Here is a 109,981-nt window from a genome sequence, read left to right as displayed (position 1 = left end):
ACCCCCCCCATTGCGCCGCCGGGCGGCTTATTTGCGGGGCCCCCCCCCCCCGGGGGGGGGGGGGGGGGGGCCCGGGCCCCCCCCCTCCCCCGCCCATCCAGCCTCGCCAGAAAACCGATCGGACACGACAGATGGGTCGCCTATCCCTCGCCGCGGGACGCATCGCGCTCTCCTTGCCGACGATCTTCGGCGTGATCGTCATCAGCTTCCTGTTGACGCGGGCGCTGCCCGGCGATCCCGCCGCCTATTTCGCCGGGCCGACGGCGACGCCGGAATCCATCTCCGAGATCCGCCGTTCGCTCGGTCTCGACCGGTCGCTGCCCGTGCAGTTCGTCGGCTATCTGCAGGATCTCGCCGCGGGCGATCTCGGCCGGTCGATCTCGACCGGGCAGAGCGTCCTGTCGGATCTCCTGACACGCCTGCCGGCCTCGCTCGAACTGACCTTTCTGGCGCTGTTCATGTCCCTCGTCGTCGCCATTCCCGCGGGCATCCTCGCGGCGACCCGCCCCGACGGGATCATCGATCAGGCGACGCGGTTCCTGGTGACGGCCGGCGTCAGCCTGCCGACCTTCTTCACCGGCCTGCTCCTTTTGTTCATCTTCTACTTCAAGCTCGGCTGGGCGCCCTCGCCGCTCGGTCGCCTCGACATCCTGTACCTTCCGCCGCCCGCCGTGACAGGCTTCTACCTCGTCGATTCCCTGATTGCCGGCGACATCGAGACGTTCCGCGCATCGCTGGCGCAGCTGCTCCTGCCGTCGATCACGCTGGCGCTCTTCACCATGGCGCCGATCGCCCGGATGACCCGCGCCTCGATGATCGCCGCGCTCGGCAGCGAATACATCCGCACCGCCCGCGCCGCCGGCCTGTCGCGCCGCACGGTGCTGTTCGTCTACGCGCTGCGCAATGCGCTCCTGCCGGTGGTGACGACCCTCGGCATGGTGTTCTCCTTCGCCCTCGGCGCCAACGTCCTGGTCGAGAAGGTCTTTGCCTGGCCAGGCATCGGCTCCTATGCCGTCGATGCGCTGATCTCCTCCGACTATGCCGCCGTCCAGGGCTTCGTCCTGACGATGGCGCTGCTGTTCGTGACGCTGAATCTCGTGATCGACATCCTCTACACCCTGCTCGATCCGCGGATCGCCCATGAGACCTGACCCGACGATGAGCAAGACCGTACCCAACGCGCTCCCCAGGTCGCCCGGCGGCCGGCTGAAGGGCGCGATCGGCGACCGCCTGCGCCTCGCCGCCTACATCGCCCGCGGCTCGACGACGACGATGCTGGCGATGGCGATGGCTGCCGTCTTCGTCCTCGCGGCGATCCTCGGGCCGGCAATTGTGCCTTACGATCCGCTGGCCTCCAATCCGCAGGCGGCGCTCCAGCCGCCCTCCTTCGACTTCTGGTTCGGCACCGACAATCTCGGCCGCGACGTCTTCTCCCGCGTCGTCGTCGCGACCCGGCTCGATCTCGGCATCGCCTTTGGCGCGGTCGCGCTCTCCTTCGTCGCCGGTTCGCTGATCGGCTCCCTGTCGGGCTATTTCGGCGGCTGGGTGGATGCGGTGTTCGGCCGCCTGATCGACGTGATCATGGCCTTTCCGCTGTTCGTGCTCGCGATGGGCATCGTCGCCGCCGCCGGCAACACGGTGGAAAACATCGTCTACGCCACGGCGATCATCAATCTGCCCTTCTACGCCCGGATCGTGCGCTCGGAGATCGCCGTGCGACGCGAATCCGGTTTCGTCCAGGCTGCCCGCCTGTCCGGCAACGGCGACCTGCGCATCATGGCGGTGCACCTCTTTCCGAACGTGCTGCCGCCCCTGATGGTGCAGATCTCGCTCAATCTCGGCTGGGCGATGCTGAACGCCGCGGGCCTGTCCTTCATCGGTCTCGGCGTGCGCCCGCCGACCCCCGAATGGGGGATCATGGTCGCGGAGGGCTCGAACTTCATCATCTCCGGCGAGTGGTGGCTGGCGCTGTTTCCCGGCGCGACGCTGATGCTCGCCGTCTTCACCTTCAACCTTCTCGGCGACGGCCTGCGCGATCTCGTCGATCCGCGCCAGCGAACGTGAGGCGGCAACGATGAACGACATTCCGCTGCTCCAGATCGACGATCTCGCCGTGACCTTCGAGACCCGTGGCGGCACGGTGGAGGCGGTGCGCGACGTCTCCTTCAGGCTGCAGAAGGGCGAGGCGCTCGGCATCGTCGGCGAATCCGGTTCGGGAAAGTCGGTGACCTCCTACGCCGCGATGAAGATCCTCGACCGCAACGGCACGGTGGCGAGCGGCAGCATCACCTTCGGCGGCATGGATCTCGGGACGGCGAGCGAAGCCGCGATGTCGGACCTGCGCGGCCGCGAAATGTCGATGATCTTCCAGGACCCGCGCTCGGCCCTCAATCCGATCCGCACCGTCGGCCGGCAAATCGAGGACGTGCTGTTGCGCCATTCCCAGGCGACGCGGCACGACGTCCGCGCCAAGGCGGTCGAGATGCTGCGCAAGGTGCGGATCGCCCGGCCGGAGGAGCGCTATCACGCCTATCCGTTCGAACTGTCCGGCGGCATGTGCCAGCGCGTCGTCATCGCCATCGCGCTCGCCTGCGATCCGCAGCTCCTCATCGCCGACGAGCCGACCACCGGGCTCGACGTGACGACCCAGAAGGCGGTGATGGACCTCGCAGACGAGCTGCGCCGGCAATCGAACCTCTCGATGTTGCTGATCACCCACGACCTCGGGCTGGCGGCGACCTATTGCGACCGGATCGTCGTCATGGAGAAGGGCCGGATCGTCGAGACGGCGCCCGCCCGCAGCCTGTTCGACGACCCGCAGCACCCCTATACCCGGCGCCTGATCGCCGCCATGCCCCGACGGACCGCCGGCCTGCGGGACCTGCTTCCCACCGGCGACGCCGAGCGCGGCACGGCGCCGGCCGCGTGGCCGGCGACCGCCGCCAGGCCGCTCCTCGAAATCTCCGGCCTCACCAAGACTTTCGCGAAGAAGCGCGGCCTGCCGGGCCGGCTCCTCGGCAAGGCCGAACCGCCGGCGCCGGCCGTCGACGACATATCCTTCACCCTCGATCGCGGCGAGAGCCTCGGACTCGTCGGCGAATCCGGCTGCGGAAAGTCGACGACCTCGTCGATGATCATGCGGCTTCTCGATCCCACCGCGGGCGAGATCGTCTTCGACGGCGAGCGCATCGACCAGATCCCCCGCGCGAGCTTTGCGAGGTCGCCGCTGAGGGCCCGCATGCAGATGGTCTTCCAGGACCACACTGCGAGCCTCAACCCGCGCTTCACCGCGCGCCGGTCCATCGCCGATCCGATCCTCAGGCTCGGGCGCCGCGGCGACGGACGCTCGGTCGACGACCGGGTGGCCGAGCTCGCCGACAGGGTCTCGCTGCCGCAAGCCCTGCTCGATCGCTTTCCGCACCAGCTCTCCGGCGGCCAGAAGGCGCGCGTCGGCATCGCCCGGGCGATCGCCCTGTCGCCGGACCTCCTGATCCTCGACGAGCCGACGGCGGCGCTCGACGTCTCGGTGCAGGCCGTCGTCCTCAACCTCCTCGCCGATCTGCGGGCCGAAATGGGGCTGAGCTATCTGTTCATCAGCCATGATCTCGAAGTCGTTCGCCTGCTCTGCGACCGGGTGATCGTCATGCGCGGCGGCGTCATCGTCGAAGAGGGAGCGACGACGGAGGTCCTGACCGACCCGAAGGACGCCTATACGCGCGAGCTGATCGACGCCATCCCCACGATCGAGCCGCGGGATCCCCGCCCCGGTGCGGCGCCCGCAGCCGCCGCGGCGGCCCTTGCGGCCCGATGAGCGGGAACACGCCTTCGCCGGCATCTTCCGTCGCGCCATCCGAGGTCTGGCAGACGCTGCATCCGCCCGGCAGCTTCGCCGATCCTCATCGCAGCGATCATCGCGAGACGTTTCCCGCCAGCCTTCCCGACGGCCGCCAGATCGTCCTGCCGATCCGTCCGCTACCCGACGAGGCGGGCTTCGCCGTCGCCTCGCTGATCGTCAATCAGGCGAGCTTCGCCGTCGAGGACGCGCTGATGGACGCGATGGCCGCGATCGTTGCGCGGGCCGGCGCCGAGATCGTCGTCGCCGTCCCGACGCTCGGCCTGACGCTGGCGAACGGCGTCGCCCGCCGGCTCGGCCATCCGCGAATGGTGGCGCTCGGGACCACCCGCAAGTTCTGGTACGACGACGCCCTCAGCGAGCCCTCCTCCTCGATCAGCAGCCGCAAAACGCCGAAGACGCTGTTCGTCGATCCGCGCCTCGTGCCGCTTCTGATCGGGCGCCGCGTCGCGGTGGTGGACGACGTCGTCTCGACCGGCTCCTCGCTCGTCGCCGTGCTCAGGCTGCTCGGAAAGCTCGGGGTCGAACCGGTGGTCGTCGCCGCCGCCATGCTGCAGACCGATCGCTGGCGCGTCGCGGTGGCGACGGCGCTGCCGGGCTTCACCGGCAAGATCGCGGGCGTCTTCGCGACGCCCCTGCTCAGGCGCACGGAAAACGGATGCTGGCGGCCGGTCGCATCGGTCGGGGACGACGGGCCGCCGACGATCGCGCCCGCCCGGTGACCGACGCCACGGCGACGCGGCGGCGCCGCAGTAGCCGTGGTCACCGCCGCGTCCGGGCGTTCCTGCGGTCAACCGTTCGGGCGACTTTCCTCGCGTCCGGCCGACGCGGGGCCTGCCCCGCCGAAACGGCGCATCGCGTCCTCTCCGTCCATCGGTTCTCCATCGGACGGGCCGTCATGGGCCGCCACCAGCTTCTGCATCAGAGCGATCAACTGCGCCTGCTCCGCCGGGTCGAGCCGCTCCACCGTCGCCTGGTGGGCCCTGCGAACCGCCGCCTCCATCGCCACCAGCAGCGCGTGCCCCGCCGGCGTCAGCCGGCAGGTCTGGGCGCGGCGGTCGCGCGTGCCGACCTGGCGCCGGACGAGATCGCGCCCTTCCAGCCGCTTCAAGGCGCCGGTCGTCGTCGTGCGGTCGAGCGCGACGGCGCGGGCAAGGCTCGTCTGGTCCGCCTCGCCGGTCTCTCCCAGGGTCGACAGAAGGCTGTATTGCACCGGCGTCACGGCGAACTCGGCGCACAGCGTGCTGAACAGGCTGACATGGATCTGATAGAGGCGCCGCGCCAGAAAGCCCGGCCGCTCGTCCAGCGGCCAATGCGTCAGTCCGCCCTGCGGCACCCCGGGATCTGCCATCTCGTCCTTCCTCTCGGGCCGCGCATGGGGCGACCGGTCGCTTGCACTGGAATGCGAAGTATGCTTCGCTTTTCCCATCACGTCCACATCGCCACGCCGCCGCGAAGGAAAACGCCATGGAAGTCAGCGGATACGATCTCGTTCTCAAGGGCGGGCGGGTGATCTGCCCGGCCTCGGGGATCGACGGCATCAACGACGTCGCCGTCAAGGACGGGCGAATCGCCGCCATCGCGCCGACCATCCTGCCGGCCAGCGCCAGGGAGGTCGTCGACGTCTCCGGCAAGCTGGTGCTGCCGGGGATGATCGACACGCACGGCCACGTCTACCAGTATGTCACCGGCCGTTTCGGACTGCCGGCGGACATGGTCGGCGTCCATTCCGGCGTCACCACCGTCGTCGATCAGGGCGGCCCGTCCTGCATGACGCTTCCCGGCTTTCGCAAATTCATCGCCGAGCCGGCGAAGACCCGCGTCATGGCGTTTCTCTCGGCCTATCTCGTCGGCGGCCTCGAGGGGCATTTCTATCCCAATCTCTACAGCCCGGACGGGGTCGACGTCGAAGCGACCGTCCGCTCGGCGCGGGCCAACAAGGACATCGTGCGCGGCATCAAGGGCCATGCCGAGATCGGCGGCTTCGCCCGCTGGGGCATCAAGGTGATGGAACTGGCGGCCGAGATCAGCCGGCGCTCGGACCTGCCGCTCTACGTCCATTTCGGCCAGCTCTGGGGCCTTCCCGAAAGCGGCGCCAACGGCGAGGACGCCGACACGATCATGGAGCGGGTGATCCCGCTTCTGCGCCCCGGCGACGTTCTGGCGCATCCGTTCACGCGCCATCCCGGCGGCTTCATCAACGAACAGGGCGAGGTGCATCACATCATCCAGACCGCCATGGATGCCGGTCTGAAGGTCGATGTCGGCCATGGCAGCCACTTCTCCTACCGGGTGGCCAAGGCGGCGCTCCCGGCGGGCGTGATCCCCTATACGCTGGGCGCCGACATGCACGGCTACAACACCGAGATCCCCGAGGTGCCGGCCCCCGCGGGAACGCCCGAGGAGCATCACGACGACGAGAACCATCCCTTCAAGGGCCAGGCGCGCTTCAGCCTCACCCAGGCGATGAGTTCGATGATGACCCTCGGCCTGTCGCTGGAGGAGGTCGTCCCCATGGTGACCAGCCATCCGGCCGAGATGCTGGGCATGAGCGAGGAGATCGGCAGCCTCGCCGTCGGACGCGTCGCCGACGTGTCGGTGCTTCACGACGATCGCGGCCGCTTCCTCCTGCGCGACAACGAGGACATGCGCATCATCGCCGAGCGTCTCCTGCGCCCCGCATTCTGCCTCAGGGCCGGCGAGCGTTTCGATGCCGACGCGCCGATCCTGCCGGTGGCGGTCGCGGCATGAGCGGGACCGAGCCGGCGCCCGCCCCCCAGGACGTCTGGGCAAAACTTTCCCAGGCCGAGCGGGACGCCGCCTACGACAACAACGCGGCGGTGAAGAACAGCGCCGATCTGGTGGCGGCGCGCGATCGCGCCTCCACCAAGCTGCGCGGGACCTATCCGGCCAAGCTCGATCTCTCCTATGGCGGCAAGGAGCGCATGCTCTTCGACCTCTACCCCGCCGCCGATCCGAACGCCCCCTGCCTGGTCTTCATCCATGGCGGCTACTGGCAGAAGAACTCGCGCGAGGTCTTCGCCGCCTATGCCGAGGGGCCGCTCGAGGCCGGCTGGTCGGTGGCGATGCCGAGCCACACCCTCGCCCCCCACGCCAGCCTGACGGACATCGTCGCGGAGATCGGCGACGCCCTCGACTGGATCGCCCGGGAAGGCCGCATGCACGGCATCGGCGGGCCGATCGTGCTGGCGGGCTGGTCGGCGGGCGCCCAGCTGACCGCGATGCTGCTCGGCCATTCCTCGGTCGTGGCGGGACTGGCGGTTTCCGGCGTCTACGAACTCGGCCCGATCCGGGACACCTATCTGAACGAGGCGCTGAAGCTCACCGATCGGGAAATCGAGACGCTCTCGCCGCTGCGCCTGCCGGTGACCCGGAAGCCGCTCGCCGTCGCCTACGGCTCCCGCGAGGTTCCGGCCCTCGTCCACGATGCGATGCGCCTGCACGCCAAGCGCGCCGCGGCGGGCGCTCCGGGGCCGCTGATCGCCATCGAGGGCGCCGACCATTTCACCATCCTCGACGAATTGCGGTCGCCCTCCGGCCGTCTCGTCGCGGCGGCGACGGAACTCTTGCCCGAAGGACGGCGCCCGCAGGGCCGGGCCTGACGGCAGCGCCTCAAGGGGCCGGCCGGGCCGAGGGAATCGCGATGAAGACGACGCCGCCGCGAACCTCGAGAGGATAGGTTTTCGGCGGGGCGAAGGACCAACCGGCCGCGACCGCCCCGCTCGACAGGTCGAAGGAGGCCTGATGACGCGGGCAATGCAACCGGCCGGCCGCGCACCATCCCTCCGACAGATCCGCTCCTTCATGCGGGCAGGCCCGCTGAAACGCATAGAACCGCGCGCCGTCCCGCACCACGACGACGACGTGGCCGGCGACGGCAGCGGGGCGCAGCGCGCCGTCTGCCAGCTCCGATGCCGGAAACAACGGATGCCAGCGCGGCGCCTCGCCCGGGCGCCCCTCCTCGCCGGTCAGTCCCATCGAAATTCCTTGGCCGGCCGCGCCGTCCGCGAGCCCCGATCGCGGAGCCTGTCGCGGCCATGCGATCGGATGCGTCCGGCGACGCGGCGCGACGTCATCAGAAGACCCCGACGCCGCGACGCTCGACGTCGCACGCGCTCGGCGGGGCGTGATCGAAGTAGTCCCGAACCCAGAGCCTGGGCTGCCGTCGCGGCCATCGCCTCGACATTGGCGCGATCGACGATGTGGATCGTGAACACCTCGGTCATGGGGATATTCTGGGTCGTGTCCTCATGGCTGCGGTCCGGCCGGTTCCCGACCCCGATCGCGACAGTCGTAGGGTCTGCGGAGAGGCAGTTGAAGAAGGAATAGGGGGCGGCGTTCACCACCCCGTCGGGCGAAATCGTCGTCACCCAGGCGATCGGCTCGATAGTGCAGATGTGGATCGGATACGATCTTGCCTCCCGAATTAATACGATCCGTCCTCCAGCGCACGCGACTTTTCGATCGTCGAGGGACGCGTCGCCTGTTTCGCGGCCGAAGGAGCCGACCTGCCGCGACGGACGTCCCCCGATCACCGCCGGCGGTCCAGCTCCGCCGTCCGTGGTGGGGCGCCGGCCGGCGATGGGCACGGGGCGAAGCCAGGGCAGCCGGGATGGCCTCGCCGCTTGCAGGCAAGGGCGGGGCTTTCGTCAGAAGACCTTGCCGCGCGCGGTCACCGGCCAGAGGGTCTCGACCGTTTCGCCGCGCAGCGCGACGAACCAGTCGTGGAGATTGCAGGTCGGGTCGCAATGGCCGGGCACGAGCCTGATCCGCTCGTCGATCGCGACGTCCCCACCGTCGATCGCGAGGACGCCGTGCTCGTCGGAAGCGCCGTCGTATCGCACTCCTTCCCTGCCGAACACCCGCGGCAGGCCGCTGTCGACGGCAAGGGCCTTCAGGCCCGCGTCGCAGACGGCGCGATCGGGCCTTGGACGGCTCATGACGGAGGTCAGGACGAAGAGGGCATTCTCGAAGCCGCCCACCCGCCCGCCGTCTTCGGCGCGGATCCGCTCGTAGTCGGCATCCATGAAGACGTAGGAGCCGCATTGCAGTTCGTTGTAGACGCCCGAACGCGCCTCGAAGGGAAAGCTCCCCGTGCCGGCGCCGCCGACGATGTCGCAGGCGAGGCCGGCGTCCCAAAGGAGCGAAACCGTCCGGGCCGTGACGTCGGCGGCCGCCGCGATGGTGGCGGCCCGTTCGGCGGGATCGGCGATGTGCTGGGCGGGACCGTGATAAGCCTGCAGACCGGCGAAACGCAGCCCCTCCGCCGCCGCGATCGCCTGCGCGAGGCCCACGGCGGGTGCGCCGGGACGGATGCCGCAGCGGCCGGCACCGCAGTCGATCTCGACCAGAGCCTCGACGGTGACGCCGTGGCGTCGCGCCGCCCGTGACAGCGGCCCGACATTCTCCGGATCGTCGACGCAGACGACGATCCGGGCCCGCTCGGCGAGCCGGGCCAAGCGGTCGAGCTTGACCGGATCGCGCACCTCGTTGGTGACCAGGATGTCGCCGATGCCGGCGCGCACCATGGCTTCGGCTTCCGAAACCTTCTGACAGCAGATCCCGCAGGCCCCGCCCCGACCGATCTGCAGCGCGGCAATGTCGGCCGACTTGTGGCTCTTGGCATGCGCCCGCAGGCGCATTCCCGCCGCCGCGGCATGGGTGCGCATCCGGTCGAGATTGCGTTCGAGGGCATCGAGGTCGACGACCAGGGCCGGCGTCTGCACGTCGCTGAGGGCCATGCCGGGCAGGGCCGGCACGTCGTAGCCGATTTCGAACGCCGACCAATCACGCATTTTGCCATTTTCCCTTTGCCGTGACATATGCTTCCTCCAATCGGATCATCACGCCACGATAATTCATAAAGCTTCATAACAAATGGGTTTCAGTCATTTGTCGAGACCGGGCGAGAGTTTTTCGGCGGCCGAACTGACGCCGAGCGCCAAGGCGGTTTTTCGCAGCCTCGTGGCGAGCGGCCCGGCAACCCGGCCGCAGATCGGCGAGCAACTGGCGCTGTCGCGGCCGACCATGTCGGCCTCGATCGGCGAACTGGAGCGGCTCGGCTATGTCGAAAAGGTCGGCGAATCGCAAGGCAGCCTCGGGCGCAAGGCGGCACTCTACCGCGTCGGCGCCGGTGCCGGCCGCGTGATGGCGATCGACGCCGGCTCGACCCATGTGCGGCTTCGGGTGGCGACGCTCGACCACCGCCTGCTGCACAGCCGCACCTACCGCCTGCCGGCCAGCCATCGGCTGATGAACGAGGAAATCAGCCGCGCCGTGGCCGAAGAGTTCGCGGCAGCCGCCGGCGAGGCGGAGACGGGCTGGGGGCCTTTGCGGGCCGTCGGCATCGCCCTGCCGTCGCGGGTGGTCGCCGACGGCGCCGAGCGGGCCGCCACCCGCCAGGACGAACTCTTCACCCACTTCGCGCCGCCAGCCGGCCCCGAACTCGTTTTGGAAAACAACGTCAACTGCGCTGCCGTCGCCGAGAGAGTCTACGGAGTCGCCAAGGGGCGGGACGACTTCGCCTATATCCAGATCGGCCTGAAGCTCGGCATGGGCCTGATGCTCTCCGGCCGGCTGATCCGCGGCCGCAACGGCGCGGCCGGCGAGATCGGCCACCTCGCCTACCCCTTTGCGCCCGGCCACACGCCCGTCGCCGGCGAGGCCGAGACCTATCTCGGCACGGAAATGCTGATGCGTCGCGTCCGCCAGGCGTGGCCCGAAAAGGCGGGGCCGCCCCCCGAAGACGCCGGCGCGCTTTTCCATCGCGCCGAAAACGGCGACGCTCCCGCCCGCGAGCACGTCGAGCGGCATGCCGCCGACATCGGGGCGCTGGTCGCGAGCTGCGTCGCCATCGTCGACCCCGGCCTCGTCGTCCTCGGCGGCGGGGTGGGAACCAGCCCGCTGATCCTTCCCGTCGTGCGGACGGTCGCAAACGCCCTCAGCTATCCGGTCGACGTCGAGACGAGTTCGCTCGGCCCCGACGCGACCGTGCTCGGCATCGAGAAGCTGGCCGTCGACCGCGCGCTCGACGTCGTGCTGGTGCAGACCTCGCCCTGACGAGAGGCGGCCCCACGGCCTCGCCGAACGGCCATGGGGCGTGAGCGCCACGGTCCTGCGCCGTCCCTCTTTTCCCTGCACCCGTTCGCCGTTCCGGCCGATCGGAGACATCGCTGAGACTGCCGCCGCGCGGCGCCTGAAGACTTGAAAACGGGCACGGCGCATTTTTCAGCTTGCGCGTCGTATTTTGTTTGTTAACATGCCTAACATAAGTCGCGCCCGGTCGAGCGGCTGAGAGTTTGATGCCCGTCGAGCAAATGGAGAGCCTCATGCGCAGTTCCGCCGTTGTGAAGTCAGCATCCGTCCTTTTGGCCATCGCGGCCAGCCCCGCCTTCGCCGACGAGCCGGTGACGCTCGAATACTGGGTCTATTCCGACTTCGCCCAGGGCGATGCGCTGGCGCTGCAGCAGACCTTCATTTCCGAGTTCAAGGAAAAGCACCCGAACGTCACCATCAACATCTCCGGGCGGGGCGACGACGACCTGACGGCCGGCCAGATCGCCGGCGCGGCGAGCGGCACCCTGCCCGACGTCTTCATGAACGGCCTGTCGGTTGGCGCACAGCTCGTCGAGGTCGGGGCGCTCTCCAATCTCTACCCGCTGTGGATGGAGATGCCCCAGTCCTACCGCGACCAGTTCGACGAGGACGCGCTGAAGAGCTGCATGCCGAAGCCGGAGGAACTCTACTGCCTGCCCTATACCGGCTTCGGCGAGATCATGTTCCGCAACCTGACCGTCCTGAAGGAAGCCGGCATCGACACCGCGAAGCCGCCCAAGGACTGGAACGAGTGGTACGCGCAGATGCAGGCCGTGCACGAGGCCGGCAAATACGCCGTTCCCGACCAGACCCAGGTCTTCAACTCGGTCGCCAGCACCTATGCGATCGTCGGCGGCATCGACGGCTGGGGCATCGATTTCGACGCGATGAAGACCAAGATCGATCCGGCGACCTATCAGAAGGTCCTGCAGCTCTTCGTCGACATGGCGCCGCTCAACAGCGGCACCAGCCGCAACGACCAGTCGACCAAGGACCTCTTCATCACCAACCAGCTGGCGTTCCACGTCGTCGGTCCGTGGGTCAATCCGACTTACGAGCAGGCGGCGAAGGAGTCCGGCCTGAAATACGACTTCGTACTGGTGCCAGGGATGAAGGAAGACCAGCACGGCGGCATCAAGAGCTACGAGATCGTCGGCGTGGCGCCGGGCGAGCACCAGAAGATCGCCTTCGAGTTCGCCGCCTACATCACCGAGAAGAACCAGATGGCCCGCTGGGCGAAGCTGCTGTCGCGCTACAACGCCAATGCCGAAGCCATGGCGGAGCCGGACGTCGCCGAACTGCCGCTGATCGAGAAGTCGGTTCAGGCGGTGAAATATGCCGTCGACGTCATGCCTCCCTATTTCGCCGGCGCCTATCCGAACTGCTACCGCTCGATCGTCACCGACAATGCCGCGATGGTCGCCGACGGCGATGCCACCCCTGAAGAGGGAGCGCAGGAACTGGTCGAGGAACTCAACGACTGCCTGGCGAACTGAGCGAAGAAAGCGCGTCCGGCCCTGCCGCCGGACGCCTGCCCGGAAAGCGTGCCATGAACTCCAGACATCTGCCGCACTACCTGATGGTTCTGCCCTTCGTGGCGCTGTTCGCGGCCTTCTTCCTCTATCCGATCGTCAGCGGCTTCTACTACAGCTTCCACGACTGGAACGCCGTGACCGAGCCGCACTTCGTCGGGCTCGCGAATTACGAGCGGATCGTCGGTTCGCGGGATTTCTCCCGCGCCATGTGGAACCTCGTCACCTACGTCGTCATCACCGTACCGCTCGGGATCGCGGTGGCCTTCGGCCTGGCGCTTCTCGTCGACAGCTTCAGCGGCTTCTGGTCGAACCTCTTCCGCAGCGTCTTCTTCCTGCCCGTCGTCCTTCCCGCCTTTCTCGCGGCGACGATCTGGCGGTGGATGTATGCGCCGAACTTCGGCCTGGTGAACATGGTGCTGGGCTGGTTCGGCTATCCGTCGGTCAACTTCCTCAACGACACCGACACGATGCTCTACTCGCTGATCGCGGTCGACATCTGGGTGTCGGCCGGCTTCAACATGGTCATCCTGCTCGCCGGCCTGAAGAACATTCCCGTCGACCTCTACGAGGCGGCGCGTCTCGACGGCGCGAGCCGGCTGCAGCAGGTGCGCCACGTGACCATCCCGATGCTGGCGCCGGTCCTCTTCTTCGTGATGACCTACGGCCTGATCTCGGCCCTCCAGGTCTTCGACGTCCCCTGGCTCCTCACCGGTTCGTCCTTCACCAACTACGGCGGCCGGCAGAACGCGCTGCTGTTTCCGGTGATGGACATGATGGGGCGCGCCTTCGGGTCGGTCCGCTTCGGCCAGGCCTCTGCCTACGGCTTCATTCTCACCGCGCTGATCATCGTCGTCACGGCCGGGATGTTCGGCCTCAGAGCCATGAGGAGAAAGGCATGACGATCGCGCTCGAAGCGACCGAGAGCCGCCGCAGGCGCTGGCCCACGATCACGGCCTGGGACCTGTGCCGCTGGGCCCTGGCGATCTCGGTGACGATCGTCGTGGTCTTCCCGATCTGGTGGATGATCAACGTCGTCTTCACCGAGCCCGGCACGCCCGTCTCGATCAATCCGCGGCTCTATCCGACCTCGTTTGCGGCCGGCTGGGACAAGGTCGCGATGATCCTGCGGGAGACCGGCTATCTCCACGCCTACTACATGTCGATGGCCTATGCGCTCCTGACCATCGCCGGCGTGCTCCTTCTCGGCTCGATGGCGGCCTTCGAATTCGCGCTGTTCGAGTTTCCCGGCAAGCGTCCGCTCTTCGGCCTGATCATGCTGTCCCTGATGGTGCCGACCGCCGTCACCATCATTCCGACCTATCTCCTCACCGCCGATCTCGGCTGGATCAACACGATGCAGGGCCTCGTCGCGCCCGGCCTCGCCTCGGCCTTCGGCCTGTTCCTCCTGGTCGAGTTCATGAAGGGCCTGCCGAAGGAGATGATCGAGGCGGCGCGGCTCGACGGGGCGCGGCATTTTCAGATCTACTGGCACGTCGTCCTTCCGCTGACGCGCAACGCCATGGTGACGCTGGCGATCCTCACCTTCATGAAGACCTGGGGCAATTTCATCTGGCCGCTCATCGTTCTGTCGAACGCCGAGAAATACACGGTCAGCCAGGTCGTCGGGCTCTTCAACGCGCCTTTCTCCCACCAGACGGTGGACGTGGTGATGACCGCCAATCTCCTCGCGGCCATCCCGCCGCTCCTCTTCTTCCTCATATTCCAGCGCAAGATCGTCGAGGGCATCGCGATGTCCGGATCGAAAGGCTGAGGCTTCACCGAGGCACAGATGGCACAACTCGATATCACAGGCGTCGCCAAGACGTTCGGCGCCGTCGACGTCCTGCGCGACATCAATCTCAACATCCGGTCGGGCGAGTTCGTCGTCTTCGTCGGCCCGTCCGGTTGCGGCAAGTCGACCCTGCTGCGCATCATCTCCGGTCTCGAAGAGGTCACCGCCGGCGAGCTTCGCCTCGACGGCGAGCGTCTCAACGACGTCGATCCGGCCCGCCGGGGCACGGCGATGGTGTTCCAGTCCTACGCCCTCTATCCGCACATGACGGCCGCCGAGAACATGGGCTTCAGCCTGAAGATGGCCGGCGCCAGGAAGTCGGAAATCCGCGAGAAGGTGGGCAAGGCCGCGGCGATCCTGCAGCTCGAACGGCACATGGACCGGCGACCGGGCCAGCTCTCCGGCGGCCAGAAGCAGCGCGTCGCCATCGGCCGGGCGATCGTGCGGGAGCCGAAGGTCTTCCTCTTCGACGAACCCCTGTCGAACCTCGACGCCGAGCTCAGGGTGCAGATGCGGGCCGAGCTGATCGATCTGCATCGCCGGCTGAAGACGACGATGATCTACGTCACCCACGATCAGGTCGAGGCGATGACGCTCGCCGACCGGATGGTCGTTCTCAATGGCGGCGTCATCCAGCAGTGCGGACGCCCGCTCGATCTCTACGACGATCCCGACAACCGCTTCGTCGCCGGCTTCATCGGCTCGCCGAAGATGAACTTCCTGTCGGCGACGGTGAGAGAGGTGCGCCCCGACGCGATCGTCCTCGACGACATCGGCGGTTCCTCGGCCTCCCTCGTCGTGCCGTTTCGCGGCTTCGACCCGTCCGGGCGGACCGTCGAGATCGGGATAAGGCCCGAACACGTGCGGCTCGCCCCTTCGAACGAACGGCTCGACGGCGACGTCGAGGTCGAGGTGACGCTGGTCGAAGAGCTCGGCGACGTGACTTACGTCCATGCGTCGATGCCCACGGGCGAGCGGGTCATCGCGCGCAGCGACGATGCCCGCCATCGCGCCGAGACGCCGAGCCGGATCCGGCTCGATCCGTCGCGCTTCCTTCTGTTCGATGCCGCCGGCCGGCGCATCCGTCAGTCCGGTGCCGCATGACCGTCGGAAAGGGCGACGAAGCCTCAGGCCCGATGGCGGTGGTCGGAATCGACATCGGCGGGACGAAGACGCATCTGCGGCTGCTTGGACCGGACCTTGCGAGGGACGAGATCGTCCCCACCGCCCGCTGGCGGTCGCGCGAATGGCACGCGGATGCCACCGCACTGCTCCGGCTGGTCCGCGAGCTTTGCGAAGGCACTCCCATCACGGCCATGGCCGTCGGCGCGCATGGCTGCGACGACGCGGCGGAATGCGAAGCCTTCGAGGCGGCCTTCGCCCCCATCAGCCCGTTTCCCGTCCGCGTCGTCAACGACGCCGAGCTGATGCCGGCGGCCCTCGGCCATCCGGGCGAGATCGGCCTCGTCGCCGGGACGGGATCGATCGCGGTCTGCCGCACGCCGTCCGGCGAGATGCTGGTCGCCGGCGGATGGGGCTGGATCATCGGCGACGAGGGCAGCGCCGCCAGCCTCGTCCGCGAGGCGGCGAAGGCGGTGGCACGCCATCTCGACGAAGGCGGCGCGCGGGACGAGCCGCTGGCGGCGGCGCTTTTCGAAGCCCTCGACATCCCCTCGCCGGCGCGGATCGGCAGCCGCCTCGGCCAGATCGGCGGGGCGGCCGTCGCCGGATCCTTCGCGCCCGTGGTCTTTGCCGCCGAAGCGGCGGGATCGGAACTCGCCGCGCGGGTGATCCGCGAAGGTGGAGGTTCGCTCGCCGAACTCGTCGCCCGGCTCGATCGCCGCGGCGCCGGTGCTTCGAGGGTCGTTGCCGGCGGCAGCGTGATCTCCTCGCAGCCGAGCCTCTGGCGTGCCTTCCGCGACGGCCTCGAGCAGAGCTGCGAGGGCCGGATCGAGCCACTTCTCTTCACCGGCGCGCCCGTCGAAGGCGCCTGCCGCCTCGCCGAGCACCTCGCCCGCAGCGAACCGGACGCGCTCTTCGTGCGACCCCGCACAGCCAACATGACAGCAAAGGCATCTTCATGAGCTATCGATCGACAGTCGCCCGGCAGACGCAATCGCTTGCCGACAGCCTCGCGGCGGCGCGAAGCGAACTCGCAGGCATGGACCTGTCCGGCTTCGGCAAAGGGCTGACGGCCGTGACCGGCATCGGTGCGAGCTTCGCCGCCGCGGTGATCGTGGCGAGCGAGATGCAGCGGCGGGGCAAGCGTGCCGTGCCGATCCGCGCGGTCGACATGGCCGAAGGCCGCGATCTCGCCGATTCGATCATCGCCCTGTCGCATCGCGGCCGCAGCGTCGAAACGGTCGACGCCCTGCGCAAGCTGCCGAACGCCGAGAGCCTGGCGATCACCAACAGTGCCGAAAGCCCGCTGGCCGAAGCCGCCGACCATCACGTGACGCAGGCGAACGGCGCCGACGCGACGCCGTCGAGCACCGGCTACACCGCGACGCTTCTCGTCGCCGGCCTCGTCCTCGACGCGATCACCGGCGCGCGCGGCGCCGACTGGGACTCGCTCCCCGAACAGGCCACGGCGATCTTCGAGACGGCGAATGCCAAGATGGACCGGCTCGGCCGCCTCTTCGCCAATCGTCGCGCCATCGACTGCGTCGGCGCGGGCGCGGCGCTCGGGACGGCGGACGAAGCCTCGCTGCTCATCCGCGAGGCCTCGCGCATCCCGGCCGCCGCCTACGACACCCGCCATTATCTGCACGGCCCGATGGAATCGATGGACGAGACGACCGGCGTCGTGATCTTCGGCAACGGCCGGGAACTGGAACTTGCCCGCCAACTCGACGAGATCGGCTGCCCGGCGCTGCTGATCACCGGCGAGACCGGAATTGCCGACGGCAAGACCCTGACGGTGATCGACGTGCCGAAATCGCAGGATCGTGTGCTGCAGGCGATCTACGACATCTTCGCGCCGCAGCTTCTCGCCGCCACCCTCTCCGATGCCGCCGGACTGACCGACACCAAGTTCCGCTACAAGCAGAGCGACACGAAGATCCTCGATCCCGCGGACTGATCCGCCAGAACCCGGAAGACGCCGACCGGACTCCAGTTCCGACACGCGAACCGATCCCTGCCAATCGACCCTGGCATCGTCCTCAAAAAGCGAGAGCCGGTCGGGCGTTTTCCATCGGACGGCCGGGGTAGCCCCACCGTCGACGAGCGGACATGAGGGCTGCGAACGGCAACCGACGGTCGATCTGCCGAATGGCGGCAAAGATGCAGCGTGCAGGCAATGGCCTCGGCATCATGCCGAAGAGGCTTCGAAACAGCGAAAAGGCCGGTGCAAGGACCGGCCTTTTTCATTTGTCCGCTTTCGGCGGGCGACTTTCCCTCCCGGCCACGTTTGGCGTCCATCGCCGGTTTGGCGCGGCCCGCCGCCCGTCGACGGACGTTATTCGAAGAGGCTGAAGATCGAACCGCCTCCGGCGCCGCCGACACGCTTGCCGTTCCGGTCGTAGCCTTCGCGGCGATGCTGCTCCTGGGCGTAGGCTTCCGCGGTGATCGGCTGGCCGGTGCGGTAGGAGAAGGTCGTCGAGGTGGCGAACTCGCTCGGGGCCATGCGGGCGGCAATTTCCTGCGCCTGGGCTTCGTCCGACTGATATTTCGCCGCGACGACCTGCGGCACCGCCACTTCGGGGCACGGACCCGCCGGCGACAGACCGGCAACCGTCTGGGCCGTCTGGTCGAAGATGTACTGACGCTCGCAGACGCCGACATTCGGCGGCAGATGCGTCGTCTCGAAATAATCCGAGCCCTTCTTCAGCATCTGCCAAAAGCCGTAGTGCTCGGAATTCTTGTGCCGCGCCATGTTCTTCGGCGTCATCCGGAAGGGATAGGCCTGGATCTGGAAGGCGCGCTGGCCGCCGTCGAAGGAATAGCGGGCGAGGGTGTAGATCTCCTGCACCTGCTCGTCGTCCATCGCATAGCAGCCCGACGAGTTGCAGGAGCCGTGGATCATCAGATGGGTGCCGGTCCGGCCGTTGGCCCGGTCATAGGCGTTGGGGTAGCCCATGTTGATGGCGAGGTGGTAGTTCGACTTCGGATTGAGCTGCGCCGGCGTCACCGTGTAGAAGCCCTCGGGTGCCTGGCGGTCGCCCTCCCTCTGCTTCGGCCCGAGCTTTCCGGACCAGGCGCAGATCTCGTAGGTCTTGAGCAGCGCGTAAGTGCCGTCGGTCTTCTGCTTCCAGACCTCCAGGTCCGACTCCTCCTTGAAGAGGCGGACGAGGATCGGCGAGTTGACCCCCATGTTGTTGGCCTGGATGGCCCGCGCCAGATCCGGCGGCAACGGCGCCTTTTCCGGCGCCAGATCCTCGTAATTGCAGGCGGAAACGGCCATCAGCGCGGCCATGGCCGCGGCCGTCAGGATACGTCGGACGAACATCCCCTCAAGTCCCCAATCGCCTGCGGCGAGCGCGTCATCGCCCACCGCCCCTCTCGAACGACCGCCGCGATCGACGGCCCCTCATCACGCCCTGGACACCCCTCGAAGAGCCCATCGCGACGCATGGTTGGCGGCAGTCTTTCACGATTGTCTTAAGCGGACGTAAACCGTGCCATCCCGACGCCGGGGCGCGACCCCTTTTTCGCACCCCATCGCTGCAGTCTGACCTGCGACGATGGCGACATTCTGGCAAATGACGATAGGGAATGGAAGTTGCGCCCTGTGGCCGGGCTGCAACTGTCGTCAGAGATTGCGACCGATGGCCAGGAACTTTTCCCGCCGCTGGCGCTTCAACTCCTCCCCCGAGAGGGGAGCGAGCGCGCCGAACGCCCGGCGAATCTGCTCTGCGGCGGCATCGACCGCCGTTTCCGGAGCCCGGTGGGCGCCGCCGAGCGGCTCCTCGACGATGGCGTCGATGATGCCGAATCCCATGAGATCCTGCGCCGTCATCTTCATCGCCTGGGCGACGTCGCGCGCCCGCGCCGCGTCCCGGTAGAGAATCGACGCGCCCGCCTCGGGCGCGATGACGTTGTAGATTGCGTGTTCCATCATCAGGACGCGGTTGGCCGCGGCGATCGCCATCGCCCCGCCCGAGCCGCCCTCGCCGATGACCAGCGAGACCAGCGGCACCTTCAGATTGAGGCAGGCCTCGATGGACCTTGCGATCGCCTCGGCCTGGCCACGCTCCTCGGCGCCGATGCCGGGATAGGCGCCGGCGGTGTCGACCAGCGTCAGGACGGGAATGCCGAAACGCTCGGCGAGATCCATGATCCGCACCGCCTTGCGGTAGCCCTCCGGCCGCGCCATGCCGAAATTGTGCTTCAGCCGCGTCTGCGTATCGGCGCCCTTTTCCTGGCCGATCACCGCGACCGAGGCGCCGTCGAAGCGGCCGAAGCCGGCGATGACCGCGTAGTCCTCGGCGTAGTAGCGGTCACCGGCGAGCGGCACGAAGTCGGTGATCAGCCGGCCGATGTAGTCGACGCAATGCGGCCGGTCCGGATGGCGGGCGACCTGGGTCTTCTGCCAGGGCGTGAGCTTCTTGTAGAGGTCCTCGAGCGCCTCTTTCGACCGCTTTTCCAGCCGGTCGATCTCGTCGGTCACCTTGACCGCGTCCTCGCCCGTCTCGATCTTCCTCAGCTCGATGATCTGGCCTTCCAGATCGGCGACCGGTTTTTCGAAATCCAGATAGTTGTGCATGCATCCTGCGGCTGCGGCCGTCCTGAGCGGATAAGCAAAAGAGCGCCGGGCGGCTGGGCGACCGCGGGGCGGCTGCGGCGATTCCGGCGCGTCGCCCCGCCTGCGGCGGGGAATTCATCGCGGCGGAAACTGGCGACGGGGCGCTGGAATGTCAAGGAAGCGCGTTTCGACGCTCCGTCGCCGAAGCCGACCCGGTAGCGTTTCCGCATTGTCGACCTGTACGCCGACGGCATCAATCCCGGCTCGCCGGTGACAACGGGTGATGATCGGTGACGAGCCGAATCAGCCGTTCTTCCAGGATGTGGGTGTAGATCTGCGTCGTCGAGATGTCGCTGTGGCCGAGAAGTTCCTGCACGGCGCGCAGGTCCGCCCCGTGCTTCAGGAGATGGCTGGCGAAGGCGTGGCGCAGGACGTGCGGCGAGATCTTCGCGGCGGGAATGCCGGCGCGGGCGGCGAGCGACTTCAGGTCGCGGGCGAAGGCCTGGCGGGTGAGATGGCCGGTCTCGGAGGCGGCGGGAAACAGAAAGCGCTCGTCGCCCTCCGGCTTTCGCCCCGGCGCCCTCGCCACCTCGACGTAACGGCGCATGGCGTCACCCGCAGCCTCGCCGATCGGCACCATGCGCTCCTTGCCGCCCTTGCCCCTGACGACGATCGCCTGACCCGTCGCCCGCAGCACCGCGCGCGGCAGGGCGACGAGTTCCGAGACGCGCAGCCCCGTCGCATAGAGAAGCTCGACCAGGGCACAGAGCCGCGCCGCCCGCAGCCTCGCCGATGGCGACAATGCCGGATTGCCGGCCTCTGCCGCGGCAAGATCGAGGAGCCGGTCGACCTCATCCTCGCCCATCACCTTGGGCAGCGGCCGCTTCTTCTTCGCCCCCGCGATCGGTCCCATCGGGTCGTCGGCCCGGTGCCCTTCGACATAGAGAAACCGGTAGAACTGGCGCAGTGCCGAAAGCCGGCGGGCCCGGCTCGAGTCGGCGAGGCCCTCGGCGGCGAGCGCCGCGACGTAGCCGCGGACGGCCTGCGTATCGGCGCTCTTCAGCGACAGGCCGCGGCCGGAAAAATGGCCGGCCGCATCCTCGAGGTCTCGCCGGTAGGCGTCGAGCGTGTTCTGCGCCGCGCCGCGCTCGACGGCCATCATCTCCAGAAAGGCTTCGGCTTCGAAGCCGGCGCCGCGCGCCGCCGCCGGAGCCGTCACGGCCGCAGCTCCGAGAGGCCGTCGGTCGCCGCCGGTTCGGCTTCCTCGCCCACCTCCGGCAGCGTCACGGGGACCGTCACCTCCGTCCGCGTCGGTTCGACGAAGTAGACGAGAGCGGCCATGATGCCGTAGATGGTGCCGCAAACGAGGGCAAGGATCGTCAAGAGGCGTACGAGTGTCGGCATCGGCGTCTGGCGAACTCAATTTCGAGCCACGGCTCGCGTCCCTGTGACCCGCTTCTAGTGGGAATATGGCGAGACGCAAGACGATAAGGGTGCCGACGCCCGATGCGGACGTCCCCGGCGTCGTCCGCGGAACGATATGCGCCGAGCGGAGGGACGGTCGAGCCGATGGATGGCGAGAGTGTTGAGGACAGGGGATCGACGATCCGGGAACGGCTCGGCGGACGGCCGATTGTCCTCGTCGGGCTGATGGGGGCCGGCAAGACCACGGTCGGACGCCGCGTCGCATCGCTGCTGTCGCTGCCCTTCGTCGACAGCGATGCCGAGATCGAGGCGGTCTCGACGATGACCGTTCCCGAGTTGTTCGAAGCCTACGGCGAACCGGAGTTCCGGGCGCTGGAGGCGCGGGTCATCGCCCGGCTGGTGCAGGATGGGCGGCGGGTGATCGCCACCGGCGGCGGCGCCTATATGAATGGCGAGACGCGGGCGCTTCTCGGCGACAAGGCGGTGACCGTCTGGCTGAAGGCCGATCTCGACACGCTGATGGAGCGGGTCGCCCGTCGGGCGGACCGGCCGCTCCTGAAGGCGTCGAACCCGCGAAAGGTGATGCAGGAACTCATGGACATGCGTTATCCCGTCTATGCCGGAGCCGATCTCACGGTGATGTCGCGGCCGGTCAAACGGGAGGTGATCGCAGACGAACTCGTCGCGGCACTCGGCAACCATTTGCATGGAGGGACGAGCCGTTGACCCCCTCCGGCGAAGCGCCCCTCGCCCCGCCCCGTTCGGTCCCCCATGCGCCGGCCCGCGTCGCCGACATGCGCCGTGTCGAGGTTTCGCTCGGCAGCCGCTCCTACGACATCGTCATCGGCGAAGGGCTGATCGACCGGGCCGGCGCGGAGATCGCCGCCGTCCTGCCCGGCATCCGCGCCGTCGTCCTCACCGACGAGACCGTGGCGAGGCTCCATCTGACGCGGCTCGAGATCGCCCTCCAAAGTGCCGGCATCGGATCGACGAGCGTGACGCTGCCGGCCGGCGAGACCACCAAGTCCTTCGCCCAGCTCGAACGGGCGGTGGACGCGATTCTCGAAGCGCGGCTGGAGCGTGGCGACGCCGTCATCGCACTCGGCGGCGGCGTCATCGGCGATCTCGCCGGCTTTGCCAGCGCGATCGTCAAGCGCGGTACCAATTTCGTCCAGATTCCGACGACGCTGCTCGCCCAGGTGGACTCCTCCGTCGGCGGCAAGACCGGGATCAACACCCCCCGCGGCAAGAACCTCGTCGGCGCCTTCCACCAGCCGTCTCTGGTCCTGTCCGACATCGCCCTCCTCGACACGCTCAGCCCGCGCGAATTCGCCGCGGGCTATGCCGAGGTGGTCAAATACGGGCTGATCGACCGGCCGGACTTCTTCGACTTTCTCGAACGACGGCGGGAGGCCATCTTCGCCGGCGGGCCCGAGCGTGCCGAAGCGATCGCGATCTCCTGCCAGGCGAAGGCCGCGGTGGTCGCCGCCGACGAGGCGGAACACGGCGACAGGGCGCTGCTCAATCTCGGCCATACCTTCGGCCATGCGCTGGAGCGCGCAGTGGGCTACGATCCCGCCCGCCTCGTCCACGGCGAAGGCGTTGCGATCGGCATGGCGCTGGCGCACCGCTTTTCGGTGAGGATGGGCCTTGCGACGGGGCAAGACGCCGGCCGCGTCGCGGCGCATCTCCAGGCTGCGGGGCTGCCGACCGAAATCGCGGCGATTCCCGGCCCGGCTCTCGACCGGCCGACCCTGATGGAAGCGATCGCCCAGGACAAGAAGGTCTCGCGCGGTCGCCTCACCTTCATCCTCACCCATGGCATCGGCCGGGCCTTCGTCGCCAGGGACGTCGACCGTGCCGATGTCGAGCGGTTCCTCGACGAAGAGCTCGCCAAATGACCACAGCGCTCTGGGTCTATCTCGGCATCGTCATCTGCCTCATCTGCGTCTCGGCCTTCTTCTCGGGGTCGGAAACGGCACTGACCGCGGTTTCCCGCGCCCGGATGATGAGCCACGAGAAGAACGGCGACGTGCGGGCGGGGATCGTCCAGCGGCTGATCGAGAAGAAGGACCGGCTGATCGGCGCGCTCCTGATCGGCAACAATCTCGTCAACATCCTCGCCTCTTCGCTCGCCACCAGTGCCTTTCTCGGCCTGTTCGGCGAAACGGGTGTCGTCTACGCGACGATCGCGATGACCATCATCGTCGTCATCTTCGCCGAGGTGCTGCCGAAGTCCGCCGCAATCGCACGACCGGACGGTTTCGCGCTCCACGTCGCGCGGCCGGTCGCCTTCGTGGTGGCCGCCTTCGGACCCGTGACGGCGACGGTCAACTTCGTCGTCCGCCGCATTCTCTCCCTGTTCGGAGTGGGGCTCGAATCGGGGGCCTCGCTGCTCACGGCCCACGAGGAACTGCGCGGCGCCGTCGAGGTGCTGCATCGCGAGGGCTCGCTGGTCAATGCCGACCGCAACCGGCTCGGCGGCCTTCTCGACCTGCACGAACTCGAAGTTTCCGACGTCATGGTCCACCGCACCTCGATGCGGCAGATCAACGCCGAGGATGCGCCGGCGGACATCGTCCGGCAGGTGCTCGAAAGCCCCTACACCCGCATGCCGGTCTGGCGCGGCCATTTCGACAACATCATCGGCGTCATCCACGCCAAGGACGTGTTGCGGGCTCTGCACGAGGTCGACAACGACCCGGCGAAGATCAACGTCCAGAAGATCTGCACCAGGCCGTGGTTCGTGCCGGAGACGACCACCCTGCAGGACCAGCTCAACGCCTTCCTGCGCCGGAAGGCGCATTTCGCCATCGTCGTCGACGAATATGGCGAGGTCGAAGGGATGATCACCCTCGAGGATATCCTCGAGGAGATCGTCGGCAACATCGCAGACGAGCACGACGTCGACATGCAGGGCGTCAAGCTGGAGGCCGACGGCTCGGTGGTGGTCGACGGCCAGGTGCCGATCCGCGACCTCAACCGGGCGCTCGACTGGAACCTGCCGGACGAGGAGGCGGTGACCATCGCCGGCCTCGTCATCCACGAGACCCAGACGATCCCCGAGGAACGCCAGGCTTTCACCTTCTTCAACAAGCGCTTCACCGTCCTGAAGCGCGAGAAGAACCGTATCTCGAAGCTCCGGATCCGTCCGGCGACGGTTCTCGTTCCGCCGAAGAAGTCGGCCTTCCACGCCGGCGGGCTCGCGGAGCCGGTCGCCGACGTGCAGGAGACCGATCCCGAGGTGCTCGACGCGGCAATGGAGGAGATGGAGGAGGTCGAGGCAGCGGCGCCGCCGTCACGGGGCGAGCGCGACGGCTGGCACGACGATGGTGTGAACGACGAAGGCTGGCTCGACGCCGAGGGCGGCGATACCGAACGCAATCGTCCGCCCACCTGGCCCCATCGCCCCGAAGACGACGAGCCGAGGTTCGACGGCGACGACAAGCACGGCGGCGGTCGGAACGGCGACGACGAGTTGCGGTAGAGCGTCCTTCCCTCTTCCCTCGGCCTTGCTTCCCCCTTGCTTCGGCCGCCGAAACGGTTACGTAACCGAAAAGCTCACACGGGGTGCCAAGCAGGCTGAGAGGCGAGAAGCCAACCCGTCGAACCTGATCCGGATCATGCCGGCGGAGGGATTGCGGGCGCCAGGCGGTGGCTTTCCGACACGCGGCGCAAGCCTTTCCCTTCCGGCAAGAGGAAAGCGCCGAAAATGCCCCAGCTTCTCAGACCCTTCCTCCGGTTTTCGCCCCTCATCGCGACCGCGCTCGCCGCCGTCGCGGCCCTGACCGGCGGGGCCGCCGCCCAGGCCGGCGACCGGCCGACGCTGACGGTCTACACCTATGACAGCTTCTCGGCCGAGTGGGGCCCGGGGCCGAAGCTGAAGCAGGCCTTCGAGGCGAACTGCGATTGCACCCTCGATTTCGTCGGCCTCGAGGACGGCGTCGCCATCCTCAACCGGCTGAAGCTGGAAGGCCCCTCGACCAAGGCCGACGTCGCCCTCGGTCTCACCTCCGACCTCATCCCCGAGGCCAAGGCCACCGGCATGTTCACGGACAGTCGGGTCGACCTATCGGAACTCGAGGTCCCGACCGGCTTTTCCGACCCGGTCTTCGTGCCCTACGACTATTCCTATCTCGCCTTCGTCTACGATTCCGAAAGCGTCGAGAACCCGCCGAAGAGCCTCGCCGATCTCGTCTCGGGCGATCCCGACCAGAAGATCGCCATCGAGGATCCGCGCACCTCGACGCCGGGCCTCGGTTTCCTGTTGTGGATGAAGGCGGTCTACGGCGACGAGGCGGCGGCCAGGTGGGAAGAGCTTCGCCCGCGCATCCTCACCGTCACCCCCGGCTGGAGCGAGGCCTATGGCCTGTTCACCAAGGGCGAGGTGCCGATCGTCCTGTCCTACACCACCTCGCCGGCCTATCACGCCATCGAGGAGGGGACGGATCGCTACAAGGCGGCCGGCTTTGCGGAAGGCCAGTACCTGCAGATCGAGGTCGCCGGCGTCCTGAAGGAAACGCCGCACGCCGAACTCGCCCGGACGTTCCTGTCGTTCCTCGTCGGCAAGGAAGCCCAGGCGATCCTGCCGACCACCAACTGGACGCTGCCGGTTCGCGACGACATCGATCTGCCGGAAGCGTTTTCGGACCTCGTGAGCGTCGACAGGCCGCTGCTGATCGATCCGGAGACGGTGGCGAAGAACCGCAGGGCCTGGACCGACGAGTGGCTGCAAGCGGTCGGAGCGCGATGATTTCTGTCGCGCGCGTGGTCGGAGCGATGCCTGTGCCGGTGCTGCTGGGCGCCCCCCTCTGCCTGCCGGCATCTCCCCCACCAGGGGGGAGATCAGGCAACGTCGGGCGCAGCTCCAACCCGTCAACGGTTGCGGCGGCAGAAACGCTGCCGAGGAGACGCGGCCGCTGCCGTTTCGATCTCCCCCCTTGTGGGGGAGATGCCGGCAGGCAGAGGGGGGTATGCCGTAGAGAGCCAACCTGCCCTACGAACCACCACCACCCATGAACACCCGCACCGACCGCCGCATCCGCATCGGCGCCGGGATCACCGCCGCACTCCTCGCCCTCGGCTTTCTGCTCGGCGGCATCCTCGTTCTCGTCGTCGCCACCGACAAGGCGCCGGACGTCGTGGCGCTTCTCGGCGATCCTTACGTCCGGTCGATCCTCGGTTTCACCCTCACGCAGGCCGGGCTTTCCACCCTCTTCTCGGTCATCCTGGCGATCCCCCTCGCCCTCGCCCTCCATCGGGCTCGCTTTCCGGGCAAGCGGCCGATCCTTCGGCTGTTCCTTCTGCCACAGGCGCTGCCGGTGCTCGTCGGAGCGCTGGCGGTCATCACCGTCTGGGGCCGCAACGGCGTCGTTTCGGAGGGGCTTGCCGCGATCGGCCTGCCGCGGCTCGACGTCTACGGCCTTTCCGGAATCCTCGTCGCCCACGTCTTCTTCAACATGCCGCTCGCGGCGAGGCTGTTCGTCGCCGCGCTCGACCGGGTCCCGGCGGAAGGCTGGAAGCTCGCCGGCCAGCTCGCCCTGCCGCCTTTCACGGTCTTTCGCACCGTCGAATGGCCGGCGCTGCGCGGCGCCCTTCCCGGCGCTGCGGCGCTGATCTTCATGCTCTGCGTGACGAGCTTCACCATCGTCCTCGTGCTCGGCGGCGGGCCGGCGGCGACGACCCTCGAAGTCGCCGTCTATCAGGCCCTGCGCTACGATTTCGATCCCGGCCGGGCGATCGGCCTGTCGATCGTCCAGATCGTCCTGACGGCCCTCGTCCTCGTCGCGACGCTGCTCCTCGGGCGCGATCCGGCCGGCGGCTTCGGCGCCGGCGGCAAGGCCCGACGGTTCGATGCTCCGAATCGCCTGAGAGACGCTGGCGACGGCCTCGTCGTGATACTCGGCACGCTCTTCGTCGTCAGCCCCTTCGCCGCGATCCTCGTCTCCGGCCTTGCCGCCGATCTTTGGCGCCTCGTCTCGGAAGCGGCCGTCCAGGAGGCGGCGGCGACGAGCCTTCTCGTCGCCGCCGCGGCCGCCTCGCTCTCGCTCCTCGTCTCCACCCTCGTCCTGATGGCGATCGAGGCGCTGCGCTTCGGCCCGCGGCCCGGGAACGCGCGCGACGGCGTCCGGATCGGCCTCGAAACCGCGACGAGCCTCGTCCTCGTCGTGTCGCCGGTGATCGTCGGCGCCGGCTGGTTCCTGGCGCTGCGCCAGGTGACGGAGGTCCTTGCCGCTGCGCCCTACGTCGTCGTCGCGACCAATGCCGTGATGGCGATGCCCTTCATCGTGCGGATCGTCGGACCGGCGCTCAGGCAGGCCAACGGCGAGACCGGCAAGCTCGCCGAAGGCCTCGGACTCACCGGGGCGGCCCGCTTCGCCTTCGTCGACTGGCCGGCGATGCGCCGGCCGCTGGCCCTCGCCTTCGCCTTTTCCCTGGCGCTCTCTTTCGGCGATCTCGGCGCCATCGCCCTGTTCGGATCGAGCGATTTCGTCACCCTGCCCTATCTGCTCCTCCAGCGCATGGGGAGCTACCGCACCGCCGACGCGGCGGGTCTCGCGCTGATCCTCGGCCTCGTCACGGTGATGCTGATGGGGCTGGTCGAGCGTGGTTTCGCCGGAAAAGAGGAGCCGGACCTTTGACGGCGGAAAGAGACGTGAGGAGCCCGTCCGATCGAGGCGACGTCGCCAGCGACGCACGGGCCGCGCTTCGCCTCGACGACGTCCGCTTCGCCCATGGCGGAGCGGCGTTCCGCTTCGACCTGACGGTTCGCTCCGGCGAGTGGCTGGCGCTGATCGGGCCGAGCGGGGCGGGCAAGTCGACGCTGCTCGACCTTGCCGCCGGCTTCCTGACGCCGAGCGCCGGGCAGATCCTGATGGCCGGCGCGAACGTCACCCGGCTCGCCCCGGCCGAACGCCCGCTTTCCATGCTGTTCCAGGAAAACAACCTGTTTCCCCAACTCGACGCCTTCCGCAACGTCGCGCTCGGCATCGCGCCGCGTCTCCGGGTCTCGAAGGACGAGCGGCGACAGATCGAGGCGGCCCTCTCGGCGGTCGGCCTCGAAGGCTACGGCCGGCGGCGGCCCGCCGAAATGTCCGGCGGCGAGCGCCAGCGGGTGGCGCTCGCGCGGGCCTTCCTGCGCAGGCGCCCGCTGATCCTTCTCGACGAGCCCTTCGCCGCACTCGGACCGGCCCTGAGGCGCGACATGCTGGGGCTTCTCGACGCGCTTCGGCGGCGCGATGGAGCGCCGCCCGCAGCAATCGTCATGGTGACCCATCATCCGGAGGACGCCGCCTCCCATGCCGATCGCGTCGCCTACCTCCAGGCCGGCGAGATCGCCGCGATCGGCCCGGCGGCGGCTATGCTCTCCGGAAGGACCGATCCGCGCGTTTCGGATTATCTCGGGCTTCGAAGCCGAAAGGCCTGACGCATTTCCGGCGGAATTCCTACATAAGTCATAAGGAGGGGGATCGGGGGATTCCTTTCCGTGAATTGATCGGCAATGTTGCCTTTCCACGCTTTCGGGCAGGCGGCCGATTCGATTAATTGCGATCTTCGAGGCGGCGGAAGCAGAATCGCGGTCGGGATGGACGAGGCGTCATTCGCGTCAATGACAGCACCATGGCATGAACTGAAGATCGGGCCGAGAATGCGGGCGCTCCTGAGCGCTGCCGCCATCGGTGCGCTCGCCATCGCCGCAGGCTGCACGACCATCGAGGCGGGCCTCGACGGTCTCGCCGCGACGCCGGGTTCCGACAGCCTGCAGGCGGGCTACACCTCGACCCGGCAGCCGATCACCTTCGAAACCGCGCAGCAGGGCGATCCCCAGTCGGTCATCGGCCGCAGCCAGCATCCGAAGATCCTCGCCGCCTATGGCGGCGCCTACTCCGATCCCAAGCTCGAGCAGGCGCTCGCCGGCATCGTCGGCAAGCTGGCGGCGGCGAGCGACGATCCCAGCCGGGCCTATCGGATCACCATCCTCAATTCGCCCAACATCAACGCCTTCGCGCTGCCCGGCGGCTACGTCTACATCACCCGCGGCCTCCTGGCGCTCGCCAACGATTCCTCCGAGGTCGCGGCGGTGATCGGCCACGAGATGGGCCACATCACGGCCAATCACGGCATCCAGCGCCAGCAGCGCGAACAGGCGGCGGAACTCGCCAGCCGCGTCGTCTCCGAGGTTTTGGAAAACGAATCGGCCGGGCAGATCGCGCTCGCCAAGGGCAAGCTCTCGCTCGCCCAGTTCTCCCGCCAACAGGAACTTCAGGCCGACGACCTCGGCATCCGCCACGTCGCCCGCGCCGGCTACGATCCCTTCGCGGCGGCGCGCTTCCTGAGGGCGATGGACGCCTACGCCAACATGCGCAACGCCTTCCAGGCGAAGGACCCGAATCTGGACTTCCTGGCCTCCCATCCCTCGGCACCCCAGCGCATCCAGCTGGCCGAGAGGCTGGCCGGCGAGGTCAACCCGGCGGCCAACGCCGCCAAGCGGGATCGCGACCGCTATCTCGACGGCGTCGACGGCATGCTGTTCGGCGACTCGGCGGCGGAAGGCTACGTTCGCGAGCGCACCTTCCTGCATCCCGGCCTCGGCATCAGCTTCACCGTGCCGAAGGGCTTCGTCCTCGACAACACCGCCGAGGCGGTGATGGCGACCGGCCCGGACGACACGGCGATCCGCTTCGACGGCGTGGCGCTGCCGCCCAATCGCAGTCTCGTCGACTACGTCAATTCCGGCTGGATCGGCGGACTGGAACCCGGCAGCGTGCGCCAGCGCCGGATCCACGGGCTCGAAGCGGTCTCGGCCAAGGCGCGCGGCGGCGAATACGATTTCGACGTCACGGTGGTGCGCCTCGGCGGGCAGGTCTACCGCTTCCTCACGGCGGTGCCTTCCAAGGCGAACGTCAATGCCGAGACGATCGCGGTCGAGACGGCCGATTCGTTCCACCAGCTGACGCCGCAGGAGCAGGCGGCGCTCAAGCCCCTGCGCATCCGCGTCGTCACCGCCAAGTCGGGCGATACGGCCGAGACGCTGTCGAACCGGATGGTCGGCGTCGACGGCCGGGAGCGGCTTTTCCGGCTGCTCAACGAGCTCGGACCGGACGATGCGGTGAAAAGCGACCAGCGATACAAGATCGTCGCGGAATAGATCGGGCGGCCGTGCGGCTTTTCGCACGGCCGCCCGATCTCATGCGGAGCGGCTTTCTGAACGCGTCCTGCGATCACGCCTGGTCCGGATCGGGCACTGATCCCCGTGGAGGGGGCGAGCCGACAGTGATCGAACGCCCTGCACCACTCACGGCGATCTTGAGCTTGGAGCGCAGGAGCACGATCAGGAGTTCCTCGTCGCCCAGCGGCTCGAGGCGTCCACGCCCTTCCCACTCCATCGCGACCTCGAGCAGGCACATGTCGAGAAGCCGCGACGCGAACCGCAGATCCGCCTTTTCCGCCAGTTCCTTGCAATGGGCGATCTCGTGTATGAGGTTTGCCATCTGTAGGTCCAGGTCCCCCCTTGCCGCTAGAGCCATGGACTGCGTCCGGATCGATCGAGGACACCGGGATAGTTCCATTGCCCCTCGGGACGGATGAGCTTGTAGGGGCCGTCGTCGATCGAGATCGCGTCGTCCGACGGCTCGACGTCGTCGACCATCTCCACGAAGGTGTGGCCCGAAAAGCCGAAGGGCGCGCCGTTGTGTTTCAGCTTGAAACCGAAGCGCTGCCAGAATGGCAGATAGTCCTCCCGCGCGTGGCCGTAGATCTTGCGGAACCCCTTGTCGCGGCAGAGGTCGACGCTCGCCCGCACCAGTTCGAAGGCGATGGTCGAGCGGCGGAACTCCTTGCGGACGGCAAGCCGCTCCATCTTGGCGAAGTCGCCGAAGAAGCGGATGCGCATGCAGCCGGCCGGCTCGCCCTTCACCGAATAGAGCAGATGGGTCGCCGCGAAGTCGTTGCCGTCGAATTCCTCGTCGTAGGGACAGGATTGCTCGCCGATATAGACGGCGCTCCGCACCGCGGCGACACGGAACAGCTCGTCGATGCCGTGGACCACGGTGATGCCCGTGCCGGGGGTCGAATCGACCGTCTGGTCGTAGCGCCGGCGCGGGAAGAGCCGGGAATTAGGTGCGCGGTGCTTGATGAAGAGGTTGGGCTTGAATGTTCCGCGCCATTCGAGCCCTTCGTCGAAGCCGAGCCGCAGCATCGCCCGGCGCCCGCGCTCGGTGGTGACGTTGGCGATCATGTCGGCGCTGGCATAGCGGGGCGAAGAGAAGTGATCGACGACGAGCGGTATGGCGTTCGCCAGGATCCCCGGCGTATAGGAGGCCCAACTATAGACGGCCGCCGGCGTCTCCGACTGCCGGACGAGATAGCGATCGTCCGGATCGGCGAGATCCATTCGGTCGTTCAAGAGCGCTTCGTACCCTTCCTCGTTGAGAAGCAGGACGGTGACGAAGCCTTCAGGCCGCGCAGCGCCGCGCCGCGCCACGAGCCAGATCGTGTCGGGATTGGTCTTCGTCAGCCGCTCGATCGTCGCGGCTTTGGCCAAAGGCCCCATGGCCCTTTCGGCCTTCGGAAGGAGAGATTCGATCGCTTCGGCGGTGACCGTGTTTCGTACTTCGATCAGACGGGCGGCGCGTGCAGCGCCAGTCTCTGCCTGATTTCCCATTTTCTTCCCCATGAAATAGCTTGCCGTGGGGTCAATCTACGCGACATCCTCGCGCCTAGGTTTTACCGAATTGAAAGGGGGGCGTTCCGCTGATGGAACACTCGTGGCGCGGGGTCGACTGGGATACCGTCCGCATCTTCATCATGGTCGATCGCCAGCGCAGCTTTCGCGGCGCCGCCGAGGAGCTCGGCGTCGGCGTGAACACGGTGCGCAACGCCGTCAGCCGGCTCGAAGACCAGCTCGGATACAAGCTGTTCTACCGCGAGGTCGGCGGCGTGACGCTGACGCCCGAGGGTCGACGGGTCATCACCTCGGCCCGGGAGGTCGAGCAGTCGATGTCCGACATGTGGCGGGTGGCGCAGACATCGGCCTCGACCCGCGGCGGGCCGGTCTACCTCGCCATCACCGAGGGCCTCGGCAGTTTCTGGCTGACCCCGCGCCTCGCCGAATTCATGGAGACGGAGGAAGGGCGCGACATCCAGATCAACCTGCAATGTGCCATGCGCTCGGTCGACGTCTTGCGGCTCGAGGCCGACGTCTCGATCCAGCTGACCGAACCCACCGCCCCCGAACTGGTCAAGCGGCGGCTCGGCCGCCTCCACACGATGCCGTTTGCCAGCCGCTCCTATCTCGAACGCTACGGAACGCCCCGCAACATCGCCGATCTCGCGCGCCATCGCGTCGTCGTGCAGCAGACCGAACAGCTTCAGCACATCGACTTCGCGGCGATCTTCGGCATCGATCTCGGCGAGCGGATCGTCAAGCTCAACACCAATTTCGCCAGCGCCCACTATTGGGCGATCGCCAAGGGCGCGGGGATCGGGCTGTTGCCGAACTATGCCATCGCCATCGGCGCCGACGTCGTGCCGGTGGATATCAATCTGGTCTTCTCGCTGGACATCTGGATGGCGTTGCATCCCGAGGTGAGAAACACCGTTCGCCACCGGGCCTTCATCGATTGGCTGGTCGACTCCTTCTCCGAACGGCAGTTCCCCTGGTTCGGCGAGGCATTCATGCGGCCCGAGGAAATTGCCGAGCGGTTTTCGCAGAAAGATCTCGCGACGTATTTTCAAGGGCTCACACCGCACTACGTTAGCCCAACCGAAATATGATATATGGATCGCAGTGGAGTTGGGGCGCGGATCGTGTCCTGGAGCGGGACCCCAGGCCGGATCGCGAATCGTGAAAACCTCACCTCACCAGCTTTTCGACGAGCGTCCGGTCAATTTCGAACTCGGTTGGCCGGCCCGCCCACACGGCGCCGGAATCCGCCACCAAGACTTCACCGCTGGAGTCGGTTTTGATTGGGAGTGCTTCGAGCGTGAATGACCCCGTTGATGCCCATGTCGGAGCACGGCTGCGTCACGCGAGGCTCACGGCCCAGCTGAGCCAGGAGGAACTGGCGCTTGCACTCGGCGTCAGTGCCGAGCGGGTCCATCAATATGAATGCGGCGCCGAGCGGGTCGGTGCGGGGCGCCTCTACCTCGCCTGCAGGCGCCTCAACGTTTCTCCGACGTATTTTTTCGAGGGCTACGAGGGCCCGGCCGCCGGCTCGGCTGCCGGTGAAGATCCTTCCCACGAGGGCGACACCCCCGCGCCGGAGACGGAGGAGCGCGCCAGCCGGCTCGCCGTGGACCGGCTGATCGATCAGATCATGCAGCGGATCAGGAGCGAGCGTTCCGGAACCTGACCTCGGCTCGCTCCGCCGTGCGGACGCCGCCTCACAGATCCTCCGTATGCCTGTGCGCCATCGGGGCTCTACGGGAGCACGCGGGAAGATGCGGCGGGAAGCCGTATTCGGCGCCGAGTTGCGGCGCCTTCACCTTGCGACCGAGCGATCGCCGCCAGGCGGAACCACCATATGAAAACGGGAAAGCATGGCGCTTCCCCGTTCCGTCCTCACGGCATCGCTTCGACCCGCGTCAGCTCACGTAAGCCGCGCGGTCGCCGTTGGTCTCGAGCAGCGCGGTCCGCAGCTTTTCGAGCGCCCGGGTCTCGATCTGACGGACGCGCTCCTTGGAGATGCCGAGCTTCGTGCCGAGCGCCTCCAGCGTCGCGCCGTCGTCCTGAAGCCGGCGCTCCCGGATGATCTTCAACTCGCGCTCGGACAGGACGTTGAGCGCGCTGTTCAGCCAGGTCACCCGGCGCTCGTCATCGATCGAGGTCGAGACCATTTCGTCGGGCAGCGGCGCGTCGGAAACGAGAAAGTCCTGCCGATCCGCCGAACCGGACTCGTCCTCGATCAAGGGCGCATTGAGCGAGGAGTCGGGGCCCGAGAGCCGCGAATCCATCAACGCCACGTCGCCCTCCGAAACCTTCAGGGCGGTGGCGATCTCACGATACATCGCCGTGCCGGAGAGGCTCTCCGAGCCTTGGCTGAGCCGGGCTCGCAGGCGCCGGAGATTGAAGAAGAGAGCCTTCTGGGCCGACGACGTGCCGCCGCGGACGATCGACCAGTTGCGCAGGATGTAGTCCTGGATGGAGGCGCGGATCCACCAGGTGGCGTAGGTCGAAAAGCGCACCTCGCGCTCCGGCTCGAAACGGGCCGCAGCTTCGAGGAGACCGACGTGCCCCTCCTGGATCAGATCGCTCATCGCCAGACCGAAATGCCGGAACTTCGATGCCATGGAGATGACCAGACGCATGTGCGCGGAGGTGATCTTGTGGAGGGCCTCCTGATCGCCCTGCTCCTTCCAGCGGACGGCCAGATCGTATTCCTCCTCCCGCTGGAGGTAGGGCGCGGCCATGGCGGCGCGGATCATGGTGCGGCGAGCGGACTGTGACTTCATGGGACCCTCCGGTCGGTCAGACGGCTTTTGATAGCTCTGGCGTGTGGGGGACACACGCTCCGGGTCCTGAGGAAATGCGCGAACGTTCCAAACGTTCCCAAAACGGCAAACTTTTTGGCGCGAAATAGAAAGAGAGAGGAAAAAGACAAGCGTTTCATGGCGGTAACGCTTTCTTCTGATTTTGTAACACCACTGGCCGACAAAAAAAAGGACCGGCCGCCCTTTCCAGGACGGCCGGTCCGATTTTTCGCACTTTCCGATCGCGTGTCCCGCGGAGGAAAGAGACGGCGGCAGTCGGCCGCCAGGACCGGCTCAGGCCGCTTCTTCCTGCTCCTCGGTCGCGTCGTCCGCGTCGGCCTCGCCTTCGCCCTCGGCTTCGGCGGCGCCCTTCGGCCCGCGCTTCGGCCCCTTGTTGAGGTTGAGTTCGATCAGCTGCACCGCCTCGGTCTCGGAAACCTCGTTGACGGCTGCGAGCTCGCGCGCCATGCGGCCGAGGGCCGCCTCGTAGAGCTGGCGCTCGGAATAGGACTGCTCGGGCTGGCTCTCGGCGCGGTAGAGATCGCGCACGACCTCGGCGATCTGGATGAGATCGCCCGAATTGATCTTGGCGTCGTATTCCTGCGCCCGTCGGCTCCACATCGTCTTCTTCACGCGCGCCCGGCCCTGGACCACCTTCAGCGCGCGCTCGACGAAATCGGTTTCCGACAGCTTGCGCATGCCGACGGATTTGGCCTTGGCAACCGGCACCTTGAGCCGCATCTTGTCCTTCTCGAAGTCGATGACGAACAGCTCGAGCGTCATGCCCGCGACCACCTGTTCCTCGATCGCGACGATCTGACCGACACCGTGCGCAGGGTAGACGATGCTCTCACCGGTCTTGAAACCCTGGCTTGCCGTTGCCTTCTTCTGACTGCTCATACGCTTTTTCTAACTCCCTATTGTGCCGGGCCGAAACAGCCGCTAGACACGGGCGGCAGCTTGAGAGCCACCGGTTGGCGACGATCCCTCCGGAAGGATCGACAGATCGCAGCCGCGCCAGGCAGAATGTCGCCGACCGAGGCGCGAGCCACATGTTCGACACCGGTTCTTCGGCAGAACCGTCGACTTGGCCGCGCTGGGGGAAACATCCTTTCGGAAAACCATCTCGTCCCGAACCTCGGGACTGGATGCTCAAGTGCCTTTGCACCCGACTGTGTATGGCAGCTTACAATATCCTGCCGGAAAATTCAAGGAATTCGGGGGGATGCCGCGATTGTGCAACGCAGCGGCGGAATCCGCCACGTCGCCGGACGAATCGCGAGGCCGACGCGCCCGCGCGCCGACCACCGGCATGCGGAACGCAATCGCTCATTGCCTTGAAATGACGGCTTGCGGGCCCGAGCCGAAGCGCTTCGCGCGCTGCCCGAAGGACGTCGGCGCCCTCGATGCGCGACTGCCTCAGTCGCCCTGGCCGGACTCGGCCGAGAAGTATTTCTCGAACTTGCCGTCCTCGCCGTCGTATTTCTCGGCATCCGCCGGCGCTTCACGCTTGATCGTGATGTTCGGCCATTTCTCGGCATATTCGGCGTTGACCGTCAGCCACTTGTCGAGGTCGGGCTCGGTGTCGGGCTTGATCGCCTCGGCCGGACATTCGGGTTCGCAGACGCCGCAGTCGATGCATTCGTCGGGATGGATGACGAGCATGTTCTCGCCTTCGTAGAAACAGTCGACCGGACACACTTCGACGCAGTCCATGTATTTGCAGCGAATGCAATTGTCGGTCACGACATAAGTCATCTGTCATCCTCTCGGGCGGCCTGAGACCGCCGTCTCGCCCGGGCCGCGTGGCGGCACACGGGGCCTATCCTTCGTCACAGGACCTAGCCACTCGCAAATTGCCTTGCAAGCGCAAAGCTTGTCGTCCCGGCGGCCGAATCCGCAAAGATATTTCCCGGCCGGACGATCGCCTTCGCACCGATCGTCCGAAGGCAGGGTGCGTTACGGATCGCCGCCCTTCAGACGGGCGAGCGCCCGCCGATCCTTCTTGGAAGGCCGCGGTGCATCCGCTTCCGGCGCCCTCGCCGCGGCAGCAGGCGTAGATCTCGGCGCCTCGTCACCATCTTCGCCGGACGCCGCCCGGATCGGCGCCGGCGACAGGTCCTCGTAGAGTCCGGCCGCCTCGCTCGCCGGGCCGCGCCTTGCGCCCGGCTGGCGGATTTTCAGCACGCGGACCGCGCGGGCATAGGAGATCGTCAGCGTATCGCCGACCCGCACCTGCCTCGCCGGATTGGTGATCTTGTCGCGATTGAGTCGCACGCCGCCGGAAAGGACGAGCTTCTGGGCGAGAGTGCGGGACTTCACGACGCGGGCGAAGAACAGCCACTTGTCGAGACGCTGGGCGCCCTTGCCCGCCGGGCCGTTCTCGTCCTCGTCAGCGTCCAAGCTTTTCCTTCAGGGCTGCCAGCTTGGCGAAGGGCGAATCCGGATCGATGCGCTGCGGCGCCTTGTCCCGTCGGCCGCCGCCGTCGTTCTTGTCGCGATGCGGGCCACGGTTGGAGCGATCCCCGAAATCCTGGCCCTTCTGGTCCGTGCCCTTACCGCCGCCCTTGCCGAAGCGCTGCGGCCGGCCTTCGCCGTCCTGGTTCTCGTGGCGACGGGCGAAACGCTGCCGCCCCTGGGAGGGGCCGGCCTCCGTCGCCGCCTCGCCCGGCTGACCCTGCCCCTGGCGTCCCTGTCCTGCGGCGCGTCCCCGGCGACCCTGGCGGTTCTGGCCGGGATTGCGGTCGCCGCGATGCGGCCGCCAGACCTGCACGATGCGCGGCTCTGCGGGCTCCTCGGGCTGGGCCGGCGCCTCTCCGCCCGCGGCCTGTTCCGGCGCAGCAGCCGGATCGGCAGCCGACGTCCCTTCCGGGGCGGGCCCGCTCGATGCCTCGGCGGCGACGTCGCCGCCTGCTGCCTCCGTCTCGTCGCCGGCCGAGACGGCATCCGTGGCGACCGGCGCCACGGCAGCCTCGACGACGGCTTCACCGGCGGCGCCGGCTCCATACTCGGCGGGGGTCGCGGCCGGCGTTTCGCTGGCCGGCTCCGGCTCTGACGCAGGCAGTTGCGCCGCATCCCCGGAAGTTGCCGGGGCTTCGCCATCCGTCGGATCGGCGCGGTCCGCAGCGGGGGCAGCCTCGTCATCATGCGCAGCGACGACGTCCGGCTGGCCCGCTTCGGGAGCTTCTGCGGCGACGGCTTCGCCCGCCTCACCCGCCGGCGCTTCCTCGCCAGACGCCTCGGGCGGCTGCGGCGCTGCGGCGCTGGCGGCGGCTTCGGCAGCCTTGCGCGCGGCCTCGGCCTTGTCGGCCGCGTCCTTGGCGGCGGCTTCCTCGTCGAGACGCGACAGCTCCGCCTCGACGGCGTCAGCCTGCATCGGCTGCGGCCGATAGCCGAGACCCTTGAGGATCTCGTCCATGTCGTCGGCGGTCGCGCCGAGGATCGACATCATCGCCGGAGTCACCAGGAACTGGGCGCCGTTGTAGCCGCCGTCCGGGCGCTTGCCGGTGCCGGGCTTCCAGCCGAGCGCCGGCCGGATGAGATCGGCGAGACGCTCCAGAATGTCGACGCGCACCGCCCTGCGGCCGAGCAGCCTGTAGCCGGCGAGCTTGTAGAAGATCGGATCGTAGGCCGTATCGGCGACGGCCGAGGTCCGTCCGGTCGAAAGCAGATGCGTCACGTCGCTGAAGCCCGGCCGGTCGCGGCCGTCGTTCTGGATCGCCCAGAGCAGCGTCAGGAGGCTGGCCGGGGCCGGCTTGATCAGCGTCGGCACGAAGATGTGGTAGGCGCCGAACCGGACGCCGCAGCGCCGCAGGGCGGCTCTCGCCGCCTGATCGAGCCCGCGCACTTCCTCCGAGACGTCGCGGCGCTGCAGGATGCCGTATTCCTCGACGAGGCGATAGGCGAGCCCGCGGGCGACGCCCTCGAGGCCCTCGCCCTGCTTCAGATCGGCGAGCGGCTTCAGGATGGTGGAGACCTGATAGGTGACGAATCGCTCGAGCCGGGCCGAGACCATGTCCCGCGCCGGGCCGGTCAGCTGCTCGTCGGCCAGCACGACGATTCGCGGCTTGAGCGGATCCTCGCCCCCCGTCAGCGTCGCGACCGGCGCACCGAGCCAGCGGATCAGCCCGTCGGAGCCGAGCGCCAGATCGCCGTTCGGAGCATTGGCGAAGCGCTCCGCCCGCTTTTCGAACTCGCCGGCCAGCGCCTTTTGCGCAGCCGTGCGGACGGCCCGCCCGTCCGCGCCCTCGGCTTTCGTGTCGGGCGAGAAACGGAAACCCTGCAGTTCGCCCACGGCGTGGCCCTCGACCGACACCGTACCGTCGCTGGCGATTTCTGCTTCCATGAACGCGTTCTCTCTCAGCCGCTTCATCAAGACGCTTGTCCTGCGGTCTACGAACCGTTTCGTCAACCTGTCGTGCAGGGCGTCGGACAGCCGGTCCTCGATGTCGCGAGTCTTTTCCTGCCAGTGTGTCGGATCGGCAAGCCAGTCCGGGCGGTGCGAAATATAAGTCCAGGTGCGGATTTCGGCGATGCGCTGGGACAGGGTGTCGAGATCGCCTTCGGTGCGGTCGGCCCGCCGCACCTGTGCGGCCATGTAGTCTTCGGACACATGGCCGTTGTCGGCGACGTCGGCGAAGATCGAGGCGATGATTTCGGCATGCTGGGCCGGCGCGATGCGCCGATAATCGGGAAGCTTGCAGGCCTCCCACAAGAGTTCGACGCGTTTTGCGCCCCGCGCCCGCCGGGTGATCTCCGGCAGGCGGGCGAGGAATTCCAGCGCCCGCTGGTCGACGGCCGGCAAAGCCTTCGCCAGGGCCTCGTTCGGCGGCGGGCGCTCCAGACTGTCCTTCAGCGCGTCGATGGACGCGAAATCGAGATCGCCGCTTCGCCACTGGACGACCTTCACCGGCGCGAAGCTGTGGGCTTCCAACGCCTCGACGAGTTCGTCCGGCAGCGGATTGACCTGGCCGGTCACGCCGAAGGTGCCGTCGCGCACGTGGCGGCCGGCCCGGCCGGCGATCTGACCGTATTCGGCCGCGGTCAGCTGGCGGTACTGGAAGCCGTCATATTTCCAGTCCTGGGCGAAGGCGACGTGATCGACGTCGAGATTGAGGCCCATGCCGATGGCGTCGGTGGCGACGAGATAGTCGACCTCGCCGGCCTGGTAGAGCTCGACCTGGGCGTTGCGGGTGCGGGGCGAGAGCGCCCCGAGGACGACCGCCGCGCCGCCGCGCTGGCGGCGGATCAGCTCGGCGATCGCATAGACCTCCTCCGCCGAGAAGGCGACGATGGCCGAGCGCCGCGGCAGCCGGGTGATCTTCTTCGAGCCGGCGTAGACGAGGTTCGACATGCGCGGCCGGGTCTGGGTGGACAGGCCGGGGATCAGCCGGGAGAGGACGCCCTGCATGGTGCCGGCGCCGAGCAGCAGCGTTTCCTGAAAGCCCCTGGCGGTGAGGATCCGGTCGGTGAAGGTATGGCCGCGTTCGAGATCACCGGCGAGTTGCACCTCGTCGACGGCGACGAAGGCGGTGCCGGGATTGCGCGGCATCGCTTCGACGGTGCAGACGAAATAGCGGGCGTTCGGCGGCCGGATCTTCTCCTCGCCGGTGATCAGCGCCACATGGCCGGCGCCGACCCGGTCGCAGACCTTCTGATAGACTTCCCGCGCCAAGAGCCTGAGCGGCAGGCCGATGGTGCCGGAGCCATGGGCGATCATCCGCTCGATGGCGAGATGGGTCTTGCCGGTGTTCGTCGGCCCGAGGACGGCCGTGACGTTGGCGTCGGCGGGGCGCGCCGTGGCTGAGGGCTGGGGAATTGTCAGTCGGTTCATGAGCCCGTCGATTGCGGAGCGCGTCGGCTGGCGAGAACACGGCTCTCGCTTGTGTGTCACCAACCTAGTGCGTTGGAAGCCAATGCAAAAGCCTCGACCGCGAAGCGAACCGAGAAGACGGCTTTCCGCGATCGCGGTTTAGACGCGTCAACGCTCCGTCAGGGCTTGCGCGTCACTTCGGTCGCGCGTCCCGCTTTCTCCGACGTTTTCCAAACCCCTTCTGAACCGCAATCGACAGCCACCTTCTACGCCTTCCATCCGGGCTCGGACGGGGCGACTTCCGCGGCTGGTTCGCTAGAGCGAGATAAAATGAGCTTCGCTCATCGTCCCGCTCCATCTTTCTGTTTGCGCATGATCTTTTCCGAAAACCGGTTCCCACTTTTCGGGATCATGCTCTATTGCGATCGAGACGTCCTACGATCTGAGCATCGAGAGCCTTTCCGCCGACGTTCCCCGGAAGGGCCCGTGCGCTACGGCCCATGGTACCCTTTCCCGACATCGCGAGCTCGGACGAAGATCAGCGGGACTTGCCCGTAACGCTGCCGGGCTCCAAGCTCCGGTGGCGCCACCGCGTGGGTCTGAGCTTCTTGACCAGCTCAATGTAGTAACCTATTTTTTCGTTACTACAAGGAGGCGGTCATGACCACGATCTCGTCGCGCGAACTCAATCAGGACATCGGAGCAGCAAAGCGCGCCGCCGCCGTGTCGCCGGTCGTCATCACAGATCGGGGCAAGCCCGCCTTCGTCTTGATGACCCACGAGGAATTTCGGCGGATGAGTGGCGAGAAGGCCGGCCCCACCATGCTCGATCTCCTCGCCAGCGAGGACGCCTCCGGCATCGACATCGACTTCGAGCGCCCTGCCCCGGCTGGCCGGCAGGTCACGTTTTGACGACATACCTCGTCGACACGAACGTCCTTTCGGAAGCGCGCAAGGGGCGTCGGGCCGCTCCGCTGGTGCAGCGGTGGTTCGTGGAGGTGCCACAGCGTGCCTTCTTCCTGTCGGCGTTCACCATCATGGAAATCCGGAGGGGCATCCTTCGGCTCAAGCGCCGCGCGCCCGACGAGGCGGCAGTCCTCGACCGCTGGCTCGCCGGCAACGTCCTGCCTGCCTATGACGGCCGAATACTGCCGTTCGGCGCGACGGAGGCGCTGCTCTGCGGCGCGATGCAGGCCGAGGCAGCCACCGAGAGCTATGACAGCCTGATTGCCGCGACGGCCGCAGTCCACGGCCTCGTGGTACTCACCAGGAACACGCGGGATTTCCGCTTTCCCGAGATCACGGTCATCGATCCGTTCGTGCAGGGTCCGGGCTAGGCGTCAGGCAGCACCCGGGCCAGGGCCTCAAGCCATTCCCGCGCTGGGCGGCAGGCGGCAAAATCCCGCGCGACGATCGTCGCAATGGACGATCAGCCCTTCCAGTTCGCCCCACCGGCATCCGTCAGCAAAAACGCCTCGCCGCAGGCCTTGGCGAGGTTCCGGACGCGCAGGATGTAGCTCTGGCGCTCGGTCACCGAGATGACGCCGCGGGCGTCGAGCAGGTTGAAGACGTGGGACGCCTTGATGCACTGGTCGTAGGCCGGCAGGACGCATTTGTGCAGGCCGCCGGCTTCCGCCGGGGCGCCGAAGGCCAGCACTGCCTTGCACTCGTTTTCCGCATCGATGAAGTGCTGATGCAGGATCTTCGTATCGGCGATCTCGAAGTTGAAGCGGGAATATTCCTGCTCGGCCTGCAGGAAGACGTCGCCATAGAAGACTTTCTCGGCCCCCTCGCGGCCGTTGAAATTGAGGTCGTAGACGTTGTCGACGTTCTGGACGTACATCGCCAGACGCTCAAGCCCGTAGGTCAGCTCGCCGGCGACGGGCGCGCATTCGATGCCGCAGACCTGCTGGAAGTAGGTGAACTGCGAGACCTCCATGCCGTCGCACCAGCACTCCCAGCCGAGGCCCCAGGCGCCGAGCGTCGGGCTCTCCCAGTCGTCCTCGACGAAACGGATGTCGTGCAGGCCGGTGTCGATGCCGATCGCCTTTAAAGAGCCGAGATAGAGCTCCTGCAGGTTCGCCGGGTTCGGCTTCAGGATCACCTGATACTGATAGTAGTGCTGCAGCCGGTTGGGGTTCTCGCCGTAGCGCCCGTCCTTCGGCCGCCGCGACGGCTGGACGTATGCGGCATTCCACGGCCGCGGACCCAAGGCCCGCAGCGTCGTCGCCGGATGGAAGGTGCCGGCGCCGACCTCCATGTCGTAGGGCTGGAGCACGACGCAGCCATAGTCGGCCCAGTAGCGATGCAGCGTCAGGATCAGCGCCTGAAACGAGCGGCGCGGGTCCATGTGGGGGGCGATGTCTGACATGATGGGGCGGTCCGGCATGAGCCCGCGCGGCTGGACGCGACGGGCGAAAAGGGGTCGGACGCGAGTTGCCACGGGGGCGGGAGGCCGGTCAAGGCTGAGGCGACGGCGGGCGGCCGCGGGGGTTCGATCGTTGCCGAGGAATCGTCCGGGCCGGAAGCATGATCAGGCTTTTGCCAGCCGTTGGTCCGGCAGTCCCCTGCCCTGCACCAGAACGACGAGCTCGTCGATCGGCAGTGGCTTGGCGAGCAGATAACCCTGAAAGAAGTCGCAGTCGATCGACTGCAGGAAGCGAAGCTGCGAGGCGTCTTCCACGCCTTCCGCGATGCATTGCATGCGCATCGACTTGCAGAAGGCGACGACGGCGGAGAGTAGCTCGCGCCCTTCGACATCGTCGGCGCCGGCGACGAAGCTTCTGTCGATCTTGACCTTGTCGATCGGCAGCCTGCGCAGATAGCTGAGGCTCGACTGCCCGGTGCCGAAATCGTCGAGAGCGATCTTGATCCCGAGCGAGCGAAGCAGCCGCATCGACGCCTCGGCGGCCTCGAAATCTCTGACGACAGCGGTTTCCGTCAGCTCCATGACGAGCCGGGACGGGTGAACGCCCGAGCGCCGCACGAGCGACATGATGGCGACCACCGTCTCGTGACAGGTGATGTCGTGCGCCGACAGATTGAAGGAGAGCATCACCTCCGCCGGAAGCCGTTCGAGGTGGGCAAGCGCCTTGCCGAGAAGCGTCAGGGTCAGGCGGTGCATGATGCCCGCCCGCTCGGCGAGCAGGATGAAGACGTCGGGCGCGACCGGGCCGAGTTCCGGGCTCGTCCAGCGCGCGAGCGCCTCTACGAACGCGACGGTCCCTCCGTCGATGCTGGCGATCGGCTGGAGATGGACCTCCATCTCTTCGTCGAGGTCGGCCACCTGAAGGGCCGCTTCCACGGCTCGTTCGGAGCGGATGCGCTGTTCGTGCTCGGGCGAGTAGAGTGTCGCAAAGCCGCGGCGCTCGCTCTTGGTCTTGTAAAGGGCGTAGTCGGCACAATCGTAGAGTTCGCGCGAGGTCCCCAAGACATCGTGCGTCGTCGCGATGCCGCAGGAGGCGCCGATCGAGACGGTGATGTCCTCCAGATGGAACGGTGCCGCGAGAGCCTGACAAACGTGTCCCGCGAGCGCCAGCGCCTTCGCATCGTCACCCTCGACCACGAAGGCGAACTCGTCACCGCCCAGACGCGCCACGAGCCCGTCGTGGTTTACGAAAATGTCCCGCAAGCGCTCTCCGACCGCACCGAGAATCTCGTCCCCGACCACGTGACCGAACGTGTCGTTCGCGGCCTTGAAGCGATCGAGATCGATGACGCCCAGGGCAAGCTCGCGTCCCGCCGTGCGACAGTGTCCAATTCTGCGGTCGGCTTCGGTGAAGAAGAGGCGCCGGTTCGGGAGCCCGGTCAGCATGTCGGTATGGGCGAGCTTGGTGATCTCCCGGTTCAATTTCTCGGTATGCACCTGGGTTCGGATCAACATCGCGAAGCCGTCGAAACTGTTGAGCAGGACGCGGATCATCACCAGCGTGACGAGGAGGATGTTGAAGCCGACGGCGGTATAGATCGCGTCGTCGGGCGAGACGTAGTAGGCAAGATAGGGGAGAGTGACGATGGCCGTGACCGACAAAGCGGCCTGGGGCAGATGCATCAGACAGAAGATGCAACCGATGACCGTGATCGCGATGAAGATCGCGACGTGACTTTGCTGATGCTCGTTCCCGTACCGGCTGAGCTGCAGCGACCACGAGATGTAGGCGACCGCGATCACGGATCCCAGGATCGTGGTGCGCTTCAAAGCCCGGATCGCCTCCTCTTCGCTGACCCTTGCCACAGGGGAAATCAGCCATTTCACCAGGCGAACGACGCTGACCGTCAGAAGCAAGGCCGGAACCCAGACCGTCATCCACTCGGGCGCGGTGCCGTGATGAGTATAGGCGACCGCCAAGGCATTCACGCTGAGCAAAGCGTAGAGGAGCGGAATCTGCCGCTGCAGCTCGCGGAACTGTGCCACGGCGAGCCCGGGCTGTACGGACCGAAAAGTGAGCCAGTCGACGGACTTCTTGAGAACGAGCACGTTTGCCTCCGCAACGAATATATCATTACGCAAGCAGCATTAAGCCGAAGTTAGCTCGGCGGATTTCGCGTGATTCTGGGTTCCCGGCGCGAAAACGCTCGTCCAATGCGAATGTCATTCCGTCGAGGCACAAAAAGCCGGGCGGCCCGAAAGGCCCGCCCGGCTTCGTCTCCAGATCATCCCATGCGTGGTCGTCGCCGCCTCGGTTACGGCCGCAGCACCACCTTGGTGCAACCGTCCTTCTTGTCACGGAAGGTCTTGTAGAGTTCCGGCCCGTCTTCCAGCGTGCCTCGGTGCGAGATGAAGGAGGTCGTGTCGAACTGGCCCTCCTGGATACGCACCAGAAGGTCGTCGGCCCATTTGTTCACATGGGTCTGGCCCATCTTGAAGCTCAGGGATTTGTTCATCGCCGCGCCGAAGGGGATCTTGTCGACGAGGCCGCCATAGACGCCCGGCACGGAGATCGTGCCGCCCGGCCTGCAGACATAGATCATCTCGCGCAAAACGTGCGGCCGGTCGGTCTCGGCCATCACCGTCTGCTTGGCGCGATCGTAGAGATGCTCGATCCCGTAGCCGGAATGGGCCTCCATGCCGACGCAGTCGATGCAGCATTCCGGCCCCTTGCCCTGGGTGAGGTCGTTCAGGCGCTCGACCGTGCTCTCTTCCTGAAAATTGATGGTGATCGCGCCCATCCGCTCGGCGATGGCCAGGCGCTCCGGCACCTCGTCGATGACGACGACCTGCTTGGCGCCCTGGATGATCGCGCTCTGCAGGGCGAAGAGGCCGACCGGACCGGCGCCCCAGATCGCCACCGTGTCCGTCGGCTGGATGTCGCAGTTCTTGGCGCCCTGCCAACCCGTCGGCAGGATGTCGCCGAGAAACAGCACCTCCTCGTCGGTCATGCCGTCGGGGACCTTCACGGGGCCGACGTCGGCGTAGGGAACACGCACATATTCCGCCTGCCCGCCGGAATAGCCCCCGGTCAGATGCGAATAGCCATAAAGGCCCGCCGTCGTGTGGCCGAACATCTTGGCGGCGGTGTCGGCATTGCGGTTGGAGCGCTCGCAGACGGAGAAGTTCCCGCGCCGGCACTGATCGCATTCGCCGCAGACGATGGTGAACGGCACGACGATGCGGTCGCCGACCTTCAGCTTCTTCGTGTCGCGGCCGACCTCCATCACCTCGCCCATGAATTCGTGGCCGACGATGTCGCCCGATTCCATGCCGGGCATGAAACCGTCGTAGAAATGGAGATCCGACCCGCAGATCGCGCAGGCCGTGGTCTTGATGATGACGTCGCGGCCGTCCTCGATCTCGGGATCGGGGACGCTTTCGCAGCGCATGTCGTGCTTGCCGTGCCAGGTGATGGCTTTCATCGCGGATACTCCGTGAGATTCGAGCGTGTGCCTCGCCAATCTCGCGGAGAGCGGTCTGTTCCAAGCTGTTAGCCGCCTGCTTGCGCAGGCAGCTAAGGGTTGCGCCCCTGTGGGCGGCCTGGTGCCCGTCGCATTCGCGGGACGTCAGTCCTTGCGGACGCGGTATACGCCGTCCGGCCCGCGCACGAGCGTGCCCTGGGCGCCGTTGCGCACCTCCGCCTCGGCCTGACGATTGCGCTCGGACACCTTCTCGGCATCCTTCGCCATCTGCTTGTAGCCGAGCCAGGCAGCGGCTCCGACGAGGCCCAGGAGTATGAGCTGGGGCATCGCTTCGATCATCTCCAAAACACACCTTCCGGCAGCATTATGCGCCTTCGCCGCCATGCCGGCAATTCACCATCTGCGGCATCTTCGCCTAACTGCCGCGGAGCCTCCGCGAGCGGAGGCAACGCTCCTCAGAGCCCGAATCGCGCCCAGATCGCCCGTTCCTCGAGTTGGGCGAAGATCCGGTCGGCCACGCCCTCGCCGATCGCGGCGAGGGCGCCATCGGTCCCGGCGCTGATACCCTTCGGCTTGCGGCCGAACAGCGATCGCCCTTGGCTGATCAGGTCCAGTTTCACGGTCTCGCCATAGCGCAGCCGCAGGGTCTCGCGGATGTCGCCGAGAGCGTCGACGAGGCCGAGGTCCAGCCCGCGCTTGCCGGACCAGAAGAGACCGGAGAACATCTGGTCGTCCTCGACGAGCTTTGCCCCGCGTCGCGACTTGACGAGATCGATGAAGGTGTCGTGCACCTCGAGCTGCAAGGCTTTCAGATGCGCCACGTCCTCGGGCTTTTCCGGCTGGAACGGGTCGAGCGTCGCCTTGTTCTGCCCGGCGGTGTGGACGCGCCGCTCGATGCCGAGCTTGGCGATCGCCTCGACGAAGCCGAAGGACCCGGAGACGACGCCGATCGAGCCGACGATCGAGGACGGGTCGGCGATGATCTCGTCGCCGGCGCAGGCGATCATGTAGCCACCAGAGGCCGCGACGTCCTCGACGAAGACGAGCACGGTCTTCTGCTTTTCTTCGGCCAGATCGCGGATCCGCTTGAAGATCAGCCGCGACTGCACCGGCGAACCGCCGGGCGAATTGACGACGATGGCGACGGCCGGGGCGGCCTTGTCGCCGAACGCCTTTTCGAGCAGCGGGGCGGCCGTCGCGATCGACAGACCCTGACGGAAGGGCGAACTGGAGGCCGCGATCATGCCCGAGAGCTTGACCACCGGAATGGTGACGCCCTCCCGGCGAAAGCGCTTCGGGAGGAGTTTCTTGAGCGGGTTGGCCAAGGGATGCCTTCGGGTGCGGTTCGTTTTCAGGTCCCGGTGCATTTAAGCACTCCCCGCCGCTTCGCAATCGCGCGCCTTCCCGACGCCCGCCGGCGCCGCGTCAGGGCGGCTTCACATCTCGGCGAGGGGCAGCGTCGCAATGCCGCGGGCGATCTTTCCGGACAGAGCCGTCGGCCCGCCGGCGCCGTCGTCGAGCGCGATCCCTTCGAGCAGCCGCAGCGGCGCGCGCGTTCCCTTCCTCGCGGCGACGACGACGCGCTCGGCCGGCGCACCGGCCCGGCCGTGGACCGGCAGGACGGTCGCCTCGCCGAAGCGGGGTTCGATCGCTTGCAGGACCTCGCCGAGGCGGTCGGTCCTCAACACGGCCACCAGCCGACCTTTCGGCGCCAACAGCGCGGCGGCGACGGCGAACCAGCGGCCGAGCGACATGCCGTCCGCGGGAAACAGCGCCCGCTCTCTCACCGGATCCGGCGGCCGGCGGTGGTTCGCCGGGTGAAAAGGCGGGTTGGTCAGAACGAGATCGAAGGCCGAATCGCCGAGGCCCGCCGCTTCGCGCGACGGGCGGCCGCTTCCGATGTCGATTTCGGCGACGGCGATCCGTCTCGCCAGATGCGCGTTTTGCGGCAGGGCGAGCGACTGTCGGCAGAGCGACGCCATGATCGGCTGGGCCTCGACGAGCGCCACCGAAGCCTCCGGTGCCCGAAGCGCCGCGCCGAAGCCGACGACGCCCGAGCCGGCGCCGAGATCGGCGATCCGGCCGGCGAAACCGGGGGCGACGCAGGCGCAGAGCAGCATCGCGTCGAGGCCGGAGCGATAACCCCAGCCCTTCGGCTGGAACACGGCGAAGCCGCCGTCATGAAAGGCGTCGAGGCGCACGGGACGCCCGTCGATCGTCGAATCGCCAGTGGGATCGGCCGCCATCACATGCAGGTTCTCCGTCGGGCCCGTATCAGTCGGCCACGGAAATCTCGTGGCCGAGATCGGCATCGCGCAGGAGCCGGCGCGCCTGTTCGAGGCGCTCGGGATCGACGAGGACGCGCCGTGGCAGGACGCCGATCGAGCCGTCTAGAATGCTCATGTGGGCGTCGGCGACGAAATGCAGGATCTCGGCATCGTTGAGCAGGGCGTCGACGAACGAGATCAGCACCGCGTCGTTCGATCGCATGAGTTCCTTCATGAAGCATCCTTTCGCCGGCGGCGTTCAGCCGCCCTGTGGATCGGCCGTCATCTTTTCGCTCACACAACGTGTTGTCGAGGCGAAAGTGCCGCAGCGCCGACCGCTCGGCCGGTGAGCGTCGCGAGAAGGCGGCGGCATGGCCGACCGGTGCGGCAATTTCGGTCCCGGGCCGCGCTTCGAATGGACGCGCGGCGCGAAGATGCCATCTTGGCGAACAGGGACGCCACGCGCCGCACGCCTGCGGTGGGCTTGGACGAAGCCGCCGGAACCGCCCTTGCGGGGCGCCGCGCCCTCGGCCTATTGCAGCGCAGAATTTGCTCTGCGGAGAGCTCGAACAACGGAGAAGCATGGTGAGCCTGGCCATCCGCGCCGCACAGCGGCAGACCCGCGGGTCGATCGATCCGATCCTGGCGCTGACCAAGGCCGACATGGCCCGGGTCAACGATCTCATCCTCGCCATGGCCGGCTCGAACGTGACGCTGATCCCCGAGATCGCCGAACATCTGATCTCCTCCGGCGGCAAGCGGCTGCGGCCGATGCTGACCATCGCCTCGGCGCTGGCGCACGGCTATGACGGCGCCGATCACGTCAAGCTCGCCGCCAGCGTCGAGTTCATGCACACGGCGACGCTGCTCCATGACGACGTCGTCGACGAGAGCGACATGCGACGCGGCAAGAGCACGGCGCGGACCATCTGGGGCAACCAGGCGAGCGTCCTCGTCGGCGACTTCCTGCTCGGCCAGGCCTTCAAGACGATGGTCGAGGTGGGCTCGCTGGATGCCCTGGCGATCCTGTCCGCGGCGTCTGCCGTGATCGCCGAGGGAGAGGTCTGGCAGCTCGCCGCGGCCAAACAGATGACCACCAGCGAGGCGGACTACCTCGCCGTGATCGACGCCAAGACCGCAGCCCTCTTCTCCGCGGCCACCGAGGTCGGGCCGGTGCTCGCCGACAAGGGAGAGGAGGAGCGCGCGGCGATGCGCGACTACGGCCGCTCGCTCGGGCTGGCGTTCCAGCTCGTCGACGACGTCCTCGACTATCGCGGCTCGCTCGCCGATCTCGGCAAGAACACCGGCGACGACTTCCGCGAAGGCAAGATCACCCTGCCCGTCATTCTCGCCTACGCCAAGGGCGACGTGGCGGAAAAGGCGTTCTGGCAGAGCGCGATGGAGAGCGGCGAGAACGACGACGCAGCGCTCGCCCGGGCCAAGGATCTCTTGCAGCGCCACGGCGCGCTCGAGGCGACGATCGAGCGGGCGCGAGGCTTCGGCGAGGAGGCCTTCCGCGCCGCCTCGACGCTGCCGCCTTCGCCGGCCCGCGAGGCGATGCTGGGCGTCGTCGACTTCTGCGTCGATCGGCTGAACTGAGGGGTTCGCAGACCGCGCGGGCTCGAAGGACAAGGGCCCGCGGCCACGTCGCCGTGATCGCCGGCCCTTGTCGCGGGGCCCGTCGCATTGCGGTCAAGGTCTTTGTGCAACACGCCGAAGAGACTTGCAAATTGCTGCGAGTTCGCGTCACTTCGCGAGCCATCCGGGCTGCCCCGACCGCGGCATCTTGCAAGGAAACCGCACCGGCTCTGCCGGAGGAAAGGATCCATCGTGACGCTTTCGCGCCTCTTCACCACCTTGATGGCGTCGGCCGTGATCGTTCTCGCAGGGAGCGGGGCGGGCCGTGCGGCCGGCCAGGACGGGATGCCGGACCTTCCGAAGGCGCCGGTCGAGACCGCCGGCTCGCTGTCGGGCGCCTATCTCGCCGCCAAGACCGCCCAGGCTTCCGGCGATCTCGACGCCGCGACCGATTATTACACCCAGGCCCTGTCGATCGATCCGACCGCCGAAGCGCTGCAGCAGGACGCGATGTTCGCCTATCTGGCGGACGGACGGTTCAAGGACGGCGTCGACCTCGCGGCCAAGCTTCGCGACGATGCGAACGTCGCCAAGGTGGCGCGAATCACCCTCGGCGTCGATGCCCTGACCAAGGGCGACTTCGAGGCCGCCATCGCCGAGTTCGACGTCGTCAATCCGACCGATCTCGACGCGCTTCTCCTCGCCCATCTGATGGCCTGGGCGGAGGTCGGCGCCGGCCGGGTCGACGAGGCGCTGTCGCGGATCGACCAGAGCACCGGCGCGCCCTGGTATGCGATCTTCAACGCCTATCAAAAAGGCCTGATCGCCTCGCTTGCCGGCCGGCCGCAGGTGGCACGCAAGGTGTTGTCGGACGTGGTGGCGGATCAGACCCTCGCCCGTACCTCCCCCGACGCCTATCTCGGCGCCGCCGACGCGCTCGCCCGCCTCGAGACGCGCGAAGGCGACAAGCAGGCTGCGCTGAAGGCGGTCGATGCCGGGCTCGCCGTCGCGCCGAACTATACGCCGCTGACCTTCCTGCGCGATCGGATCGATCGCGGCGAAACGATCGAGCCCGCCGCGGCCTCCGTACAGGAGGGCGCGGCCGAGAGCCTCTACGTGCTCGGCCAGGCGATCAACCGCGGCGACGGACGCGACGTCGCCCTCCTCTATTTCCAGCTCGCCAGGGCGCTGTCGCCGCGCAGCCCGGCCCTCCTGACGGCGCTCGCGGGGATTGCCGAGCAGGCGAACCAGCTCGACCTCGCCATCTCCTACTACAAGGAGATCCCGGAGAACTCTGCCTTCCGCCGGACCGCCGACCTGCAGATCGGCCTCGATCTCTGGTATGCCGAAAAGAAGGACGAGGCGAAGCGCCATCTCGAACGGGCCGTCCGCGACTATCCCGACGACGTGCGCGCCCATACCGCGCTCGCCGACGTCCTGTCCGCCGACAAGCAATATGCCGAGGCCGCCGGCGCGCTCGACAAGGCGGTCGAACTCGCCAAGGCGGACGACGCTGAGAACTGGAACCTCTACTACCAGCGCGGAATCGCCTACGAGCGGCAGAAGATGTGGGACAAGGCCGAGCCGGACTTCAAGAAGGCGCTGGAGCTTTCGCCCGACCAGCCGCAGGTCCTGAACTATCTCGGCTATTCCTGGGTCGACATGAACCGGCATCTCGACGAGGGGCTCGGCATGATCAAGCGGGCCGTCGACCTTCGTCCCAACGACGGCTACATCATCGACAGCCTCGGCTGGGCCTATTACCGCCTCGGCCGCTACGACGACGCCGTCGAGCAGCTCGAGCGTGCCGTCCTGATCACGCCGATGGATCCGACGATCAACGACCATCTCGGCGACGCCTATTGGCAGGTCGGCCGCAAGCGCGAGGCGAAGTTCCAGTGGGAGCGCGCCCTCGTCGGCAAGCCCGAACCCGAGGCGGAGCAGCGCCGCGAGATCGAGGCGAAGCTGAAAGACGGCCTGACCGGTGCCGCATCCAGCGAAAAGGCCGACACCGGCACCGCCGAGACCCCGAAGCGGGCCGAGGCGGAAGCGACGTCCCCGACGACCGACCTTCCCGCAAAGCCAGCAAATCCCGCCGCCACACCGGCGAGCCCCACGCCGCCCGAAGCGGCGCCGGGCGCAGCTCCGACGACCACGAACTGACGGGGCTGCCGAACGAGGCCGGATGGTGGGCCGCATGGATGCCGTGACCGTTCCGGCCGAATGCCGGCCCGCACCCGCCAAGGTCAATCTCGCGCTGCATGTCGTCGGTCGCCGGGACGACGGCTATCATCTCCTGGAAAGCCTCGTCGTCTTCGATGCCGGCGCGTGCGACGAGATTGCCGTCCTCCCGCGCGCGAACGACGCCGTCGGGGACCGCGAGAGAGAAGCGGGAATCGATCGCCTCGACGTTTCCGGCCGCTTCGCCTCGGCCGTTCCGGCCGGCAACGGCAACATCCTCCTGAAGGCGGCCGCCCTTGCCCGCGCCGAGTTGGCGACGTTGGGGCTGAAGCTGCCACCCCTCGACATCGCTTTGTCGAAGCATCTTCCGGTCGCCGCCGGCATCGGCGGTGGCTCGGCCGATGCCGCGGCGCTCCTCGCTCTCGTCTCGGCCGACGTGCCCGATGAGGCGCGGGCGGCGCTCGCCGCCGCCGCAATCCGCCTCGGAGCCGACGTTCCGATGTGTCTTGCCGGTCGGGCCGCCTTCGTCTCCGGCATCGGCGAGGCGATCCGGCCGGTCGAGGCGATGCCTCAGCTTGCAATGCTGCTGGTCAATCCGGGCATCGCCGTCGAGACGGCCGCCGTCTTTCGGATGCTCGCCCGCCGCGACAATCCGCCGATGCCGGCCTTGCCGGTTCAAGGTTTCAGGGCCACTGGCGAACTCGTCGCCTATCTCGCCGAGACCCGCAACGATCTGGCGCTCGCCGCCGGTTCGCTGGCGCCCGAGATCGAGAATGCGCGTGCGCGCCTCCTGGCGGCCGGCGCCCTTTTCGCTCGCATGTCGGGATCCGGCGCGACCGTCTTCGGGCTTTTCGCGGACACCGCCGCCCGCGACGAAGCGGCGCAGAGGATCGCCGGAGAAGAGCCGGGCTGGTGGCTTTCCCGCGACCCTCGCAGCGCTGCGCCGGACAACGAAAGGAGTTCGCCATGAGCGATACCGAACGCGCCTTCGTTCCCCTGTCGATCGCCGTCCTCACCGTTTCCGACACCCGACGGCTCGCCGACGACCGCTCCGGCGACCTCCTCGTCGACCGCCTCACCGGCGCCGGTCACCGCCTCGCCTACCGCAAGATCGTGCCGGACGACGTAACGCATATCCGCGACAGCGTCCGGGCCTGGTGCGAAGATCCCGAGGTCGACGTCGTCATCACCACCGGCGGCACCGGCTTCACCGGCCGCGACGTGACGCCGGAAGCCCTCGAGCCCTTGTTCGAAAAGCGCATGGACGGCTTCTCGGCGATCTTTCATCGGATCTCCTACGAGAAGATCGGCGTCTCGACGATCCAGTCCCGCGCCACCGGCGGCGTTCTCTACGCGACCTTCGTCTTCGTGCTGCCCGGCTCGCCCGGCGCCTGTCGCGACGCCTGGGACCACATCCTGAAAGACCAGCTCGACTACCGGCACCGCCCCTGCAATTTCGTCGAGATCATGCCGCGGCTCGACGAGCATCTTCGCCGCGGCGGCCTCAGCGCCTGAGGCGCGCCATCCCTCCTCGTCACGATGCGATGCCGGCGTCGGCGAGAAGCGCGAGGATCGCCTTGCGATAGGCGGCGAAGGCCGGTTCCGGCCCGCTCGGGGCCGCTGGCGGCGGGACGGCGGCAGAAGATTCGGCCGCGGCCGCGGGTTGCCGCCGGGCGCCACCCCGCGCGGACCGCATCTTCCGCTCGGCCCATTCGACGACGTAGCGCACCTTCTGTCCTGCCAGGAACGGGTTCGCCTTGATTACGCCCGGCCCGACGACCGCGACGACCGCCGCCTCGGGATCGGCGGAGAGCACCTGGGCGGCCCCGTCCATGCCGAGGAAATGGGCAAGATAGAGCCGCCCGGCCGTGATCCGGTGGCCGCGCCTGACGAGATAGGCCTCGCCCTCGCGGGCGAGATTGCGGATCATCTCCCGCGACAGCGTCGGATCGAATCGAAGATCGAGAATTTCGCGCTGGGAGAGGCTGCCCGCGAGGTCGGGTCGATAGGTCCTGATCATCCGCAGCCAGGTCGACGAGATGAACTGGCCGAGCCCGGTCGCGCTCGACAGCGGGTTCTTGGCCCGGGCATTGCCGCCGCTCTCGACCCTGACGATCCACGCGACCAGTTGATCGACGGCGCCCGCCGAGGCTGCCGGCACATCGTCGCCGGCAGCAACCGCAACGCTTGCAGGGAGCGTCGGCCCGCCGACTCCCAGCGGGTCGACCGCCTGGCCGTCGGCATAGAGTTCGAAATGCAGATGCGGCCCGGTGGACAGGCCGGTGGTGCCGACATAGCCGATCAACTCCCCCGCCGCGAGGGTCCGGCCGATCGCGAGGCCCGGTGCGAAGCGGCTGAGATGGGCATAGCGGGTCTCGCGCCCGCCGCCGTGAGCGATCCGCACGAGATTGCCGTAGCCCTTGCCGTCGCCTGCGTAAACGAGGGTGCCGGCGAAGGCCGCATGGACGGCCGTCCCGCGCGGCGCCGCCCAGTCGACGCCCTTGTGGATGCGCACGGTCTTCAGGATCGGATGGCGGCGCGGACCGAAGGTCGAGGTCAGGACGCCCTTCACCGGCACGACCATGCCGTTTGCCGAGGCCGCCCCGGCCGGCGCGCCGCTCCGGCCGACCGACCCGTTGCCGTCGTGGCAGACCGGCGTTTCGGCGGAGGGCCGGAAGACGTAACAGGTCATCGGCCCCTCGCCGCGACGGACGGCGGCATAGCGCACGCGCGCCGTCCCGGGCGAGACGTCGCCGGCAGGCTCGGCATCGTAGAGAAGGTCGAAGCGGTCGTCCGGCGCCGCGATGGCGTCGAGGTCGTGATCCCGCGACAGGAGCATGATGGCCTCGCCGACCACCTCCATCGGGACGCCGTTGCGGATGCCGGTGGAATAGATCGCATCGAGCAGTCGGTACTGGCGCTTACCAGGCGGCTCTTCGCCGGCCTTCTGCACCAGATCGGCCGCGGCGAAGGGATCGGCGCCGAGGGAAAAGCCGCCGCCCGCTTCGCGCGCCAGGGTCCCGAAATAGGTCTGGCCGGCATAGAGCGACAGTTGCGCGACGACGAACTTCGCATCGCGGCTTCGCCGCAGTCCACGCAGGCCGATCACCGTGTTCGGCACGAGCTCCTCGACCTTTAGGAGGTCGCGGGCAGCCGCGCCGGCGCGCTCGGCATCCTCGGCTTCGAAACCGCGCTCGCTCAGGAACCGGCCGAGCGACAACGGCGCGAGGATGCGCTCGCCGAAGGTCTCGGTCGCGGTGAAACGCTCGCTTTCGGGGCGCAACCGGGCGATGCTCGTCGTGTCGGCGATCGCAGTCTTCTCGAAGCTCGGCAGCGGCGCGCTGCCCCGATCGACGGTCTCGCCCCAACCGGCAGCCTCCGCATCGGCGATGGCCGCCCCGCCGCCTCCTTCGCCGGGCGCAGCGATCGCCATCTCACCGACGCCTGCCGCCGCGATCGCCCGGGCCTCGAAGTCCTCCATCGCAGCGGGCGCGGCATCGCGCTGGGCCTGGAAGAAGGCGAAGTCGGCCTGGCTGGAGGGGATCTGGACCATCAGCCGCTCCCCGGCGCTGACCAGCCGGTCGGACAGGAGCATCAGTTTCGGCGCCGGAACCGCTTCCGACAGGCTCTCCGGCCGATCGAGGCTCTTCAGCCGCGGGGCCGGGCCGGACGCGCCGCCGAGCGTCACGATCAGCGGATCGCCGGGAAGGTCGAGCATCGTCGGCGCGGCAATGCCCGCCTCGGCAAGGCCGGTCTCGATCTCGATCTGTGCGGCAGCGTCCTCCTCCGCTGCAAGGCTGAGTTCCGCGTCGATCGGTATGACGTCGCGCGCGGGCATGAAGACGTAAAGGACGGCTCCGAGGCACAGCGCCACACCGAAGACGCCGGCGAGCAGCCGCTTTCGAATGCGCCGCGCCGCGCGCCGGCGGCTTTGGTCGAGGCGCTCGCTGCGAAACGACGGATCGATGCGGTGGGTCTCGGCCTCGTCGCGAACCGCCATTGCCGCCTCAGCCTCGCGCGCGAGGGCTCGATCGGGCGCGCCACGGGGCAGATGCACCGGGCGCGAGGCCGGCCGCCGGCGTCGCACCGATCGGGATCTGCGGGCTCGGCGGCAAGTTCTGTATCCCTCGAAACGTCCGGAGTGGTCGCCGATGCTAGCTCAGCGCCAGACCGATTTCTACCGATGATTGAAGCGATCGATTTGATCCGCGGTCCGGGCCGAGGGCGGACGTGCCGAACGGCCGATCACGAGCGCGGCGAAAGGAACAGCGTCCAGCGCGACACCGCCTCCGTGTCGACCTCCAGGAACTTCGCCGGACGGTAGCCGCGCTGGAAGCACGCCTCGGTGCCGACGATCCGGAAGCTCTTCGCGCCGACGCACATTTCGGTCGAGCCATAGAGGACCGCGCGCCCGAAGACGTCGTCGGCATAGACGTAGACGTAGCGCGCCGACAATTCGTCCCGGATGGTGGTGGCGCAACGGTTCGCGCCGACGATCCACCAGCCCTCGGTCGAAAAGCCGTCGCCGGCGTCGCGGCCGATGGCGACGTTGACGACGTCGAGCGACTGGTTGCAGACGACGAACTGGGCTTCGGCCGCACCGCTCGCCGAGAGGCCCGCGGCCAGCGCCGCAACGCCCGCGAGGCCTCGCAGAGCGCCCCGACGCCGGCGGCCTCCGGCAGCCGGAAATGCCCTCGCGGTTGCGGTCCGATCCCTACGCGACAGGGCCATGGGAAATCTGTATCCTTGAAAGCCGGCATGATAGAGATTTCTATCAAAGGTTGATCAAAGGTTCCAGCATGGGGGTGAGCGTCAGGATGAAGAGCAGGGTCGATTCGAAGAGCCGTTCGAGCCGGCGTCCGGCCGCGCCGGAAAAACACCCGTCATCCGTCGGGGCGTTCGCGCGGACGGCGGGGCGTATCGGATCGGCCGCCCTCGTCGCCGCCGGCCTGGCGCTCGGCGGGGCGCCGGCCCTCGCCCAGGACGGCGGCACCCCGACCGGGGACGCTGCCACCGGCACGCAGCCGGCGGCGCAGAATCGGCTCGGCCTCGAACTCAACAACGCCGTCGACGACGCCGGGCTCTGCCGCCTCTCTTATGTGGCGGTGAACGGCACGGGCCAGCCGCTCGAAAAGGTTTCCTACGACGTCGTCGTCTTCGACACGAACGGCCAGGTCTCGCAATTCCTCGTCCTGCAGTTCGGGCAGCTTCCTGCCGGCAAGACGAAGGTCGTCCAGTTCGATCTCGCCGATCAGCCCTGCGCCGGGATCTCGCGCATCCTCGTCAACGACGTCGCCGAATGCGAGACGGCCCAAGGCAGCGCCGCGATCTGCATGGACGCGCTCGAGCCGACGTCGCGCACCGCCATCACCTTCGACACGTAAGGGAGCGGCGGCCGCGTCATGTGGGAGATCCTCGCCTCGCAGCTCAGCTCCAGTGCCGGCCCGATCCTCGTCGTGCTCGCGCTCCTGTCGATTGCCGGGCTGGCGGTATCGATCGTCAAGGCGGTCGAGTTCCGACGGGCAGGGGTCGGCCGATCCGGCAAGAGCCGATCCTTCGCCAGCGACGCCGGCCGGGCGACGCTGCTGCGCGCCCACGTTCTCGCCGCGGCGAAGACCGCACTGGCCGAGGCCCCGCCCGGGCCGGAAGGGCGCGAGCGGGCCGGCGCCCTCGCCGAAGAGGCGGCGATCGAGGGGCTGGCGCGGCTGGCGCGGCACCTCCCCTTTCTCGACGCGATCGTCCAGGCCGCACCGATGCTCGGCCTGCTCGGCACGGTCTTCGGCATGATCGAGGTGTTCTTCACCATGTCCGGCACGCAAGGGGCGATCGATCCGGCGCTTCTGTCGGCCGGCATCTTCGCCGCGCTCATCACCACGGCCGCCGGCCTCGTCGTCGCCATCCCGTTCTTCTTCGCCGCCGCCTATTTCGACGCCGCGCTCGACGCCGAGACGCGGGCGATCGAGGGGCTGATCCTGAGAGCGGTCCACGGCGATGCGCCGCGCAGCGTGGCCTATTCGCGCCGCCGCCTTTCGACGGTCCTGCCCGACGACGAGGCCGCGAGCAGCGACCTCGACCGGGCGCTCGCCCGGCCCCGCTGATCCATGCGCCGGGTTCGCGCCAGGACCAGGCGGCGCTTCGTCCTGACGCCGCTCGTCGACGTCATCTTCCTCCTCGTCATCTTCTTCGCTTTGTCCTCGCGCATCGCCCCCTTCGGCCTGATCCCCGTCAGCGGACAGGGGCGCGCGGTCGCCGGCGCCGAGGGGAGCGAGACCGCGTCCCGAACCGTCGCCCCGGCCGACGAGACCCTCGTCGTGCTGCGCGGCCGGGCGCGCCTCGGAGCGCAGGTCTACGCTCTCGACGCGCTCCGGCCGGCGGCCGTCCGGCTGCGCGAGGGAGGCGCCCGGTCGGTCCTCCTCCTGACCGCGCGGAGCGCCCGGACGGAAGACGTCGCCAAAGCCCTCGATGCCCTGCGGCGCGCGGGCGTCGCGAACGTCCGGCTGATCTCGGCGCCGGCTGATACGGCGGGGACCCGCGGCGGAGCGGGTCCGCGATGATCGCCCGACGCTTCGCCGCAAGAAAAAAGCTTCGGCCCGCCCGTCGCCGGCCGCGCACCGATCCGGCGATGCCGACGATCAACATCGTCTTCCTGCTGCTCCTGTTCTTCCTCCTCGCCGGCACCCTCACCGCGCCGGGCGAAAGCGAGATCGATCCGGCGAGGGTCGGTGCCGACGCCGGCGAGCGCCTGCCGCGACCGCTGCTGGCGATCACGGAAGACGGAACGCTGAGCCTCGACGGGCGGAGGATCGCCCGCGCCGAACTCGCCAAGGCGGTCGCTGATCTCGCCGCGCCGGACGGCGACGAGACTCCGGTCCTCTACGTCCTCGCGGCCCGCGACCTTTCGGGGAGCGTTCTCGTCCAGATCCTCGGCGAGGCCTCGGCCGCCGGCGCCGCGACGAGCCTCGTCGTCCTCAATGCCGACGGCGGACAGGCCTCGCCATGAGGACGCGGACGCGGCTCTGGACGACGGCCGGGGGGCTGTCGCTCGCCATTCACGCGGGTCTCGCGGCGCTGGCCCTCGCACTCCTACCTCAGACGGCGCGGCAGCCGGCCAGGGAGACCACGATCACCGTCGAAGAGATCGAGACCAGGACCACCAGCCTCGCGCCGACCCGCGCAAGCAGAGCCGAGCCCGCCCCGGCCGAAAGGGTGGATCCCACCCGGCCGGCAGTGAGGGAAGTTCCGCCCGCCGAGCCGTCGAGCCGCGCCGACAGCCGAACCCCGTCGCCGATCGGGCCGCGCGAGGACGGCGCGACCGAGCCGTTGGCGGCGGCCGAACCCCGGATGCGACTGGGCCCGGGCGATTCACGGCAGCAGCCGGTGGCGCTCGCTCCTTCGGCATCGGTCGCGCCAGAACGGGCCGAGCCGACGCAGCTTTCCGAAAGCCGGCCGCAGACGATGGAACTCGCAGCCGTTGAGCCGGATACGGCCATCACCAGCACGGCCAGCACGTCGCCACCGGTTCGCGAGCCGGCTTCGGTCGAGCCCGCCGCGCCGACGGCGATCGCTGCGGCCGAGATCGAGGCGCGTCCCGCTCGCCCCGCGGCACCTTTGCCAGCCGAAACGCCCGCGCCCCGGCCCCCCGTTGTATCCGAGCCCGAAGCCCTCGCCCCGACGCTCCGTCTCGCCGAAGTCGCGGCACCGTTTCGTCCGGGCGAAGCTGCCGCGACGGCGCCGGCCGTGGCGGCACCGCGGGCCACGCCCGAGCCGCTGTCGCCGCGCTCGACCGGCGAGGATCCTGCTTCCGAACCGGTGCGTCCGGCGCTCGCCGAACGCGCCATGGTCGAACCGCAAATGCCCGAGCCGAAGGCCGCCGTTGCTTCGACCGTCGCAGAGCCGGATCCTGCGATCGCCGCACGGGCCCGACCGGGCGCGGTCGATCCTGCCGCGACGGGCAGCGGCACCGTGGTCCAGCCGAAGTCTGCGGCACGAATCGGGGCCGTGGCGGCGCCTCGGCCGGCGCTTTCGCCGACGACTTCCGGACCGGCGCTTCGGGCGGCCCCGGCGCGTGCGCCTCGCGTCGCTTCAAAGGCGCCGGCGCCTCGAGGACCGCAACCGAGCAAGGCGGGTCCGGTGGTCCCCGTCGCCGCCGAGCCCGCGGAAACGGCGGCCCTTGCGCCGGTCTCGCCCATCCGTTTGCAGGACGCTCCGCCTCCCGTGCCGATCGTCGCCGCCCGGCCCGCCCACGCTCCGTCGGTGCCGCCGGACGAGACGAGGCTGGCCGGCGAGACACCGGCGGGAACGATGGCGGCGCGAACGGCTGCCGAAGTCCCGCCCGACGTGTCCGCCCCGCTGGTTCTCGACGGGTTCGCCGACCAGGCGGTGCGGGTGGCCGCCACAGCCGCCGTTCCCGGCCGTCTCGCCGAGACGAGGCGGGCGACGGCCGAAGCGGTCCCGGCCGTGCCGTTGACCGGCCAGGTTTCGGGCCGGGCGACTGCCCCCCGGGTGACGGCGAAAACCGCCACCGCTTCGGATACGCCCGAGGTCGCTCCGGCAGTTGGGGTCGATGTTGCCGCCTCTTCGAACCCGGCCCCGGCAAGCATCGCTCCCCAAGCCTCCACGGCTGCGTCACTGGAAGCCTCGACGCCGGCCGCCGACGTCGCTTCGGCCGTCCCGGTCGTCAGCCCCTCCGAACCGAAATCGGGCAAGGCGGCCGTTGCGGTCTCCCCCGTCGTGCCGAGCCGGATCGCTCCGAAAGGGCCCGAGCGGGTCATCGTGACGAGCATGGGCCGAGGCGAAGAAATCGCGCTTGCGGCCCCGTCTGCCCGCCGGCCGCAGACGATCGTCGGCTCGCCGGCAGAAACGCAAGAGCAGTTGGAAGGCTTCGACGACGAGCAATCGGCGACGCTGGCGGACCTCGTCGCCGCCTATCCGGGGGGCGACTGCTTCGCCGCGCTGACGGAAGCCGGCAAGGCCGCCGGCGAGTTCCGCATCACCGCGCTGTCGGACGACCAGAACCGGCTCGAGGACTTTGCCGACACGCTGATCGAACACTCGCCGAAAGAGGCCTTTCGCCGCGTCTACATCGATGGCGGCGAGGTTGCCGAGGCGCAGTGCCGTGCCCTCGCCTCGCTGCCGGAGATGCCGGGCTATCCGGCCTTCGGCCTGACCCTCGAACTCGAAAAGCGCCGGATCGTCAGCGGCGAGACGCTCGCCGGCACGATCTCGGGCGTGCCGGCATCGGACACGCTCGACCTCCTCCTCGTCGACGACGAGGGGCTCGTCCAGTCGCTCTCCGTCCACCTCACCCGAAAAGGCGCGACGGCGAGCTTCGACGTGCCGGTCAGCCTCTCGGGCCCCGAGACCCGGACTGCGCAGATCCTGATCGCGCTCGCCCTGCCGCAGGCGCTGATCCATGCCGACGGCGCAGGCGGCGAACCGGCGGGGCCGTTCTTCGAGGAACTGGCGGAGACATTGGCGGCAAAGGGCCTGAAGGGCGAATTCGCCGTCGGCCACTTCCTCGTCAAGTCGCGGTAGTCCCGACGGGCGGTGGCTCCCGCGCGTCCGTCGTCGAAGAGGTCCCGGCGACGGCGTCGCGGCCCCGCCAGTCAGTGGCGGTGTGTCCGCGCCTCGGCGAGACGGTCCGGCCGGCCCAAGGCGCCGCCGACGGCGCCGACGGCCATGCCGAGCAGCATCGCCACGAAGGCGGCGAGCGAGGCCCGAGCTAATGCATTCGCCGCGGCACGACGCCTCGTTTCCATCTCTGTGCGGGCACTGGCGAAACGCTCGGCGAATGCGTCGAAGCGCCGTTCGGCTTCGGCCCTGGCGACACCCGCCACCCGGGCGACGGCATCGACCGCCGAGCCGCGTGCCTGCTGGTCGCCGCTGGAGAGGGCCGCGACGGCCTCGGCATAGGCCGCGTCACGATCGGCGGGGGCAACCGATGCGGATGCCGGCGCGCCTTGGTCGGGCGCTGCGGTTCCGGCCTCGGGGGCGGCGTTCGGTCGGGGAGCCGGCGCGAACAGCGGCTCCGCGCTGCCCTTCAACGACTCGGCGAGCGCGGACGAGTCCAGGGCCAGCGCTTCGGCCGCCGTCGCCATGTCGCCGACCGACTGGCCGAGGACGCCGAAGGCGCCGCCGACGAGGCTCGCAGCGCCGCTGGTCAGCAGATAGAGGGCGAGAAGGGCGGTGACCGCCCAGGTGACGACGCCGTGCAGCGCCCCGTCGATCCGCGACGGGATGCCGGCGAAGCGGCCGGCCGCGAAGGCCCCGGCGAAGACGCCGACGAGCACCACCAGGACCGCCCAGAGCCCACCCACCGAGACGATGCCGGACGCCGTCCCCGTCGGCGACGAAAGGCCGACGCCGAGGCCGAACAGGCCGAGCATGAACTGGATCATGAGGGCGAGAATGGCCCCGGCGAGAATCGCGCCCCAGGAAAGACGGCGAAAGGTCGCCGCCGGGGGGGCCGCGCGTTCGCGCCCGAGATCGTTGAGGCGTGTTTCCGCATGGCGGGACCGATCGCGCCCCGTGCCCGACAAATCAGTGATGTCCGCCTCCCCTGACCGCTTCGACATGGCCGAACGCCCCCATCGCATTTTTACCCCGTTCCCCCGCCGCGGCCTCGAAAGATCCCGGCCCGGCGCCGTCCATGATCGCGGAGCGAAGGAGCGTCGCGCCATGGTCGTTCTTCCGGCTTAATGCCATCACGCGCCGAACTCCACCACCCGGTCCCGCGTCCGGCCGAGAACGCTGCCCAAGAGCGAAGCCAGCATGGCGGCGACGAGCGCCACGAAGGCGGAGAAACAGGCGCTGCTGACGGCGCCCGTGGCCGCAGCGGCGGAGCGGCGCGCGTTGCGCAACGCCCCGTCATGGGCCCGCTGCCAGTCGGTCAGCCGCCGCTCGGCCACCGGCTCCGTCACGCCGGCCGCAGCCTCGATCGCATCGACGGCCGCGGCAACGGCGGCTTCGTCGGCCGTCTCGGCAATACCCGCAAGGACCGTCGCGAGCGCCGCCCTGCTGTCGTCCCGGCTCGTTTCGGCGCGACCCGGCGTCCGGTCATCGGCGTCGGCGGGATCGAGAAACGCCAGAACCTCGCCTCGCAGTGCCGACAGATCGAGAGCAGCATCCGGCAAGGACGTCCTGTCGGCCGCCGCCATCGCCGCGACTGCATGGCCGACCGGTCCGAGACTGCGGTCGACCAGCGACGGCGGCCGCAGCGTCAGGACGACGACGGCGGCGATCAGCGCGCCCGAAAACGTCAGAAGGCCGCAGAACAGGGCATCGCGAAATCGATGTGCATCGGCGAGACGGGCGCCGGCAAAACCGGCGACCACGAAGGCAAACGCGCTCGCGGCCACCCAGAACGCGCTGGCGGTCGAGACGACGGGCAATCCCGGTCCGGCCTCGTAGAGGCCATCGACCAGGCCGAAGCCGGCGAGCGCCGCGGTCAACTGGATCAACGCGGCGACGACGACGCCGGCCGCGGCCGCCTGAAAGACGGCGTCGGTCGATGCGAATGCCGGCGCTTCTTGCTGACGCTGCAACCTTCGTCTTCGCCTCGTCTGAGGGGTTGGCCGGCAATCGCCGGTGTGCTGGCCCGGTGCCTAGCCATTCGACGCGAAAAACGCCAGCACCGTGTCCCTTTGCCGGCTTACGGTTCGTCTTTCCGACGATTACTTTGCATCTCGACAAAACCCGGCCGATTTGATAACGGAGCCCTTCTTGCGGCGGGCGAGGCCTCGCCAGAAGAAAATACGTTCTCGACCCAATTATCTGGCGCTATAGACGGAACACCCGGTGCAGATACTCGTCCGCGACAACAATGTGGATCAGGCGCTCCGCGCGCTGAAGAAGAAGATGCAGCGCGAAGGCATCTTCCGCGAAATGAAGATGCGCAACTTCTACGAAAAGCCTTCGGAGAAGCGTGCGCGTGAAAAGGCCGAGGCCGTCCGTCGGGCTCGCAAGCTCGCCCGCAAGCGCGCGCAGCGCGAAGGGCTCGCCGGCGGCGGCCGCGCCGCCTCGTGAGACGAAGCGTCGCGGACGGACCGTCGCGCGGCGCGGAGATCTCGCTCTCGGCCCGTCGAAACGCCTCATCGGGGCCGTTCCCTCGGATTTTCGTCGCAATGGATGCATCGCCGTGGGCAACACCCGCGGCGATTTTTCCGTGTTTGCAGCGCGAACGATTTCAAAATTCGGCCGCTTGTGCGAGATAGGGTCAAAAGCTCACCCGAAACAACCGGACGAACCATCATCGACATGCCGATCACCCATCGCCCATCGCCTGCCGCCATCCGGCGAGGCTACGCCACTTTCGCATCGATGGATGGCCGCAAAGGCATGTTCGCCGCACTGATCTGCGGCATTATGGTGATGGCAGGCTGCCAGACGGGTGGGGACATCGCCGCGATCCAGGCGATCTCCCTCGACAAGAACCAGGGCACCGAGCAGAACATCGCCTCCCTGACGGCGACGGTGAACGCCAATCCGTCCGATCCCGAAGGCTACAACGTGCGCGGCACGGCCTATGGCCGGGCCGGCGAGTATCAGAACGCCATCGCCGATTTCAACCGCGCCATCCAGCTCGATCCGAATTTCTACCAGGCCTATGCCAACCGCGCCCTGATCTATCGCCAGATCGACGATCCGGCCAAGGCCGCCGCCGACTACAACAAGGCGATCCAGATCAATCCGCGCTACGGCTCGGCCTATATCGGCCTCGGCAACGTCTACCGGGTGGCGGGGCGCAACCGCGAGGCCCTCGGCTATTTCCAGAAGGCGATCGACCTCGGCACGTCCGATCCGCGCGCCTACCACAATCGCGGCCTGCTCTATCAGATCGACGGCCAGCACAAGCTGGCGATCGAAGACTTCTCCCGGGCGATCTCGCTGCAGCCGAACGCCGCCGAGCCTTATTCGGCACGGGGCGTCTCCTATCTGGCCACCGGCGACGACGACAACGCCTTCGAGGACTTCAACACGGCGCTCCGGCTCGACGACACCAAGGCGGAATACTGGACCAACCAGGCCCTCGCCTACGAGCGCAAGGGCGACCGCAGCAAGGCGTTCCGCTCCTATGCCCGCGCCGCGCAGCTCAATCCCGACTATCGCCCGGCCAAGGACGGCATGGCGCGCACCAGGGTGTGACGGCCGGCAACGGTTCGGCCGCAAGCGGGGCGCTCGGGCGCGGGTCGCGCGGCGCGCACCGCTCGGCCGGGCCGGCTCGGTCCGGGCCGCGGTCTTCTGCTGCGCCCTTGCGACCCGCCGACCCGCCGGTCATATCCGTCAGATGTCCCGCGCCGCCCTCGCCTCTCTGAAAGACTTCGTCGGAGACGATGCCCGGCGGCTCGGATTCGAGGCAAGCGGCATCGCCGATGCGTCCGGCAACCTCCTCGCCGGAGAGCGGCTGGCGGAATTCGTCGCAGAGGGGCGCCACGGCACCATGGGCTGGATGCCCGAAACCCTCGATCGGCGCCGTTCGCCCAGGGATCTTTGGCCGGACGTCCGCTCGATCGTCGTTCTGGCGATGAATTACGGGCCAGACGAGGATCCGCTGGAGATCCTCGACCGGCCGGAGCGCGGCGCGATCTCGGTCTATGCCCGCCACCGGGACTATCACGACGTCGTCAAGGGCCGGCTGAAGGAACTGGCCGGCCGGCTGGTCGCCAGAGCCCGAACGAGCGGGCTTGGCGAACACGACGCCAAGGTCTTCGTCGACACCGCGCCGGTGATGGAAAAGCCGCTCGCCGAACTCGCAGGCCTCGGCTGGCAGGGCAAGCACACCAATCTCTTGTCGCGCGACTTCGGTTCCTGGCTGTTTCTCGGCTCGATCTTCACGACGCTCGACTTCCAGGCGGACGCGCCCGGCCGCGACCGCTGCGGCTCATGCCGCGCCTGTCTCGACGCCTGCCCGACGAACGCCTTTCCCGCGCCCTACCAGCTCGATGCCCGGCGCTGCATCTCCTACCTCACCATCGAGACCAAGGCCGTCATCCCCCGAGAATTCCGCGCGGCGATGGGCAACCGCATCTATGGCTGCGACGACTGCCTCGCCGTCTGTCCGTGGAACAAGTTCGCTCAGGATGCCCGCGAGGCCAAGCTGATCGCCCGCGAGGATCTCAAGGCGCCGCGGCTCGACGGCCTTCTGGCGCTCGACGACGGCGCGTTTCGGGCGTTCTTTTCCGGCTCGCCGATCAAGCGCATCGGTCGCGACAAGTTCGTCTCGAACTGCCTGATCGCCGCCGGAAACTCACGGCAGCGGAGGCTCCTTCCGCAGGTCGCAGCGCTGCTCGGCGATGCGGCGCCCCTCGTCAGGGCGATGGCCGTCTGGGCGCTTTGTCGCCTCGATCGCGGCGAGGCCTTGCGACTTCGTGCGGACGCGCTTGATAGAGAGACGGACGCGATGGTGCGGAGTGAGTGGCATGCTCTTCAAAAAGGCCGAGACTGAGCCGCCCCTGCCGGCGGGCGCCATGAGCGCACCGGGAAGCGCACTGCCCGATCGCGAGGCGGGACCGGAAGCACGGATGCGCCGGGCGATCACGCCGTTGCGGGATGGCGGCATGCTGCCGCGCACCGACGTCGCGGCGGGCTCGGCGGCGCTCGGCGCAGGTGCCGTCGGAGCCCTGGCGCTCGGCGCCTGCGCGCTCGGGGCCGTCGCCGTCGGGGCCCTCGCCATCGGCCGCCTCTCCGTCGGCCGGGCGAGAATCGGCGAAGCCGAAATCGGTCGCCTCAGGATCGGCCGGCTGGAAGTGGAGAGCTTCGCTCCGGCCCGCCAAAGGTTTGGATAGTCCATGCATCTCTTCGTCTTCGGCTACGGCTACTCGGCCGCCCACTTCGTCGACAGCCTCGACAAGCACGAGGTGACGGTCGAAGCCGTCACCGTCCGCTCGCGGGACAAGGCTTCCTCCATCGCCGCCCACGGCCTGAAACCGCTGGTCTTCGACGGCGAGCATCCGGCCGACGGCATTGCCGGGGCGCTGTATCGCGCGACCCACCTCCTCGTCTCGGCACCGCCGGGCCACGAGGCGCCGAAAGGCGCCAGCGTCGGCGGCGCCAATGCCCGATCCGGCGATCCGGTCCTGCGATGGTATTTCGACGAGATCGCCCATGGCAGCCCGAACCTCGAATGGATCGGCTATCTGTCGACCGTCGGCGTCTATGGCGACCACGAGGGCGGCTGGGTGGACGAAAAGAGCGAGCTGAAGCCGCGCTCGGAGCGCTCGAAGGCGCGCGTCGAGGCGGAAGAGGCCTGGATCAGCCTCGGCGAGACCCGCGGGGTCCCGGTCGCGATCATCCGCCTGTCGGGAATCTACGGGCCGGGTCGCAACGCCTTCGTCAATCTGAAAAACGGTACGGCGAAACGCCTGGTCAAGCCGGGACAGGTGTTCAACCGCATCCATGTGGACGACATCGCCGGGGCGACGAAGCTCCTCGCCGAAAAGCGCCTCGGCGGGATCTTCAACGTCACCGACGACGAACCGGCCCCGCCCCAGGACGTGGTGCTTCACGCCGCCGAAATGGTCGGTGCCGCGCCTCCGGCGGAGACCGACTTCGCCTCGGTCGACCTCTCGCCCATGGCCCGCAGCTTCTATGGCGAGAACAAGCGTGTCTCGAACGAGAAGATCAGGCAGGCGGGATACGGTTTTCGCTATCCGACCTATCGCGAGGGACTGGAGAGCGTGAAGGGCGATTTCGACACCGATTGAGGCGATCGGAGCCGGCTGCCGGGGCTCGCCACGGAGTGCTGGCGACCTGCCGATCTGAGGCGCGGCGGCAACAGTCGGCTCACCGAGTCTCACCGGCTCGGAATGTGTCGATTTGTTGCCCCAATCGGCGATCACGACTTCGTCATGATCTCGAAACACGCCGTTACCACCCTCCGCCGCGCCCTCGCCGCCCTCCTGATCCTGCCGCTCGCCGGCTGCATCGGGGCGCCCGGTGCCGACGAAGCCTTCGACGCCCTGGCTGCCAGGAAGGATTTCGGCCCCGCACAGGAATGTCTGGCGCGTGCCATGTATTTCGAATCGAACCGGTCCAGCGAGGACGGCATGCTGGCGGTCGGAACGGTCGTGATGAACCGGGTCGCGTCGTCGGATTATCCCGACGACGTCTGCCAGGTCGTCGGCCAGCCGAACCAGTTCGCTCCCGGCGTGATGACGCGCGAGATGCGGGCGGGCAAGGATCTCGCCATGAAGGTCGCCTATCGCGTCCTCGACGGCGAGCGGCACAAGGGCGTGGCCCAAGCGAAATACTTCCACACGGCCGGAATGAACTTTCCCTATCGCAACATGAGCTACCGGCTGATCGCCGGCGGCAACGCCTTCTACGAAAAGGTCTCCCGGCGCCTCAATCCGGAGGCGCGGATCGTCAGCCAGGCGGAGGTGCGGCAGGCCCAGAACGCCGGAAGCGCCATCGATCTGATGCGCACCGCCTCGACGCGCCCGCAAACCTCCGGCGGATCGTCGACGGCCATCGGCTACGCCGAGCCGCGAGGGGAAAGCGGCGCGCCGGTTCCGCACCAGCGGCCGGCGGAAGTGGCCGCGACGAAGAGCCCCTTCCTCGACATGTTCCGCACGCGCCAGCGCTCGCCGGCCGGCAGCGACGAGCGTCAGGGCCGTGCCGTCGAGACAGCGGCGGCCGGGGAGAGTTCTTCCTCCACAGATCTGCCCGGCGTCGACACCAGGCCCGGCCTTGCCGACGATCGCGGCTCGGCGGTGAGCGCCACCACCGCGAAGGAAACGGAGGACTGGCTGCGGCGCTGGTGAGGCGCCGACGCCCTTCCTTCGCGGCGGACATACTCTGGTCGTCGCGCCGCTGCTGGCAACGTCAGCCCGCCCCCTATATCTGCGACGAAGTCGAAGACGGGTCGAACGACCGGACGCGCGCTGGCGGGACGAAGAGTTGAGCGATGGCAGGCATGAATGGCGAAGCGCCGCCGGCGCCGACAGGAAGGCGCGCGGGCCCCGATCGGGTCGGTCCGGTGCTGTTTGCGCAGGGCGGCGACGCGCAGCGTGACCGGTTGCGGGCGCTGCTCGTGCTCCCGGCCGGAGAGCGGCCTCCGATGCTCGTCACGGACGAGGGCGAGATCGCGCCGCTGACGCTTGCCGAGGAATTCGGTCGTACCGTCCACGCCTACGACTTTTCACTCCCGAGCGGCACGGGCGGCTTTTACGGGATCGATGGCGTCCGTCATCCTGTCGCCTCGGCGGCAACGCCCGACCTGCGCATCGCCTATGTCTCCTGCAATGGCCAGGAGGAAGGCGATCTCGAGCGGCCCGTCGAGGAGCGGGACGCGGTGTGGCAGCGGCTCGCCGACGAGAACCTGGCGAACCCCTTCGCCCTTCTCCTCCAGGGTGGGGATCAGCTCTATGCCGACGACGTCCTCCACTGCCATCCGGAAGTGGAGCGCTGGGCGAGCCTGAAGAAGACCGATCGCGGCGCCGTCCCGCTGACACCCGAGATCACCGAAGCGCTGCGGCGCTTCTACTTCGAGCGATACCTCATCACCTATGCGCGCCCGGCCTTCGCGAGCCTCGCCGCCCGTGTCCCGTCGATCATGATGTGGGACGATCACGACATCATCGACGGCTGGGGAAGCCATCCGGCGGAAATGCTCGACAGCCCCGTGGGCGCGGAGATCTTCGCCGCTGCGCGGGAGATGTTCCTGATCTTCCAGTTGGCGGTTCGGCCGGGCGAAACGCCGGCGAACGGCTTCGACCGGACGGGAAGCAATCTCGGCACCGCGATCCGCTATCCCGGCCTGTCGATCATCTCGCCGGACCTGCGCAGCGAGCGCCGGCTCGAGCGGGTGATGGGGCCGATCGGCTGGAGCGTCCTCGAAACGGCCTTCGCCGAAACGCCGAAGGGCGATCGCATCCTCCTGATGTCCAGCGTGCCGGCGCTCGGCCCGCGGCTCAGCTGGGTGGAATTCGCCACCGACCTGATCCCCGGCAGCCACGAATACGAGGACGATCTGCGCGACCAGTGGCAAAGCCGCGCGCATCGCGGCGAGTGGAAGCGTCTTCTGGCGCTGCTGGCCGGCTGGGAGGAGAGCGGACGGGGCGAACTCACGGTCCTGTCCGGCGAAATCCATCTCGCCACGCGGGGCGAGATGCGACTGAAGGGCGGCGGGGTCATGCACCAGCTCGTCGCTTCGGGCATTTCCCATCCGGCACCCGCACCGGGATATCCGAGGATGCTCGGCCTCCTGGCGAAATTCGGCGAAAGCCCCCTCGCGGGGCGCAAGATCCGCATCCTTCCCCTGCCCGGCTATCGCACGACCTATGCCGGGGAACGCAACTTTCTCGTCCTCGATCGCCACGACAAAGCGTGGAAAGCGGCCTGGGAGCTGGAATTCACCGGGCGGACGGAGCCTGTCTCGGTGTGAGACCGCACGGAATGAACGCCGCCACATCGCCACGAGGAAGACGCGGCGCAGCAGTGCGTCGAAGCGGCGTTTCCCCAAGCGGTGCGCGAACGCCGTCCCCGAACGACTTGAGGCGGCAAGGGCCGGCGGCACGGGCAAAGCACCGCCCTTAAAAGCCCCCTTGTGACCCAACGTCAGATCGGCTTGATCGCGAGGAATTTCCAAAAAAGCTCGATCCGGTTGCGCGTCGAAGCAAAATTTCGGAAGATTGTTTCATTCAGGCTGAAATTAGCGGCGATATGCTTAATGTTGTTGCATTTTATTCTGTCGAATCCACATTGACTCCGGCTCCTCAGGGAGTCAGATTGTCGCAGCTGGGCATCGATCATCCGGCCGGCCGCATGGCATCGACGTCCGGTGACGGTAGCGAGGACAGTCGAGATCAGCTCCTGGATCCGACGAGCCCAGAACGAATACTCGTTGTCGACGTCCTTTACGGGGATGCCGAGCGGTCGCGGCGGAGTTCGAAGCGAGGCCGATCGCGGCATACGCGGGCTTGAGACAAGGTCCATCGTTAGGATGGGCGCATCGCTCGTTCAGCGATTCGGGCAAGGAAAATGGCCGATCAGGCGGCGGCACCTCGGATGGAGGCGCCGGTTCGGCATGAAATGTCGGGGCATGGATCGTGGCATCGGAATCGAGGCGTCTCATGCGGAAGCATTCGGTAGTGGCGGATCGCAAGATCAAGCTGGACCTGACCAAACTCTTCGGAATCCAGGCGATCCGGGGCGTTCCCGGCGGCTTCCGGCCGATCGCCATCCTCAAACGCGCCGCTTGAGTCTCTGCGCGCCCCTCCTCCCCATCATCGCCTCTCGGTAGCTCTTCGCCGCTGGCCCATGCGATGGGGCGTCGGCTGCCGGTGAGCTGGCGCTGCTTCGCCGGCCGTCTCACGTGGACGATGCCGGCGGGACCGGCGATGACCGGCAGGGAAGCGAGCGGATGAACGCTTCGGCGCCCGGGCTTTGGCGCATCATTCGAGCCAAGCCCGCGCTGTCCGGCCTGCATTCTCGCCAAGATACCACCCTCGGCTGCATGGCTACCACGCCCGAGGGCCGACAGGAGGCCGTTTCGTCTTCGTCGATGCTGCGCTATCAAGCGATCGTCGCATGTCTCGTCGAATACCGGAGCGAACCCCCATGACGATTCGCCTCTCCCGCGAGGAGTTCGTTGCGCGATTGCGGGAGCTCCCGCCTGGCGGCAGGCGACTGGTCGCCGTTGCCGGCCCGCCGGGAGCCGGCAAGAGCACCCTTGCCGACTGGCTGGCGAGCGAACTCGACCGCGCCTCGCCCGGCCGGGCCGCGGTTCTGCCGATGGACGGATTCCACTTCGACGACATGGTGCTGGAGGCGCGCGGCGACCGGCCGCGCAAGGGGGCACCGCACACCTTCGACACCGGCGGCCTCACCGCGACGCTGAAGCGCCTCGTCGAGAACCCGCGCGGCGAGATCGCCGTTCCGGTCTTCGACCGGGCAATCGAGATCGCCCGCGCCGGCGCGCGGATCATCGGGCCGGACGTCGAGACCATCGTCGTCGAAGGCAACTACCTGCTGCTCGACGACCCGGCCTGGTCGCCGATGCGCGCCTTCTTCGACGTCACCGCCTTCATCGACGTGCCGGAAGCGACGTTGCGCGAAAGGCTGGCTGCCCGCTGGGTCGGCTACGGGCTTGCCGAGGAAGCCCTCGACGCCAAGCTCGAAGGCAACGACTTTCCCAACATGCGCACCGTGATCGCCGACAGCGTGCCGGCGGACTTCGCCATCGTCGAAGAACTCCCGGCGAAGCACCGTCGCGAGCCGTGACGGCGAAGACGCTGCAAAGGAAGACGGCAAACCCCCGATCCGGCCGCGATTTTAGAGGCGGGCCCCACGCTCGAAGCCGCAGGGAACGGACCGTGGTCAGCTCCGCGGGCAGCCCCGCGCCTCGGCCAGCCGGCCGATGGCGATCAGCTCCGGCCGGTATTCGAAATGCATGGTGTCGTAGTGATACCACTTGCCGCCCCAGATGAAGCCGTGGCGCTCGAAGACGTCGACGATCCGTTTCGGAAACCTGTTGCGATGGCGGGGGACGTTGCCGGGCTTGCCGCCGCTCCACAGCCAGTAATCGGCAAATTCCGTATTGAGATCGATCGCCGCCCCGAAACTGTGCGCCGAAAGCCGCTTCGTCCCGGCGACCACCCGCCAGTTGAAGGTGCCGGCCGAGGGAACGAGATATTTCTTCAGCCCAGGCTCGGCGACAAGGTCCTTCGCCACCGCCCGCAGCGCGGCGTCTGCTCCGCCTCCTCGCGTGAAGGGAAGCTTCGATCCGAACCAGTCCACGGCGACGAGATCAGCCTCCGCCGCCTGCCGCGTGGCGCCGTAAAGTGCCCGGAAGACGGCGTCGTCGCGGATGCGGCCGGGATCGAAGTTGCGCTCCGGCGGCCGGCCGTCGTCGCAGGTGCCGATCGGATAGATCTGCGACAGCATGTCTTCGACGTCGGCGGCGGCGAGCTTGGCCTCGTGATCCTTCTGCCGCCCGTCGTCGACGGCAATCCGGTGGCCGTCGGCCATCACCAGAGCGCCGGGTTCGACCGCCGCCACCGCGCCCGGATAGGCGCTCTGCAGAGCCGCGAGCCGATCGAACAGCGGCACCGTCGAGGCCGCGCTTGCGGCAGGAGGAACGAGCGTCGCCGCCACCGCAACGCCGACGAAGAGGGCGGCGAAAAATCGCATCCTCCGGACGAGGCTGCAGCGGTGGGGGTTCTCAGCAGCCATTCTGCCGTTCCAGCGCCTGCAGCCGGCTGACCTCCGCGGCGTCGGAGCCGCGCGGGCTGGCACCGGTGCAGCCGGCATTCGAGAAGTAGCGCTGGGCCTTCGCCGACTTGAAGCAGTAGCCGGCGAGGTCGAAGAGGAGGTTGCGCGCGTACCAGAGCTGACCGCAGGTAGAGGCGGCGAGATCGGGCGGAATCGGATAGCCGCGATAGGTCGCGCCGGCACTTGCCGGGGGAACGTAGGCCGGTGGATTGGAGGCCGGCGGCTGATCGTAGCTCGGCGGCGCGCTGTAGTTCGGCACCATCACGGCCTGGCGGGAGTCGTCCTGCGCCTTCTGCCGTTCCGTCCCGGCTTTGGCGCGCTCTTCCTCCGCGACCTTCGCCCGTTCCGCCTCCTGGCGTTTCATGGTGAGGAATGCCGAGGCCGTATCGGCCTGCGGGCAGGCGCGGTTCTCGAGCATGAAGCGTTCGTAGGCCTCCAGCGTGTCGAGCCGCCGCGCGTCGCGATAGGCGGTTTCGCAGGCGGCGCCCTCGGCCGCCTGATCGCGCAGCGCCATGACGACGTCGCGCCCCGGACAGTCGATGTTCTCGTCGAGATAGGCCGAATAGGCCGCGACCGATCCCTCGGCCCGAGCCCGGGCGAAGTTCCGCTCGCAGCGCTCGCGATCGGCCTTCTGCGCCTCGCTCGCCCGCAGCGCCGTGACGAGGCCATCCGCCTCCGCGGCCTGCGGACATTGCGGAAAGAAGTCCCGAAACGCCTCCAGCCGCGCGGGATCGTTGTCGCGCCTCGACTTGGCGAAGGCCGCGGCACACGCCGGATCCTCCTTCTTGGTCGGGATCTCGACGGAAAACGACTGGACGCAGTTGAGCCCCGGATCGGCGCCCCCTGCCCCGCGCGCCCAGAGCCGGATCTCGGTGTCGACGCTGGCGCCGTTGTCGCGGAACGGCCGGACGAGGACGGTGATGTCGGCGCTGGAGGCGCTCTCCACCAGCTGGTCGATCTCGCGGGAAGCCGATTCCGAAAAGCCGCTGTAGCTCGTGGCGATCGACTGGAAATTGTCGGCCTTGGTGGTACGGGCGTTGGTGCGGGTCGAGATCAGTTCGGACAGGTCGGAGAGGATCGCCGTCTTCTCGACCGGGCTGAGCAACGTGTCGTCGGAGCTGACGCCGAGGATGTGGATGTGCTGCGCCCCGCCGTTCGGCACGCATTGCCGGTTGATCTGCAAGCCTTGAAGATTGGTCAGGATCTGCAGTTCCCAGAGCTCGTATTGCGGTGCGGCCAGCGCCGGCGAAGGCAACAGAAGCGAGCCGCAGAGGAAAGTGAGGAAAAGGATCCTGGCGATGAGTTCGGTCAAGGGGAAAAACCCGTCGTCTCATGACATCACCGCGTCGGAGCACAAATTTCCCGCAGCGATCCGCCCCAGCGGCACCGGCACGTTTAAGCACGAAGCCGACGCCGTGTCGACGGAATTGACGTAACGTCGCCCGAGCCACGAGCAAGCGCTTCCGGGTCACCGACGGACGCCGGCCCTTGCCGCGACGCGCGGCGAGTGCTTCTTGGCATGTCGCGATGCAAAATTATCAGACGCTCACCGCCGATTTCGCCTGGAACCTCCCGGCCCGCTACAACATCGCCGCCGCCTGCGCCGACGGCTGGGCGCGGAGCGAGCCGGACCGGATCTGCCTCGTCGAAGACCGCGGCGAGGCTCCGGCGAGGACGCTCGACTACGGCGGACTGGCCGATTCGTCCCGCAGGCTCGCCGCGGCGATGGCGGCGAAGGGCGTCGGCCGAGGCGACCGGGTGGCGATCGTCCTGCCGCAGAGCTTCCAGACGGTGATCGCCCATCTCGCCGTCTACCGGCTGGGGGCCATCGCCGTGCCGCTGGCGATGCGCTTCGGCCCCGAGGCGCTGGGCTTCCGATTGAAGGCCGCGGGCGCGAAGATGGCCGTGCTGCACCGCGAAGGGCTCGAGACCTTCGGCGCCGTCCGGGATTCGCTTCCGGCGCTCGAAAGCGTCGTCGTGGTCGAGGGCGAGGACGATCCCGGCGCTGGCTGGTTCGACTTCGAAAAGCTGATCGCCGAGCCCGGCGGTACGCTCGAAGACGCCGCGACCGTGCCGGACGATCCGGCGCTGATCATCTTCACCTCGGGGACGACCGGGCCGCCGAAGGGCGCGCTGCATGGCCATCGGGTCGTCCTCGGCCATCTGCCGGGCATACGCTTCCACCACGAGGATTACCCGCGGCCCGGCGACCGGATATGGACACCGTCCGACTGGGCGTGGGCGGGCGGTCTTCTCAACGTCCTCCTGCCGTCGCTGCAGCTCGGCGTCCCCGTGGTGTTTTCGGCCGAGCGGTTCCGGGCGGAAGAGGCCTACCGTCTGATGGCGCGGCAAGGCGTCAGGAACGCCTTCCTGCCGGCGACGGCCTTGCGCATGCTGGCCGCTGCGGGCGACGAGCCGGCGGTGAAGGATCTCGTCCTGCGCACCATCGCGTCGGCCGGCGAAAGCCTGCCGGCGGCGACCTACGAATGGGCGCGCCGGGCGCTGGCCATCACGGTCAACGAATTTTACGGGCAGACCGAGTGCAACATGGTCCTAGGTTCCGCGGCGGCGCATGGCGTCTCGCGCGCCGGGGCGATCGGCAAACCCGTACCGGGCCACCGCGTGGCGCTTCTCGGCGAGGACGGGCGGGAAGTGCCGGCGGGCACGCCCGGAACCATCGCGGTCAGGGCGCCGGACCCGGTGATGTTCCTGAACTACTGGCAGGATCCGGCAGCGACCGCGGCGAAGTTCTCCGGCGACTGGCTGATGACCGGCGATCAGGCGGTGATGGACGCGGACGGCTACGTCGCCTTCCTCGGCCGCGACGACGACATCATCACTTCGGCAGGTTACCGGATCGGCCCTGGCGAGGTGGAAAACTGCCTGCTCGCCCACGAGGCGGTGAAACTCGCCGCCGTCGTGGGAAAGCCGGACCCGCTGCGCACCGAGATCGTCAAGGCCTATGTCGTCCTCAGGGACGGGCAACCGGCATCACCGGCCCTCGCCGACGAGATCCAGGCATTCGTGCGCACGAGGCTGTCCGCCCACGAATATCCGCGCGAGATCGCCTTCGTCGACGAGATGCCGCTGACGACCAGCGGCAAGATCGTCCGCCGGATGTTTCGCGAGCGCGCCCGGGCCGAGGCGGCCGAGAGATCCGAAAGATGACCGTCCGGCGATCCGGCATGGTTAAGAAACACGGTTAACGGCCGATTAACCCTTCCCTGCGACAGTCCCGCTCAAGGTGGCCGCGGCAAGCTCGGCCGCAATTCAAGCCGCCATGGGCAGAGGACCTGAAGTCGATGAAAGTGTGGAACTGGTTCGGCGCACTCGCGTCTGTCGCGATCTGCTCGGCGAGCGGGACGGCCATCGCCGCCGATCTTTCACCGATCTACGAAATGCCGACCTATCAGAACGTGCCGGAGGTGCAGCCGGTCGAGATCGGCACCGGCTGGTACCTGCGCGGCGACGTCGGTTATCAGTTCAAGAGCGACCTCGACACCAGCTTCGATGCCAGCGTCAACGGCGCCACTGTGGCCAGCGGCACTTACGACGGCCTAGAACTCCCGGCCAGCGCCTCCTTCAGCGCCGGCATCGGCTACAAGTTCAACGAATTCCTTCGTGCCGACGCAACCTTCGGCTATTGGAGCCGCGACGTCGATGGTGCCAGCCTCGCCTCCGACGGCGTCTCCCTCGACACCGAGGCGACGGCCTACGAGCTGATGGCCAACGCCTATGTCGACCTCGGCACCTATGCCGGCTTCACGCCCTACCTCGGCGCCGGCGCGGGCGGCGTCCAGGTATCCTACGACCTGAAATGCAACTATGCCGGGATCGATTGCAGTTCCACCTACGACGAACTCGGCATCAAGGAAGGTTCCGACTGGCGTTTCGCCTATTCGCTGATGGCCGGCGTCTCCTACGACGTGTCGCAGAATCTGAAGTTCGATCTCGGCTATCGCTTCACCGACGTCGACGGCGGCGAAATGCTTTCGGTCTCAGGTGTCGACACCTCCACCGGCGACACCTTCAGCGCCAGCAGCAGCGACGACGGCTTCCAGCGTCATACGATCCAGGCGGGCATCCGCTATTCGCTCTGGTAGGCCGGGCGCCCGGGCTCGGGCGCACGGGACTTCCTTCTCTGCGGTGGACCGCCGCGGGAGCCGCAGGCCCATCATCGATCCGCGGATCGATGATGGGCCTTTTCCGGCACTACAGCATCGGCCCGAAATTCGGAGTCGATTTTCCAAAAGCACGATGCGGAGATTCAATGGCTTAGATCGTCCTTTGTGGGTCCGATTGGACGCACGGCGCTCTGTGCCCCCCGGATCGAAGCTGCACCGATCGGCCGTCGCCGCGCCACCTCTCTGCGCGGCAATCATCCTTGCTTTTGAGCGATCCCGTAAAGGCGGCTTTAAGTTGTAATCAGGCAGTATCAGTTGCGGAGGATGTCGCAACGCCATGCAGCTGGATCACGTCGACCGACTGATACTCGAACGCGGCTATCGCCTTGCCTTTCCGCAAAGCGTCGAGACCACCTATCACGCTTACCGCTCGCGCTTCCGGCGGCGCCTGTCGACCGCGATGCTCGGTCCGACACTGGTCTGCTACAACGTCTTTCTCGTCGTCGATTATGTCCTGTTGCCGGAGACCTTCCGGCTCAGCGTCGCCCTGCACTTCCTCCTCGTCTCGCCAATCATCATTCTCTCCTCGCTCTGCATGCAGAGCGATTGCGATCCCCGCACCCAGGACGTCTGCACGGCGCTCGGTCCGCTCGCGATGATCGGCCAGATCATGGTGATCTACTCGTACAGCGCCAGCGAGGCGGCGCAGCACTATCATTATCTGGCGATCTTCGTGTTGATTTACATGAACCTGTTGTTCCGGATGGAATACTGGCATGCCATCGTCGCCAGCGCCTTCGCCCTGATGGTGTATGTGGGAACGTTGATCGTCGCCGGAGCGCCTCTGCCCGTGCTGGTGATCGGCATGATGGCGTCGGCTGCGGCCGCCTATCTCTCGCTCTCGGGAAACCGCCAGATCCAGCGGGATGCGCGCCATGGCTTCCTGCGCCGCATGCAGGACAAGCTGCGCATCGAAGAGGCGAAGACGGAGGCCTCGCGCGATGCCTTGACGGGGCTGTTCAACCGCCGCCGCCTGGAAGCGGTGTTCGCGGAGCTGGCGCTGGGATCGTCATCGTCGACCATCGCCATCCTGATGATCGACGTCGATCACTTCAAGCAGTTCAACGATCAGAACGGCCATCTCGCCGGCGATCTGTGCCTGCGGGAGATCGCCGATCTCTTGGTCCGCCTCACCCGCCGGGATCGCGATCTCGTCGTTCGCTTCGGTGGCGAGGAATTTCTGGTTCTCCTGCGGTCGACGTCGCCGGACGACGCCTTGCGGATCGCCGAGCGCATCCGGATGGAGATCGAAGGCCTCGGGATGCGCCATGCGGATGGCGAGACGGCCATCACCGTCAGTATCGGCGCGATGGTCGACGACGTCCGAACCGTCTCGCCGGAAACCCTCATCGCCGCCGCGGACGCGGCGCTCTACGCCGCCAAGCAGGCCGGCCGCAACCGCGTCTGGCCGCCGCCACCGCCCGATCCCGCCGGAGACCTATCCGAAAGCCTTGAAGGCAACGAGCGTGAAGGTGTCGGACACCCCCTCCAGAACCTGAAGCCGTTCCGTAACGAAGTGGCCGATGTCGCGATCGTCTGACAGATAGAACTTGGCGATGAGATCGTAATGGCCGGAGGTCGAATAAACCTCCGAAATCTCCTCGACTTCCAGTGCGAGCGAATCCGCCACCTTGTAGGCCATGCCCGGCCGGCATTTGAACTGTACGAAAATCGTCTGCATCGTCTTTTCCCGCCGTCGCCGGTGCGCGATTGCCATGTCGGAACCGCCCATGATCGTCACGGCTTATAGGCCGGGCGTCAAGGCCGTGAAAGCGCTGCATGCGCGGCGCCTCGTCAGATCAGCCCCGCGACGCGGCGTCTGAGTTCGGGCAGGAGCTCATGCGCAAACCACGGATTGCGGCGCAGCCAGGCGTTGTTGCGCCAGGAGGGATGCGGCAGGGGCAGGACCGGCGCGAAGCGGCCACCACCGTCGAGGACCGCCCGCCAGTCGGCGACCGTCTCGGTCAGCGAACGTTTCTGGCCGGCTCGGACGTGAAAGCGCTGGGCATGCAGGCCGATCGCCAGGACCAGCTCGACCTGCGGCATCGCCGCCATCACCCGAGCATGCCACGTGGCGCGGCATTCGCGGCGCGGTGGCAGGTCGCCGCCCTTGCCGTCGTAGCCCGGAAAGCAGAACCCCATGGGCACGATGGCGATGCGGGACGAATCGTAGAAGATCTCCGGGCCGATCCCCATCCAGTCCCGCAGGCGGATGCCGGAAGGGTCGTTGAAGGGCTTCGTGGTCTTGTCGGCGAGGTTGCCCGGCGCCTGCCCGGCGACGACGATCCGCGCCGTGTGCGACAGCGCCAGGACCGGATTGGGCTCGATCGGCAACGGCGGACCGACCGGTCCGTCGCGGCAGATCCGGCAGGCCCGGATCGTCCGGTAGAGCGCCTGCGGATCCTCCGCGCCGCCGGTCGTCTTTCCGTCGGGCATGAAGTCCGCTCAGGCCCCGGCACTCGGACGGGCGGAGACCTCGTCGTACCAGCGCGCGACGTTCGAAAGCCCTTCCGGCATCGCGATCTTCGCCGGCTTCATGAAATCGACCGCGACGAGGCCGGTGATGTCGGCGACGGAAAAGCCGTCTCCCGCGGCGAAGCGGTTGGCCGCGAGATGGCCGTCGAAGAGATGCAGGAACTCCGCGGCCTTATCGCGATTCGCCTCGCCCCAGGCGGGGACCTGCGGCACCTCCCACTCGGCCATGGCCGGATGAATGTGACGGAAAGCCGCAGCGACGGATGCATAGAGCCCCAGTTCGAGCCGGCGGTTCCACATCTCGATCATGGCAATCTCGATCGGCGTCGTGCCGAACAGCGGCGGCTCGGGATGCAGTGCCTCGACATAGCGGCAGATGGCGATCGATTCGGTGATGACGGTGCCGTCGTCCAGTTCGAGCACCGGCAGCCGCTTGAAGGGATTGCGGCTGGCGATCTCGTCCGAGCGGTGCTCCAGCCTCGCCATGTCGACCGGCACGAGCGCGATCTCGACCTGCTTCTCGGCCAGGAAGATCCGCGTCCGCCGCGGATTGGGCGCGCGGCCACCATCGAACAGGCGCATCGGTTTTCCTCCCGTCTTTCGCTTCTGCGGAAAGCCTCCGCCGCCGGTTTGTTCCCGGCATTCCGGCGCAACGACGGGGCCTGCGAGAATTTCCGGTTCCTTAAGGCATTTTTTTAAGGTTGGGGAAACAGAATGGCGGTCGGACCGAAACGCGATCGAAGGCCTTTTGCCGTCAGTTCATGTCTTTTGCAGCACCGCCCACCGTCGACCATGGCTCCGCCCGCCGACCGGCCAATCGCAACGGCGATCTCGCGAAGACGCTGCGGGCCGCTCGCGAGCGTCTGGCGATGCGCGGCGAGATCGGGCCGCGTTTCACCCGCGAGCTTCTGGTCCAGCATGCGGCCGCGCTGAAGGCCGCGGCCTTCGTCCTGCCGCTGCCGGTCATGGCGACGGGATTCGGTCTGTCGGTGTTTCTCGGGCCCGTGCCGGCCGCGCTGTGGACGCTCGTCGCCCTCGGCTGTTACCTCGCTTTGGTGGCGACGGCGCGCCGCTTCGGCAGCGAGCCGATTCCGGACGAGGGGCTGGCGCGCTGGCGCGGCCTGTTCCTCACCGGCCATGCGATGACGGGCCTGTGCTGGGTCTATCTCGCCGCGCTCGATCCGGCCGGCTTCCCGGGCCGCGAATTCGGGATCTTCCAGTTCACCGTGCTGTTCGTCGTCATCGCCTCGACGGCGATGATCTCCTTCACCCTGAAGGCCGTGGTTCCGGTGACTTTCGCGCTCGCCGCGGTATTCCTCGGCCTCGGCCTCGCCGGCGAGCCCAATGCCGTCCACATCGCGATGACCGGCATCCTGATCGCCGCCGTCGCCTTCTTTTCCCTCGTCAGCGAGATCTTGCGGCGCTCGGCGCTGCGCGGCTTCGTCCACCGGGCCGAAAAGGACGAGTTGATCGCCGAGCTCGAGACCGCAAGGGTGATCTCCGACGAAGCGCGGCGGCGGGCAGAAGACGCCAACCTCGCCAAATCCCGTTTCCTCGCCACGATGAGCCACGAACTCAGAACCCCGCTCAACGCCATTCTCGGCTTTTCGGAGGTGATGAGCGGCGAGATGCTCGGTCCGCTCGGCTCCGATACCTATCGCTCATACGTTCGCGACATCCATTCCTCCGGCCAGCACCTGCTCGGGCTGATCAACGAGATCCTCGACCTGTCCCGCATCGAGGCCGGACAGTTCAACCTCAACGAGGAGGCGGTCGAGCTCGTCGCCATCGCCAAGGAGTGCCTGGGCGTCGTGCGGATCAAGGCGGAGGCGAAGGGACTGCGGGTCCGCGGCGCCTTCGAGCAGGATCTTCCGGCCCTTTGGGCCGATGAACGAGCGGTTCGCCAGATCATCCTCAATCTCCTGTCCAATGCGGTGAAGTTCACCCCGCGCGGCGGCGAGATCGTCGTCTCCGTCGGCTGGACGGCGGGAGCCGGTCAGTACGTTTCGGTGAAGGACGACGGCCCGGGCATCGCAGAGGCGGAAATTCCGATCGTCCTGTCCACCTTCGGCCAGGGCTCGGTGGCGATGAAGAGCGCCGAACAGGGAACCGGCCTCGGCCTGCCGATCGTCCAGGCGCTCGTCAGGCTCCACAATGGCGAGTTTCAGCTTCGTTCGAAGCTGCGCGAGGGCACCGAGAGCATCGCCATCTTCCCGCAATCGCGCGTTCTCGAAGTGATGCCGGCGCTCGACGATCCGCGGTGGGCCGCCGAGTGACCCGGCGCCCGGAAAGACGGCGCTCGGTTGCACCCCGGGCGGAACGCCGCCATATGGGCGGCAGTTGACCCGTTTATCCCCCAGCCGAGTTTCGATGGCGATCGAAAGCCCCTGCATCCGGATCTGCAGCATCGACCCTGCGACCGAGCTCTGCCTCGGCTGCGGGCGCACGATCGAGGAGATCGCCGGTTGGGCATCCTTCTCGCCGCAGACGCGGCGAACCATCATGGCAAGGCTCGGTGAGGCGAAGGCCGACCCGGACGGCGCGACGAACACCGGGACCGCGTCGGCGCGCGATCGAGACGCGCGATGGCAGAGGACTGTAGCGAGCGGCGATGCGTCGTGATCTGATCCTGTATTTCGTGCTGGGTGCCCTCGCCCTGACGCTGGTGCTGCTCGTGACCAACGGGGACGGCACGATCTTCGGTCTCGACGAGGGACGTTTCGCGCATGTGGCCCGGCTCGCCATTTTCGGGCTCGCGATCGGCGCCGTCGTGGTGATGTCGGCGCGGTTCCGCTTCGGGCAGATGCTGCGCAACGTCCTGATCTGGACGGCCGTCTTCGCCGTGGTGATCGGCGTCTACGCCTTCCAGCCGGAATTTCTGGCGCTGAAGAACCGGATTTCCGCAGTCCTGATGCCCGGCAGCGTGGTGCCTCTCGGCGAGGAAGGCGGACATCGCCGCTTCATGGCGACGCGAGCCGCCGACGGGCATTTCTACCTCGACGGCGCGATCGACGGCGAGCCGACGACCTTCATAGTCGATACCGGCGCTTCGGTGATCGCGATGGATGCCGCGACGGCTCGCTCGGTCGGCGTCGATCTCTCGCGGCTGAATTTTTCCAACGAGGTCATGACCGCCAACGGCATCGCCCGGGCCGCGCCGATCCGGCTCCAATCGGTCACCATCGGCGGGATCACGCGAACCAACGTCACGGCCGCAGTGACCGAAGGCCGAGGTCTCGACACCGTGCTTCTCGGCATGAGCTTCCTCGGCACGCTCACCTCCTACGACTTTCGCGGCGACCGGCTGGTGCTGACGGACTGAGCCCGGTCCGGGCCGAGCGTCAGATCAGGCTCCAGGCGAAGCGTGCCGCGACGATCAGCAGGAAGCAGCCGAAGCCGAGTTCCAGTTGCCGGCGCGACAGCCGGTGCGCCAGCGAGGCGCCGAGCGGCACGGCGAGGATCGAGGCGGGCGCGACGAGCGCGACGGCGAAGACGTTGACATAGCCGAGGCTGAAGGCGGGCAAGGCCGCCTCGCCCCAGCCGCCGGCGACGTAGGTCAGGAGCCCGGGCACGGCGATCAGCGCGCCGACGCCGGCGCTCGTCGCCACCGCCTGGTGGATCGGCCGGCCGTAGAGCGTCATGAAGGTGTTGTTGAGAACGCCGCCGCCGATCCCCATCAGCGCCGACAGGAGGCCGATCACGAAGCCGGCGACGAACCGGCCGAAGCCCCCCGGCAGATCCTCGCCGAGATGGAAGGAGAGCCGGCCGATCAGCATCTTCAGGCCGAGGAGGAAGGCGAGCGTCGCGAAGATCGCCCTCAACTCAGCCGAACTCGCCAGCGAGGCGGTGAGCGCGCCGACGACGGCGCCGAGCGGAATCGCCATCAGCCATTGCTTCAGGAGCGTCGTGTCGACGGCGCCTCGTTCCAGATGCGACGTCAGCGACCGGATCGACGTCGGCACGATGATGGCGATCGACGAGCCGACGGCGAGATGCATCGAGACGAGATGGCTGACGCCGAGGGTCTCGAAGGTCTGGTAGAGCACAGGGACGAAGATCGCCCCGCCGCCGATTCCGAACAGGCCGGCGAGAAACCCGGCCGCCGCCGCCGCGGCAAGGAGTGTCAGGACGATGGGGATGAGGCTGACGCCGTCGGGAATGGTCATTGCGACGGCCTAGCCGATCGGGGCGGCACGATGCAGCAACTTTCGTAAGGCGGCCGTCGCATTTTCCACCGACGGCGCGGGATCACGCCTGGACCGCCGCCGATTCCCGCCGCGCCGCCTTGCCGGAAAGCTTGATTTCAAAGCACGTGCCGGGCTGGTCGCGCTTCGCCAGCCTGATCTCGCCGCCATGCGCCTCGACGATTTCCGCTGCGATCGGCAGGCCGAGACCGGTCCCGCCCGCGCGGGCGGAGCCGCGAAAGGCCTTGAAGAGGTTCTCGCGGGCAACTTCGGGAAGTCCGGGGCCGCTGTCCTCGACGAACATCTGCAACTCGCCCCAGCCCCCCGGTCCGGCCATCTGCAGATCCGCGCCGATGCGGATCTGGCGCACCACGACGGAGGGATCTTCGGCGAGGCTCGACAAGGCCTCGACGGCATTGCGGCAGAGGTTGAGCATGACGCGGTGGAACTGGTCCGGATCGACCAGGACGAGCAGATCGGCCGGCACGGCGTTGACCAGCCTGATCCCCGACTTCGCGTCGAGGGCGAGGCTTTCGAAGACGTCGTCGGCGAGCGGTCTCAGGCGCACCTCGCGGCGCACCGGTTTGCTCTCCACCGCCCGACCATAGGCCAGCACCGACTGGGTGTAATGCAGCGCCCGGTCGAGGCTGCGCAGAAGCAAGGGGGCGAAGCGCTGCACCGTCGGATCCTCGACCGCCGCCAGCCGATCGGAGATCATCTGGCTGGAGGCGAGGATGTTGCGCAGATCGTGATTGATCTTGGAGACGGCGAGGCCGAGTTCGGCGAGGTGGCGCTGCTCGCGGAGGGTCTCGTTCAGCCGCCGCTGCATTTCGGCGAGTTCGCCCTCGGCGACGCCGATCTCGTCGGCCCGGCGGTTCGGCTTGATGATCCGGTCCGGATCGGTCGGGTTGGCGCCGAAGCTGACCATCGACCGGGTCATGTTGAGGATCGGCCGCACGAGGTAGCGGCTGATCGCGGTGTAGACGAGGAGCGCGGCGAAAAGCGCGATCGACAGCGACAACAGGAAGACGTTGCGGGAATAGACCAGCATCGCCCGCCGCAAGGGCTGCTCGGCCATCACCACTTCGGCCCGCAGTGCCCCGTCGCCGACCGTGCCCTGGACCCGCATCGTCCGATTGCTGCCGCCGAACAGCAGCGTATCGAACGCCCCGAGGATCGTCTCCATCGCCGACTGGTCGGACAGGGAGATCTGCACGTCCGGAATGCCGACGGTCTCGGCCCGCGCGAGAAGCCGCGAGGCATCCCGGTCGTTGATGGCGATGAGCTGGGCGTCGAGGGCCTTGAGCAGCGCCGATTCCTGGTTCGGCCCGAGCACCGAGCCGGGACCGGAGTCGACCTCTTCCGAAGCGAGACCGGCGACGGCGACGGTCTCGATCTTGGCGGTCAACCAGTCGTAGCGGAACTTGGCGATCGACGGGACGAAGATCAGCACCTCGGCCAGCATGACGGCGAGCGCAGTGATGACGAGGATGCGCGTCGACAGCCGCCGCCGCACCTTCGGCAAGGGCTGGGCACCGGATGGGCCCGCCACCGATCTCCCGGAATCGTCCAAGAATGTCCCCGCTCTCGTCCGGCCGCCCTCAGGCGGCATTCGCACTCGATCCCGGATCCCGCCCGAGCCGGACCCCGTTCGCACCGCCCGTCGGCCCCCCAGCCGAGATCAAAGCGGCGAAACCATCATCGGCCTTCAACCGAACCGGGCAAGCAAGCGCACCAGCCGACGCACGAAGGCCTTTTCGGTATAGGGGCGATAGTAGACCGTTGCGGCGCGCTTTCCAATTTCCGACAGGGTCGGATAGGGCGAAATGAAGTCGCGGAGATCGGAGACGGCCATCTTCTTGCCGACTGCCAGCGACAGCATGTTGGTCATTTCGCCGGCCGCCTGCCCGACGACGCCGGCGCCGATGATGCGCCCGCCTTTTCCCAACACCAGTTTCACCAGCCCCTCGGTCCGGCGTTCCGCCTGGGCCCGGTCGTTTTCGGCGTAGGGCCAGCGCAGCACGTCGGTCAGCGTCCCGGAAGCCTTCGCCTCGGCCTCCGTGGCCCCGACCTGGCCGAGTTCGGGATCGGTGAAGGTCACATGCGGCAAATGGTCGCGCAGCTCCCGGACGGGCAGGCGGAAAAGGATCGGGCGAAGGACGAGGCCGGCCTGATAGTTGGCGACATGGGTGAATTGCGGGCCACCGGCAATGTCGCCGACGGCATAGACGCGGCGGTTGGTGGTTCGCAGATCCGGGCGCACCTTGATGCCTTTCGCATCGTAGTCGATGCCTGCCGCCTTCAGGCCGAGCCCCTCGACGTTGGGCGCCCGACCGACGGCGACGAGGAGGTGGCTCGCCGTAATCTCCTCGCGGCCCTCGCCCGTCTCGATGGTGATTGAGGGGCCGGCATCCGCCTTCCCGACGGCGACGACCTTGGCGCCCTTGCGCAGACTCACCCCCTCATCCCGCAACCGGTCGAGGACGACGGCGGCGAGTTCCGGATCGTCGCGGCCGAGGAAGGTGCCCGCTTCCAGCACCGTCACCTTCGAGCCGAGCCGGCGATGCGCCTGTGCGAGTTCGAGACCGATCGGACCGCCGCCGATGACGACCAGATGATCGGGCCGCTCGCGGAGGTCGAAGATCGTCTCGTTGGTGAAGAAAGGCGTTTCCGCCAGCCCGTCGATCGGCGGCACGAAGGGCGAGGAGCCGGCGGCGACGACGTAGCGGCGGGCCTCGACGATCCGGCCTCCGGCCGAAACGGTCTTCTCGTCGACGAATTCGGCATTCGATTGCAGCACCGTGACGCCGAGGCCCTCGAAGCGCTCCACCGAATCGTTCGGCGCGATCGCTTCGATGACGCCGCGGACGTGATCCTTGACCGCGGCGAAATCGACTTCGGGCTCGCCGGCCGAAATGCCGAAACGCTTCGCCTCGCGGATCGCGGCGACGTGCTTGCCGGCCGCGATCAGCGCCTTGGACGGCACGCAGCCATAGTTCAGGCAGTCGCCGCCCATCTTGCCGCGCTCGATCAAGACGACCTTCACGCCGAAGGCCGCCGCCGCCGCGGCCGTCGTCAGGCCGCCGGAGCCGGCGCCGATGACGCAGAGATCCGGCTTCAGAACGGGCGCCATCGGCCACTCTCCTCTCTCATCCACCCCGCCTTTCGAAGACACGCGGATCAAGCGGTCCGCTTGCGCAGCACCGTCTTCTTCAGCACGACGCCGAGAATGGCCAGTACGGCGAGGCCGACAAGGGCGATGGTCATTTCCGGCGTCACGAGATCCTTGATCGACACGTCGTTTTCGCCGGCATTGACCAGCGCCTGATCGAGGCCGGAGCCGAGAAACGCATAGGCCATGGAGCCCGGGATGATGCCGAGAAAGGTGGTGGCGACGTAGGTTCCGAGCGTCACGTCGAAGAAGGCGGGCGCGACGTTGACGACGAAGAACGGCAGCACGGGCGTCAGCCGGAGGAGCAGAAGATAGGTGAAGGCGTCGTCGCGAAACCCTTCCGCGAACCGGGCGATGGCGCCGCCGGACTTTCTGCGCAGGACGTCGCCGAAAGCGGTGCGCGCGGCGAGGAAGAGGATGGTCGCCCCAAGGGTGGCGCCGATCACCGTCAACGTCCCGCCGACGAGCCAGCCGAAGAGGAACCCGGACGCCACCGTCACCAGCGAGGCGGCGGGAAAGGAGACGGCGACGAGCCCGGCATAGAGGAAGACGAAGCCGAGGCTGGCAAGGACGAGATTGTCACCGACGAAAGCCTTCAGCTGCTCCCGGCTGTCGAGAAAGGCCTGCAGCGAGATGTATCGATGGAGGCCGAAGGCATAGGCGAGGACCAGAACGGCGACGAGGACGAGGAGCGGCAGAAAACGCGAGAGGGTGGCGGGCGTCGCGGCCGAGCGCCCCTTTCCGGCAGGCGATGCGGCTTCGACCCCGCGATCCCGCTCGTCGGTCGACGAGGCGGTACACGGGTCGTTCGGCTTCGGCCTTGCGATCGGCATGGCAGGCTCACGTCTCCGGCTGTCGGACGCTGCTATTTCGCCCGAGCGATTGAACGGCGCCGCCCGGACGGTCCACCGGCGGTCGGCATCGACATGAGCGACTTCGCCGAGCGATGCGTCGACATTACTGCCCGGCGAGTGAAGGTGAGAACACGGTTGCGTCAACGGCGGAAGCGATGGGTTCCGCCGCCTCAGGCGGCCCGGCGCATCTGCGAGCGGATCGCCTGACCGCTCTCGTCGAAGAGGCGCATCGCCTCCGGCCTCGCGGTGAGGCCGATCCTCGTTCCGCGCTCCATGGCGACCTCGCCCGGCAGCTTGGCGACGAAGGGCTCGTCCGCCCGGCCGATGTCGATATAGACCAGCGTCACCTCGCCGAGCGATTCCGTCAGCACCACCGTGCCGCGGAACGGCGCGGCTCGATCGTCGGAGACGGAAAGGTCCTCCGGCCGGATGCCGAGATGGGCGGGCTTGCCCTGCAGCGAGCCCGGTGTCGCGACCGGCAGATCGACCGTCGAGCCGCCCTGCGGCACGACGCGGGTCGTCGCGCCGGCGCTCTCGATCGTCGCCGGCAGGATGTTCATCGAGGGCGAGCCGAGGAACTTCGCGACGAAGAGATTGTCGGGGGAATTGTAGAGCTCCATCGGCGAGCCGACCTGCTCGACATGGCCCTTGTTGAGGACGACGATCCGGTCGGCCAGCGTCATCGCCTCCACCTGGTCGTGGGTGACGTAGATCATCGTCGTGCCCTCCATCCGCTCGTGCAGACGGGCGATCTCGATGCGGGTCTGGACGCGCAGCGCCGCGTCGAGATTGGAGAGCGGCTCGTCGAACAGGAAGACCTGCGGATCCCGGGTGATCGCCCGGCCGATGGCGACGCGCTGGCGCTGGCCGCCGGAGAGCGCCTTGGGGAGCCGGTCGAGATAGGGCTCGATCTGCAGGATGCGCGCCGCTTCTCGCACCCGCCTGTCGATCTCCTCCTTGCCCGTCCCCTTCTCCAGCGTCAGGCCGAAGGCCATGTTGTCGTAGACGGTCATGTGCGGATAGAGCGCGTAGGACTGGAACACCATGGCGATGCCGCGCTGCTTCGGCGTCAGCGCGTTCACCACCCGCCCGCCGATCTCCAGTGTCCCGCCGGTGATGTCCTCCAGTCCGGCGATGACGCGCAGCAGCGTCGACTTTCCGCAGCCGGACGGGCCGACGAAGACGACGAACTCGCCGGCCCGGATGTCGAGATCGATGCCGTGCAGCACCTCGACCGAGCCATAGGCCTTCCTGACCTTGGTGAGCTTCAGATTGGCCATCAGATCCTCCCAAATCCGTGGGCGCCCGGTGAAAGCGCGCCGATGAAACCGTCGTGGTCGCCGAGATGGATGCCCGCCCCCTCGCGCCGGCCGGCAAAGCCGTGGCCGTCGAGAGCCTGCGGGTCGAGCCCCGCCGGCAGGTCGAAGCGCACCGGTTCTTCCCCGAGATTGAAGACGCAGAGGAGCCTTTCGCCGGGACCTTCCTCGCCCGATCCGACGTCCCGGACGAAGGCGAGGACGCCTTCGGGAGCGTCGAGAAAGGTGATCGCTCCCCTGCCGAGCGCCGGATGGCCCCGGCGGAAGCCGATCAGCCGGCGATAGAAGTGGAGCAGCGAGCCGGGATCGGTCTCCATCGCGTCGACGGCCCGGGCGGCATGCTCGGACGGCACCGGCAGCCACGGCCGCGCGGCGGAAAAGCCGGCATGATCCTCTCCCGCCTCCCACGCCATCGGCGTGCGGCAGCCGTCGCGGCCCTTCACCTCCGGCCAGAAATTGATGCCGTAGGGGTCGACGAGGTCCTCATAGGCGATGTCCGCCTCCGTGAGCCCCAGTTCCTCGCCCTGGTAGAGGCAAACCGAGCCGCGAAGCGTCATCAGGATGCCGGCGGCGAGGCGCAGCGTCTTCTCGGTGTCGCGGCCGCCGGCGGTCCAGCGGCTGGCGTGACGCTCGACGTCGTGGTTGGAGAACGCCCAGCAAGCCCAGCCGCCCGGCCCCGCCTCTTCGAAGCGCTCGATGGTCCGCCGGATCGCGGCCGGAGACGGCATGTTGCCGGAGAGGAAGTCGAAGGCGTAGCACATCTGCAGGCGATCGGAACCGGTGGTGTATTCGGCCATCAGCTCGACGCCGCGGATCCGCTCGCCGACCTCGCCGACGGCCATCGCGCCGTATTCGTCGAGCAGAGCCCGCAACTCGCCGAAGAAGGTCAGCACCTCCGGCCGGTTCTTGTCGTGGACGTGGTCCTGGAAATTGTAGGGCTGGTTGCGCGAGGCCATCACCTCGGACCGAAGCTCTTCGCCCAGCGGCGGATTGTCCCGCAGCGCGGCGTCGTGGAAGTAGAAATTCGCCGTATCGAGCCGGAAGCCGTCGACGCCGCGCTCGAGCCAGAAGCGCACGTCGTCGAGCAGCGCCCTGCGGACCGCCTCGTTGTGGAAATTGAGGTCCGGCTGCGAGGCGAGGAAGTTGTGGAGGTAATATTGCCTGCGCCGGGAGTCCCACTCCCAGGAGGTGCCGCCGAAGACCGAGAGCCAGTTGTTCGGCGGCGTCCCGTCGGGCCTCGGATCCGCCCAGACATACCAGTCGGCCTTGTCGTTGTCCCGGCAGGAGCGGCTCGTCACGAACCAGGGATGGAGGCTGGAGGTGTGGGACAGCACCTGGTCGATGATCACCTTCAGGCCCAGACGGTGGGCCTCGGCGACGAGGGCGTCGAAATCGTCGAGCGTGCCGAAGATCGGGTCGACGTCGCGGTAGTTCGCGATGTCGTAGCCGAAGTCCTTCATCGGCGAGGTCATGAAAGGCGAGATCCAGATCGCGTCGACGCCGAGCGAGGCGACGTGGGCGATGCGCCGGGTGATGCCGGCGAGATCGCCGATGCCGTCGCCGTTCGAGTCCTGAAACGAGCGCGGATAGATCTGGTAGAGGACGCAGCCGCGCCACCAGTCGGCCTCGCGCCGAAGGTCGGCGGCATTCGAAGAAGTGGGGAAGCCGTTGGTCCCGTCGTCCAAGTCGCGCTCCATCAGGCGGCGACCTCGAAGGCCGCATGGTAGGTAATCTCGCCGCGTGGCGCCGGCGGGATGAAGACGAGGCGCTGCACGTACTCGCTCGGCAGACCGCGATAGGTGAGCGCCGGGTCGCTCTCGAAGCCGAAGCGCGAGTAGAAGGCCGGGTCGCCGAGAAGAACGCAGCCCTTCGCTCCTCTCTCCTTCAGCCTGCGCAGACCATCGCTCACCAGCGCCGTGCCGATCCCCCGGCGCTGGAGCTGCGGCCAGACGGCAACCGGGCCGAGGCCATACCAGCCGCTCTCGCCGCTCGCGACCGAAACGGCCGAGAAGGCGATATGGCCGAGGATGCCGCCATCCTCGTCGACGGCGACCAGCGAAAGGGCCATGGCCGAGGCCTCCCGCAGTCCATCCACGATCGCCGCCTCGGTCTGGTCGCTGTGCGGGGCATCCCGGAAAGCCGCCTCGATCAGGGATCGTACCACCGCATGATCGGCGGGCGTCTCCGGCCGGACATGAGGATCGGTCTCCATCCTCACCCCTTCACGCCGCCGGCGGTGAGGCCGGAGATGATCTTGCGCTGGAATATGAGGACGAGGACGATCAGGGGAACCGTGACGATCACCGAGGCGGCCATGATCGTCCCCCATGGGATTTCCTGCTCGGACGCGCCGGAGAGCAGCGCGATCGCCACCGGGACCGTGCGGGTGGCATTGTTGGAGACGAAGGTCAGCGCGAACAGGAACTCGTTCCAGGCGGCGATGAAGGCAAGGAGCCCGGTCGTCACCAGCGCCGGCCACATCAGCGGCAGGAAGACCCGCATGACGATGGTGAACGGCGAAGCACCGTCGACGATCGCCGCCTCCTCGATCTCGATCGGCAGGTCGCGCATGAAGGTGGTCAGCACCCAGACGGTGAAGGGCAGGGTGAAGATCATATAGGCGAAGATCAGCGAGAACAGCGTGTTGTAGACGCCGGCCCAGCGGACCATTTCGAACAGGCCGGCCAAGACGGCGATCTGCGGGAACATCGACACGGCGAGGATGGTCAGAAGCAGAAGTCCCCGTCCGGCGAAGTTGATGCGCGACAGGGCATAGGCCGCCGTCACCGCCAGAAACAGCGAGATCGCCACGACCACCACGGCGAGGATCACCGAATTGAGGATGTTCGTCGGGAAGACGCCGTTGGTGAGGACCCCCTCGTAATTCGCCAGCGAGAAGTCGACCGGCAGATAGTTCACCCGGAACAGCGCCGTGCCGGATTTCAGGCTGGTGAGGATGGCGTAGTAGAACGGAAAGACCGAGAACAGGACGATGAACACGACGAGGGCATAAAAGCCTGTGCGCTTGACCGCGTAAGGCATCTCACTTCCCCCTGCCGCCGAGATCGAGCCGGGCGATCTTGATGTAGAACAAGGTGATGAAGGCGATCACCAGGAACAGCAGCGTCGAGGCTGCCGAGCCATAGGCGAATTTGTCGAACTGGAAGAGATTTTCCTGGGCGAAGACCGACATCGACTTCGTCTGGGTGTTGTTGGGCGTCAGCACGTAGATGAGGTCGAACACCCGCAGCGCGTCGAGGGCGCGAAAGATCACCGCGACGAGGATCGCCGGGCGGATCAGCGGCAGCGTCACCTTCCAGAACACCTTGACCGGATGAATGCCGTCGATCTTCGCCGCCTCGTAGACGTCGCCCGGCACCATCTGCAGACCGGCGAGGATCAGGAGCGCCATGAAGGGCGTCGTCTTCCACACGTCGACGATGATCACCGCCCACATCGCCGTGTCGGGGCTGGCCGTCCAGGCGACGGGGGTGGAGATGATGCCGATCGCCATCAGCATGTCGTTGAGGATGCCGAACTGGTCGTTCATCATCCAGGCCCACATCTTGGCCGAGACGATGGTCGGGATCGCCCAGGGGATCAGGACGGCGGCCCGGACGAAGGCGCGGCCCTTGAACTCGGCATTGAGGACGAGGGCGAAGACGAGCCCGAGCACCGTCTCGATCACCACGGAGATCACCGAATAATAGACGGTGTTGTAGACGGCGTTCCACCACTGCGGGTCGAACAGCAGGCCGAAATATTCGCCCTCCCCGTCGCCGTAGTCGACATATTCGTAATAGTTGCGGAGCCCGACGAACTCGGCACCTTCCAGATCGGAGAGGCTGGCATTGGTGAGCGAGAACCAGATGGTCTTCAACAGTGGCCAGCCGGCCACCAGGGCGAGCACCAGAAGCATCGGCGCGAGGAACATCCAGGCGGACCGAAGCCTCTGCCGGGAAAGATCGGAGCGCGGTCGGGCCCCTGCCCGCTCGGTTTCGAGAGACTTTTCTGTCGGCGGCACGCCCGCCTGAACGTCGGCCATGATCTCCTCCCCGTCGGATGCCGCGATCGCGCCCGCCCTGTCGGCCGTCTCCGGTCTCGAGCCCGTCGCGGTCGTTCCATGCGCCGTCGGCCGAACGCCCTGCGGCTGCCGAGGCCAAGTGGCGAGGCGCGGGACCTCTCGCGAGCCCCCGCAGCCTCAGGCGGGGATCACTCCCAAGCGCTGCGCTTCAGCCGGCGCAGTCGCTTTTCCAACTGGTCGAGATTGTCGGCGGCCGTGCCGCGCCCGGACAAAGTCTCGTTGACGGCGGTCCAGAACTCCTTGGAGACCTCGTTGTACTGCTTCTTCGTCGCCGCGGACGGCCGCGGCACGGCGTTTTCGACGACCTCGCCCCAGGAGGCGACGATCGGCTGCGCCTCGGCGATCTCCTTGTCGTCGTAGAGCGCGGGAATGGTCGGCAGACGCGAGGAATTCATCGCCCGCTGTTTCTGGGCCTTCTCCGAGCCGAGGAACTTGACGAGTTCGATCGCCGCGTCCTGGTGCTGGGAATATTTCGATACGGCGAGATTCCACCCGCCGAGGCAGGCGGCGGACTTGCCGCCCTCGCCCGCCGGCAGCGGCACGACGTCGAACTTGCCCTTGACGGCGGAGTCCTCGCCCGCCGAGAGGGCATAGGCATAGGGCCAGTTGCGCATGAAAACGGCGTTGCCCGTCTGCCAGACGCCGCGGGCCTCCTCCTCCTTGTAGGACAGGACGCCTTCCGGCGCGATCGTTCCGACCCAGCCCTTGGCCATGTCGATGGCCGCGGCGGCTTTCTCGTTGTTGATGGTGATCTCGCCTTCCGGCGAAACGATCTGGCCGCCGCCGTTGGAGGCCACCCATTCGAGCCCGTCGCAGGTGAGGCCCTCATAGGGCGCGCCCTGGAAGACGAAGCCGTTCAACTGGGAATTGCCGGCCTCGCGCTCCTTGTCCTGGATTTCCTTCGCCGTCTCGGTCAACTCGGCCCAGGTCTTCGGCGGCTCCTTGCCGTATTTCTCCAGAAGGTCGGTGCGATAATAGAGCGCCGGCGCGTCGGTATACATCGGGAAGGCGACGAGCTTGCCGTCCACCGTCTGGGACTGGATGATCGACGGGTTGTGCTTGGGGATCTCGTCCTTCATCGCCTCGGTGAGGTCGACGAAGCTCGCGGCGAGCTGCGGCGCCCAGATGACGTCGGTACGATAGACGTCGACGTCCTGATTGCCGGCCGACAGCCAGAGCCGATACTGGCCGAACTGGTCTGTCGTCGACGCCGGCATTTCGACGAGCTTGACGGTATGGCCCGTCTCCTTCTGGAACTCGTCGAGCTGCATCCTGAGTTCGGAGATGTCCTTGCCGATCGAGCCGGCGACGAGCGCCAGTTCCTCGGCCCGGGCGGCCCCACCGGAGATCAGCGCGATTGCGGCCACGGCAGCGGCCATGTTGCGGAATTTCATCCGACTTCCTCCCATCGTCGTCGTCGATGCGACATGCCGGTGCGTCTTTTCGACGTCTTCGAGCCAGCGGCTCCACCACTCCCATGGCCGGCGCCGCATCGCATCCCGTTCTGATGGAATGCTAGCCGAACAAGTCCGAAAGGCAAGTTTCGAAGAGGAAGTAAGTTGCCGGCAGCAGAAGCGACGCGGGCAAAATGCGCCGGGCCGCGCCCGGCCGCGAGCCGGCGATGGCGCAGCGGCGCCGTGCTTTTCGACGACGCCGGACCGTCGGCGGGAGCCGCGAAAGCCGGCCTGGCAACCGGCGGATCAGACCGTCAGGTGCTTGCGCACCTCCGGGTCGTCGAGGCCCTCGGCGGGGCCTTCGAAGACGATCTCGCCGCGATCCATGACATAGACCCTGTCGGCGAGTTCGCGGCAAAAATCGAGATACTGTTCGACGAGCAGGATGGCGATGCCGGAATTGTCCTTGAGGAAGCGGATCGCCCGGCCGATGTCCTTGATGATCGAGGGCTGGATGCCCTCAGTCGGCTCGTCCAGGACCAGCAGCCGCGGGCGGGTGACCAGCGCCCGGCCGATCGCCAGCTGCTGCTGCTGGCCGCCGGAGAGGTCGCCGCCGCGGCGCGAGAGCATGCCCTTGAGGACGGGAAAGAGTTCGAAGACGTGATCTGGGATCTGCCGGTCGGAGGCCTTCAGCGGCGCATAGCCGGTCTGGAGGTTCTCCTTCACCGTCAGAAGCGGAAAGATCTCGCGGCCCTGCGGCACGAAGCCGATGCCACGGCGCGCCCGCGCATAGGGCGCCTCGCGCCCCATGACCTCGCCGTCGACGGCGATCTCGCCGCGGCGGATCGGCTGCTGGCCGACGACGGCGCGCAGCAGCGAGGTCTTGCCGACGCCGTTCCGCCCGAGGACGCAGGTGATCTCGCCGCTTTTGGCGCCGATCGAGACGTTCCGGAGCGCCTGGGCGGCGCCGTAGTAGAGATCGACGTTGGAGACGGTCAGCATGGGGTCGGTCCTTCCGCAGTGCCGCCGGTTTTCGACCTCGGGTCACGCGATGCCTCGCCGGTCGTCATCCCGGCCTCGAGCCGGGATCCATTCCAAGTCCCGGCCGCGACCACTCCGGAACCGAATTTGATGCGCGACACGCCGAGGCATGGATCCCGGCTCGAGGCCGGGATGACGAAGCTGTGGCGAAGGCGCCCATCCGGCATCGTGGTAGGAGCAAGCGTCATCGTCCGAGATACACCTCGATCACCTTCGGGTCGTTCGATACCTTGTCGAGCGAGCCCTCGGACAGCACCGAGCCCTCGTGCAGACAGGTGACCTTCACGCCGAGCGCCCGCACGAAGCTCATGTCGTGCTCGACGACGACGACCGAGCGGGTCGCGGCGATCTCGCGCAGGAGCCGGGCGGTCTCCTCGGTCTCGGCGTCGGTCATGCCGGCGACCGGCTCGTCGACGAGAAGCAGCTCCGGGTCCTGGGCGAGCAGCATGCCGATTTCGAGCCACTGTTTCTGGCCGTGCGAGAGGTTGGCGGCGAAGGTCTTCCGCTTGTCGGTCAGCCGCGTCGTTTCGAGGATCGCCTCGATCCGCTCGCGCTCGGCCTCGTCCTTGCGGTGGACCAGCGCTTCGAGGACGGAGCGGGGGCCCGACAGCGACAGCCGGATGTTGTCTTCCACCGTGTGGCTCTCGAAGACGGTCGGCTTCTGGAACTTGCGGCCGATGCCCATCGAGGCGATCGCCGCCTCGTCGTGATGGGTGAGATCGACGTCGCCGTTGAAGAAGACCTCGCCCCTGTCCGGCCGCGTCTTGCCGGTGATGATGTCCATCATCGTCGTCTTGCCGGCGCCGTTCGGGCCGATGATCGCCCGCATCTCGCCCTTCTCGATCACCAGCGAGAGGTTGTTGATCGCCTTGAAGCCGTCGAAGCTCTTGGTGACGCCGCTCAGATAAAGCAGCGTGTCGCGCCGGGCCCTGCCCTCCGCTTCCGCGGCGAGACGCCGCTCGCGCATCAGCGCGGCGTAGGGATGCGGCGAGACGTCTGGCTCGCGATGGCTGCTTTCGGCCTGCGGGCCGGCGGGCCCCGGTTCGACCACGGCGCGTTCGCCGGGCCCACGCGATCGTTCCTCGACCGGCCGCGGGCCGGCCGCTTCCGCCGCATTCCGGACCGGTTTTCCAGGACCGCTCCCCTGCGGCGTCGTCAGTGTGTGCACGTCGCCCGCGACCTTGCCTGCCACTTTCGTCTCGACCATCCTCGCCTACTCCGCCGGATTGGGGACGGCGCCTGCCGCCTCGCCCTTTTCGGCGTCGCGCGCCCGGCGGGTCGCCCGGAAGGCGTCGAAGCCGTGATCGATGGTGCCGACGATGCCGCGGGGAAGGAGCAGCGTGACGAAGACGAACAGACCACCCAGCAGGAACAGCCAGGTTTCGGGCCATACCGTGGTGAAGATGGTCTTGCCGTAATTGACGAGCAGCGCGCCGAGGACGGGGCCGATCAGCGTGCCGCGCCCCCCGACCGCCGCCCAGATCACCACTTCGATCGAGTTCAGCGGCGAGAACTCGCCCGGATTGATGATACCGACCTGCGGCACGTAAAGCGCGCCGGCGACACCGGCCATCACACCCGAAACGGTAAAGGCAAAGAGCTTCACATATTCCGGTCGCCAGCCGATGAAGCGGGTGCGGCTTTCGGCGTCGCGAACCGCGATCATCAGCTTGCCGAGCTTCGACCGGGTAATCCAGCCAACCAGAAGCACGCCGATCGCGAGGGCGACGCAGCTTGCCGCGAACAGCGCCGCGCGCGTCGATACAGCCTGGATCGGAAAGCCGAGAATGTCCTTGAAGTCGGTCAGACCGTTATTGCCGCCAAAGCCCATGTCGTTTCGGAAGAAGGCGAGGAGCAGCGCATAGGTCATCGCCTGGGTGATGATCGAGAGATAGACGCCGGTGACCCGCGACCGGAAGGCGAAGAAGCCGAAGACGAAGGCGAGCAGGCCCGGGACCAAAACGACCATCAGACAGGCGAACCAGAACTGGTCGAAGCCATACCAGTACCAGGGGAGTTCCTTCCAGTTCAGGGAGACCATGAAATCCGGCAGGACAGGATTGCCGTAACCGCCCCGCGCGCCGATCTGGCGCATCAGATACATTCCCATGGCATAGCCGCCCAGCGCGAAAAAGGCGCCGTGGCCGAGCGACAGGATGCCGACATAGCCCCAGACGAGATCAAGTGCGAGCGCGAGGAGCGCATAGCAGACAAAGCGACCCCAGAGCTGCACGGCATAGGACGGGACATGCAGTGGATGGTCCCGCGGAAGGCCGAGATTGGCCATCGGAACGAGGACTGCGGCCGCGAGGATAACCGCAACCAGGATCCAGACGCGGGGGCCGAGGAAGCGGGCGAGGATCATCGCGCGGCCTCCGTCCACCAAGGCGAAACGGCAGGACGCCGAGTTCTGCGATTGGCCTGATCTCCCCCCTTGAGGGGGAGATGCCTGGCAAGGCAGAGGGGGGTGCGGCGTGCGCCTTGGTTCTCGAATGGGGAAACGCCTGCGCGTGGTATACCCCCCTCTGGGCTGCCGCCCATCTCCCCCTCAAGGGGGGAGATCAGCCAGTTTCCGCCGCGGCGGCCGATCGGAAGTGAACTCGAAAACAGGCCGATCATGCGTCGACGAACCTCCCCTTCTGGGCGAAGAGGCCCCGGGGGCGCTTCTGGATGAACAGGATGATGAGGACGAGGACGACGATCTTGCCGAGCACCGCCCCGGCATAGGGCTCGAGGAACTTGTTGACGACCCCGAGCGACATCGCCCCGACCAGCGTGCCCCAGAGATTGCCGACACCGCCGAAGACCACGACAAGGAAGGAGTCGATGATGTAGCTCTGCCCGAGGTTGGGCGAGACGTTGTCGATCTGGCTGAGGGCCACCCCGGCGATGCCGGCGATGCCGGAGCCGAGCGCAAACGTCATGGCGTCGACCCAGGGCGTCCGGATGCCCATCGCCGCCGCCATGCGGCGGTTCTGGGTGACGGCGCGCATCTGCAGGCCGAGCGGCGTCCGGTTGAGGACGGCGAGCAGCGCCAGGAAGACGACCAGCGCGAAGACGATGATCCACAGCCGGTTCCAGGTCACCGACATCAGCCCGACGTCGAAGGCGCCGGACATCCAGTCCGGATTGCCGACCTGCCGATTGGAGGGGCCGAAGATGGTGCGCACCGCCTGCTGCAGGATCAGCGAAACGCCGAAGGTCGCGAGCAGCGTCTCCAGCGGCCGGCCGTAGAGAAAGCGGATCAGCCCGCGTTCCATGACGAGACCGACGGCGCCCGACACGAGGAACGCCAGCGGCAGGGCGATCGCCAGCGACCATTCGAACAGTCCCGGCGCGTTGTTGCGGATGAATTCCTGGACGACGAAGGTCGTGTAGGCGCCGAGCATCACCATTTCGCCATGGGCCATGTTGATGACCCCCATGACGCCGAAGGTGATCGCCAGCCCGATCGCCGCCAGAAGCAGCACGGAACCCAGCGACAGGCCGTACCAGACGTTCTGCATCTGGTTCCAGAAGGCGATGTTGTTCTGGATGGCGACGATCGCCGCCTCGGCCGCCTGCCTGGCCACCGGATCGTCGGTCGCACCGGCGAAACGGATGAGCATGGTCAGGGATTCCCGGTCGGCGCGACCGGCCAGAACCTTCGCCGCCGCCGCCTTGTCCTCGGCCGGAAGATCCGAGGCGAGAACGGCGCTGGCGCGGGCTTCCTCCATGCGGGCCTTGACCGCCGCGTCCTCCTCCGCCGCGATGGCGGCATCGAGCGGTCCGATCATCTCGGGATCGGCCTCGGAGAAGAGCGTGCTGGCGGCGCGCATGCGCTGGGCCGGGTTGTCGGCCCGGAGCGTCAAGGTGCCGAGGGCCCCGGTCACGGCATTGCGGATCGAATTCTTCACCCGGACCTTCTGGAGATCGCCGCTCGGCACGGTGCCTGCGCTTGCGCCGGTGATCGGATCGAAGATCTCGTAGTCGCCCCCCTTGCGGGTCGCGACGAAGACCGCCTCGTCGCTCTCCCGCCAGTAGAGATCGCCGTCACGCAGCGCCCTCAGCGCCCGGGCGACGCGCTCGTCGCCGGTGGCGGCGAGTTCGGCGATGACCGCCTCGGTCGCGTCGAAGCTCTGCTTGCCGCCGAACTTCTGAACGATGGCGGCGGGATCCGCCTCCGCCTGCTGTGCCGCCGCCGGACCGGGGCCGAACAGCAACACGGCAAGACTGAGGAGCAGCCACGGTATCGCTCGGTTCATGTCGTCTCACACGATCCTTCGCGGCCGCGAAACGTCCGGCCACAGGCAATGAATGGGAAGGGCGGAGCGGCCGAGGGCCACCCCGCCGTCGCTGCTCGGGAGGCAGGCTTGATGCTTTGCGAGCGCAGCGTTCGATACGCCCTGGCTGCGGCGGACTGCGGCGGGAGAAAACCGCAATCCGCCCCACCGGGTGCCGGAGCACGATCCTTGCGGAGAGCCCGGTGCCAGAGCTCTCCGGATCGCGCTCGCGGCGCGTCTCAGTTGGACGTCGCGGCGTCGCCGAGGCACTTCTTCGCCTCGGTGTCGTAGTTGCCGCATTTCAGGTCGACCCAGTCGGCCTCGAGCTTCTTCGATTCCGGCAGGAAGTCGGACCAGGCGTCGCCCGGCACGAGATCGTCGGTCTCGGAGACGACGTCGAACTGGCCCTCGTCGTTGATCTCGCCGATCAGCACCGGCTTGGTGATGTGATGGTTCGGCAGCATCTTCGAGGTGCCGCCCGTGAGGTTGGCCTGCTCGATGCCCGGCAGGGCGTCGATCACGGCGTCGGCATCGGTGGTGCCGGCCTTCTCGACCGCCTTCACCCACATGTTGAAGCCGATGTAATGGGCCTCCATCGGGTCGTTGGTGACGCGCTCGTCATTGCCGATGAATTCATGCCACTTGGCGATGAACTCCTCGTTCTCCGGCGTGTCGACGGACTGGAAATAGTTCCAGGCGGCGAGATGGCCGACCAGCGGGCCGGTGTCGATGCCGGCGAGTTCTTCCTCGCCGACCGAGAAGGCGACCACGGGAATGTCGGTCGCCGCGACGCCCTGATTGGCGAGTTCCTTGTAGAAGGGAACGTTGGCGTCGCCGTTGACGGTGGAGACGACGGCGGTCTTCTTGCCGGCCGAACCGAATTCCTTGATGCGCGAGACTTCCGTTTGCCAGTCGGAGAAGCCGAAGGGCGTATAGTTGACGATGATGTCCTCGGCGGCGACGCCCTTGTCCTTGAGATACTGCTCGAGGATCTTGTTGGTGGTGCGCGGATAGACGTAGTCGGTGCCTTCCAGCACCCAGCGCTTCACGCCTTCGTCCATCAGATAGTCGACCGCCGGGATCGCCTGCTGGTTCGGGGCGGCGCCGGTGTAGAAGACGTTCCGCTCGGACTCCTCGCCCTCGTACTGGACGGGATAGAAGAGGATCGAGTTCAGCTCCTTGAACACCGGCAGCACGGACTTGCGCGACACCGAGGTCCAGCAGCCGAAGACCGCCGCGACGTCGTTCTGGCTGATCAGCTCACGAGCCTTTTCGGCAAAGAGCGGCCAGTCGGAAGCCGGGTCGACGACCACCGCTTCCAAGGGCCGGCCGAGCACGCCGCCCTTCTTGTTCTGCTCGTCGATGAGCATCAGCATGGCGTCCTTGAGGGTCGTCTCGGAGATCGCCATCGTGCCGGACAGCGAATGGAGGATGCCGACCTTGATCGGCTCGCCCGTCGGCGCCTGGGCGTAGCTTCCGGTGACGCCGAACGCGGCGATCGTCGCCGCCGCGGCCGTCTTCTGCATCCATCTCATGGCTGATTTCATCATGACCTCCAGTCGTCGCACGGGCCGTTCTCCGGCCTCGGGGAGGTCAATGAGCAAAGCCCGTGCCAGACTTGACTCGACGGGAGGTCAGAGCGGCAACTTCGCCCGAAAGGGTGCTATTGGCGCCGTGGAGCGAGGATGACGCCGCGACCCTTGCGCGAACGGGGGACGAAGGGATGCGTTGAAAGTCGGCACTGCGATGAAACTCTGTGCAATTCGCGCGCAAATGCACAAGAATTCCGCAGTTGATCACGCCGCGGCTGGCGCCGCGGCGACCCGGCGCCGCCCCGACATGCAACGGCCCGTCACGCAGGCTCGATCGCCTCCAGCGCCAGCTTCGCCAGCACCGGCACGTTGCGGCCGTAGACCTGTGCCTTTTCGGGGTTCGACGCATTGCCGTCGGCGTAGCGCTTGTAGACCCCCTGCAGAATCGCCGCGAGGCGGAAGAAGGAGAAGGCGAGGTAGAAGGTCCAGTCGTCGACCCCGTCGAGACCGCGGCGCTCGCAGTAGCGTGCGACGTAGTCCGCCTCGCTCGGAATGCCCCGCTCGGCCCGGTCGACGCCGCCGAGACCCTTGAAGGTGCCGCGATTGGGCAGGCGCCACTGCATGCACTGATAGGCGAGATCGGCGAGCGGGTGGCCGAGGGTGGAAAGCTCCCAGTCGAGAACGGCGAGGATTTCGGGCCGGTCCCTGGCGAAGATCAGATTGTCGAGGCGATAGTCGCCATGGACGAGGGTGGTGACGCCGTCGTCGGCGGGCAGATTGTCCTCCAGCCAGTCGATCAGCCGGTCCATCTCGGGAATGTCGTCGATCTTCGACTGACGCCACTGTTCGCTCCAACGCGACAGTTGCCGGTAGAAATAATTGCCGGGACGGCCGAAATCGGCGAGACCGGCCCGCTCGAGATCGACGGAATGGATCGCGGCGAGGGTTCCGTTCATGGCGTCGAAGATCGCGGCCCGCTCCGCAGGATCCTCGGCCTCCGGCAGTGCAGGATCCCAGAAGATCCGGCCGTCGACGTGCTCCATGACGAAGAAGGCCCGACCGATCGGCGACTCCTCGTCGCCGGCGAGGTGCAGCATCGCCGGAACCGGCACGTCGGAGCCGGCGAGCGCCGCCATCACGCGGAACTCGCGATCCACCTGATGGGCGGATTTCAAGAGCTTGCCCGGCGGCTTCGCCCTGAGCACGTAGGTGCCGCTCTCGGCGTCCAGCCGATAGGTCGGGTTCGACTGGCCGGACTGGAATTTCACGATCTTTTCGAGGCCGGCAAAGCCGTCGATCGCGCCCTCCAGATAGGCGGCGAGCGCGTCCTGATCGATCGGATCCGCTTCGCTGTCAGCCATGATCGCCCTTCTCCCTGCTCAGACGCCGTCCCGCCCGGCAATCCTCGGCTTTGCCGGACTCGTGATCAGTCTCCCGGCGGCGTGATCACAGTCAGGGTGATCCACTCGGCCGTCAGCGCCGGCTTCACGGCCCCTTCGATCTCAACGGCGGCGTCCCACGTGGTCTGCAGGCTGACGGCGCGCTCGGTGAGGCCGACCATCCGGAAGCGGCCGCGAACCCTCGATCCCGCCTTCACCGGGTTCAGGAAACGGATCCTGTCGAAGCCGTAGTTCATTCCCATGCGCATGCCCTCGACGCCGGGAATCGCCTCGTAGGCGAGGGTCGAAAGCAGCGAGAGCGTCAGGAAACCGTGGGCGATCGTCCCGCCGAAGGGCGTCTCGGCCCGTGCGCGCTCCGGATCGACATGGATGAACTGATGGTCGTGGGTGGCGACGGCGAACCGGTCGATCATCGTCTGGTCGACGGTGAGCCACGGCGAGAACGAGGGCTCCGCCTCCAGCAGCTCCCGATACCGCGCGAGCGGCACCATCCGCTCGGCGATCAGCGCCTCCGTTTCGGCCACCGAATTCAATGCCATCAATCTTCCCCGAACAGCTCCGGTCCCGTCATCGTGCCGATGCCGCCGTCGATGGGCAGGATGGCACCGGTGATATATGCGCCGGCCCGTCCGCAAAGGAACAGGGTCGCACCGGCGATGTCGTCCGGAAGGCCGATCCGGCCGAGAGGAACGCCGCGGCCGACCTTCTCGGCCTTTTCGTCGGTGCCGGTGGCGAAGGCGGTCATCTTCGACTGGAAGGGCCCGGGCGCGAAGGCGTTCACGGTGATGCGGCGCGCGGCGAGTTCCTTCGCCAGCGACCGGGTGAGATGATGCACCGCCGCCTTGGAGGCGGCGTAGGAATAGACGTTTTCCGCCAGCGGCTGGGCGCCCATCACCGAGCCGAGATTGACGATGCGGGCCGGATCGTCGTCGCTGGCCGAGGCTTCGAGCAGCGGCAGCAGCGCCTGGGTGAGCAAGAACAGCCCGACCACGTTGACCGACAGCACCCTGTTCCAGGCCGAATAGGGAAACTCGCCGAGCGGCGCGCCCCAGGAGACGCCGGCATTGTTGACGAGAACGTCCAGCCTGTCCGTCCGCTCGCCGATCGCCTTCGCCAACGCGGCGACGCCCTCCTCGCTGGAGACGTCGCCGGAAAGCGCCATGACCGTGCCCGGATGACCCTCGGCGCCGATTTCCTCCGCCGCCGCCTCGCAGGCTTCGAGCTTGCGCGAGGCGATGTGGACGGTCGCGCCGGCAGCGACGAGCGCCGTCGCGATCATCCGGCCGATGCCGGTCGCCCCGCCGGTGACGAGGGCGGTCTTGCCGCGAAGCGAGAACAGTCGTTCGAGGATGGGATCGGCCATGCGGACAGCCTTCCTTGCTGGCGTTCGTCCGGCATCTAGGGCCGGTGGGCCGCAGCCCAAGGCGCCGGCGCCCGGCTTTCGCCCCGATCGCTCGTTTGACACCGCGCGAAGTTGCATGTCCCATCCTCGACGACGCCGCCCGACGCAACGGGCGGCGCCGTCGAGGATCGGTCGATGCCGGAGCGCGAGAGACGAGACCAGGACCGGCCCCGCCGGCGACCGCCGCGGCGGGAGCGGGACTTCGCCGCGATCCGCGGCGGCGAGGACGCGGCGTTGCGCCGCCGCATCCTTGCGGCGGCGGCCGAGATCTTCGCGGCCCGCGGCTATGCCGCCGCCTCGATCGACGAGGTGGCGAAAAGCCTCGGAGCCACCAAGGGCCTCGTCTATCATCGCTATCGCTCGAAGGGCGAGCTTCTGGCCGATCTGTGCGAAGACGGCCTCGCGCGCCTTGCCGCCCGCACCGACGAGATCGCCGGCCGCCGCGAACGGGCGATCGCCCGTCTGACCGAAGCCGCGAACGTCCATTCCGCCGCGGTGCTGGCCGACATCGCCCTGCATCGCACGCTGGCGGGGGCGACGTCCGGCATGGCCATCGCCACCCTCGGTGCCGGCGAGGCCGAGGCGATCGCCGGCATTGCCGAGAGGCGCCGACGCTACGACGCGATCTTCACCCGGCTGATCGCCGAGGCGGTCGAGGAGCGCGACCTGCCGACCGGCCGCGACACGGCCATGCTTGGCCGGATCTTCGTGACGGCGCTCGACGCGCCGATCCTCTGGCCGCACGACACGATTGCCGAACTTGCCGACCGACGCGGTTTGATCGCCCGGCAGTTGGCCTATTTCGCGCTTCGGGGGATCGGAGCGTCCGACACGACGCTGAGGGAGGAGTTTTCACGATGACGGTTTCGCCACAGGCAATGGATCTCGGCCTTTCGGAGCGGCTGAAGCCAATTCACGCCGCGGTCCGCGACATGGTGCGCGACGAGATCGCTGCCGCGAGCGAGGAATTCCTCGCCGAGGTGCCGAAGGACGGCCGCTTCGTCTACACGCAGCGCCAGCGCGACATCCTGGAAGGTCTGAAGGCGGCGGCGAAGAGCCGCGGCCTGTGGAACTTCTGGCTCACCGCCTCGGCGCGCGGCTACGGCCTTTCGACGGTCGAATATGCCTATCTCGCCGAGGAGATGGGCAAGGCGCATCTCGGCGCCGAGACCTTCAACTGCTCGGCGCCCGACACCGGCAACATGGAGGTGCTGGAGCGCTTCTGCACCGAGGAGCAGAAGGCGCCCTGGCTGCCGCGCCTGCTCGAGGGCGAAATCCGCTCGGCCTATCTGATGACCGAGCCCGGCGTCGCCTCCTCCGACGCGACCAACATTTCCATACGCTGCGTCGCCGACGGCGACGACTACGTGCTCGACGGCGAGAAATGGTGGGCGTCCGGCGCCGGCGATCCGCGCTGCGCCGTCTACATCGTCATGGCGCGCACCGGGGGCGACGACCGTCCCAAGCATGGTCGCCATTCCATGCTGCTCGTTCCCGCCGACACGCCGGGGATCGAAGTGCTGCGCGCCATGCAGGTCTTCGGCGACGACGACGCGCCGCACGGCCACATGCACATCCGCTTTACCGGCGTCCGGGTGCCGAAATCGGCGATGATTCTCGGCGAGGGCCGCGGATTCGAGGTTGCCCAGGGGCGCCTCGGGCCGGGGCGCATCCATCATTGCATGCGGGCCATCGGCCAGGCGGAACTCGCCCTGGAGATCTTCTGCCGGCGGGCGCTTTCCCGCGAGGCCTTCGGCAAGAAGCTGGCCGAACTCGGCGAGAACTACGACGTCGTCGCCAAGGCCCGGATGGACATCGAGATGGCACGCCTCCTGTGCCTGAAGGCCGCCTGGATGATGGACCAGGGCGATCCCAAGGCCGCGGCGCCATGGATCTCGGCGATCAAGGTCGTCGCCCCGAGCGTCGCCATCGACGTGGTCGATCAGGCGATCCAGCTGCATGGGGCGACCGGCATTTCGCAGGACACGCCGCTCGCGCGGATGTGGACCCATGTGAGGACGCTCCGCCTCGTCGACGGGCCGGACGCGGTCCATCGTCGCCAGGTCGCCCGGTGGGAGTTGAGCAAATACTGAGGTCGCTTCGACGGCCTCCCCGCCCGGCGATCGGGCGTCCTCACGGGGAATTCATCGTCCCGCCGCGCAGGTCCGGTAACGGCCGGCTCGCGCGCCGCGAAGCCCGTCGCGAACGCCGATTTGCGCGTTCGCAACGGAGAACCAACCATGCGCAAGTTCATTCTCGCCGCCCTCGCCGCGACGGCGCTGTCCGCTCCCGCTTTCGCCCAGGACACCATGAAATCCGACACGATGAAATCCGATGCGATGTCCTCGGATTCGATGTCTTCGGACGCGATGCACTCGGATTCCATGTCGCCCGACGGCATGAAGTCCGACGCCATGGCGATGGAAGGCGACATGATGACGATGATGAAGTCGGGCCAGGTCATGGCCGTCATGCCGGACGGCCACATGGGCACGACGTCATCGTCGGACGACGCGATGATGGCCAACATGATGAAGCACGGCAAGCCGGTCGAGCACTGCATGCTGTTCATGACCGGCGAGGACGGCAAGACGATGATGATGGAGGCGACCGCCTCCGCCACCATGCAGGAATGCGAGAAGATCGCCAAATGAGCCATGGCGGAGCCGCCGCCCGCCGGCGGCTCCGCCATGAATTCGGGACGATGCGGCTCACGGGGCGCCGGCCTCCAGGCCCGATCGAAGCCCTGAACGGGATGGCCCGAGCAGCGCTAGAGCCGTCGTCTTGCGCTTTTTCGCGACGCAATATACGCCTCGCCCATGATCTTCGCATCCGACAACTGGTCCGGCGCCCACCCCGCCATCAACGAAGCCCTCGCCCGCCACGGCGAAGGCATGGCCAGCGCCTACGGCACCAGCGACCTCGACAAGGCGGTCGAAAAGCGCTTCGACGAGATCTTCGAGCGCGAGGTGGCGGTGTTCTTCGTCGGCACCGGAACGGCGGCGAACTCGCTGGCGCTCGCCTCGGTCAACCGGCCGGGCGGCGTCGTCCTCTGCCATCGCGAGGCGCATGTCGTCGAGGACGAGTGCGGCGCGCCGGAATTCTTCACCCATGGCGCCCGCATGGCCCCGGTCGACGGGCCGAACGGCCTGATCGACCCGGCGAACCTCAGGCGCGAGATCGCCCGCTTCAAGCCGGGGCACGTCCATGCCGGACAGCCGATGGCGGTCTCGATCTCGCAGCCGGGCGAGGCCGGTACGCTCTACGGCGCGGACGAGATCGAAGTGATCGCCGGCATCGCCCACGAGCGCGGCCTGACGCTGCACATGGACGGGGCACGCTTTGCCAACGGCCTCGTCGCGACCGGGCTCTCGCCGGCCGAAATGACGTGGAAACTCGGCGTCGACATCCTCTCCTTCGGCGCCACCAAGAACGGCTGCTGGTGCGCCGAGGCGATCGTCGTCTTCGATCCCGAAAAGGCGACCCAGTTTCCCTACATCCGCAAGCGCGGCGCGCAGCTCTTTTCCAAGACGCGCTTCGTCGCGGCGCAATTCATGGCCTATTTCGAGGCCGGCCTGTGGCTCGACATGGCCGGCCACGCCAACCGGATGGCCGACCGCCTGCGCGCAGCGCTTTCCGCGTCCAACGCGGCGCGCGAGGCCTGGCCGACCCGCAGCAACGAGGTCTTCGCCATCCTGCCGAAGGATCTGGCGACACGGATGCAGGCGGCGGGCGCCGTCTTCTACGAATGGAATCCGCCCCATTCGATGCCGGATCTCGTCGCCGAGGGCGAAACGCTCGTCCGCCTCGTCACCAGCTGGTCGACGCCGGAAGCGGACGTGGAGCGGTTCGCGAGCTTCCTTCGGTAGATCAGACGCCGTGAATTGGGACACGACCTGCTCCGCCTTCTTAAGGCTTCGTCGCTGATAAAAAAATTACGAGGTCGGCTGACTTTGCCGCCCGTCGAATATTGTTTTTGCACACCTCCACATAGAATTGCGACTATCTACATATTTCTAAATAAACCAATTATCGGAACAAAAAATTAAAACAAAATTTTTTTATTAATTTAATATATACCCCATTTATTTTCTATATTGCAATACGACATCAAATAAGATGCCTCAATAGGCTTCATGTAATATTCTTTAGAAACCTTTATAATCATTTGAGAGTAGTTATTCATAAAAGAGCGGTATCGATATTCATATAAGCTGCAATACGACACATCCCTACATCCACCCATTTCCATACATTTTGAAAGCATCGTGAAAGATGACGATGTCTCTATAATATTGTTGAATATATCTTTGTTCTCCTCCAAAAATAGTATTTCTGGTGTGTTGTTATGGATATCTTTTTTTCTTTTTCCAATATTTGAAATTGGTGAGACATTTTTCTCTAGAAAATCTAGCGTCTCCTTGCGATTTATGGTCCCCAACAGCAATCTTCTCCGAAAATCTGTTCTAATCAATTCTCTTGAGATTTCTTCTTTCAGATTTTTTTCGATGAATTCTATATAGTTTGAAATTGTAAAACGATTTGCGGTCGATATTGCCCCTAATATTACAACAATAATGCCTATGGTCGAAATTGTGGTTTGTATTATTTCTTTGTTATTTATTATAATGTGAATCCAAGATTTTTCCTTTTTTATGAACCCTCCCTTTCTGATACTTTTCAGGTCGGAATTTGTATTCACACACCCCCTCCTATCGGCAAGCGCCGTTGTCGAGACAGTCGTCCGGGCAACAAAATTGCGGGTCCGACATGTTCACGTAGTCGTACTTGCCGTCCTTCCACTCGTAGACGACGTAGCCGGGCAGCGTGACGTCGCCCTTGTCGTCGAAGGAGAGGTCGCCGATCACGGTGTCGAAGGTGCCTTCGTCGAGCGCCTTGACGA

The 109,981-nt window shown here is 67.4% G+C and carries 101 protein-coding genes, 3 pseudogenes and 1 riboswitch; of the genes and pseudogenes, 54 read left to right on the top strand and 50 right to left on the bottom strand.

Annotated elements, in window-relative coordinates:
* Positions 1-131 precede the first annotated feature (131 nt).
* The 4 genes from LZD57_RS06895 to LZD57_RS06880 are packed head-to-tail and all read left to right on the top strand — an operon-like array spanning position 132 to position 4,575.
* Complete coding sequence (locus LZD57_RS06895; protein WP_233718793.1) at positions 132-1,151, top strand: ABC transporter permease; 1,020 nt, start codon at positions 132-134, stop codon at positions 1,149-1,151.
* Positions 1,152-1,158: 7 nt separating this feature from the next.
* Complete coding sequence (locus tag LZD57_RS06890) at positions 1,159-2,064, top strand: ABC transporter permease (RefSeq protein ID WP_420844761.1); 906 nt, start codon at positions 1,159-1,161, stop codon at positions 2,062-2,064.
* A 10-nt stretch (positions 2,065-2,074) separates the two neighbouring features.
* Positions 2,075-3,811, top strand: coding sequence for a dipeptide ABC transporter ATP-binding protein (locus LZD57_RS06885; RefSeq protein WP_233718790.1), 1,737 nt, complete (start codon positions 2,075-2,077; stop codon positions 3,809-3,811).
* Positions 3,808-4,575 carry a phosphoribosyltransferase gene (locus LZD57_RS06880; protein ID WP_233718789.1) on the top strand — a complete coding sequence of 256 codons (768 nt, stop codon included), beginning with the start codon at positions 3,808-3,810 and terminating at the stop codon, positions 4,573-4,575. Before LZD57_RS06885 ends, LZD57_RS06880 begins: the two co-directional genes overlap by 4 nt.
* Before the next feature lie 68 nt (positions 4,576-4,643).
* Here the strand turns inward: LZD57_RS06880 and LZD57_RS06875 are convergent, their stop codons facing one another.
* Entirely contained in the window at positions 4,644-5,204 is a 561-nt protein-coding gene (locus tag LZD57_RS06875; RefSeq protein ID WP_233718787.1) for a MarR family winged helix-turn-helix transcriptional regulator, read from the bottom strand.
* Between the two features lie 116 nt (positions 5,205-5,320).
* Between LZD57_RS06875 and LZD57_RS06870 the strand changes: the two genes are divergently transcribed.
* Both LZD57_RS06870 and LZD57_RS06865 read left to right on the top strand, forming a co-directional pair.
* Positions 5,321-6,604 carry an amidohydrolase/deacetylase family metallohydrolase gene (locus tag LZD57_RS06870; protein WP_233718786.1) on the top strand — a complete coding sequence of 428 codons (1,284 nt, stop codon included), beginning with the start codon at positions 5,321-5,323 and terminating at the stop codon, positions 6,602-6,604.
* Positions 6,601-7,476: an alpha/beta hydrolase gene (locus LZD57_RS06865; protein ID WP_233718784.1), complete on the top strand. Its 876-nt coding sequence runs from the start codon at positions 6,601-6,603 to the stop codon at positions 7,474-7,476. Before LZD57_RS06870 ends, LZD57_RS06865 begins: the two co-directional genes overlap by 4 nt.
* Before the next feature lie 10 nt (positions 7,477-7,486).
* Here LZD57_RS06865 and LZD57_RS06860 read toward each other — a convergent pair whose 3' ends face one another.
* Genes LZD57_RS06860 through LZD57_RS06850 form a run of 3 tightly spaced genes read right to left on the bottom strand, consistent with a single transcriptional unit; the run spans position 7,487 to position 9,669 of the window.
* On the bottom strand, positions 7,487-7,852 hold the full coding sequence (locus LZD57_RS06860; RefSeq protein WP_233718783.1) for a Rieske (2Fe-2S) protein: 366 nt from the start codon (positions 7,850-7,852) through the stop codon (positions 7,487-7,489).
* Positions 7,843-8,463 (bottom strand): flavin reductase family protein, encoded by a 621-nt coding sequence (locus LZD57_RS06855; RefSeq protein ID WP_420844759.1) that lies wholly within the window; start codon positions 8,461-8,463, stop codon positions 7,843-7,845. The genes LZD57_RS06860 and LZD57_RS06855 overlap by 10 nt, the downstream gene beginning before the upstream one ends.
* 60 nt (positions 8,464-8,523) lie before the next feature.
* Positions 8,524-9,669 carry a DSD1 family PLP-dependent enzyme gene (locus tag LZD57_RS06850; RefSeq protein WP_233718781.1) on the bottom strand — a complete coding sequence of 382 codons (1,146 nt, stop codon included), beginning with the start codon at positions 9,667-9,669 and terminating at the stop codon, positions 8,524-8,526.
* Positions 9,670-9,751: 82 nt separating this feature from the next.
* On the opposite strand from LZD57_RS06850, the gene LZD57_RS06845 reads away from it, so the two are divergent.
* From LZD57_RS06845 to LZD57_RS06815, 7 genes are all read left to right on the top strand, one after another.
* A complete protein-coding gene (locus LZD57_RS06845) occupies positions 9,752-10,933 on the top strand; it encodes an ROK family transcriptional regulator (RefSeq protein WP_233718779.1) in 1,182 nt (393 codons plus the stop codon).
* Between the two features lie 269 nt (positions 10,934-11,202).
* Positions 11,203-12,465: an ABC transporter substrate-binding protein gene (locus LZD57_RS06840; RefSeq protein ID WP_233718778.1), complete on the top strand. Its 1,263-nt coding sequence runs from the start codon at positions 11,203-11,205 to the stop codon at positions 12,463-12,465.
* A gap of 53 nt (positions 12,466-12,518) precedes the next feature.
* On the top strand, positions 12,519-13,403 hold the full coding sequence (locus LZD57_RS06835) for a carbohydrate ABC transporter permease (protein ID WP_233718776.1): 885 nt from the start codon (positions 12,519-12,521) through the stop codon (positions 13,401-13,403).
* A complete protein-coding gene (locus LZD57_RS06830) occupies positions 13,400-14,275 on the top strand; it encodes a carbohydrate ABC transporter permease (RefSeq protein WP_233718775.1) in 876 nt (291 codons plus the stop codon). Before LZD57_RS06835 ends, LZD57_RS06830 begins: the two co-directional genes overlap by 4 nt.
* An 18-nt stretch (positions 14,276-14,293) precedes the next feature.
* On the top strand, positions 14,294-15,400 hold the full coding sequence (locus tag LZD57_RS06825; RefSeq protein WP_233718773.1) for an ABC transporter ATP-binding protein: 1,107 nt from the start codon (positions 14,294-14,296) through the stop codon (positions 15,398-15,400).
* A 32-nt stretch (positions 15,401-15,432) separates the two neighbouring features.
* On the top strand, positions 15,433-16,380 hold the full coding sequence (locus LZD57_RS06820) for an N-acetylglucosamine kinase (RefSeq protein WP_233718772.1): 948 nt from the start codon (positions 15,433-15,435) through the stop codon (positions 16,378-16,380).
* Positions 16,377-17,378, top strand: a complete 1,002-nt coding sequence (locus tag LZD57_RS06815; RefSeq protein ID WP_233718770.1) for an SIS domain-containing protein — start codon at positions 16,377-16,379, stop codon at positions 17,376-17,378. Before LZD57_RS06820 ends, LZD57_RS06815 begins: the two co-directional genes overlap by 4 nt.
* 378 nt (positions 17,379-17,756) lie before the next feature.
* On the opposite strand, the gene LZD57_RS06810 is transcribed toward LZD57_RS06815, so the two are convergent.
* The 4 genes from LZD57_RS06810 to LZD57_RS06795 form a co-directional block, all read right to left on the bottom strand.
* Complete coding sequence (locus LZD57_RS06810) at positions 17,757-18,746, bottom strand: L,D-transpeptidase family protein (RefSeq protein ID WP_233718769.1); 990 nt, start codon at positions 18,744-18,746, stop codon at positions 17,757-17,759.
* 303 nt (positions 18,747-19,049) lie between these two features.
* A complete protein-coding gene (locus tag LZD57_RS06805) occupies positions 19,050-20,003 on the bottom strand; it encodes an acetyl-CoA carboxylase carboxyltransferase subunit alpha (protein WP_233718767.1) in 954 nt (317 codons plus the stop codon).
* A 232-nt stretch (positions 20,004-20,235) separates the two neighbouring features.
* Entirely contained in the window at positions 20,236-21,201 is a 966-nt protein-coding gene (locus LZD57_RS06800) for a site-specific tyrosine recombinase XerD (RefSeq protein ID WP_338034685.1), read from the bottom strand.
* On the bottom strand, positions 21,198-21,386 hold the full coding sequence (locus LZD57_RS06795; protein WP_233718766.1) for a hypothetical protein: 189 nt from the start codon (positions 21,384-21,386) through the stop codon (positions 21,198-21,200). Before LZD57_RS06795 ends, LZD57_RS06800 begins: the two co-directional genes overlap by 4 nt.
* 165 nt (positions 21,387-21,551) lie before the next feature.
* On the opposite strand from LZD57_RS06795, the gene LZD57_RS06790 reads away from it, so the two are divergent.
* The 7 genes and pseudogenes from LZD57_RS06790 (at position 21,552) to LZD57_RS06760 (ending at position 30,555) form a co-directional block, all read left to right on the top strand.
* The gene (locus LZD57_RS06790) at positions 21,552-22,133 is read left to right on the top strand and encodes a shikimate kinase (RefSeq protein ID WP_233718764.1); all 582 of its coding nucleotides are present in this window, start codon (positions 21,552-21,554) and stop codon (positions 22,131-22,133) included.
* A 68-nt stretch (positions 22,134-22,201) separates the two neighbouring features.
* A complete protein-coding gene (gene aroB / locus LZD57_RS06785) occupies positions 22,202-23,308 on the top strand; it encodes a 3-dehydroquinate synthase (RefSeq protein ID WP_233718802.1) in 1,107 nt (368 codons plus the stop codon).
* A pseudogene (locus LZD57_RS06780) lies at positions 23,305-24,564 on the top strand (HlyC/CorC family transporter); the annotation flags it as partial. The gene aroB and the pseudogene LZD57_RS06780, both read left to right, overlap by 4 nt.
* A gap of 399 nt (positions 24,565-24,963) precedes the next feature.
* Positions 24,964-25,063, top strand: a riboswitch (TPP riboswitch).
* Positions 25,064-25,119: 56 nt separating this feature from the next.
* Entirely contained in the window at positions 25,120-26,160 is a 1,041-nt protein-coding gene (thiB, locus tag LZD57_RS06775; RefSeq protein ID WP_233718761.1) for a thiamine ABC transporter substrate binding subunit, read from the top strand.
* Between the two features lie 262 nt (positions 26,161-26,422).
* Entirely contained in the window at positions 26,423-28,048 is a 1,626-nt protein-coding gene (locus LZD57_RS06770; RefSeq protein WP_233718759.1) for a thiamine/thiamine pyrophosphate ABC transporter permease ThiP, read from the top strand.
* A gap of 14 nt (positions 28,049-28,062) precedes the next feature.
* A complete protein-coding gene (locus tag LZD57_RS06765) occupies positions 28,063-28,833 on the top strand; it encodes a thiamine ABC transporter ATP-binding protein (protein ID WP_233718757.1) in 771 nt (256 codons plus the stop codon).
* A gap of 183 nt (positions 28,834-29,016) precedes the next feature.
* Positions 29,017-30,555, top strand: a complete 1,539-nt coding sequence (locus LZD57_RS06760; protein WP_233718755.1) for a M48 family metalloprotease — start codon at positions 29,017-29,019, stop codon at positions 30,553-30,555.
* A 73-nt stretch (positions 30,556-30,628) separates the two neighbouring features.
* Here LZD57_RS06760 and LZD57_RS06755 read toward each other — a convergent pair whose 3' ends face one another.
* Together LZD57_RS06755 and LZD57_RS06750 are read right to left on the bottom strand one after the other, a co-directional pair.
* Positions 30,629-30,898: a hypothetical protein gene (locus tag LZD57_RS06755; protein ID WP_233718754.1), complete on the bottom strand. Its 270-nt coding sequence runs from the start codon at positions 30,896-30,898 to the stop codon at positions 30,629-30,631.
* 26 nt (positions 30,899-30,924) lie between these two features.
* Positions 30,925-31,959, bottom strand: a complete 1,035-nt coding sequence (locus LZD57_RS06750) for a GNAT family N-acetyltransferase (protein ID WP_233718752.1) — start codon at positions 31,957-31,959, stop codon at positions 30,925-30,927.
* Positions 31,960-32,162: 203 nt separating this feature from the next.
* Between LZD57_RS06750 and LZD57_RS06745 the strand changes: the two genes are divergently transcribed.
* Positions 32,163-33,182 carry a LysR family transcriptional regulator gene (locus tag LZD57_RS06745; RefSeq protein ID WP_233718750.1) on the top strand — a complete coding sequence of 340 codons (1,020 nt, stop codon included), beginning with the start codon at positions 32,163-32,165 and terminating at the stop codon, positions 33,180-33,182.
* Between the two features lie 209 nt (positions 33,183-33,391).
* Positions 33,392-33,760 (top strand): helix-turn-helix domain-containing protein, encoded by a 369-nt coding sequence (locus LZD57_RS06740; protein ID WP_233718749.1) that lies wholly within the window; start codon positions 33,392-33,394, stop codon positions 33,758-33,760.
* 232 nt (positions 33,761-33,992) lie between these two features.
* Here the strand turns inward: LZD57_RS06740 and LZD57_RS06735 are convergent, their stop codons facing one another.
* From LZD57_RS06735 to LZD57_RS06715, 5 genes are all read right to left on the bottom strand, one after another.
* Positions 33,993-34,859 (bottom strand): RNA polymerase factor sigma-32, encoded by an 867-nt coding sequence (locus LZD57_RS06735; RefSeq protein WP_233718748.1) that lies wholly within the window; start codon positions 34,857-34,859, stop codon positions 33,993-33,995.
* Between the two features lie 312 nt (positions 34,860-35,171).
* Positions 35,172-35,777 carry a CarD family transcriptional regulator gene (locus LZD57_RS06730; RefSeq protein WP_233718746.1) on the bottom strand — a complete coding sequence of 202 codons (606 nt, stop codon included), beginning with the start codon at positions 35,775-35,777 and terminating at the stop codon, positions 35,172-35,174.
* A 519-nt stretch (positions 35,778-36,296) separates the two neighbouring features.
* Positions 36,297-36,635 carry a ferredoxin FdxA gene (gene fdxA / locus LZD57_RS06725; protein ID WP_233718744.1) on the bottom strand — a complete coding sequence of 113 codons (339 nt, stop codon included), beginning with the start codon at positions 36,633-36,635 and terminating at the stop codon, positions 36,297-36,299.
* A gap of 201 nt (positions 36,636-36,836) precedes the next feature.
* Positions 36,837-37,280 carry an RNA-binding S4 domain-containing protein gene (locus tag LZD57_RS06720; protein WP_233718742.1) on the bottom strand — a complete coding sequence of 148 codons (444 nt, stop codon included), beginning with the start codon at positions 37,278-37,280 and terminating at the stop codon, positions 36,837-36,839.
* Positions 37,270-40,710 carry a helicase-related protein gene (locus tag LZD57_RS06715; RefSeq protein ID WP_233718741.1) on the bottom strand — a complete coding sequence of 1,147 codons (3,441 nt, stop codon included), beginning with the start codon at positions 40,708-40,710 and terminating at the stop codon, positions 37,270-37,272. Before LZD57_RS06715 ends, LZD57_RS06720 begins: the two co-directional genes overlap by 11 nt.
* 639 nt (positions 40,711-41,349) lie before the next feature.
* Here LZD57_RS06715 and LZD57_RS06710 point away from each other — a divergent pair.
* On the top strand, positions 41,350-41,601 hold the full coding sequence (locus LZD57_RS06710) for a type II toxin-antitoxin system Phd/YefM family antitoxin (RefSeq protein ID WP_233718739.1): 252 nt from the start codon (positions 41,350-41,352) through the stop codon (positions 41,599-41,601).
* On the top strand, positions 41,598-42,026 hold the full coding sequence (locus LZD57_RS06705; protein WP_233718738.1) for a type II toxin-antitoxin system VapC family toxin: 429 nt from the start codon (positions 41,598-41,600) through the stop codon (positions 42,024-42,026). The genes LZD57_RS06710 and LZD57_RS06705 overlap by 4 nt, the downstream gene beginning before the upstream one ends.
* A gap of 92 nt (positions 42,027-42,118) precedes the next feature.
* On the opposite strand, the gene LZD57_RS06700 is transcribed toward LZD57_RS06705, so the two are convergent.
* The 7 genes from LZD57_RS06700 to LZD57_RS06670 all read right to left on the bottom strand — a co-directional run bounded on the left by LZD57_RS06700 (position 42,119) and on the right by LZD57_RS06670 (position 49,044).
* Positions 42,119-43,060 (bottom strand): glycine--tRNA ligase subunit alpha, encoded by a 942-nt coding sequence (locus tag LZD57_RS06700; protein WP_233718736.1) that lies wholly within the window; start codon positions 43,058-43,060, stop codon positions 42,119-42,121.
* Between the two features lie 162 nt (positions 43,061-43,222).
* Entirely contained in the window at positions 43,223-45,166 is a 1,944-nt protein-coding gene (locus LZD57_RS06695) for a putative bifunctional diguanylate cyclase/phosphodiesterase (protein WP_233718734.1), read from the bottom strand.
* A gap of 206 nt (positions 45,167-45,372) precedes the next feature.
* Entirely contained in the window at positions 45,373-46,542 is a 1,170-nt protein-coding gene (locus LZD57_RS06690; protein ID WP_233718733.1) for a zinc-dependent alcohol dehydrogenase, read from the bottom strand.
* A 144-nt stretch (positions 46,543-46,686) separates the two neighbouring features.
* The gene (locus tag LZD57_RS06685; RefSeq protein ID WP_233718731.1) at positions 46,687-46,869 is read right to left on the bottom strand and encodes a hypothetical protein; all 183 of its coding nucleotides are present in this window, start codon (positions 46,867-46,869) and stop codon (positions 46,687-46,689) included.
* A 128-nt stretch (positions 46,870-46,997) separates the two neighbouring features.
* The gene (locus LZD57_RS06680; RefSeq protein WP_233718730.1) at positions 46,998-47,867 is read right to left on the bottom strand and encodes a S49 family peptidase; all 870 of its coding nucleotides are present in this window, start codon (positions 47,865-47,867) and stop codon (positions 46,998-47,000) included.
* Positions 47,868-47,978: 111 nt separating this feature from the next.
* Positions 47,979-48,788, bottom strand: coding sequence for a tRNA1(Val) (adenine(37)-N6)-methyltransferase (locus tag LZD57_RS06675; protein ID WP_233718729.1), 810 nt, complete (start codon positions 48,786-48,788; stop codon positions 47,979-47,981).
* A gap of 28 nt (positions 48,789-48,816) precedes the next feature.
* Positions 48,817-49,044 (bottom strand): putative signal transducing protein, encoded by a 228-nt coding sequence (locus tag LZD57_RS06670; protein WP_233718727.1) that lies wholly within the window; start codon positions 49,042-49,044, stop codon positions 48,817-48,819.
* 347 nt (positions 49,045-49,391) lie between these two features.
* Between LZD57_RS06670 and LZD57_RS06665 the strand changes: the two genes are divergently transcribed.
* The 4 genes from LZD57_RS06665 (at position 49,392) to moaB (ending at position 54,083) form a co-directional block, all read left to right on the top strand.
* Positions 49,392-50,408, top strand: coding sequence for a polyprenyl synthetase family protein (locus tag LZD57_RS06665; RefSeq protein ID WP_233718726.1), 1,017 nt, complete (start codon positions 49,392-49,394; stop codon positions 50,406-50,408).
* Between the two features lie 261 nt (positions 50,409-50,669).
* Positions 50,670-52,550, top strand: a complete 1,881-nt coding sequence (locus LZD57_RS06660) for a tetratricopeptide repeat protein (protein ID WP_255699821.1) — start codon at positions 50,670-50,672, stop codon at positions 52,548-52,550.
* A 22-nt stretch (positions 52,551-52,572) separates the two neighbouring features.
* A complete protein-coding gene (locus tag LZD57_RS06655) occupies positions 52,573-53,538 on the top strand; it encodes a 4-(cytidine 5'-diphospho)-2-C-methyl-D-erythritol kinase (RefSeq protein WP_233718723.1) in 966 nt (321 codons plus the stop codon).
* The gene (gene moaB, locus LZD57_RS06650) at positions 53,535-54,083 is read left to right on the top strand and encodes a molybdenum cofactor biosynthesis protein B (protein ID WP_233718721.1); all 549 of its coding nucleotides are present in this window, start codon (positions 53,535-53,537) and stop codon (positions 54,081-54,083) included. The genes LZD57_RS06655 and moaB overlap by 4 nt, the downstream gene beginning before the upstream one ends.
* A 19-nt stretch (positions 54,084-54,102) precedes the next feature.
* Here the strand turns inward: moaB and LZD57_RS06645 are convergent, their stop codons facing one another.
* Positions 54,103-56,568 (bottom strand): peptidoglycan DD-metalloendopeptidase family protein, encoded by a 2,466-nt coding sequence (locus LZD57_RS06645; protein WP_233718719.1) that lies wholly within the window; start codon positions 56,566-56,568, stop codon positions 54,103-54,105.
* A gap of 245 nt (positions 56,569-56,813) precedes the next feature.
* Positions 56,814-57,299, bottom strand: coding sequence for a DUF1036 domain-containing protein (locus LZD57_RS06640; RefSeq protein WP_233718717.1), 486 nt, complete (start codon positions 57,297-57,299; stop codon positions 56,814-56,816).
* Between the two features lie 86 nt (positions 57,300-57,385).
* Here LZD57_RS06640 and LZD57_RS06635 point away from each other — a divergent pair, with 86 nt between their 5' ends.
* The 5 genes from LZD57_RS06635 to LZD57_RS06615 all read left to right on the top strand — a co-directional run bounded on the left by LZD57_RS06635 (position 57,386) and on the right by LZD57_RS06615 (position 62,102).
* The gene (locus LZD57_RS06635; protein WP_233718715.1) at positions 57,386-57,952 is read left to right on the top strand and encodes a hypothetical protein; all 567 of its coding nucleotides are present in this window, start codon (positions 57,386-57,388) and stop codon (positions 57,950-57,952) included.
* 18 nt (positions 57,953-57,970) lie between these two features.
* Positions 57,971-58,666 carry a MotA/TolQ/ExbB proton channel family protein gene (locus tag LZD57_RS06630; protein ID WP_233718713.1) on the top strand — a complete coding sequence of 232 codons (696 nt, stop codon included), beginning with the start codon at positions 57,971-57,973 and terminating at the stop codon, positions 58,664-58,666.
* Positions 58,667-58,669: 3 nt separating this feature from the next.
* The gene (locus LZD57_RS06625; protein WP_233718712.1) at positions 58,670-59,122 is read left to right on the top strand and encodes an ExbD/TolR family protein; all 453 of its coding nucleotides are present in this window, start codon (positions 58,670-58,672) and stop codon (positions 59,120-59,122) included.
* Positions 59,123-59,190: 68 nt separating this feature from the next.
* On the top strand, positions 59,191-59,568 hold the full coding sequence (locus LZD57_RS06620; protein WP_233718710.1) for a biopolymer transporter ExbD: 378 nt from the start codon (positions 59,191-59,193) through the stop codon (positions 59,566-59,568).
* Positions 59,565-62,102 (top strand): hypothetical protein, encoded by a 2,538-nt coding sequence (locus tag LZD57_RS06615; RefSeq protein WP_233718708.1) that lies wholly within the window; start codon positions 59,565-59,567, stop codon positions 62,100-62,102. The genes LZD57_RS06620 and LZD57_RS06615 overlap by 4 nt, the downstream gene beginning before the upstream one ends.
* Positions 62,103-62,173: 71 nt before the next feature.
* Here the strand turns inward: LZD57_RS06615 and LZD57_RS06610 are convergent, their stop codons facing one another.
* Together LZD57_RS06610 and LZD57_RS06605 are read right to left on the bottom strand one after the other, a co-directional pair.
* Complete coding sequence (locus tag LZD57_RS06610; RefSeq protein ID WP_233718706.1) at positions 62,174-63,142, bottom strand: hypothetical protein; 969 nt, start codon at positions 63,140-63,142, stop codon at positions 62,174-62,176.
* A 129-nt stretch (positions 63,143-63,271) separates the two neighbouring features.
* Positions 63,272-64,111 (bottom strand): hypothetical protein, encoded by an 840-nt coding sequence (locus LZD57_RS06605; protein ID WP_233718705.1) that lies wholly within the window; start codon positions 64,109-64,111, stop codon positions 63,272-63,274.
* Between the two features lie 253 nt (positions 64,112-64,364).
* Between LZD57_RS06605 and rpsU the strand changes: the two genes are divergently transcribed.
* The 10 genes from rpsU (at position 64,365) to LZD57_RS06560 (ending at position 72,788) form a co-directional block, all read left to right on the top strand.
* A complete protein-coding gene (gene rpsU / locus LZD57_RS06600; protein WP_233718703.1) occupies positions 64,365-64,592 on the top strand; it encodes a 30S ribosomal protein S21 in 228 nt (75 codons plus the stop codon).
* 312 nt (positions 64,593-64,904) lie between these two features.
* Positions 64,905-65,711 (top strand): tetratricopeptide repeat protein, encoded by an 807-nt coding sequence (locus LZD57_RS06595; protein ID WP_233718701.1) that lies wholly within the window; start codon positions 64,905-64,907, stop codon positions 65,709-65,711.
* Positions 65,712-65,853: 142 nt separating this feature from the next.
* Positions 65,854-67,011, top strand: coding sequence for a tRNA epoxyqueuosine(34) reductase QueG (queG, locus tag LZD57_RS06590; protein ID WP_233718700.1), 1,158 nt, complete (start codon positions 65,854-65,856; stop codon positions 67,009-67,011).
* Positions 66,986-67,351: a hypothetical protein gene (locus tag LZD57_RS06585; protein ID WP_233718698.1), complete on the top strand. Its 366-nt coding sequence runs from the start codon at positions 66,986-66,988 to the stop codon at positions 67,349-67,351. Before queG ends, LZD57_RS06585 begins: the two co-directional genes overlap by 26 nt.
* Before the next feature lie 3 nt (positions 67,352-67,354).
* Positions 67,355-68,269 carry an SDR family oxidoreductase gene (locus LZD57_RS06580; protein WP_233718697.1) on the top strand — a complete coding sequence of 305 codons (915 nt, stop codon included), beginning with the start codon at positions 67,355-67,357 and terminating at the stop codon, positions 68,267-68,269.
* A gap of 144 nt (positions 68,270-68,413) precedes the next feature.
* On the top strand, positions 68,414-69,328 hold the full coding sequence (locus LZD57_RS06575; protein WP_233718696.1) for a cell wall hydrolase: 915 nt from the start codon (positions 68,414-68,416) through the stop codon (positions 69,326-69,328).
* A 143-nt stretch (positions 69,329-69,471) separates the two neighbouring features.
* Positions 69,472-70,950 (top strand): alkaline phosphatase D family protein, encoded by a 1,479-nt coding sequence (locus LZD57_RS06570; RefSeq protein ID WP_233718694.1) that lies wholly within the window; start codon positions 69,472-69,474, stop codon positions 70,948-70,950.
* 688 nt (positions 70,951-71,638) lie between these two features.
* Positions 71,639-71,767 (top strand): hypothetical protein, encoded by a 129-nt coding sequence (locus LZD57_RS23975; protein WP_255699817.1) that lies wholly within the window; start codon positions 71,639-71,641, stop codon positions 71,765-71,767.
* 161 nt (positions 71,768-71,928) lie between these two features.
* Positions 71,929-72,129, top strand: a complete 201-nt coding sequence (locus LZD57_RS06565; RefSeq protein ID WP_233718692.1) for a hypothetical protein — start codon at positions 71,929-71,931, stop codon at positions 72,127-72,129.
* Positions 72,126-72,788: a nucleoside/nucleotide kinase family protein gene (locus tag LZD57_RS06560; RefSeq protein ID WP_233718690.1), complete on the top strand. Its 663-nt coding sequence runs from the start codon at positions 72,126-72,128 to the stop codon at positions 72,786-72,788. The genes LZD57_RS06565 and LZD57_RS06560 overlap by 4 nt, the downstream gene beginning before the upstream one ends.
* Positions 72,789-72,884: 96 nt before the next feature.
* Here LZD57_RS06560 and LZD57_RS06555 read toward each other — a convergent pair whose 3' ends face one another.
* Together LZD57_RS06555 and LZD57_RS06550 are read right to left on the bottom strand one after the other, a co-directional pair.
* Positions 72,885-73,739 carry a M15 family metallopeptidase gene (locus LZD57_RS06555; RefSeq protein ID WP_233718688.1) on the bottom strand — a complete coding sequence of 285 codons (855 nt, stop codon included), beginning with the start codon at positions 73,737-73,739 and terminating at the stop codon, positions 72,885-72,887.
* Positions 73,729-75,090 carry a YARHG domain-containing protein gene (locus LZD57_RS06550; protein WP_233718686.1) on the bottom strand — a complete coding sequence of 454 codons (1,362 nt, stop codon included), beginning with the start codon at positions 75,088-75,090 and terminating at the stop codon, positions 73,729-73,731. The genes LZD57_RS06555 and LZD57_RS06550 overlap by 11 nt, the downstream gene beginning before the upstream one ends.
* Here LZD57_RS06550 and LZD57_RS06545 point away from each other — a divergent pair.
* The 4 genes from LZD57_RS06545 (at position 75,077) to LZD57_RS06530 (ending at position 79,502) form a co-directional block, all read left to right on the top strand.
* On the top strand, positions 75,077-75,214 hold the full coding sequence (locus LZD57_RS06545) for a hypothetical protein (RefSeq protein WP_233718685.1): 138 nt from the start codon (positions 75,077-75,079) through the stop codon (positions 75,212-75,214). The genes LZD57_RS06550 and LZD57_RS06545 overlap by 14 nt on opposite strands.
* A gap of 91 nt (positions 75,215-75,305) precedes the next feature.
* On the top strand, positions 75,306-76,946 hold the full coding sequence (locus LZD57_RS06540; protein WP_233718684.1) for an acetate--CoA ligase: 1,641 nt from the start codon (positions 75,306-75,308) through the stop codon (positions 76,944-76,946).
* Positions 76,947-77,080: 134 nt separating this feature from the next.
* Positions 77,081-77,881 carry an outer membrane protein gene (locus tag LZD57_RS06535; protein ID WP_233718682.1) on the top strand — a complete coding sequence of 267 codons (801 nt, stop codon included), beginning with the start codon at positions 77,081-77,083 and terminating at the stop codon, positions 77,879-77,881.
* A gap of 358 nt (positions 77,882-78,239) precedes the next feature.
* Positions 78,240-79,502 (top strand): GGDEF domain-containing protein, encoded by a 1,263-nt coding sequence (locus tag LZD57_RS06530; RefSeq protein WP_233718680.1) that lies wholly within the window; start codon positions 78,240-78,242, stop codon positions 79,500-79,502.
* On the opposite strand, the gene LZD57_RS06525 is transcribed toward LZD57_RS06530, so the two are convergent.
* The 3 genes from LZD57_RS06525 to LZD57_RS06515 all read right to left on the bottom strand — a co-directional run bounded on the left by LZD57_RS06525 (position 79,401) and on the right by LZD57_RS06515 (position 81,019).
* Positions 79,401-79,643: an Lrp/AsnC family transcriptional regulator gene (locus tag LZD57_RS06525; RefSeq protein ID WP_163464652.1), complete on the bottom strand. Its 243-nt coding sequence runs from the start codon at positions 79,641-79,643 to the stop codon at positions 79,401-79,403. The genes LZD57_RS06530 and LZD57_RS06525 overlap by 102 nt on opposite strands.
* Before the next feature lie 113 nt (positions 79,644-79,756).
* Positions 79,757-80,398 carry a uracil-DNA glycosylase family protein gene (locus tag LZD57_RS06520; protein WP_233718679.1) on the bottom strand — a complete coding sequence of 214 codons (642 nt, stop codon included), beginning with the start codon at positions 80,396-80,398 and terminating at the stop codon, positions 79,757-79,759.
* A 9-nt stretch (positions 80,399-80,407) separates the two neighbouring features.
* Positions 80,408-81,019: a glutathione S-transferase gene (locus LZD57_RS06515; protein ID WP_233718677.1), complete on the bottom strand. Its 612-nt coding sequence runs from the start codon at positions 81,017-81,019 to the stop codon at positions 80,408-80,410.
* 179 nt (positions 81,020-81,198) lie between these two features.
* Between LZD57_RS06515 and LZD57_RS06510 the strand changes: the two genes are divergently transcribed.
* The 3 genes from LZD57_RS06510 (at position 81,199) to LZD57_RS06500 (ending at position 83,759) form a co-directional block, all read left to right on the top strand.
* The gene (locus LZD57_RS06510; RefSeq protein ID WP_233718676.1) at positions 81,199-82,713 is read left to right on the top strand and encodes a sensor histidine kinase; all 1,515 of its coding nucleotides are present in this window, start codon (positions 81,199-81,201) and stop codon (positions 82,711-82,713) included.
* 94 nt (positions 82,714-82,807) lie between these two features.
* Positions 82,808-83,059, top strand: coding sequence for a DUF1289 domain-containing protein (locus LZD57_RS06505; RefSeq protein WP_233718674.1), 252 nt, complete (start codon positions 82,808-82,810; stop codon positions 83,057-83,059).
* A complete protein-coding gene (locus LZD57_RS06500; protein ID WP_233718672.1) occupies positions 83,049-83,759 on the top strand; it encodes a retropepsin-like aspartic protease family protein in 711 nt (236 codons plus the stop codon). The genes LZD57_RS06505 and LZD57_RS06500 overlap by 11 nt, the downstream gene beginning before the upstream one ends.
* Before the next feature lie 19 nt (positions 83,760-83,778).
* Here the strand turns inward: LZD57_RS06500 and LZD57_RS06495 are convergent, their stop codons facing one another.
* The 18 genes from LZD57_RS06495 to LZD57_RS06410 form a co-directional block, all read right to left on the bottom strand.
* Positions 83,779-84,603 carry a sulfite exporter TauE/SafE family protein gene (locus LZD57_RS06495; RefSeq protein WP_233718671.1) on the bottom strand — a complete coding sequence of 275 codons (825 nt, stop codon included), beginning with the start codon at positions 84,601-84,603 and terminating at the stop codon, positions 83,779-83,781.
* Between the two features lie 82 nt (positions 84,604-84,685).
* The gene (locus LZD57_RS06490; RefSeq protein ID WP_233718670.1) at positions 84,686-86,173 is read right to left on the bottom strand and encodes an ATP-binding protein; all 1,488 of its coding nucleotides are present in this window, start codon (positions 86,171-86,173) and stop codon (positions 84,686-84,688) included.
* 156 nt (positions 86,174-86,329) lie between these two features.
* The gene (locus LZD57_RS06485) at positions 86,330-87,754 is read right to left on the bottom strand and encodes a dihydrolipoyl dehydrogenase family protein (protein WP_233718668.1); all 1,425 of its coding nucleotides are present in this window, start codon (positions 87,752-87,754) and stop codon (positions 86,330-86,332) included.
* Positions 87,755-87,801: 47 nt separating this feature from the next.
* On the bottom strand, positions 87,802-88,626 hold the full coding sequence (locus LZD57_RS06480; protein WP_233718666.1) for a TVP38/TMEM64 family protein: 825 nt from the start codon (positions 88,624-88,626) through the stop codon (positions 87,802-87,804).
* Positions 88,627-88,817: 191 nt separating this feature from the next.
* Positions 88,818-89,927, bottom strand: a complete 1,110-nt coding sequence (locus LZD57_RS06475; RefSeq protein WP_233718665.1) for an ABC transporter ATP-binding protein — start codon at positions 89,925-89,927, stop codon at positions 88,818-88,820.
* A complete protein-coding gene (locus tag LZD57_RS06470) occupies positions 89,927-91,648 on the bottom strand; it encodes an alpha-glucosidase family protein (protein WP_233718663.1) in 1,722 nt (573 codons plus the stop codon). Before LZD57_RS06470 ends, LZD57_RS06475 begins: the two co-directional genes overlap by 1 nt.
* Before the next feature lie 11 nt (positions 91,649-91,659).
* Positions 91,660-92,175, bottom strand: coding sequence for a GNAT family N-acetyltransferase (locus LZD57_RS06465; RefSeq protein WP_233718661.1), 516 nt, complete (start codon positions 92,173-92,175; stop codon positions 91,660-91,662).
* A 2-nt stretch (positions 92,176-92,177) separates the two neighbouring features.
* Positions 92,178-93,005 (bottom strand): carbohydrate ABC transporter permease, encoded by an 828-nt coding sequence (locus LZD57_RS06460; RefSeq protein ID WP_233718660.1) that lies wholly within the window; start codon positions 93,003-93,005, stop codon positions 92,178-92,180.
* 1 nt (position 93,006) lies between these two features.
* Positions 93,007-94,008, bottom strand: coding sequence for a carbohydrate ABC transporter permease (locus LZD57_RS06455; protein WP_233718658.1), 1,002 nt, complete (start codon positions 94,006-94,008; stop codon positions 93,007-93,009).
* A gap of 167 nt (positions 94,009-94,175) precedes the next feature.
* Positions 94,176-95,441: an ABC transporter substrate-binding protein gene (locus LZD57_RS06450; RefSeq protein WP_233718656.1), complete on the bottom strand. Its 1,266-nt coding sequence runs from the start codon at positions 95,439-95,441 to the stop codon at positions 94,176-94,178.
* Positions 95,442-95,747: 306 nt separating this feature from the next.
* Positions 95,748-96,443, bottom strand: coding sequence for an urea ABC transporter ATP-binding subunit UrtE (gene urtE / locus LZD57_RS06445; RefSeq protein ID WP_233718654.1), 696 nt, complete (start codon positions 96,441-96,443; stop codon positions 95,748-95,750).
* Between the two features lie 223 nt (positions 96,444-96,666).
* Positions 96,667-97,449, bottom strand: a complete 783-nt coding sequence (urtD, locus tag LZD57_RS06440) for an urea ABC transporter ATP-binding protein UrtD (RefSeq protein ID WP_233718801.1) — start codon at positions 97,447-97,449, stop codon at positions 96,667-96,669.
* A 246-nt stretch (positions 97,450-97,695) separates the two neighbouring features.
* Entirely contained in the window at positions 97,696-98,847 is a 1,152-nt protein-coding gene (gene urtC, locus LZD57_RS06435; RefSeq protein ID WP_233718653.1) for an urea ABC transporter permease subunit UrtC, read from the bottom strand.
* Between the two features lie 250 nt (positions 98,848-99,097).
* Positions 99,098-100,726, bottom strand: a complete 1,629-nt coding sequence (urtB, locus tag LZD57_RS06430; protein WP_233718651.1) for an urea ABC transporter permease subunit UrtB — start codon at positions 100,724-100,726, stop codon at positions 99,098-99,100.
* A gap of 257 nt (positions 100,727-100,983) precedes the next feature.
* The gene (gene urtA / locus LZD57_RS06425) at positions 100,984-102,291 is read right to left on the bottom strand and encodes an urea ABC transporter substrate-binding protein (protein WP_420844757.1); all 1,308 of its coding nucleotides are present in this window, start codon (positions 102,289-102,291) and stop codon (positions 100,984-100,986) included.
* Between the two features lie 305 nt (positions 102,292-102,596).
* Positions 102,597-103,637 (bottom strand): phosphotransferase family protein, encoded by a 1,041-nt coding sequence (locus LZD57_RS06420; RefSeq protein ID WP_233718649.1) that lies wholly within the window; start codon positions 103,635-103,637, stop codon positions 102,597-102,599.
* A 65-nt stretch (positions 103,638-103,702) separates the two neighbouring features.
* The gene (locus tag LZD57_RS06415) at positions 103,703-104,215 is read right to left on the bottom strand and encodes a MaoC family dehydratase (protein WP_420844756.1); all 513 of its coding nucleotides are present in this window, start codon (positions 104,213-104,215) and stop codon (positions 103,703-103,705) included.
* Positions 104,215-105,039 (bottom strand): SDR family oxidoreductase, encoded by an 825-nt coding sequence (locus LZD57_RS06410; protein ID WP_233718647.1) that lies wholly within the window; start codon positions 105,037-105,039, stop codon positions 104,215-104,217. Before LZD57_RS06410 ends, LZD57_RS06415 begins: the two co-directional genes overlap by 1 nt.
* 174 nt (positions 105,040-105,213) lie before the next feature.
* Here LZD57_RS06410 and LZD57_RS06405 point away from each other — a divergent pair, with 174 nt between their 5' ends.
* The 4 genes and pseudogenes from LZD57_RS06405 (at position 105,214) to LZD57_RS06390 (ending at position 108,947) form a co-directional block, all read left to right on the top strand.
* On the top strand, positions 105,214-105,939 hold the full coding sequence (locus LZD57_RS06405; protein ID WP_233718646.1) for a TetR/AcrR family transcriptional regulator: 726 nt from the start codon (positions 105,214-105,216) through the stop codon (positions 105,937-105,939).
* 17 nt (positions 105,940-105,956) lie between these two features.
* A complete protein-coding gene (locus LZD57_RS06400) occupies positions 105,957-107,171 on the top strand; it encodes an acyl-CoA dehydrogenase family protein (RefSeq protein WP_233718795.1) in 1,215 nt (404 codons plus the stop codon).
* A 147-nt stretch (positions 107,172-107,318) separates the two neighbouring features.
* Positions 107,319-107,537 (top strand): annotated as a pseudogene (locus LZD57_RS06395) (pentapeptide MXKDX repeat protein); the annotation flags it as partial.
* A gap of 360 nt (positions 107,538-107,897) precedes the next feature.
* Positions 107,898-108,947 (top strand): threonine aldolase family protein, encoded by a 1,050-nt coding sequence (locus LZD57_RS06390; RefSeq protein ID WP_233718644.1) that lies wholly within the window; start codon positions 107,898-107,900, stop codon positions 108,945-108,947.
* An 843-nt stretch (positions 108,948-109,790) separates the two neighbouring features.
* Here LZD57_RS06390 and LZD57_RS06385 read toward each other — a convergent pair.
* A pseudogene (locus LZD57_RS06385) lies at positions 109,791-109,981 on the bottom strand (hypothetical protein); the annotation flags it as partial.

The sequence above is a fragment of the Jiella avicenniae genome (assembly GCF_021390325.1).
Lineage (GTDB): Bacteria > Pseudomonadota > Alphaproteobacteria > Rhizobiales > Rhizobiaceae > Jiella > Jiella avicenniae.
Note: the sequence above shows the minus strand (reverse complement) of the source record. Positions and strands in the feature narration are given on the sequence as shown.

What these genes read in the sequence shown, in the direction of transcription:
- LZD57_RS06660 (WP_255699821.1), top strand. Translation starts at nt 50,670, where the DNA reads ATGGCGTCGGCCGTGATCGTTCTCGCAGGGAGCGGGGCGGGCCGTGCG.
- LZD57_RS06755 (WP_233718754.1), bottom strand. Translation starts at nt 30,898, where the DNA reads ATGGCAAACCTCATACACGAGATCGCCCATTGCAAGGAACTGGCGGAA.
- LZD57_RS06475 (WP_233718665.1), bottom strand. Translation starts at nt 89,927, where the DNA reads ATGGCCAATCTGAAGCTCACCAAGGTCAGGAAGGCCTATGGCTCGGTC.
- urtD (WP_233718801.1), bottom strand. Translation starts at nt 97,449, where the DNA reads ATGCGCGAGCGGCGTCTCGCCGCGGAAGCGGAGGGCAGGGCCCGGCGC.
- LZD57_RS06615 (WP_233718708.1), top strand. Translation starts at nt 59,565, where the DNA reads ATGAGGACGCGGACGCGGCTCTGGACGACGGCCGGGGGGCTGTCGCTC.
- LZD57_RS06525 (WP_163464652.1), bottom strand. Translation starts at nt 79,643, where the DNA reads ATGCAGACGATTTTCGTACAGTTCAAATGCCGGCCGGGCATGGCCTAC.
- LZD57_RS06410 (WP_233718647.1), bottom strand. Translation starts at nt 105,039, where the DNA reads ATGGCCGATCCCATCCTCGAACGACTGTTCTCGCTTCGCGGCAAGACC.
- LZD57_RS06760 (WP_233718755.1), top strand. Translation starts at nt 29,017, where the DNA reads ATGACAGCACCATGGCATGAACTGAAGATCGGGCCGAGAATGCGGGCG.
- LZD57_RS06535 (WP_233718682.1), top strand. Translation starts at nt 77,081, where the DNA reads ATGAAAGTGTGGAACTGGTTCGGCGCACTCGCGTCTGTCGCGATCTGC.
- thiB (WP_233718761.1), top strand. Translation starts at nt 25,120, where the DNA reads ATGCCCCAGCTTCTCAGACCCTTCCTCCGGTTTTCGCCCCTCATCGCG.
- LZD57_RS06560 (WP_233718690.1), top strand. Translation starts at nt 72,126, where the DNA reads ATGACGATTCGCCTCTCCCGCGAGGAGTTCGTTGCGCGATTGCGGGAG.
- fdxA (WP_233718744.1), bottom strand. Translation starts at nt 36,635, where the DNA reads ATGACTTATGTCGTGACCGACAATTGCATTCGCTGCAAATACATGGAC.
- urtE (WP_233718654.1), bottom strand. Translation starts at nt 96,443, where the DNA reads ATGCTGACCGTCTCCAACGTCGATCTCTACTACGGCGCCGCCCAGGCG.
- LZD57_RS06580 (WP_233718697.1), top strand. Translation starts at nt 67,355, where the DNA reads ATGCATCTCTTCGTCTTCGGCTACGGCTACTCGGCCGCCCACTTCGTC.
- LZD57_RS06575 (WP_233718696.1), top strand. Translation starts at nt 68,414, where the DNA reads ATGATCTCGAAACACGCCGTTACCACCCTCCGCCGCGCCCTCGCCGCC.
- LZD57_RS06815 (WP_233718770.1), top strand. Translation starts at nt 16,377, where the DNA reads ATGAGCTATCGATCGACAGTCGCCCGGCAGACGCAATCGCTTGCCGAC.
- LZD57_RS06565 (WP_233718692.1), top strand. Translation starts at nt 71,929, where the DNA reads ATGAACGCTTCGGCGCCCGGGCTTTGGCGCATCATTCGAGCCAAGCCC.
- LZD57_RS06845 (WP_233718779.1), top strand. Translation starts at nt 9,752, where the DNA reads ATGGGTTTCAGTCATTTGTCGAGACCGGGCGAGAGTTTTTCGGCGGCC.
- LZD57_RS06415 (WP_420844756.1), bottom strand. Translation starts at nt 104,215, where the DNA reads ATGGCATTGAATTCGGTGGCCGAAACGGAGGCGCTGATCGCCGAGCGG.
- LZD57_RS06795 (WP_233718766.1), bottom strand. Translation starts at nt 21,386, where the DNA reads ATGCCGACACTCGTACGCCTCTTGACGATCCTTGCCCTCGTTTGCGGC.
- LZD57_RS06700 (WP_233718736.1), bottom strand. Translation starts at nt 43,060, where the DNA reads ATGTCAGACATCGCCCCCCACATGGACCCGCGCCGCTCGTTTCAGGCG.
- LZD57_RS06585 (WP_233718698.1), top strand. Translation starts at nt 66,986, where the DNA reads ATGCTCTTCAAAAAGGCCGAGACTGAGCCGCCCCTGCCGGCGGGCGCC.
- LZD57_RS06500 (WP_233718672.1), top strand. Translation starts at nt 83,049, where the DNA reads ATGCGTCGTGATCTGATCCTGTATTTCGTGCTGGGTGCCCTCGCCCTG.
- urtB (WP_233718651.1), bottom strand. Translation starts at nt 100,726, where the DNA reads ATGAACCGAGCGATACCGTGGCTGCTCCTCAGTCTTGCCGTGTTGCTG.
- LZD57_RS06655 (WP_233718723.1), top strand. Translation starts at nt 52,573, where the DNA reads ATGGTGGGCCGCATGGATGCCGTGACCGTTCCGGCCGAATGCCGGCCC.
- LZD57_RS06850 (WP_233718781.1), bottom strand. Translation starts at nt 9,669, where the DNA reads ATGCGTGATTGGTCGGCGTTCGAAATCGGCTACGACGTGCCGGCCCTG.
- LZD57_RS23975 (WP_255699817.1), top strand. Translation starts at nt 71,639, where the DNA reads ATGCGGAAGCATTCGGTAGTGGCGGATCGCAAGATCAAGCTGGACCTG.
- LZD57_RS06885 (WP_233718790.1), top strand. Translation starts at nt 2,075, where the DNA reads ATGAACGACATTCCGCTGCTCCAGATCGACGATCTCGCCGTGACCTTC.
- LZD57_RS06505 (WP_233718674.1), top strand. Translation starts at nt 82,808, where the DNA reads ATGGCGATCGAAAGCCCCTGCATCCGGATCTGCAGCATCGACCCTGCG.
- LZD57_RS06840 (WP_233718778.1), top strand. Translation starts at nt 11,203, where the DNA reads ATGCGCAGTTCCGCCGTTGTGAAGTCAGCATCCGTCCTTTTGGCCATC.
- LZD57_RS06875 (WP_233718787.1), bottom strand. Translation starts at nt 5,204, where the DNA reads ATGGCAGATCCCGGGGTGCCGCAGGGCGGACTGACGCATTGGCCGCTG.
- LZD57_RS06480 (WP_233718666.1), bottom strand. Translation starts at nt 88,626, where the DNA reads ATGCCGATCGCAAGGCCGAAGCCGAACGACCCGTGTACCGCCTCGTCG.
- LZD57_RS06790 (WP_233718764.1), top strand. Translation starts at nt 21,552, where the DNA reads ATGGATGGCGAGAGTGTTGAGGACAGGGGATCGACGATCCGGGAACGG.
- LZD57_RS06515 (WP_233718677.1), bottom strand. Translation starts at nt 81,019, where the DNA reads ATGCGCCTGTTCGATGGTGGCCGCGCGCCCAATCCGCGGCGGACGCGG.
- LZD57_RS06405 (WP_233718646.1), top strand. Translation starts at nt 105,214, where the DNA reads ATGCCGGAGCGCGAGAGACGAGACCAGGACCGGCCCCGCCGGCGACCG.
- LZD57_RS06810 (WP_233718769.1), bottom strand. Translation starts at nt 18,746, where the DNA reads ATGTTCGTCCGACGTATCCTGACGGCCGCGGCCATGGCCGCGCTGATG.
- LZD57_RS06640 (WP_233718717.1), bottom strand. Translation starts at nt 57,299, where the DNA reads ATGGCCCTGTCGCGTAGGGATCGGACCGCAACCGCGAGGGCATTTCCG.
- LZD57_RS06485 (WP_233718668.1), bottom strand. Translation starts at nt 87,754, where the DNA reads ATGGCGCCCGTTCTGAAGCCGGATCTCTGCGTCATCGGCGCCGGCTCC.
- LZD57_RS06750 (WP_233718752.1), bottom strand. Translation starts at nt 31,959, where the DNA reads ATGGGGCCTTTGGCCAAAGCCGCGACGATCGAGCGGCTGACGAAGACC.
- LZD57_RS06865 (WP_233718784.1), top strand. Translation starts at nt 6,601, where the DNA reads ATGAGCGGGACCGAGCCGGCGCCCGCCCCCCAGGACGTCTGGGCAAAA.
- LZD57_RS06745 (WP_233718750.1), top strand. Translation starts at nt 32,163, where the DNA reads ATGGAACACTCGTGGCGCGGGGTCGACTGGGATACCGTCCGCATCTTC.
- queG (WP_233718700.1), top strand. Translation starts at nt 65,854, where the DNA reads ATGTCCCGCGCCGCCCTCGCCTCTCTGAAAGACTTCGTCGGAGACGAT.
- LZD57_RS06625 (WP_233718712.1), top strand. Translation starts at nt 58,670, where the DNA reads ATGCGCCGGGTTCGCGCCAGGACCAGGCGGCGCTTCGTCCTGACGCCG.
- LZD57_RS06420 (WP_233718649.1), bottom strand. Translation starts at nt 103,637, where the DNA reads ATGGCTGACAGCGAAGCGGATCCGATCGATCAGGACGCGCTCGCCGCC.
- LZD57_RS06495 (WP_233718671.1), bottom strand. Translation starts at nt 84,603, where the DNA reads ATGACCATTCCCGACGGCGTCAGCCTCATCCCCATCGTCCTGACACTC.
- LZD57_RS06825 (WP_233718773.1), top strand. Translation starts at nt 14,294, where the DNA reads ATGGCACAACTCGATATCACAGGCGTCGCCAAGACGTTCGGCGCCGTC.
- LZD57_RS06710 (WP_233718739.1), top strand. Translation starts at nt 41,350, where the DNA reads ATGACCACGATCTCGTCGCGCGAACTCAATCAGGACATCGGAGCAGCA.
- LZD57_RS06510 (WP_233718676.1), top strand. Translation starts at nt 81,199, where the DNA reads ATGTCTTTTGCAGCACCGCCCACCGTCGACCATGGCTCCGCCCGCCGA.
- LZD57_RS06450 (WP_233718656.1), bottom strand. Translation starts at nt 95,441, where the DNA reads ATGAAATTCCGCAACATGGCCGCTGCCGTGGCCGCAATCGCGCTGATC.
- LZD57_RS06665 (WP_233718726.1), top strand. Translation starts at nt 49,392, where the DNA reads ATGGTGAGCCTGGCCATCCGCGCCGCACAGCGGCAGACCCGCGGGTCG.
- LZD57_RS06730 (WP_233718746.1), bottom strand. Translation starts at nt 35,777, where the DNA reads ATGAGCAGTCAGAAGAAGGCAACGGCAAGCCAGGGTTTCAAGACCGGT.
- LZD57_RS06520 (WP_233718679.1), bottom strand. Translation starts at nt 80,398, where the DNA reads ATGCCCGACGGAAAGACGACCGGCGGCGCGGAGGATCCGCAGGCGCTC.
- LZD57_RS06465 (WP_233718661.1), bottom strand. Translation starts at nt 92,175, where the DNA reads ATGGAGACCGATCCTCATGTCCGGCCGGAGACGCCCGCCGATCATGCG.
- LZD57_RS06830 (WP_233718775.1), top strand. Translation starts at nt 13,400, where the DNA reads ATGACGATCGCGCTCGAAGCGACCGAGAGCCGCCGCAGGCGCTGGCCC.
- LZD57_RS06715 (WP_233718741.1), bottom strand. Translation starts at nt 40,710, where the DNA reads ATGAACCGACTGACAATTCCCCAGCCCTCAGCCACGGCGCGCCCCGCC.
- LZD57_RS06610 (WP_233718706.1), bottom strand. Translation starts at nt 63,142, where the DNA reads ATGTCGAAGCGGTCAGGGGAGGCGGACATCACTGATTTGTCGGGCACG.
- LZD57_RS06895 (WP_233718793.1), top strand. Translation starts at nt 132, where the DNA reads ATGGGTCGCCTATCCCTCGCCGCGGGACGCATCGCGCTCTCCTTGCCG.
- LZD57_RS06860 (WP_233718783.1), bottom strand. Translation starts at nt 7,852, where the DNA reads ATGGGACTGACCGGCGAGGAGGGGCGCCCGGGCGAGGCGCCGCGCTGG.
- LZD57_RS06530 (WP_233718680.1), top strand. Translation starts at nt 78,240, where the DNA reads ATGCAGCTGGATCACGTCGACCGACTGATACTCGAACGCGGCTATCGC.
- LZD57_RS06455 (WP_233718658.1), bottom strand. Translation starts at nt 94,008, where the DNA reads ATGGCCGACGTTCAGGCGGGCGTGCCGCCGACAGAAAAGTCTCTCGAA.
- LZD57_RS06675 (WP_233718729.1), bottom strand. Translation starts at nt 48,788, where the DNA reads ATGGCGGCCGATCCCACTGGCGATTCGACGATCGACGGGCGTCCCGTG.
- moaB (WP_233718721.1), top strand. Translation starts at nt 53,535, where the DNA reads ATGAGCGATACCGAACGCGCCTTCGTTCCCCTGTCGATCGCCGTCCTC.
- LZD57_RS06670 (WP_233718727.1), bottom strand. Translation starts at nt 49,044, where the DNA reads ATGAAGGAACTCATGCGATCGAACGACGCGGTGCTGATCTCGTTCGTC.
- LZD57_RS06400 (WP_233718795.1), top strand. Translation starts at nt 105,957, where the DNA reads ATGGATCTCGGCCTTTCGGAGCGGCTGAAGCCAATTCACGCCGCGGTC.
- LZD57_RS06820 (WP_233718772.1), top strand. Translation starts at nt 15,433, where the DNA reads ATGGCGGTGGTCGGAATCGACATCGGCGGGACGAAGACGCATCTGCGG.
- LZD57_RS06770 (WP_233718759.1), top strand. Translation starts at nt 26,423, where the DNA reads ATGAACACCCGCACCGACCGCCGCATCCGCATCGGCGCCGGGATCACC.
- LZD57_RS06890 (WP_420844761.1), top strand. Translation starts at nt 1,159, where the DNA reads ATGAGCAAGACCGTACCCAACGCGCTCCCCAGGTCGCCCGGCGGCCGG.
- LZD57_RS06870 (WP_233718786.1), top strand. Translation starts at nt 5,321, where the DNA reads ATGGAAGTCAGCGGATACGATCTCGTTCTCAAGGGCGGGCGGGTGATC.
- LZD57_RS06555 (WP_233718688.1), bottom strand. Translation starts at nt 73,739, where the DNA reads ATGGCTGCTGAGAACCCCCACCGCTGCAGCCTCGTCCGGAGGATGCGA.
- LZD57_RS06805 (WP_233718767.1), bottom strand. Translation starts at nt 20,003, where the DNA reads ATGCACAACTATCTGGATTTCGAAAAACCGGTCGCCGATCTGGAAGGC.
- LZD57_RS06635 (WP_233718715.1), top strand. Translation starts at nt 57,386, where the DNA reads ATGAAGAGCAGGGTCGATTCGAAGAGCCGTTCGAGCCGGCGTCCGGCC.
- LZD57_RS06460 (WP_233718660.1), bottom strand. Translation starts at nt 93,005, where the DNA reads ATGCCTTACGCGGTCAAGCGCACAGGCTTTTATGCCCTCGTCGTGTTC.
- LZD57_RS06630 (WP_233718713.1), top strand. Translation starts at nt 57,971, where the DNA reads ATGTGGGAGATCCTCGCCTCGCAGCTCAGCTCCAGTGCCGGCCCGATC.
- LZD57_RS06390 (WP_233718644.1), top strand. Translation starts at nt 107,898, where the DNA reads ATGATCTTCGCATCCGACAACTGGTCCGGCGCCCACCCCGCCATCAAC.
- aroB (WP_233718802.1), top strand. Translation starts at nt 22,202, where the DNA reads ATGCGCCGTGTCGAGGTTTCGCTCGGCAGCCGCTCCTACGACATCGTC.
- LZD57_RS06835 (WP_233718776.1), top strand. Translation starts at nt 12,519, where the DNA reads ATGAACTCCAGACATCTGCCGCACTACCTGATGGTTCTGCCCTTCGTG.
- LZD57_RS06735 (WP_233718748.1), bottom strand. Translation starts at nt 34,859, where the DNA reads ATGAAGTCACAGTCCGCTCGCCGCACCATGATCCGCGCCGCCATGGCC.
- LZD57_RS06645 (WP_233718719.1), bottom strand. Translation starts at nt 56,568, where the DNA reads ATGGCGGTTCGCGACGAGGCCGAGACCCACCGCATCGATCCGTCGTTT.
- LZD57_RS06540 (WP_233718684.1), top strand. Translation starts at nt 75,306, where the DNA reads ATGCAAAATTATCAGACGCTCACCGCCGATTTCGCCTGGAACCTCCCG.
- LZD57_RS06620 (WP_233718710.1), top strand. Translation starts at nt 59,191, where the DNA reads ATGCCGACGATCAACATCGTCTTCCTGCTGCTCCTGTTCTTCCTCCTC.
- LZD57_RS06570 (WP_233718694.1), top strand. Translation starts at nt 69,472, where the DNA reads ATGGCAGGCATGAATGGCGAAGCGCCGCCGGCGCCGACAGGAAGGCGC.
- LZD57_RS06545 (WP_233718685.1), top strand. Translation starts at nt 75,077, where the DNA reads ATGAGTTCGGTCAAGGGGAAAAACCCGTCGTCTCATGACATCACCGCG.
- LZD57_RS06595 (WP_233718701.1), top strand. Translation starts at nt 64,905, where the DNA reads ATGTTCGCCGCACTGATCTGCGGCATTATGGTGATGGCAGGCTGCCAG.
- urtC (WP_233718653.1), bottom strand. Translation starts at nt 98,847, where the DNA reads ATGATCCTCGCCCGCTTCCTCGGCCCCCGCGTCTGGATCCTGGTTGCG.
- LZD57_RS06880 (WP_233718789.1), top strand. Translation starts at nt 3,808, where the DNA reads ATGAGCGGGAACACGCCTTCGCCGGCATCTTCCGTCGCGCCATCCGAG.
- LZD57_RS06685 (WP_233718731.1), bottom strand. Translation starts at nt 46,869, where the DNA reads ATGCCCCAGCTCATACTCCTGGGCCTCGTCGGAGCCGCTGCCTGGCTC.
- urtA (WP_420844757.1), bottom strand. Translation starts at nt 102,291, where the DNA reads ATGAAATCAGCCATGAGATGGATGCAGAAGACGGCCGCGGCGGCGACG.
- LZD57_RS06690 (WP_233718733.1), bottom strand. Translation starts at nt 46,542, where the DNA reads ATGAAAGCCATCACCTGGCACGGCAAGCACGACATGCGCTGCGAAAGC.